The organism is Vibrio sp. 10N.286.51.C3 (genome assembly GCF_003050065.1).
Lineage (GTDB): Bacteria > Pseudomonadota > Gammaproteobacteria > Enterobacterales > Vibrionaceae > Vibrio > Vibrio crassostreae.
The window spans coordinates 1-115,343 of sequence record NZ_PIGC01000004.1 but is presented as its reverse complement, the minus strand read 5'-3'; the positions used below and the strand labels follow the sequence as shown (position 1 = coordinate 115,343).

The following is a 115,343-nucleotide window of genomic DNA, read 5'->3' as shown; positions in this document are numbered from 1 at the left end:
TGATAACTTGTCGGCATTAGTGGGTATTTTGTGCGGTGCTGATAAGCTTTTGCTACTAACAGACCAAAAAGGCTTGTTTACGGCTGACCCTCGTAAAGATCCAAATGCTGAGCTCATCAAAGAAGTGAAAACCATTGATGATACACTGCGTAAGATCGCAGGCGGCAGCGGTACGACGTTAGGTACTGGCGGCATGGCGACAAAACTGCAGGCTGCGGATATTGCTCGTCGCGCCGGCATCGAAGTGATTATTGCTGCGGGCAGTGCTGAAAATGTGGTGTTTGACTCACTGAGTGACAACCCACAAGGCACACGTTTCTTGCCGTTAGCCGAAGCGCTTGAAAACCGTAAACGCTGGATTTTAGCGGGTCCTGCTTCAGCTGGTGACATTGTGGTCGACGACGGTGCAGTAAACGCAGTCAACACCAAAGGCAGTAGCTTGTTGGCTAAAGGTGTTGTTCGAGTTAAAGGCGAGTTCTCTCGTGGTGAAGTTACCCAAGTCACAGACAGCAAAGGCAAAGTAGTAGCGCGTGGTATCGCTAGCTACTCAAGCCAAGACCTAGCAAAAATAGCAGGCAAGCACAGTAAAGATATTGGCGACATCCTTGGTTACGATTACGGGTCAGAAGTCATTCACCGTGACGACCTAGTCGTGATTCAAGAGTAGCTTGTGATGATAAGGCGATGAGCCGCGAGTTTAGACATCGCGAATCGCCTTTGTACATCCAAAGACAGACAGAATTTAGGGAGAGTTAAACGTGGATTTAACTAACATGGGTATCGCAGCAAAAGACGCTGCTTTCCACCTAGCGACCGCATCTACGGCGCAAAAGAATAAAGCATTGGCGATCATCGCTGATGAGCTAGAAGCAAACGCAGCAACGATTTTAGAAGCGAATGCGAAAGATATCGAACTAGGTCGCGAAGCCGGTTTAACTGACGCATTGCTTGACCGTCTACTTCTTAACGAAGAGCGCTTAACAGGCATTGCTAACGATGTTCGTAACGTGATTAGCCTGAATGACCCAGTAGGCAGCGAAATTGACAGCAAGGTACTGGAAAACGGCATGTCATTGTCTCGCCGTCGCGTACCGCTTGGTGTGGTTGGCGTTATCTATGAAGCGCGTCCGAACGTAACCATTGATATTGCGGCATTGTGTCTGAAGACTGGTAACGCAAGTATCCTACGTGGCGGTAAAGAGACGTTTTTCTCGAACATGGAACTGGTTAAAGTTATCCAGTCTGCATTAGAGAAAGCGGAACTTCCTGCGGCTTCTGTTCAGTACATCGAAAAACCGGATCGTGAACTCGTATCTCAACTGCTTAAGCTAGATGACTATGTTGACATGATCATTCCTCGTGGTGGCGCTGGCTTGCACAAGATGTGTAAAGAGAACAGCACCATTCCAGTGATCATCGGTGGTTTCGGTATCAGCCATATCTTTGTTGATGAAAGCGCTGATCTTGAGAAGTCTGTCGATGTGGTTGAAAACTCGAAAGTTCAACGTCCATCTGCATGTAACTCATTGGATACACTGCTAGTGCATGAAGCCGTTGCTGAAGCTTTCCTTACTAAGCTGAAACAGCGTTTAGCGGGCAAGGTAACCTTGGTTGCTGATGCGAGTGCAAAATCACTGCTAACTGGCTTTGAAGACCAACGTGATGCGGTTGAAGGTGACTTTGACACTGAATGGCTAAGCTACACGTTAGGCGTAAAAGTGGTTGCTGACGTTGCAGAAGCGATTGACCACATGCGCGTACACAACGCGAGTCACTCTGATGCGATCATGACTAACAGCCTAGAAAGCTCAGAGCGCTTTATTAACTCGGTAGGTTCTGCGGCGGTATATGTAAATGCATCAACTCGCTTCACTGATGGTGCGCAGTTTGGTTTGGGCGCTGAAGTAGCAGTCTCTACCCAGAAATTACATGCTCGCGGCCCTATGGGCTTAGAAGAGCTAACAAGTTACAAATGGGTAGGTAAAGCGAACTATTTAGTTCGCGGTTAACGCTGGTCGTTAATTTTACTCCTCAGCTCATTTTTGAAATGGCGATCGAGTAGCAATAATCAATGAATCACCACACAAAAGGGCCTTAATTGGCCCTTTTTCTTTCCTAACGTTTGGCAATTCCGTTACACTGATATTCAATTATTTGGAGGTGATATGCATTGTCCTTTTTGTTCAGAGAACGACACTAAAGTAATCGATTCAAGACTGGTTGCCGATGGACATCAGGTTCGTCGTCGCCGTCAATGCCTTGCATGTAGCGAGCGTTTTACTACGTTCGAATCGGCAGAACTTGTGATGCCTAAAGTAATTAAGTCGAATGGAAACCGCGAACCATTTAACGAAGATAAAATGGTCGGTGGTGTTCAGCGCGCCCTCGAAAAACGCCCAGTGAGTGCTGATGCAATTGAACTTGCGATCAGTACGATTAAGTCACAACTCCGTGCAACTGGTGAGCGTGAAGTACCAAGCGAGATGATTGGTAACCTTGTGATGGGCCAATTGAAAGAATTGGACAAAGTGGCGTACATCCGTTTTGCCTCTGTTTACCGTAGTTTTGAAGACATCCGAGAGTTTGGCGAAGAAATCGCTAAATTAGAGGATTAACTCCTCAATCATGTCAAACTTTACTCCCCTAGATTTTCAAATGATGTCGCGTGCTATTCAGTTAGCAAAACGCGGCATTTACACTACTGCACCAAACCCGAATGTGGGCTGTGTCATCGTACAAACCGATGGTCAGATCGTCGGTGAAGGTTTTCATGCTAAAGCGGGCGAACCTCATGCCGAAGTGCATGCCATGAGAATGGCAGGCGATAAGGCCAAAGGCGCGACAGCTTATGTCACACTTGAACCTTGTTCGCATTATGGTCGAACGCCGCCTTGTGCCGAAGGTTTGATTAAGGCTCAAGTTGCAAAAGTAATTTGCGCTATGCAGGACCCAAACCCAAAAGTCGCAGGTCGTGGTATCAAAATGCTACGCGACGCGGGTATTGAGGTTGAAATTGGTTTGTTAGAGCAAGATGCTCTTGATTTGAACCCTGCATTTATCAAGCGTATGCAAACTGGCATGCCATTTGTTCAGTTGAAGATGGCGGCTAGCCTTGATGGTCAAACTGCATTGGAAAATGGCCAAAGCCAGTGGATCACATCGCCAGAAGCGCGTCGTGATGTTCAGAATTACCGAGCAAAAGCGGGCGCAGTGTTATCCACAAGCCAAACGGTGATTGAAGATAACGCCTCGTTGAATGTTCGCTGGGCAGAGTTGCCAAGCAGTATTAAAGCTCATTACGCTGAAGATGAACTTCGTCAGCCAATTCGCGTGATTCTTGATCGTCAAAATCAACTGCGTCCTGAGCTCAAGTTATATCAGTCGCCAACACCAGTGTTAAGAGTGGCTGAAGCGTCTGCGGATATTGAAGTAGGAACCACAGATGCAGGTCAGCTCGATTTGCACGATCTGATGCGTCAATTACCTGCCAATCATATCGACCATATTTGGGTCGAAGCGGGCGCAACATTGGCAAAAAGCTTGATTGAAGAACAGCTGGTGGATGAGCTAATCCTCTATTTAGCACCTAAACTTATGGGCAGTGACGGACGAGGTTTGATGGGCGCATTAGGGCTCACTTCAATGTCTGACGTTATTGACCTAGAAATTAAAGATGTTCGACAGGTTGGTGTGGATATTCGCATTGTGGCGAAACCAATTGTGGCTAAACCAATAGCAGCGAAACCACTCTCGAAATAGTTACTCCAACTGCATACGTGTCGTTGACAACAAAAAGAGTTTTAAAATGTTTACAGGAATTGTAGAAGCCGTAGGTACATTGAGTGCAATCACTCCCCGCGGAGAAGACATCACCGTAACGGTCAACGTTGGCAAGCTTGATATGGCTGACGTTCAGTTAGGCGACAGTATCGCAACCAATGGTGTGTGTTTGACAGTCGTTGAATTCAACGACCACAGCTACAGTGCAGATCTTTCGCTTGAGACCCTGAAAAAAACGGGTTTTGTCGATTACCAAGCGGGCGATAAAGTTAACCTTGAGAAAGCAATGTTACCAACCACGCGTTTCGGTGGACACATTGTGTCTGGTCACGTTGATGGCGTGGGTGAGATTGTTGAACGCAACCAAGTTGGCCGTGCAATTGAGTTTTGGGTAGAAATGCCAGCAGAGATCTCAAAATACGTCGCTCAAAAAGGCTCAATAACGGTCGATGGCATCAGTCTGACTGTGAACGATTTACGCAAGAACGCATTCAAGCTGACTATCGTTCCTCACACCTCTTCAGAAACCACCATCGACCAATTCAATGTAGGTCGTAAAGTGAATTTAGAAGTCGATGTATTAGCGCGTTACATGGAGCGTTTACTGCAAGGTCAGCAACAAGAATCTGAGCCTGAATCTCGATTAACGATGGAATTCTTACAGCAGAATGGTTTTGCCTAACCGTTAATACAAAGTAATTAAGCGAGACTTTGTAAAGCGAAGCAATATCATCAGGTTTAAATAGTGTCGGTTCTAGGAAGCAGAACCATTTCAAAGGATATAGAACAATGCCAATTAGTACTCCTCAAGAAATTATTGAAGACATTCGCCTAGGAAAAATGGTTATCCTGATGGATGATGAAGATCGCGAGAATGAAGGCGATCTGATCATGGCAGCAGAACATGTTACGCCAGAAGCGATTAACTTCATGGCAATGTACGGCCGCGGTTTGATCTGTCTAACGCTGACTAAAGAGCGTTCAAACCGTATGGGTTTAGCACCTATGGTTCAAGACAATAATGCACAGTACACCACTAACTTTACGGTTTCGATTGAAGCGGCAGAGGGTGTAACAACCGGTATTTCAGCATCCGATCGTGCAGTGACGGTTCAAGCTGCAGTAGCGAAAGACGCAAAAGCGGCTGACTTAGTTCAACCTGGTCATATCTTCCCACTGACTGCTCAAGAAGGTGGCGTATTAACGCGTGCTGGCCACACTGAAGCGGGGTGTGATTTAGCTCGATTAGCAGGCTGTGAACCAGCATCGGTTATCGTAGAAATCCTAAACGACGACGGTACTATGGCGCGTCGCCCTGACCTTGAAGTGTTCGCAGAAAAGCACGACATCAAGCTTGGCACTATTGCTGACTTGATTGAGTACCGTAACAACACTGAAACGACAATTGAGCGCGTTGCACAATGTCATTTACCAACAGAGTTTGGTGATTTCGAGCTTGTGACTTACCGCGATACAATTGATAACCAGATCCACTACGCAATGCAAAAGGGCGACTTGTCTGTAGGCGCTCCTTTAGTGCGTGTTCACCTGCATGATACATTTACCGATCTGCTTCATTCAGACCGCGGTACCGAGCGCAGCTGGTCGTTAGATAAAGCGATGAAGCGCATTGGTGATGAAGGCGGCGTGTTGGTTATTCTTGGCAACGAAGAGTCGTCTGATTCTTTGATCCACAAAGTGAAGACATTCGAAGCGCAAGATAAGAACGAGCAGCCAACCATGGCTAAGAAGCAAGGTACTTCTCGTCGTGTTGGTGTCGGTTCTCAGATTCTTCAAGACCTAGGCGTACACGATATGCGTCTGCTTTCTTCGAGCACTAAGCGTTACCACGCATTGGGTGGTTTTGGTCTTAACGTTGTTGAGTACGTTTGCGAATAAATCCTATGTCAACAAGCAGACGTTTCTCCGTTTGTAGCGACATAATTTACCGATGATTTCAGTGGCTCTTTTGGTGATAAATCTTGCCAAAAGAGCAAAGTAGCCAAGTTCGACTCAAAACGTGTTCAATACACAAACTTGGCTACTCGCTGTTCCTATATGCTTGGGATTGGCGCTGCATTATCATCTTTACATTGCCGGTGTCTGTTCTTCTAAATTACCATTAGATATTGCTCACAGTTTTGTGCTAGAATCCGGCGATTCTCACTTGATGAAAATAGTTAAAGGAAGGCTTATGAAAGTGATCGAGGGTGGCTTCCCAGCGCCAAATGCAAAAATTGCTATCGTTATTGCTCGTTTCAACAGTTTTATTAACGAAAGTTTACTTTCTGGTGCAATCGATACTTTAAAGCGTCATGGACAAGTAAGCGAAGACAACATCACTGTTGTTCGTTGCCCTGGTGCAGTTGAACTTCCACTTGTAGCGCAGCGCGTTGCAAAAACAGGCAAGTTCGATGCGATTGTATCTCTTGGTACAGTAATTCGTGGCGGTACACCTCACTTTGACTATGTTTGTAGTGAATGTAATAAAGGTTTGGCACAAGTGTCTCTGGAATACTCTCTTCCAGTAGCGTTTGGTGTTCTTACTGTTGATACGATCGATCAAGCTATTGAACGCGCAGGAACCAAGGCTGGTAATAAGGGTGCAGAAGCAGCACTTAGCGCACTTGAGATGATCAACGTTCTTTCTGAAATCGATTCCTAATGGGGGCCAGTGTGAAACCAGCCGCACGTCGTAACGCACGTCAATTTGCTCTACAAGCAATTTATTCTTGGCAAATTACTAAAGAAAATATTGCTACCGTTGAAGAACAGTTCTTATCTGGTGGTAAGTATGATGAAGAAGAGCATCATGCTGCAGAACCTGCACTTGCTATGCCAGAAACAGACGTTGCATACTTCCGCGACCTGCTAACTGGTGTTGCTCTTAGCCACATGGAACTTGATAGCAAGCTTCGTCCATTCGTATCTCGCCCTATGCAAGATCTGGATCTGATGGAACTAGCGCTTCTACGTTTAGCTATGTACGAGATGACTCGTCGCGAAGATGTACCATACAAAGTGGTTATCAACGAAGCTATCGAGCTTGCGAAAGTATTCGCAGCAGAAGACAGCCATAAGTTTGTTAACGGTGTGCTTGATAAAGCTGCACCGCACGTTCGTAAGAAATAAGACGTTCGTATATTGAATCTAAAGGTCAGCTTTTATGCTGGCCTTTTTTGTAACTAAATTTCTGTAATCTCCATAATTACGGTGATTTATATGAAGACTAAAGATAGGGCATGTGATGTCTGGCGAATTTAACCTGATTGAAAAATATTTTGTAAATCGACAACCACAACGTAAAGATGTACATCTGGCTGCGGGTGATGATTGTGCTTTGGTCAAAGCGCCAAGCAATGTTGAGATAGCGATCAGTACGGACACCTTAGTGGCTGGTACCCATTTCTTGGCTGAGGCTAATCCTGCATGGGTAGCACATAAAGCCTTGGCGTCTAACATTAGCGACCTGGCTGCTATGGGGGCGACGCCTGCTTGGGTTTCATTTGCGTTAACCATGCCTGAGGTGGATGAGGCATGGCTTGCTCCTTTCTGTGACTCCTTTTTTAAACTCGCAGACTACTTTGGTATCCAGTTAATTGGTGGTGACACAACTAAAGGACCACTAAGCCTGACATTGACTGTACAGGGCTTTGTTCCTGAAGGACGAGCACTGCGTAGAGATGGCGCTAAAGTGGGTGACTGGATTTACGTAACAGGTAGCCTAGGTGACAGTAAAGCTGGCCTCGAAGTGCTACTTAACCCTGAACAGAACAAAGCTAAGCCTTATGCACTTGAGCTTGAAGAGAGACACTACATCAGCTCTCCACGAGTGCTCGCGGGCCAGGCGCTCGTTAATCTAGCTTCGTCTGCTATTGATATCTCTGACGGCGTGATTGCTGACCTAAAGCATATCCTGAAGCGTTCAGAGGTTGGTGCAAGCATTGATGTGAGTTGCCTTCCTATCTCTCCAGAGCTGCGCCAGTTTGCTTCTGATGTCGCTTCGGCTCAACAGTATGCGCTCACCAGTGGTGAAGAGTACGAACTGTGCTTTACTGTGCCGGAAGAGAATAAAGGGTCATTGGAAAGTGCTTTGTCACACACTGGCACAAAAGTCACCTGCATTGGCCAGATAAGACCTGTAGAATATTTTGAATTACACAATAATGGTGAACCACTGAGTTGGAACTTAACTGGTTACGATCACTTTAAGGTTAATTGATGACAAACCCACTTTCTCTTATTTCTCTTAAAAACCCTTGGCATTTCTTAGCAACGGGTTTTGGTAGTGGCTTATCGCCTATTATTCCCGGCACCATGGGTACGCTCGCGTCTATTCCATTGTACTTATTGTTGGTTCAGCTACCGTTCCCTGCTTACGTTGCTGTGGTGGTTGTAAGCTGCATTATTGGTATTAAGATCTGCCAAGTAACGTCTGATGATATGGGCGTGCATGACCACGGTTCTATCGTTTGGGATGAGTTTTCGGGCTTTTGGATCACCATGAGCTTGGTGCCGATGCTGAATATCCCTGCTGATGACTGGAAATGGCTTCTGACTGGTTTTGTGCTTTTCCGCTTCTTTGACATGGTAAAACCATGGCCGATTGGTTGGTTAGATGCGCGAGTTCATGGTGGTTTGGGTATCATGATTGACGATATTGTGGCGGGTATTATGGCGTCGATTTCGTTGTATGCCGTAGCGCATTTCGCAGGTTGGTTAGTGTGAGTTAGCTGAAGGCTTAGTTGGTGGTACACCAAACTAATTAACGGATACTAAAAAGGTTGACCCTAGGGCCAACCTTTTTTGTTTTGTCGTTTATGCCGCTTGCTTGTGAAAGTTATTTAGCAAGGTAGTCAGAAATAGACTTCTCAATCCCTTTCGCGTCTAAGCCTAGCTCTTCATGTAGCTCGCCTTGAGTGCCTTGAGCAATGAACTTGTCAGGTAGGCCAAGGTTCAATACTGGCATCAGTAGTTTCTCTTGCATCAAGAATTCAATCACACCTGCGCCCGCACCACCTGCGATCGCATTCTCTTCGATAGTAACCAGTACATCGTGGTCAGCAGCAAGTTGCTTGATCAGGGTTTCGTCTAACGGTTTCACAAAACGCATGTCTGCAACTGTCGCATCGATAGCGTCAGCGGTTTGAAGTGCACTTTCTAAGAAGGTACCGAAGCTTAGGATAGCGACTTTCGAGCCATCTTTTGCTTTTGCACTTTCGCGAACGATGCGACCTTTACCAATCTCAAGCGCAGTAAACTCACTTTGGATCTCAGTACCCATGCCATTACCACGTGGGTAACGAACGGCACTTGGACCTGTGTGTTGGTGGCCTGTGTAAAGCATTTGGCGACATTCGTTTTCGTCACTTGGTGCCATGATCACCATGTTTGGAATACAACGCATAAAGCTTAAGTCGAACGCACCTTGGTGTGTTTGACCATCGGCACCGACAAGACCTGCACGGTCAATCGCGAACATGACCGGTAGATCCATGATAGCTACATCGTGGATCAACTGATCGTAGCCACGTTGTAGGAAAGTCGAGTAGATAGCCACAATCGGTTTATCACCCGCAATCGCCATACCGGTTGCTAGCGTCACAGCGTGCTGCTCAGCAATAGCAACGTCGAAGTATTGTTCTGGATATTCTTTAGAGAAACGTACCATGCCAGAGCCTTCACGCATTGCAGGCGTGATCGCCATCAGCTTAGGATCTTGCGCGGCCATATCACACAGGAAGTCGCCAAAAATCTTAGAGAAAGTTGGTTTAGAGCTGGTGCTCTTAGGCAGACTTGAGTGTGCTGGATCGAATTTCGGTACGCCGTGGTAACCGATTGGATCTTTCTCTGCTGGCTCGTAACCTTTGCCTTTCTTAGTCATGATATGCAGGAACTGAGGGCCTTTAAGGTCTCTCATGTTCTTCAGCGTTTTAATCAGCTCATTCACATCGTGCCCATCAATTGGACCAATGTAATTAAAGCCTAACTCTTCAAACATGGTGCCAGGAACAACCATGCCTTTTAGGTGTTCTTCTGTACGACGAACCAGCTCTTTAATCGGCGGAACGCCAGATAGCACTTTCTTGCCGCCCTCACGAATAGACGTGTAAAGACTGCCAGAAAGAACTTGAGCTAGGTGGTTGTTCAGAGCTCCTACGTTTTCAGAGATCGACATCTCGTTATCGTTAAGGATAACCAGCATGTCATTGTGAATATCGCCCGCGTGGTTCATAGCTTCGAATGCCATACCCGCAGTAATCGCGCCATCGCCAATCACACTCACGACTTTACGGTTCTTGCCTTCTTTCTTTGCACTGATAGCCATACCAAGTGCAGCACTGATCGAAGTTGAAGAGTGACCAACCGAAAGGGTGTCGTATTCGCTCTCTTGACGCCATGGGAATGGGTGTAGCCCATCTTTTTGACGGATAGTTGACAAGCGGTCGCGACGACCAGTAAGAATTTTATGCGGGTATGCTTGGTGGCCAACATCCCAAACCAACTGGTCAAAAGGTGTGTTGTACACGTAGTGCAGAGCAACGGTTAGCTCTACTGTACCTAAGCCTGACGCTAAGTGACCACTTGATTGGCTCACCGAGTTAAGAAGGTAGGTACGTAATTCATCACAAAGCTGTGTAAGCGTCTCTTTCGGGAGGAGACGCAAATCCTCTGGCTTATCAGCTAAAGCAAGAGTTGGGTACTTTGATATATCAAGAGTCATAGGTAATGCGCGCTTATTGTCTTAGTTCTTGCGCTCGATGACGTATCGGGCGAACTCTTCGAGTAACTGGGTATTGTATGGGATTGCAGCCAAAGCTTGAAGCGCTTCCTGTAGCAGAGTTTGCGCTTTTTCTTGAGCGCCCTCTAAACCTAGCAAAGAAGGGTAGGTGCTTTTGTTTAATTCTTGGTCAGAACCCTGTGGTTTACCCAAAGTTTCAGTATCGCTGGTGATATCTAAAATATCATCTTGAACCTGGAATGCTAATCCAATGGCATCGGCGTACTTGTCTAATTGAGGCATCACTTCAAACGCTTTTTCGCCAGCAGCGAGTGCACCTAAACGAATCGCACATTTCATTAGAGCGCCCGTTTTATTGCGGTGAACTTCTTCTAACTCTTCTAGCGTGACAGAGCGGTTTTCAGCTTCAATATCAAGTGCTTGTCCAATACACATACCTTGTGCACCAGAGGCTTCAGCTAGGCGTTGAATCATTCGAACGCGATTGCTTTCCCCGTCAGCACTTAATGTGCCTTCCGCAAGTATAGTAAACGCGAGAGTTTGTAGTGCATCGCCCGTTAAAATTGCCGTTGCTTCATCGTATTTGATGTGGCAAGTCTGATGGCCACGACGCAGTTCATCGTCATCCATAGCTGGAAGGTCGTCGTGAATCAGAGAATAGGCATGAATACATTCGATTGCAGAGGCTGGAGTATCGAGTTCTTCAGCGGAGCAGCCGAGCATTTCCCCTGTAATGTAGACAAGAAATGGACGTGCGCGTTTACCGCCTAAAAGTAACCCATAACGCATCGCGTTGATCAGGTTCTGATTTTGGTGTGGCAGGCGATCAAGCCAAAGGTTCAGTTGCTCGTTATTACGTGCTTGATAAGACAATAAAGTCTCGATCATAGGGGATCTCATACAATTCGTTATTCTGGTTGTGGGTTAAAGTCACTAAGTTCTGCGTTTTCATCATTTTGCAGTAGGATGCTAACACGCTGTTCAGCATCGTTTAGTTTGCTTTGACCGGCACGAGCGAGGGAGATACCTCGTTCGAACTTCTTCAGCGCATCATCTAAAGCTAGATCACCATTTTCTAGTTGATCAACCAAGCCATCAAGCTCTTCGATTGCTGCTTCAAAGCTCATATTTTCAGGTTTCTTAGTAGCCATAATAAATCTGCGTTTGGAAAGATGAACGAACGTTACCCTAGGCCGCTAAGATGGTCAAATGTAACCAAGAAATTTTGCTAGAAAGTTTGTTTTTAAGGGGCTTGAACTCACTTTGCTTGAATAACCTTAGCTTTATCGAGTTTATGCGCTACCTATAAGAGCAAAGTAAGCCAATAGTTGGGATTCAAAAACGAAAAGTGTGATACTTAGGCCAAGAATTTACTAAAAGATCTTATAGTCTTGCCGATACAAAGATTATCGTCGACATAGAGCTACAAAAAAGCATGAGGAGTGCTCAGTGGATTTAGCAACCCTAATAGGTTTGATTGGTGGATTTGCCTTTGTAATCATGGCAATGATCCTAGGTGGAAGCCTCGGGATGTTCTATGACACGACATCCATTTTGATCGTGGTTGGTGGCTCAACCTTTGTTGTTCTGATGAAGTTCACCATGGGGCAGTTCTTTGGTGCGACTAAAATTGCAGGCAAAGCCTTCATGTTTAAAGCCGATGAACCTGAAGATCTTATCGCTAAAGTGGTAGAGATGGCGGATGCAGCGCGTAAAGGTGGCTTCTTAGCACTCGAAGAGATGGAAATCAGTAACAGCTTCATGCAAAAGGGCATCGACCTGTTGGTAGATGGCCATGATGGAGATGTAGTACGTGCAGCATTGCAAAAAGACATCGCATTAACGACTGAACGTCACGAGCAGGGCGCGAAAGTGTTCTCTGCATTTGGTGATGTTGCTCCTGCGATGGGTATGATTGGTACCTTGGTTGGTCTGGTTGCCATGCTTTCGAACATGGATGATCCAAAAGCGATCGGTCCTGCGATGGCGGTAGCACTTTTGACCACTCTGTACGGTGCGATTCTTTCGAACATGGTGTTCTTCCCAATTGCTGACAAGCTTGCGCTACGTCGTGACCAAGAGACACTTAACCGTCGTCTAGTTATGGATGGTGTACTGGCTATTCAAGATGGTCAGAACCCACGAGTTATTGATGGTTACCTCAAGAGCTACCTCAACGAAGGTAAGCGCACGATTGATGGTGAACCCGCGTAAGAGGAGTTTAAGATGGATGAAGAGAATCCATGTAAATGTCCTCCTCCGGGGTTACCTCAATGGATGGGGACATTTGCTGACTTGATGTCACTGCTGATGTGTTTCTTCGTACTGCTGCTCTCATTTTCTGAGATGGACGTACTGAAGTTCAAACAGATCGCTGGCTCGATGAAATTCGCGTTTGGTGTACAAAACCGCTTGGAAGTGAAAGACATTCCTAAAGGCACCAGCATTATTGCACAAGAGTTCCGCCCTGGTCGCCCAGAGCCAACACCTATTGATGTGATCATGCAGCAGACTATTGATATTACGCAGCAAACGCTTGAGTTTCATGAAGGTGAATCTGAGCGAGCTGGCGGCACCATGCGTGACCAAGGCAAGATGACCGGAGGCAAGTCGCCAGAGGTTTCGACTCACGACAATCAAAATTCTGAGTCAGACCAACAGCAACAACAAGCTGAAGCTCAATCGCAAGAGATGGAAACCTTGATGGAAAGCATCAAGAAAGCGTTGGAACGAGAAATCGACCAAGGCGCGATTGAGGTGGAAAATCTTGGCCAGCAGATTGTTATTCGAATTCGTGAGAAAGGCGCATTCCCATCGGGTTCTGCTTTCTTACAACCTAAATTTCGCCCATTGGTGAGACAGGTCGCTGAACTAGTAAAAGATGTACCGGGCATTGTCCGAATCTCAGGACATACCGATAACCAACGTCTTGATTCAGAGCTTTATCGCTCAAATTGGGACTTGTCATCACAGCGAGCAGTGTCTGTTGCTCAAGAGATGGAGAAGGTTCGTGGGTTTTCTCATCAACGCTTGAGAGTGCGTGGCATGGCCGATACTGAGCCAGTCGAGCCGAACGATACTGAATGGCAACGTAGCCTTAACCGCCGCGTTGAAATCAGCATCATGCAGGGTGAACCGCTTTACAGTGATGAAGTGCCTGTTATTAATGAGTAGCCGATATGTGCACGCGGTAGTGAACAGATAGCATCGAAAGCCCAACCTTACAATGAGGTTGGGCTTTTTGTTTGCTGGTCTTCAATCATCTCTCTGCTGTATTTATGTCGTTTCGAAACCTGCTACTTTTAATAACAGGCAGTTTAATGATGGTGTTGCAGCAAGCACTCTTTTCCTTGCTTCACTTTCTCATGTATAATTCGCGCCCTTAGATTTAGATATGATCTATTCTTGCTTCAAGTGCTGGGTAAATTCTCTAATTTGTTTGGCGATGAGCGTTTTCAAAATTTTGAACATTAATGTTGTGAAAGTACTATGAAATTTATTGTTAAGCCCCATCCGGAAATTTTTGTAAAAAGTGAATCGGTGCGTAAGCGCTTCACAAGGATTCTAGAGTGCAACATTCGTAACGTTATTCAACGTCGCTGTGAAAGTGTTGCGGTATTCAACCGTCGCGATCATATAGAAGTGACGTCTGAGAGTGACCAGTACTACACAGAAGTGTTAGAGGCTCTGACTCACACTCCAGGTATTCACCACTCTCTTGAAGTACAACAGTCTGAATTCAAAGACTTGCACGATATTTACGAGCAAGTACTAGAACGCAGCCGTGCTGACATTGAAGGCAAGACTTTCTCTGTTCGTGCTAAGCGTCGTGGTAAGCATGACTTTACATCTATTGAACTTGAACGCTACGTAGGTGGTGGTCTAAACCAAGCCGTTGAGTCAGCGAAAGTTCGACTTAAGAACCCTGATGTAACCGTTAAGGTTGAAGTGGCTAACGATAAGCTAAACCAAGTTCTAGCTCGCCATAAAGGCCTAGGTGGTTTCCCTCTTGGTACTCAAGAAGACCTACTGAGCTTGATCTCTGGTGGTTTCGACTCTGGTGTTTCAAGCTACCTGCACATCAAGCGTGGCTCTAAGGTTCACTACTGTTTCTTCAACCTTGGTGGCCCAGCGCACGAGATTGGCGTTAAGCAAGTAGCTCACTACCTATGGAACAAATACGGCTCATCTGCAAAGGTGAAGTTCATTTCTGTAGATTTTGAACCCGTGGTTGCTGAAATCCTAGAGAACGTTGAAGACGGCCAAATGGGCGTTGTTCTTAAGCGTATGTTCATGCGTGCTGGTGGTATGGTTGCAGAGCGTTTCGGTATTGAAGCGCTAGTAACGGGTGAAGCACTTGGTCAGGTTTCTAGCCAAACGCTAACTAACCTTCGCCACATCGACAACGTGACTGATACTTTGATTCTTCGTCCGCTTATCAACTGGGACAAAGAAGACATCATTGACCTTTCTCGTATCATCGGTACTGAAGACTTCGCTAAAGTAATGCCTGAGTACTGTGGTGTTATCTCTAAGAAGCCAACAGTGAAAGCGAAGAAAGGCAAACTGGAAGCAGAAGAAGCTAAGTTTAACTTTGAAGTGCTGGATCAAGTGATCGAGAACGCTCGTGTTATGGATATCCGTGACATCGAGAAAGAGAGCCAAGAGCAAGCGCCTGAAGTTGAACAAGTTCAAGCTGTTGCTGAGCACGCTATCGTTCTTGATATCCGTAGCCCAGAAGAAGAAGACGAAAGCCCACTAGAGATCGATGGTGTTGAAATTAAACACATTCCGTTCTTCAAGCTTTCGACTCAGTTCGGTGACCTAGACCAAGATAAAGAGTACTTGCTGTACTGTGACCGTGGTGTAATGAGCCGTCTACAGGCGCTCTACCTACAAGAGCAAGGCTTCCATAACGTTAAGGTTTACCGCCCATAGTGGAGTGTTGACCAACCGTTAATCATTTGCAAAGCCGCTTACTGAAAAGTAAGCGGCTTTTTTATTTTCTATTGTGAATGATTTACAGTAGTCAGACAGAGTCGTGAGTTTGGGCGTCCTATCGTCATGCTCAGATTCAAAATTTTTGATTGATAGAGAGAGTGAGCTCTAAACAGGTTTATAAGTACCGAAGAAGTGTGAGTATCTTGAAGTATTCTGTTACTTTTTAGTGCAACTCAATGGTGCTGTTTGTATGTGTTCAGTTGATTATTTGAGTGGGTATCTGATTCTGTGATTAGTGATGAAAAATAATAAAGATTAATTAGCACAGCTATTGATAAACTTGTTGTTACATTTCTTTGCACATAAAAAAACACCGCCCATAAGGCGGTGTAAACAAATTTGACAGACAGGTCAAAATAAATACAGGAAGTACATGCCTCGTTTCAGTATAGAACTGCAACAAAACATTTGGTAGAACTCTACCCAACTCGAAAAGAACGAGTTTGCAAACACAACATCGCAGGAGCTAAGCCAATTGATTCTAGAGAGAATCAAGCCGTTCAGGCTAGCTGCTGCGGGATGAAATATAGAATTTCTCTGGCCGCTAGGCAATGGACAAATTATAATGTTTCAGATAAAAAAAACTAATGCTTATTTAGAGAGTAACTATGTCTCGTCGATTACCCCCATTAAACTCGCTAAGAGTGTTTGAAGCTGCTGCTCGACACTTGAGTTTTACGCGTGCCGCAGAAGAGTTGTTTGTTACTCAAGCGGCGGTCAGTCATCAGATCAAAGCGCTTGAAGAATTCTTATCTTTGAAGCTGTTTCGCCGAAGAAACCGCTCTTTGCTGCTGACTGAAGAAGGCCAAAGCTACTTCTTGGATATCAAAGATATTTTCACATCACTGGCAGAAGCGACGGACAAAGTGCTTGAGCGAAGTGAAAAGGGCGCATTGACCATCAGTTTACCGCCGAGTTTTGCCATTCAATGGTTGGTACCAAGGCTTGCCGACTTTAATCAGCAAGAACCTGACATTGATGTAAGAATCAAAGCCGTTGATATGGATGAAGGTTCGCTGACTGATGATGTAGATGTGGCTATTTACTATGGCCGAGGTAATTGGTCAGGGCTTAGAGCCGATAAGCTTTACCAAGAATACTTGATCCCTCTTTGCTCACCTTCCGTGCTGCTAGGAGCTAAACCATTAGAATCTCTCAGCGATTTGGCATGTCATACGTTACTGCATGATACTTCTCGAAAGGATTGGAAACAGTTTGCTAAGCAAAATGGCATTGACGGGGTTAATGTTAATCACGGTCCTATCTTCAGTCACTCAACCATGGTGCTGCAGGCGGCTGCTCACGGCCAGGGGATTGCTCTTGGTAACAATGTGTTGGCGCAGCCTGAAATCGAAGCAGGTCGTTTGATTGCGCCTTTTGATGAAGTGTTGGTGAGTAAGAACGCCTTCTATGTGGTTTGTCATGAGAAACAAGCTGACATGGGTCGTATCGCCACTTTCCGTGACTGGATGCTAGCGAAAGCGCAAAGTGAACAAGAGGACTTACTCGATGAATAACGTCATCATTGATGGTGAAAACAACCCAATCACCTTTATCTTCGCTCACGGCGCGGGTGCCGGCATGGACCACGAGTTCATGCAGTCAGTGACAAAAGGGTTGACCTTTAAAGGGATACGAGTGATTCGTTTCAACTTCCCTTACATGATCAAGCGTGCTGAAGATGGCAAGCGTCGCCCACCTGACAGAGCCCCTAAGCTCCTTGAAGCCTACCAAGAGATCATAGAGCAATGCGACGCTGATAAGCTTGTGATTGGTGGTAAGTCGATGGGAGGGCGCATGGCGAGTCATTTGTCTGAAGTTGATAAAGTGGCAGCGATGGCGTGCTTGGGTTTTCCTTTCCACCCTCCGGGCAAACCAGAGAAATACAAAGGCGAACATCTCGCTGAGTTAGCTAAGCCGTGTCTTATTTTACAAGGCGAGCGCGATACCTTTGGTAAGCGAGAAGAGTTTGCTGACTTCAATCTATCGGATTCAATTCGAGTTGAGTTTATTCCCGATGGCGACCATAGTTTTAAGCCTCGTAAGAGTTCTGGTTACACCGAACAGCAGAATATTGCGTTAACCGTTGAGAAGTTGTCAGCGTTTATCAAAGAGGTGCTCAATGAAAAGTAAGTATTTACTCACTTTTGCAGGCATTTCTGGTGCGATCGCTGTGATGCTTGGGGCATTCGCCGCGCACGGTTTGAAGGCTATCTTGCCAGAGTATCTTTTAGGTGTGTTCGAGACCGGTGTTCAGTACCAATTTATCCATACTCTAGCGATATTGGCGTGTGGTGCTCTGCTACAGATGAAACTTGGCGCTAAATCACAAAAATATTTTTTCATTGCGGCAATTTGCTTTATCATCGGCATCCTTTGTTTTAGTGGCAGCCTTTATGGCTTAGCACTGACTGGAATAAAATGGTTTGGCCCTATAACACCGTTTGGTGGTCTACTATTTATCATTGGTTGGGGAGTCTTCTCCTTCGCTGCTTTGAATATAAAAGAGGTAACTCAGTGAAACACGTACTACTTTATTGTCGCTCTGGTTTTGAAAAAGAATGTGCTGGCGAAATTCAAGACAAGGCAACACAACTGGAAGTGTTTGGTTTTCCTCGCCTAAAGAACAATACAGGCTTTGTATTGTTTGAATGTTACCAAGCAGGTGAAGCGGACAAGTTGATTAAAGAGATCGACTTCCAATCACTGATCTTTGCTCGTCAGATGCTAGCAGTGGCAGTTGAAATCAAAGACCTGCCAACCGATGACCGTATCTCTCCAATTCTTGAAGCGCTTTCTGAAAAAGAAGGTTTCCCTCGTTGTGGTGATATCCGTATCGAAACACCAGATACTAACGAAGCAAAAGAGCTTTTGAAGTTCTGCCGTAAGTTTACTGTGCCGATGCGTCAAGCGATGCGTGGTAAAGGCCTGATGACAGCGAAAGATAACGCTAAGAAGCCTGTGCTTCATTTATGCTTCATCGCTCCGGGTCACTGCTTTGTGGGTTACTCTTACCCAACCAATAACTCACAGTTCTTTATGGGGATCCCTCGTCTGAAATTCCCATCAGATGCGCCAAGCCGTTCTACATTGAAGCTAGAAGAAGCATTCCACGTATTCATACCTCGTGATGAGTGGGACGAGCGTCTGGCTCCAGGTATGTGGGGTGTTGATTTAGGTGCATGTCCAGGTGGTTGGACTTACCAATTGGTTAAGCGCTCGATGTTCGTTCACTGTGTTGATAACGGCATGATGGCAGACAGCCTAATGGAAACGGGTCAAATTAAGCACCACATGGTGGATGGCTTTAAGTTTGAACCAGACCGTAAGAACGTAACTTGGATTATCTGTGACATGGTTGAGAAGCCAGCGCGCGTTGCACACCTTATGGGTGAGTGGATTATCAAAGGCTGGGCGAAAGAAGCACTATTCAACCTTAAACTGCCTATGAAAGGCCGTTACGATGAAGTACTGCAAGATATCGAGAACCTAAAAGTGTTCCTTATTGAGAATAAAGTGAAGTTCAAGATGCAGGCTAAGCACCTTTACCACGATCGCGAAGAGATCACGGTTCACATTCAGGCGCTTTCAAACATCTCACCGCACTAATATTTACGTTAGGGTGTCAGTGAAAAAATGCTCCTTTAAGGAGCATTTTTTGTATCAATACCATCGAGTCACAGCGACTTAAGCGTGTGCTTCGTAGCGAATATCTTGCAGATTGAACCCTAAATCGATATCGGTTTTGAGTGCCGATACTTGCTTACATACACGAGCGGATTCGATGTGCTCGTCGAACTTCTTACGGTATTTTTTCGGTAGATCTTCTGCTTGGTAGGCCGTTTCAATATCTGGGTAGGTGGTTAATATCTCTTTGGCTGCTTTTGGTCCGACACCTGGAATTCCCGGTACTTGGCTAGAGCTGACACCTGTTAAACCCCAGTAATCCGCCAGTTGTTCAGGCTTAACGCCAAACTCAGCTTCGATAAAGGGTTTGTCTAGCCAACGGTGCTGGAAGTAATCTCGGATCTGTAGAGTAGGTGATAGCAGTTGGCAATACCCTTTATCTGTCGAGATGATGGTGACGGTTTCTCCGTGGTCAGCCACTTTCTTTGCCAGTGTTGCGACTAGGTCATCCGCTTCATCGCCATCAGACAGCAGTGAATCAATGCCTAATTCCCACCAAGCTTGTTGGATAGCATCAAGGCCTTTCATTAATGGCTCTGGCATCGGTTTGCGGTTCTGCTTATAAGCAGGGAGCACATCTGCGCGCCAGCCACGGTCTTGTAAATGGTGATCAAATACCGCGATGATGTGGGTGGGTTTTGATTCATTCAGAATCTTATTGAGAGTGCGAGTTGTCGTGGTGATGGTTCTTGCTATATCGGTTGGGTCCGGCTGAACAGAGTGCACGCGTCGGATGAGGTTTAAGGCATCGATAATAACAAGATGGATAGACATAAGTTTCCACTAAATAGGCAATAAAAAAGGGGCTGCTAGCCCCTTATAGTAACGTATCACTTGGTGAGTTGAAACGTTAGCGACGTATACGTCAGGACTTGTTTAGTTTTACGCTTGTCACCTGTTATCAGTCGCTTGCTATTATTAGCTACTAGACACAATCTTATAGCAAGGCACGTAGTCCGTACCACCCGGTAGCTTCATTCGATGTTGCTCCACAAAGTCATTCAGCAGTTGGTCCATTTTGGCCATTAGCTCTTTGTCGCCATCAATCAGGAATGGACCGTGCTTCTCGATCTCCAGAATACCCTCAGCTTTGACGTTACCTGCGACAATACCTGAGAACGCTTTACGTAAATTAGCGGCTAGGCTCTCTGTTTTTTGGTCCATATGAAGATCAAGCGCCGCCATAGATTCGTGTGTCGGATCGAATGGCAGTTGGAACTCAGGCTCAATATGCAGTGACCAGTTGTAGCTGTAGGCATCGCCGGTCTCTTTACGGTGAGAGCGCACATCTGGCATCGCTTGTTTCATGATTTTCGCAGCGCGAGCAGGATCATCAATCACGATCTCATAATGCTTCTGCGCGTCAGGCCCTAAGGTTTCACCGATGAACTTATCGATAGAGCGGAAGTAGGCTTCACTCTCTTTCGAGCCGGTTAAGACAATCGGCATTGGTTGTTCGGCGTTATTCGGGTGCATCATGATCCCTAAGATGTACAGTAGCTCTTCGGCCGTGCCGGGTCCGCCTGGGAAAATGATGATGCCATGCGCCATACGAACGAATGCCTCAAGACGCTTCTCGATATCTGGCATGATCACCAGCTCATTCACGATTGGGTTTGGTGGCTCAGCGGCAATGATTGAAGGTTCTGTCAGCCCTAAGTAACGATGATCAGTATAACGTTGCTTAGCGTGACCAATAGCCGCGCCTTTCATTGGCCCTTCCATCGCACCCGGTCCACAACCGGTACAGATGTTCAGCTCACGTAGGCCAAGTTCATTACCCACTTCGCGAGTGTATTGGTATTCAGTGGCATTAATAGAGTGACCACCCCAACATACAATCAGGTTAGGCTCGATACCCGGTGTAAGTGCGCCTGCATTTCTCAGAATACCAAATACGAGGTTGGTAATGTGAGTGGCATTAGTCAGGTTGAGCCTTTGGTTATCTGCGAGGTGCATGTTGACGTAAACAATGTCACGCAGCACTGAAAATAGGTGCTCTTGGATACCTTTGATGATTTCACCATCGACAAAGGCATGCTCTGGAGGGTTGCTCAGCTCGAGTTTGATACCACGCTCACGTCGCACTACCTCAACATCAAACGATTGATACTTGTCGAGTAACTCTTTGGAGTTGTCGGTGTGGCTACCTGAGTTGAGTACCGCTAACGTACAGTTACGATACAGTTGGTACAGATCACTAGACGCGGTTTTCTTAAGACGCTCAACCTCAAGTTGAGAGAGTAAATCCATGCTACCGGCAGGGCTGATATGAGTGATCATAGTGCCTCCTTGTTGAAAAGAGCAGGGGACGTTGAAGTGACCCTCTGGCTCGAGAGTGAGAAGCAAACGTTGAAAGTGTTTGGTTAAAGGTGGGAGAGAGTTAACCAGACGAAACGGATACGACAGCGTTGCTTGCCAAGAATGCTTGTTAAGCGAATGTTAATCATTAGCTTAGCAAACATTGAGGGAAATGGTATGTGATAAGTATTTGAAAAAATGAAATAAATTAAATCTAAGGTTGGCTTAGTGCCAAACAAGTTGGTTAGTACCGCGTTGCTTTGCTTTGTTTAGCGTCTTATTGAGTCTCTCTAATACTTCTTCTGGTGTATCTGACTCTTTAAACTGAGTGCTTGCCGCACACAAGGTAATCGTGATTTGTTGGTCACGGAACTTAAAGGGCAAACGACTTACTTGAGTTTGGATGTTTTGAATGACCTGGTGGCAATATTCATCAGTTTGCTCAGGCAGCAATAAGACAAATTCTTCACCTGAAAAACGCGCCACAGTATCAGTGGTACCTGCTTCTTTGGTGATGGTTCTTGCGATGATTTTGAGTGCTTTGTCGCCCGCGGTATAACCAAAGCTATCGTTAATCGCTTTGAAGTTGTCTATATCGAGCAGCACTACTCTTAATGAGTGTTGCGCACGGATCCAGCGTCGATACTCAAGCTCTAAGCGATCAGTAAAGGCGGTGCGATTGTAAACCTTTGTCAGCGGGTCAAGCAGCATGCGTTGAGCCTGATCTTCCAAACGCTTACGGTAATCTTGGGTGACTTCATACAGTGAATCTAACTGAGTCTTTCCGTAATTCATTCTCTCTATTAGAGCTTGTTCTTTTTGCTCTGCGTGGTTCAATCTTTCCGAAAGAGAGGCTATTTCACTGAGCAGCGGGTTAATCGAGCGCTTTAAACTATCAATATCTTTTGCTTTCTCTACAGAGTTTTGGCTCTTAGTGACAAGTTCATTTAACTCAGAGTTAAGCCCTTGGCGGTGCTCAAAGTAGCTTTGGCTCTGGTCGGTATTTTGGTCTGCCGTTTTGATGCTGGAAGCTAGAGATGAATTAAGCTGATCAACAAATTGTTCAGACTTCTTACGTTCTAGGTTGGTGCCTTCAATGACCAGTTTGAGGATCTGAAGTGTCAACTCAAGTAGGTTTTGTGTGGAAACACCAAGCAGCAGCTTCGCTCGAATATCGGTAAGGAGATCACCCGATTCACCCTCGAAATCAAGTTCAGTGATCAGATGTTGTAATTCATTTGATAGGTCGGAAAGGAGCTCTTGTTCCGGAGAATACGTAGCGTCGGCAAAATGAGTGCGTGAGTTATTCGCCATAATCTTAATGGCACGCTCATAAATACCGAGAAGTTTCATGGCATGATCGACTTTTTGACTGCCATTGCATTCGGAGAAGCTAAGTAAGTTTCGTAGGTCGCGTTTAAGCTGCGCTGGAAGGCCTGTTATGCGCTGCAGCGTTTCCCCACTGTGCTTAATGCTATCGTCCAGATATCCGTTCTGTTTATCCATAGCCAACGTTTTCTGCTTAAGCATCCTTTCTAATACTGCCAGCTTTGGGATCATCGAGCTAATGTCTTTTTGCTTTTCTAGCTCTTCCCTAAGGGCAATGAGATTTTCATCTAAATGACTGTTACTGCCAACACATGCATCACTTAAAGATGTGACGATACGCTTTAGAACTTTCTGTTCTCTAATAAACTTGAACGAAGTGTCTCTTTGCGTCAAACGGACCTGCTCCAACTGAGATTTCAGCTGGTGGAGTTGCGCCTGAATGTCTTTTTCAAGAATGCCCATAGATGTATTAATTAGCGCCGCGTAGACCGATCTCGATCATTTTGATGAAATTCCGTTACATCGATAATAACAAAACTAAAAATAAGGTCACGACTTGCCGCTCTTAACCGCTCGCAAATCAGTCATCTTTTAGCATTTTTTTGATGTTGTCCTCATTCTGGTACGACGATTGTATTTTTATTAACCCTTGATTAATCGCATGTTTACACGCTTCTCTTATGTTACCAGTTGCAAGGCTCGCTGCTGGTGCATTATCGATAGCTTTTAGGTATACCCATTGGCTACTCCGCTCTTTGAGGCTGATCTCACGAGCTAGATTGGTCGACATCAATAATACGTCGAGCAACTCTTGATCGTTAATTGCGGTGTAAGCGCGTGGTAAAAACGGGTAGTCAGCGATGCCCATACGGACCGTTCGGTTGATGTTACGCTCTGTTTCGAAGTCATTCACCCAAGATTGAATTTTTCTGAACATGGCCTCAGGCGATAAATCACGGTCGGCGTTGGGCTCGATATAAAGCAGGTTCGCATCCGAGAAGTGGTAAACACGAGCTGGACCTTCAAGCTTAGATTTGAGGAATTCACCGAAAGCATCTTCCAGTTCTAAACCGGCTTTGTAACCGTTCTGCGTGTACATGTTGCGCAAGAACGGCAAATCAATCATCACAAAGCGCAAACGGTCGTTCAGTGGTTCATGAATCAATTCACCCATCTGCCATTGCTCAAAGGTTTGGCTGGTTTGCTCCAAAGAGTTTGAGAGCTTCGCATTGAGCATTCTTAGGTTAGGAAGCTTCGAACGCGAGTGCGTAAAGAGATCTGTGCGTAGTGAGTCCACTTCTTTGGCCAAGGTTTGAATGAGGTAGCCTCGGCGTAGCACAAAGAAGAACAAGACAATGCTGAACAAGAATAGGGCGAACGATATTTTTTGGAACTTACGATGCTCCAGTTTGTATTTTTCTAGCTCTTGCGCTTGGCCTGCATAGTGCAAGGTCTGCTCGGCAAACTCTTTCTGTTGGCGGAATGCATCTTCGCCAACACGGTTAAGTTTTTGCTGCTCTAAAGAAACAAGGCTGTTGTACTGCTTGAGGTTTGCTAGCGCCTGCTGTGGACGACCAGCCTGCTCATAACCTAAAGAAAGTAAGTAGTACGAGCGTTGTGAAAGGCGCATGTTTTCTATCTGGCGTGAGATCTCAAGTGCGCGTGTTGCATGCTTAATCACGTCTTCGCTTTCTTGCAGGTGATAAGCCAACCCAGCCGATAACAGTGCGGCACGACCTTCCAGCTTTGGTATGTCGGTGTATTCCAGCAGCTCAAGGGCACGTGTTAGGTACTGTTCTGCTAAAGGGTAATTATAAAGGCGTAGGTAAGTCGCTGATAGGCTTAGGCGAATATCAATGACTTCGTGGATATCTCGGTCAGTACTTTCGTGATCAAGAACGTTGAAGAAGTGCACCAGGGCAAGGTTATATTTCCCTTGATAGAAGTACACGTCACCCATTTTCTTAAGCACTTGCGCTAAGACAGGTGAGTTTTCAAAGTTATCATAGAAATCAGCAGCTTGAGAAAGGTGCTCTAGCGCTTTATCTAAAACTTGGCGCTCAAAGAAAAGCTGAGCAAGTAGGCGGTTTACCTTGGCCAAGCGTGAACTCAGGTTGCCTTCGACTGATTTCCAATAGCCATACAACAACTCAGACAGCGCGTGGTTGTACTCTTTGTGGGTCAGATAAAACTCACCGACTGAGATGTGGTAGTCGATGGTGACTTTTTCAGAGTAGCGCTGGTCGAGGTAGGTTTTGGCTTCTTGATAGAACTTCTCAGCTTCGTCGACCTTGTTGTCGTAAGAGGCGATGTCGGCTTTTAACATGATCAAGCGATAGGTGATGCCTTCCGTCAAGCGTAAGGTTTTATTCACCGATTCTAGGTTTGCTTCAATACCTGCTAGCTCTGATTTTGCTTTGGCTGATTTTCTATCATTAAGCCAAACCAAGCGAACTTTTAGGATCTGGAGATCCAGCTTTAGGTAATCAAGCTTATAGGTCTTCGCTAGCTCAGAGGCCTTTTCGATGTGCTTGATAGCAATGCGAATATTGCCAAGGTTGTACTCTGCTTTAGCTAAGATCTTATACGCATCGATACTGCTGTTTGGTGTTCGAATAGAAGAGTCTGTCTCTTCGCGAGAAATAGCAGAAGGGCTTTTCTCGCGTTGATCGGAAAGGACACGAAGCGTTAGGTAGCTGTTGGCCATTTGTTTTGCTTGGCTCGGCTCGATCTCAACCAAGTTATTGGCTTCATTGAGCAGCGCCGACGAGTAGACCGACGCATTAACCGATGTGCTTAAGCTTAAAATAAATAGGCTAACGACGTATAACCAACGCATTTCAATGTCCCTTTAAAGATGAGGTAGGTTCCAATAAGTGTGTGGTTTGTATGCCTATTATTGGCGAGCCATACGCTTGTTGTGGCTTGGTCTATCTTGCTCTGTTGAACGGTACGGGTTGATATCCAGACCACCACGACGCGTGTAACGAGCAAATACGGTTAGCTTCGATGGACCACAGTATTTCATGATGTCAGTGAAGATACGTTCGACACATTGTTCGTGGAATTCGTTGTGTTCACGGAAAGAAACTAAATAGCGTAGCAGAGCTTCACGGTCAATTTGCTTACCTGAATATGCGATCTTAACGCTGCCCCAATCCGGTTGATTAGTGATCAAACAGTTCGACTTCAATAGGTGGCTGTGCAGTGTTTCTTCGACTTCTTGTTCGCCAGCAGCGCCCTCAAGCAGTGATGCTTCAAAGTCATAGCTAGTGATGTGGATGTCTTGGTTGTCGATACATTCGCCTTCCATCGTTACGATAGGTTGGTTGGTGTAGTCGGTTACTGAGTTTACATTCACAATGACGGTTTCGCCTGCACATGCTGACAAATCTTGGGTCAGGCGCTCAGTGACTTGTTCCCAGTTTTCAAATTGAGTCTGGTTGTAGCTGTTCAGGTACAGTTTGAAAGATTTTGATTCAATTAAATTTGGGCTGGTTGCCGGGATGAAAACTTCGCCAACAGCCACTTGTGGTAGGCCATTGGTGTTTAGCCACGAAAGCTCGTACATAGTCCAAATATCATGACCAACAAAAGGCAGCTCGCCGTTTAGCGCAAGATCATCGCGATTAAGGCTACGAGGCACTGGTTGCAATAAACTTGCATCGTATTGGTTAGAGTACTCAGTTTTTTGGCCTAGGGTTAAACCCGCTAGCTCTTTTGCGTCAGAATATTTGCTCATACTTTCGTTTCAAATTCGATTAGAATGGGGTCGATTTTACTGAATCCCCATTACCCTGTCATTAAGTCATCGCTTATTCGGCAAGGAAAGGCCCAGATTCTATTTATTATTATGTGTTTAGGAGATTTTCATGACTCAACGTGCTCAAGACGCACTACTTTCTTTCAGTCAGCGATACGTTGACGCGTGGCAGCAGCAACACCAAAGCTTACCTCGTAATGAGGAGTTGGTGGACATCGTATCGCCATGCGTAGAAGAAAAGAGTGGCGACGCCGTGTTGTGGAAGCACTATCCACGTGAGCAATTCGCGGATTTCACCAACGTTGAAACCGGTATTGAGTTGACTCTGCATGAAGACATCAAGACTTTCTATGGCGCACAATTCAGCGCAGATATGAATGCGACTTTTGATGGTAACGAGCTGACTCTATTACAGATTTGGAGTGATGAAGACTTCGAATGCCTACAAGAAAACATTTTGGGTCACCTAGTGACTCAGCGTCGCTTGAAGCTAAAGCCTACGGTTTTCATTGCCGCGACCGATGCAGAGCTGGATGTTATCTCTATCTGTAACCTAACGGGTAACGTGATTTTGGAGCGCTTAGGCACCAAAAATCGTGATGTACTAGCCGAGACATTGGCAGAATTTTTAGAAAAGCTACAACCAGCGGTATAAATAGATGTACGTACTAGAACTTCAATTTGAGTGTTTTGACAACACAACGGTAAGCGCTGTCGACAAGGCTGTTAATGGCTTAATGGATGCACTTCGTTATAACGGGCAAGTGTTGGGTCGTGAATTTCCTATCGTGATGGGTGACGGCGAATTTTATGTTCGCGTTGTCTGCCCAGAGCAAGACAGCTTGCACCCGCGTAACCACTCAGATTTCGTAAAAGTGTGTTTTGATCGCTTGTCTAACGCGAGCCTGCTTGCGCCTAAAATACGTTTACTGGGGCGAGATCTTAACTCTGAAGAAGTGGCCGAAGACGAAGCGCCAAGCTGGCAGGTGTTGTACACGACGTTCGTTCATACCTGTTCGCCGCTACGCAGTGGTGACAGCTTGTTGCCGATCCCTCTGTATCGCAACCCGCCAACCTTCAATGGTGACCATAAAGCCGTATTGAAATGGCAGACTGAATGGCAAGCTTGTGATGAAGTCCAAATGGGTGGTGGTTGTCGTGCTGAACACGCAACTCTGACAGAGATTAGTGATACTAAAAGTGTGTTGTTCAAACGCGGTTGGGGCTTGAGAGGACGCATTGAATATCTCACGAAGATCCCGACTTATTACTACTTGTACCGCGTGGGTGGCATTAGCTTAAAAGCTGAAAAAGAGCGCAAATGCCCGCAATGTGGTGGCGAATGGCTGCTAGATGCGCCTATCCACGATATTTTCTATTTCAAGTGTGATGACTGCCGTCTTGTATCAAACATCTCTTGGGATCATCTTAAGTAATCCATAAAGCTTAATTTTCGATTCAAGGTATCGAAGTGTTGATCAATACTTCGATACTTATTCCTCTGTTTTCTCTCTGCTAGCTTCTCGTCTGTTTCTCTTTCTTTGACCTCCATATTGAGCATTAATCAGTATTGGGCTTTTCCAATATTGTCGAATCTATTTCGCCCTTAAGTACGCTCATTCTGTGCTGTATGTCTCTCTCTGTAGTCCTCATGTATTCACCGAAATAATTCCACACCCATCAACTTTTGATCATTTCAATAGTTAACTGGATCACAGTAATCAATCAGTTCTCTTTCAATTTATATTCTGCTCAATATAAATGGGATCGATCCCATGGGAATGTTCCCATTTATAAGTGATAACCTAATTCTAGATCTGAAAGGAATGGACGATGAAACTGTTACCTATTGCTGCTGCACTCTCTACTGCTTTACTTGCACCTAATTTATACGCTGATGAAACCACACCATTAGAGTTCAATGGCTACATGCGCGGAGGCGTTGGCCTGAGTAATGAAGGCGGCTCAAACAGCAAGTGGGAGGTGAGTAAAGTTGGACGACTCGGCAACGAAAATGACCTGTATGGCGAGTTTGGTTTTAGAAAAGAAGTGTATGCTGAGGACGACGTTTCATTTTTAGTTGATTCCATGTTGTCGTACTGGCAAGGCCAAGATGAGAACGCGGCGGATAAAAGCGTTGATGTAGTTCAACTCAATGTTCAAGCAGTAGGGCTTTTTGAAGATAAAGATATTGGTATTTGGGCGGGTGAGCGCTACTACCAACGCCATGATGTTCACATCGTTGATAACTACTACTGGGATGTAAGCGGTATTGGTGCGGGGGTTGAACACATCAATATGGGACCAGGTAAATTATCGGTGGCTTTGATTCAAGACACGGTTACTGGCGATGTGTTTGATGGCAAAGAAACCACAGCCATGATTGCTGATATACGTTATGCGGGTATTCCATTGTGGAAAAATGCTGATCTTGAGGTCGGTATTGATATGAACTTCGCCAATGAAAAGCAGGGCCAAACGGTGGACGCGGATGATAGCGTGATGCTGACTGCCAGCCTAAATCAAAAACTAGCGGGTGGTTTCAACAAAACCATTCTCCAAGTGGCTAACTCTGGTTATGCGGAGCAGATGACAACCTTTGGTACAGGTAAGGGCATCGTTCGTGATGTAAATAACAACGATGCGGATGGCTTCCGATTGATTAACTGGGGTGTGCTTGCTATCGGTGAGAACATCGAATTTGGTCACACGGTTCGTTATGCCGCGTCATCGGATGTTGGTGCGAATAACAGTGATGATGAGTCGTTCAGTGCTGTAATCCGTCCGCTTTATAAGTGGGACAAGCGCATGCGTACCATTCTTGAAATTGGTGGTTTTGTAGAAACGATTGATAACAAAGATGGGGCGGGTGGTAAATTTACAATCGCTCAGGCTTGGGTTCCACAAGTGGGTTTCTGGTCTCGTCCTGAATTTCGTATCTTCGCCACTTACCTAAATGATGCAGAAAACGACAATGCCTTCGGTGAAGGAAAAAACAGTGAAATGAGCGTTGGTATGCAAGTGGAAGCTTGGTGGTAAGTCGAGCCTTTCTAACTAATTGCGGTACATAAAAAACTGCCGTAAATAAAAAGGGGCTGACGTTATGTCAGCCCCTTCGGGTATCTATACGATGCTGCAGTTTAGGTGATTACCAACCTTTAACTACGCCACCTTGGAAGATATCAGAAGCTGCGTTGTACACTTCTTCAGTTTGGTAAGCTTTAACGAAGTTCTGTACGTTTTCAGCGTTTAGGTTGTCTTCACGAGAAACGATTAGGTTTACGTAAGGAGAATCTTTGTCTTCAACGAATACGCCATCTTTTTGTGGAGTCAGGTTGATAGAGCTCGCGTAAGTTGTGTTGATGATAGAAAGCGCTACATCATCAAGAGAACGTGGCAGTTGTGCTGCGTCTAGTTCAACAATTGTTAGGTTCTTAGGGTTCTTAACGATGTCACGAACAGTTGCTAGAAGACCAGCACCTTCACGAAGCTCAAGAAGACCTTGTTGCTCAAGAAGCAGTAGAGAACGACCTAGGTTTGTAGGGTCGTTTGGTACTGCAATACGAGCACCGTCTTGGATTTCGTCTACAGATTTCACTTCTTTAGAGTAACCAGCAATTGGGTAAACAAACGTGTTACCAGCGATAGTCAGTTTGTAACCACGGTCAGCCACTTGCTGATCTAGGTACGGTGCGTGTTGGAATGCGTTGATGTCGATAGAGCCATCATCCAGTGCTGCGTTTGGTGTTACGTAATCTGTAAAAGTAACCAGTTCAACGTCTAGGCCGTACTGCTCTTTTGCTACTTTAGCTGCAACTTCAGCAACTTGCGCTTCAGCACCTGCCATTACGCCAACTTTTACTTTAGAAGTATCCACTTCTTTATCACCACAACCTGCTAGTACTAGCGCTGATGCTGCTGCTGCGATAGTAAGTAAACCTTTAAGGCTAAATTTCATAATAATCTCCTTTTAATAAATCTATTTAATTTGGTTCAGACGACTCTTGTCTTAGATAGTTTGCGTTTAAACGCTGAGTCTTTATCTGTGGTCAACGCGGCGAACTAATGAATCACCGATTGATTGAATAATTTGTACAAGCACAATCAACATCACTACCGTTACAGCCATGATGGTCACATCGTAACGGTGGAATCCGTAACGAATCGCGACATCACCTAGACCACCACCGCCTACAGTACCTGCCATTGCCGAGTAGCTCACCAACGTCACTAGCGTAATCGTTACTGAGTTGATAATAGTCGGTAGTGCTTCAGGAAGCAGAACCTTATTGATGATTTGTGTTGGTGTTGCGCCCATCGATTGAGCTGCTTCTACTAGACCTGTTGGTACTTCAAGTAGTGCACTTTCGATAAGTCGAGCTACGAATGGGATAGCGCCAATTGTCAGTGGAACAATCGCTGCTGTTGTACCGATGAAGGTACCAATCAGCATCTTAGTCAGTGGGATAATCGCAACCATCAACACTAAGAAAGGCACTGAACGACCGACGTTCACAATCGCACCTAGAATCTTGTTTACTTTGGTGTTCTCTAACAGGCCACCTTTTTTAGTCGTGTGTAGAATCACGCCTAGTGGAATACCGACAGCGAAGCCTACAATGCCAGCGACAGCAACCATGTAAAGTGTTTCGCCTGTTGCGCCTAATAGAAGGTTACCGTTAAGGCTGATCCAGTCAGCAATCTCGTTGAAACTAAAGGACATAACCAAGCACCTCTACTTTTACATTGTTATCGCGTAGGAATTGGATAGCAGCATTATCATCTGCTTCATTACCGAACAGTTCAGCAACCATCATGCCGAACTTCACACCGCCGGCGTAATCAAGGTCAGAGCTTAGGATGCTGACATCGATATTGAATTTGCGTGCAATCTGCGTCATCAACGGAGCATCAACCGTAGCACCAGTAAACTCAAGGCGTACCAGCGGGTAGCTGCTGTTTACACGAGTCTGTTGCAAGCGTGCTTGGTAATCTTCGGGAATCGTCAGATCCAGCGTTGAACGAATGAATTGATGCGCAAGCTCAGTTTTAGGGTGAGCAAAGATGTCACCAACTGTGCCTTTCTCTACCAATTCACCACCGCCGATGATCGCCACTTCGTGACAAATGCTCTTAACCACATCCATCTCGTGCGTAATAAGCAGGATCGTGATGTTCAGCTTGCGGTTGATTTCACGCAGTAGCTCAAGAATCGATTGGGTAGTCGCAGGATCCAATGCGCTGGTCGCTTCATCACACAGAAGTACTTTCGGATCAGAGGCCAGGGCACGAGCAATCGCAACACGCTGTTTTTGACCGCCACTTAGATTTGCAGGGTAAGTGTCACGCTTATCAGCTAAGCCAACGAGTTCAAGTAACTCACTCACTTTCGCTTCAATAATTGCTTTATCTTTACCAGCAAGCTCTAAAGGCAGTGCTACATTGTTAAATACAGTACGAGAAGACAGCAGGTTGAAGTGTTGGAATATCATGCCGATATTACGGCGCGCTTCGCTAAGTTCAGATTTGCTGAGTTTTGTCAGGTCGATACCGTCAACAATCACTTCACCTGAAGTCGGGGCTTCCAACATATTTACACAGCGGATTAGGGTACTTTTGCCTGCACCTGAAGAGCCGATGACTCCAAAGATTTGACCTTGAGGAATGTGGAGGTTGATATCAATTAAGGCATTGATTTCTTTAGTGCCTTGATAAAAAACCTTGTTGACTTGATTCACTTTAATCATAGAGAAACCCGTGCAGGTAGAACAGAATAATATGTCGATAGCTCGCTCGATTTACAGACGATGCTATGGTGTTCTATGATCTAAGTCAATAGATATTTTTACGTCTAGACGGCTAAACGTCGATTGTATTGATAAGCTAGAAACAAATCGTTAACGAACGCAAAACTAAATAGATAGTGATGAAGCAAATAAAGCGTGTAATAATTAATGATTAATAGAGAGTTGATAGAGAACAAAATTTTGTCTAAACCTGCTGTTTTTTTAGATCGTGATGGTGTGATTAACGTTGATCACGGCTACGTACATGATGAGCATGACTTTGAATACATCGATGGTGTGTTTGAAGCGGCGAAAGCGTTTAAAGATATGGGTTATTTATTGGTGCTAGTGACCAACCAATCTGGTATTGCTCGCGGCATGTTTAGTGAAGACCGTTTTCTTTCTCTGACGCAGTGGATGGATTGGAACTTTGTCGATAACGGCGTTGAGCTTGATGGCATCTATTACTGCCCGCACCACGCTGAACACGGTATTGGTGACTACAAGCAAGATTGTGAATGTCGTAAACCAAAGCCAGGTATGTTCATTTCTGCTCGTGACTTTCTGAAGATTGATATGGCTAACTCGGTCATGATCGGCGATAAAGCTGAAGACATGATGGCTGCAGAAGAGGCAGGTGTTGGCACAAAAGTACTGGTAAGAACCGGTAAGCCAATCACTGAAAAGGGTGAAGCGTTAGCTAGTGTGGTACTTGATAGCATTAAAGATGTACCTGCTTTCTTAAAAGGTTAAGACACTAAGTCTCTTTCACTTAGATATAAGTGTTGTTCACTATATAAAGATGAGGAACGTAGCATGAAAGCATTGTTGATAGCATCTCTATGTACGGTAGCGTTGTTCGGGTGTTCTAAATCCGCAGCGCCTGATGGTGCAGTATCGGACGATCAATTCGTGACTTATCAATGTGAGTCTGACGCTTCATTTAAGGTCGCTTACCTTGGTAATGAAAAAGCGGTATTACGTTTGCCAGAGAATGAATATCGCCTCACTCAAATAGCGGCAGGTTCAGGAACGAAGTACATCTTAGATGATGGAACCTCTGAACTGATCAATAGCGTCACTTTACGTACTAAAGGTGACAACGCACGTCTAGAACTTGGTCGTGTCGTCTATAAAAATTGTCGAAAGTAAGTCATAGTTAACTCCTAAGATTTACAAACAGTTAAGTGAGGGGATCTACCCTCACTTTTTTTTCTCTTCCCTTTAACGTTAGACTTTTTATGAGCAAAAAACTCACTATTCTCGATATTGCTAAGCTGTCCGGTGTTGGTAAGTCAACCGTATCTCGCGTTCTGACCAATGATCCAAAAGTGAAACCTGAAACCCGTGAAAGGGTGGAAAGAGTAATTCAAGAATCTGGGTACACGCCTTCAAAGTCTGCGCAATCAATGCGTGGTGGCAGTCAAAAAGTCATCGGCGTGATCATCTCTCGTTTAGATTCTCCCTCTGAAAACAAAGCCGTTAGCACCATGCTAGCTGAGTTGTATCGAGCGGATTACGACGTGGTGATCATGGAAAGCCAACTCGATAGAGATAAAGCCAACGAGCATCTTCAGGTTCTTAAGCGTCGTAACGTTGATGGCATTATTGTGTTTGGCTTTACGGACTGTGACATTCCAGCGATCGAAGCGTGGGAACACAAAGCCGTTGTTATCGCTCTGGATACCGAGAACGTAACGTCGATTAACTATGATAACCAACAGGTGATCAATAGTGCGTTAGCGCATCTATCGGATCAGGGTATCTCAGATGTCGGTTTTATTGGTGTTGATCCTAGCGATAAATCAACCGGTGAGTTGCGTCTTAAGGCTTACCTCGATTGGTGTGAAAGCACTGGAGTGATTGCGAACTATCGTACTGGCCAACTTCATCATGAAAGCGCTTATCAGCTGGTGGATGAGGTACTGACTCCTACAACTCAAGCACTTGTTTGTGCTAGTGACACATTGGCTCTTGGCGTGATCAAGCGTCTACAAGAACTACAACGTGAAGATGTGGTTGTAACAGGCGTTGGTGGCAATGATCTTCTCTCTTTCTTGTTCCCTCGCGTATTTAGTATTGATCCAGGCTATCAATCTGCAGGTAAGTTGGCGGCTAATCTATTGATCTCTCAGCTTTTAGGCAATTCAGAGATCTCTCATCACACTCAATCTCCGATTCTATAATCCACTCAATTAAGCGAAATTTAACCGCTTAGATTAAAATTAGAGTGTGATCTCTTTCAATTAATGGGACTGTTCCCATTTAAATTTATCATTCATGCGGGCATTATAATAACTGTAATTGGGAATGTTCCCATAAATCTGAATCTTGAGTGGTTATCACTGCATGGTTTAGATGAGTAATTGAATGAAACCAGGGTGGGGTAGTATGAGTAAGATAGCGAAGCAAGACGTTGCGCGTCTTATCGAGTTAGTCGGTGGCAAAGAAAATATTGCGAGTGTCAGCCATTGTCTGACTCGACTGCGTTTTGTATTGAACGATACAGAGCAGGCCAACAAAGCTGAACTCGAAAAACTGAAGCTAGTAAAAGGCTGTTTTACTAACGCAGGCCAATTCCAAGTCGTGATTGGCACTGAAGTTGATGAAGTGTACGCACTTCTGATTGAGCAAACGGGTAAAGAGGCGTCATCAAAAGATGAGTCTAAGCTGGCCGCTCGTCAAAATATGAACTTCCTTGAGCGTGGTATCTCCCATTTAGCCGAAATTTTCGTACCACTGCTGCCTGCCATCATTACTGGTGGTCTGATTCTTGGTTTCCGTAATGTGATTGGCGACATTCGCATGTTCGACGGCAAAACCCTCGTTGAAATCAGCCAATTCTGGGCAACTGTTCACTCTTTCTTATGGCTGATTGGCGAAGCGATTTTCTTCTTCCTACCGGTTGGTGTGTGTTGGGCGACGGTTAAGAAGCTTGGCGGAACCCCTATTTTGGGTATCACGCTCGGTGTAACCTTGGTTTCCCCGCAATTGATGAACGCTTACATGATAGGTAAATCGGTACCTGAGGTGTGGGACTTTGGCTTGTTCGTGATTGAGAAAGTCGGTTATCAAGCACAGGTGATCCCTGCGATGCTAGCGGGTGTGGCTCTGGCGTTCATTGAGACTAACCTTAAGCGTATTGTACCTTCTTATCTGTACCTTGTTGTCGTGCCATTTGTATCGATTATTTTGTCTGTGATTTTAGCTCACGCTTTCATTGGTCCATTTGGCCGTATGTTAGGTGATGGCGTAGCATTCGCGGCTAAAGCAGCAATGACGGGTGACTTTGCGATTCTTGGTTCAGTGGTATTTGGCTTCCTATACGCACCTTTGGTTATTACGGGTATTCACCACACAACCAACGCAGTCGACCTACAATTGATGCAAGACTTAGGCGGCACGCCAATCTGGCCTTTGATTGCGCTATCAAATATCGCACAAGCTTCAGCGGTCGTTGGCATCATCATCTTAAGTAAACGCGAAGGTGAACGAGACATCTCGGTTCCAGCAGCAATCTCTGCTTACTTAGGTGTAACAGAGCCAGCGATGTACGGCATCAACCTTAAATACAAATTCCCAATGCTGAGCGCAATGATCGGCAGTGCTGCAGCGGCTGCAATCTGTGGTAGTGCAGGTGTGATGGCGAATGGTATCGGTGTTGGTGGCTTGCCGGGCATCTTATCGATTCAACCGCAATATTGGTCTATTTACTTAATTGCGATGCTGGTGGCGATTGTACTACCCGTCACGTTAACACTGTTCTTCTATAAACGAGCACAGATGAAAGGCGAGCTAGAAACCGCCAACGCGTAATGCATTAAATAAGCGATGGCTTCAAAGTGAGCCATCGCTTTTTCTCTTAGTTATAGCTTTTTCTTTTAGTTATAACGGCTATTCGACCATGATTCACATGGTGATTTTTATTTTATATTTTCTGGTAAGTGAGTGTTAGAGATGGCGATGACTGAGCATGATGAAAGTTGGTGGAAAACCGCAACCATCTATCAAATCTACCCAAAGAGCTTTTGTGATAGTGGCAGTAAAGGTACTGGCGATATCAAAGGGATCATTTCAAAACTGGATTATCTTAAACACTTGAGTGTGGATGCAATTTGGTTAACCCCAGTTTACGCTTCCCCAATGATCGATAACGGCTACGATATTTCAGATTACTACGCGATTAACCCGCAATTCGGCACCATGGAAGAGTTCGACTTATTGCTGGCTGAAGCGCACCAACGTGGTATTCGTATCGTGATGGACATCGTGGTAAACCACACTTCAACAGAACATGCGTGGTTTCAGTCGGCATTGGGTGACAAAAACAGCCCATACCGCGACTACTATATCTGGAAAGATCCAGTAGATGGCCAAGCACCAACTAACTGGCAGTCTAAGTTCGGTGGTAATGCGTGGGAACTAGATGAGTCGACTGGGCAATACTTCCTACACTTATTCGCCAAAGAACAGGCTGACCTCAACTGGGAGAACCCAGTTGTACGCGAAGAAGTGAAGGACGTTATCAGCTTTTGGGCAGAGAAGGGCGTTGATGGTTTCCGCTTGGATGTGATCAACCTTATTTCGAAACAACAAGATTTTCCTAACGATGATATCGGTGATGGTCGTCGTTTTTACACTGATGGCCCACGTGTACACGAATACCTGAAAGAGATCAGCGAAGCAGTATTCCAGAAGTACGGCAGCGTGACTGTAGGTGAGATGTCTTCAACTACGTTGGAGCATTGTCAGCAATACTCAAATGTTGATAACAGCGAGCTATCAATGGTGTTTAACTTCCACCACCTTAAGGTCGATTACACCAATGGTGAGAAGTGGACTAATGCGCCGTTTGATTTCTTACAGCTCAAGTCGATCTTCAATCATTGGCAAACAGGCTTGAACGGCAAAGGGTGGGGCGCATTGTTCTGGTGTAACCACGACCAACCGCGAGTGGTGAGCCGCTTAGGTGATGATCAGCAGTATCGTGTTGAGTCGGCGAAGATGCTGGCTGCGTCTGTACACATGATGCAAGGCACGCCGTATATCTATCAAGGTGAAGAGATTGGCATGACTAACCCGGGTTATACTGAGATAAGCCAGTATCGTGATGTAGAGAGCACCAACATGTATGACATCATGGTTAACCGTGATGGTGTGGCTCATCAAGATATGATGGCGATTCTTGCACAGAAATCTCGTGATAACTCTCGTACGCCGATGCAGTGGAACAGTGAAGCGCACGCGGGCTTTTCGAAGGCTCAGCCATGGTTGGATGTTGCGAACAACTACCCTGAGATCAATGCTGAGCAAGCGCTAGAAGATAAAGACTCTGTTTTTTACTTCTACAAGAGTTTGATTGAACTTCGTAAAGAGGTGCCTGTGATTACTCATGGTAGTTATCAAGATTTGCTACCTGAGCACCTATCTATATTTGCGTATTCTCGCGAGAGCGAAGGGCAGACTCTGCTGTGTGTTAATAACTATTATGGTGAAGAGACGGAATGTGTTTTACCGGAACGTTTTGATATGACGAATGCCAAGTGCTTGCTTGCTAACTATCAAGAGACAGACGACTCAGTAACATCGCATCATCAAGTATTGCGCCCTTATGAGACTCGTATTTTGTTGATTGAGGGCTAGGTAGCTAGGTCACTTTATTAAGGTATATCTAAACACAAAATAAAGCTCATGACCTTTAGTACCCCAGTAGGTCATAAGCTTACCAACAAGGCTTTGGATTGCTCCCCAAAGCCTTTTTTACATCAGTGTGCTGCAGTTAGTATCACTACGTTTTTTCTATTGCTGTCAGCTTAGCTGCTGATTCCTCAATAGTAGATTGTTCCACTGACATCAATTCAATCTGCTCAATCAGGCCAATCGTTGGGTTGAACCAGCGCTCAGACGATGTGCCAAACTCTGCTGAATCCATACCGACACAGCCAATGTAGTAAGTGTTTTTCTCCGTAAGATTCGCAGCTTCGATCGATTTACCCGAAACAGTGAAGCTTTTACGTACACCTGTTTCATTGATTTCTTGCTGCCAAGTAACTTGGCATGACGCATCAGTTGGCAGTGATTGCACCCACTGGTGATCCTCAAAGTCACTCAACATATTCGCGACGGCTTCTCCATCAAGCGTAATTTGCATTGAAATGGTTTCTTCGCTGATATCAATAATTGTGTTGCTCTCTTTTACGTCTGTTCCTTTCAAACGGAACAGTGGGCTGCTGTACATCATTCTTGTGATGTATTGGCTACCAATGAAGTAAGCATTGGTGATTTCGTGTAACCCACGGTCAGGACCTGCAAAATAAATGCTGCCGTCTTCTTGTGTGCCTTCAGCATTCGTCATGATGTCTTCAGAGACATAAAACTCGGTGATGCCGTAATTGATCAGGTCGTTGATAACTTGAATTTCCGCTTCATTGCCTGACTCTGATTCTAAACCTGCAATGACGAGCTCACCACTTAACGGCGTGAAGTTCATCGTCATCGAGCCTTCAGTTTCACCATCTTTGGTAAATGCGTATTTTAATGCTGTGCTTGCTTGAGGCGCGAATTGAGAGTCATTGATTGGGTAATCGACTTGATTGCTTGGGCCTTTATTGCCATTGGTTGAACCAGACGAAGAGCCGCCTCCGCCGCCACAGCCATAAAGAGCAAAGAGAGAAGTCGCAAGCAACGTCATGGATTTTTTCATGTTGAGCATTCCTAATATAGTTGGCCTTGAGCGGCCTGAAGTTTTTAGGAATGCTATTGGTGAGAGAGTTAATAGGGCAAAAAATGAAGATACATAAGATCTTAATTTATATTTAAATTTTTGTTTTTAAATGCTTTATTTTCCTTTACTCAGAAAGTTGATGGCCAACATTTGTGCAGTAGTTAAGCATCAGGTTTTCCCACTGCTTAATGATTGGTGGCTCTTTGATACTCAATTTTAGATTTTTCCAAGGCTGGAGACAGGTCGACTTCGACTCAGGTTTGGATAAGCGATTGAACAACTCTTCAGAAGGAACTACTCGTAATAACGCGACTAAGGATTCCATGTAGTTGAGGCGAAACTTATCCATGTCCCCTTGCTTGTAAGCAATATGGGAAATCATCATATAGACCAGTGCGTTCTCAATGGTCGAATTGCCCGCCGTGTTGGTCAGAAATTCCTTGGCGGTTTGCAAGTCTCTTAATTTGAAGTGAATAATCCCAAGCCAGAGTTTTAGCTCGTCGGGAATCAACTTAAAGTGGGTTTGCACTAGGCTAGTAAATCGAATCAGTCGCTGGTGATCTGTCTCAAATAGCGCTAGCTGGCGAGCGATCAGCGTTGAGGTCATCACGTTGAGTGGTACGTTCTCAAGATCGATAGTCGTGCCATTCAATAGAGCACTTAATGCGTGATTGTCGACAGACCATTCCGGATAGAGCGGAGCAGGCAGAGCAAAGTAGCTCGCAAGTTCTTGGTTAATCTCCATCAAGCTCTCGCTGAGATTATCTATCTCAATAGAGTAAACGCCACGAAAGGCAAGCTTACCTGAGCTCGGGTAGATAAGGCTGACCTTGGCTGCGAGTCGTTTGTCGACCTCTTGGTCCTTCAGCTGAATATTAAGCAGATAGTCACTGGTGCGCATGTTCTTTGCGCCAGGGAAGAAAGGAGAGCTATCTACCGGGTCTAGGAAGTAACTTGGGGCATCTTGGTTGGCTAAATCGGTATAGGCGTACTCAATTTGTTGTTGAAGCAACAGAGCTTTAACCATCTTGCGATAATGTCTTGCATTGTCACCGACCGCATCGATGCGATTGAGTAGCAGCTCAACCTTAGGAATTAACCTCTGTTCACGTTCAACCTCAGAGGCATGGTTCGACGAATGCCATAACATGTAACCCAAGCTTGCTGTAGTGATCAGTAACACCAGAGTCGTTAACAGGAGAACAGAGGTCACTAGCGTCGGAGTCTTTCGCGCTTTAGGTTGTTCTGTTTCCAAAACTGTTTCTGCTGTTTCAGATGCTGTATTAGATAAACTGACCGAGCTAGGGCTAAGAAAGTAGCCTTTGCGTGGGTAAGTGACCAAAATTTTGGTAGCGTCGTTCTCTGGCAAGTGTTTTTGTAGTACCGAGCGAAGTGTGCTGATTCGGTTGGTGAGTACGTTTTTGGATATGAAATTACTTTGCCAAACCGTCGCGATAATTTGCTCTGCCGCTAATGGCTCTCCGACGCTCGTGAGAAATAGCTCAAGTAACTCGATAGAACGAGGCTCTAAATCGATGACCTGCTCGTTGCAACTCAAGACACGTGTCATTGGGTTGAATTCTAAACCTTCAATGAAGATCGAGGTTTGAGTGTCTTTGGCGCTGGAGAGGTAATCTTGCATAACGAAAGAGGGGTAGCTTATAAAAGCTAAATACTAGCTGTTTTCGTTATGAAAAACAGCTAGTAATTCATTGATTGGATAGCTGGCGTTAAGACGCGTAGTTCACCGAATAGCGTGTAGGCTTATGATTCATCGCTAATACGATGTTCAATACCGCAGTGCCCAATACAGAAACCGCAATCACCCAAGGCGATACGAAGAAGAATGATGCAAACAGAATACACGCATCAATAGCCATTTGGGTTTTGCCTACTGAGATACCGTAGCGATCCTGAATGAATAAGCACAAGACGTTGAATCCACCCAAGCTTGAGCGATGACGGAATAAGATCAGCATACCCAAGCCCATCAATAAACCACCGGCTACTGCACAGTAGATCTCATTATGAACTTCGAGCGAAATAACCAAGTATAAATGATCGGCAAACACAGACACTAAAGCGCCGGAAATCGCACTGCTGATCGCAAAGCTGCGACCAAAACGTTTCCACGCCAATAGATAGAATGGACAGTTAGCGACAAAGTATAGAATACCGAAGGTTACAGGCAAAAACTGACTCAACAGTAGAGCCAAACCAGTAGTACCACCGGTAAGCAGGTGCGCAGACTGTAAAAAGAAGACGCCTAACGCTACTAAAAACGTGCCCGTCAGGACTGCAATCCAATCTTCTTTACGTGAGTGTTTTTCCATCGTTTTAATAATTACCTAATCAATAAAGGCGTGCATAGTAGAGAAAAACTTAAGCTTTCGGTAGCTAGAGGGGCAAAATTAAGGTAAACCTATGTAATCTGCGTTTTACAGGGTGTAAATCGTAAAATTGACAATAAGGAACATCTTTGGTTGGATAAGCCCAATAACCATGATGAATCTTATTTGTGATTATGAAAAAACTGCATGATAAAATTGCAATTAGCTCTTTATGACCTAGATCAAATTATGTAGAATGCGTCACATCAAAACGGTGACGGAAACGTTTGCTTTCGGTCGTTGTGTGGTTTTTTTGAAACTTTCAGTACAATCTGAGTCAGGAGATACAGATGCTTAAGCGTGACATGAACATTGCTGATTACGATGCGGATCTATTCGCAGCTATCCAAGAAGAAACTCTTCGTCAGGAAGAGCACATCGAACTTATCGCTTCAGAAAACTACACAAGCCCACGTGTAATGGAAGCTCAAGGTTCTCAGCTAACAAACAAATACGCTGAAGGCTACCCAGGCAAGCGTTACTACGGTGGTTGTGAGTACGTAGACAAAGTTGAAACTCTAGCAATTGAACGTGCATGTGAGCTGTTTGGTGCCGAGTACGCGAACGTACAGCCTCACTCAGGTTCTCAAGCAAACAACGCTGTATACATGGCGCTACTGAACGCAGGCGACACAGTTCTAGGTATGAGCCTAGCGCACGGTGGTCACCTAACTCACGGTTCTCCAGTAAACTTCTCTGGTAAGCTTTACAACATCATCCCTTACGGTATCGACGAAGCAGGCCAAATCGATTACGAAGAGATGGAAAAGCTGGCTATCGAGAACAAACCTAAGATGATCATCGGTGGTTTCTCTGCTTACTCTCAAATCTGTGATTGGAAGCGCATGCGTGAAATCGCTGACAAAGTAGGTGCTTACCTATTCGTAGATATGGCTCACGTAGCGGGTCTAATCGCGGCAGGTGTTTACCCGAACCCAGTTCCACACGCGCACGTTGTTACAACAACAACGCACAAAACGCTAGCAGGCCCACGTGGCGGTCTAATCCTTTCTAACGAAGGCGAAGACCTTTACAAGAAGCTGAACTCAGCAGTATTCCCAGGCGGTCAAGGTGGCCCTCTAATGCACGTTATCGCTGGTAAAGCAGTAGCGTTCAAAGAAGCTCTAGAGCCAGAGTTCAAAGAATACCAAGCACGTGTAGTTGCTAACGCAAAAGCAATGGTTGCTGAATTCCTTGAGCGTGGTTACAACATCGTTTCAGGTTCTACAGAGAACCACCTGTTCTTAGTTGACCTAATCAACAAAGACATCACAGGTAAAGAAGCAGACGCAGCACTAGGTGCAGCAAACATCACAGTAAACAAGAACTCAGTACCAAATGATCCACGTAGCCCGTTCGTTACTTCAGGTATCCGTATCGGTTCTCCTTCTATCACTCGTCGCGGTTTCTCAGAAGCAGACGCGAAAGAGCTAGCAGGTTGGATCTGTGACATCCTAGATAACATGGGCGATGAGTCTGTTATCGAAGCGACTAAAGCAAAAGTACTAAATATCTGTAAGCGTCTACCGGTTTACGCTTAATTTTTCTTCGTAGTAATTTGAACTTCGTTGTCGAGCATGCTCACTTACATCCGTAAGCTCCGCGTGCTCTCCTAGAATTTCAAACGACTACTTTGAAAAATACTTTTAAAGGGGCTCATTGAGTCTCTTTTTGTTTTAGGGAAAGGTGCTGAAAACTCCGCGCCTGTTCCTTGAACTTAAGCTATTTGATTGAAAAATGATGATTTTAAAGGCTCCTTGATAGGGGCCTTTTTTGTTTTTGAGGTACTTCGTTGTCGAGCATGCTCACTTACATTCGTAAGCTCCGCGTGCTCTCCTAGAATTTCAAACGACTACTTTGAAAAGTGATGATTTTAGAGGCTCCTATTGGGAGCCTTTTTTGTATTTGTAGGTATGAGAGTTGGGTTATATGAGAATGCAGAAAGGCGGGTACTAAAAAGGGCTGATGTCTGCACATCAACCCTTTGTGGTTTTCTTATGTTGGTTCTACTTTCTGATGCTAAGCAGGGTGCCAGACTTACACTTGAATGAGTAATAATGGCGGCTCTCGTTGAATTTTCCTAAGCCTTCGCCGTCACAGTAGTCGATATTGATGTCACGCATCACTTCTAGTGTGTCTTCGCTTTTCAGAGCGAATTTAGAGCCATCAGAGCAGACAATACGCACTCTTTCATCATGGCTTACTGAGTAAATATCGACTTCGGTGTTACACAGCTCAAAAGAGGCTTCACGAAAGTTGTCTTGCTGTGTATTTGAAGCGCAACCTGCAGTCAGTGTTGCTGCGAAAACTGCCAAAAGTCCGAGTCTTTTCATTGTTAATCCTTCGCTATCATCAGATTGATTGATGAGTTTTATATGTTATTTCAGGTAGCCTATACAACAACACGCTTTGGTTCAAGGAGCGTTCGTTGACTCTAAGATATAAAAGTATAGATGTAGACAGACAATTTATAATTGGCTAACTGCATGTTTATCCAATACGTATCACCAATAAAAAAGACCAACACTGAGGTTGGCCTTTCAAAATCAAGCGTGTTCTAAATGACTATCGAAACTGTTTGGCTTCTGGAAGGAACTCAAAACCAGCAGACGCAAGTTTAGCGATCAATGCTGCTTTGTCGATCTCGTAGAAGTTGACCACTCGATCCAAATCACCACCGAAGTCGTCACGTAGCTTCATGTTGACGATGCTCATCAACATTACAGGATCCATTTTTTCAAAATTAGCGAGGTTCATATTAGTCCTCGAAATCTGAGATCAGCAGGTTTGCAGCGGCAAAGGCTGCACGCTCACGCGCTTCTTTAGGAAGAGATTCGTCTGCAGCAAGGTCATTCAATGTTTTTACCGCGCAGGTGATCGCTTTAGGGATATAGCCTTGGTCGCCACTGCCAATTTGAGAATACAGTTCACGAACCAAATCACAACAATCGTATACTTTCATTTTTATACCTAACCAAATGATAACTTATCTCAATATACACATAGAGATAAGCAAAAACAAAGTGGATCTGATCAAGTTCAGAGTTAGTTTGTTCTTGCTCAATATCTCACTTAGTTAGTTCGCGGCTTAGGTTACTATTTACCTATTCATTTGGTATTTAACGATTAGCCAGAGACTTGTTGTTCAAGTTGATAGGTGACTTCATCAGCAAGATTGAGCTGTTTCGCGAGCTCTTTCAGGTACGCCTTTTCCATGAAGTTCTGTTCGTCGGCCACAATCAAAGAGGCTAAGTAGATCTCACTGGCCTGTTGAGGTGACGTTGCTAATTGAGCGATTTCGCTTGGGTCGAGTGGTTTGTGCAGTTCTTCAGAGACCAATTTAGTCAGTTGATAATCGGCACCCATGTTTTCGACGGCTTGCTCAATCTTGGCCATCTCTTCTTGATCAACATGACCATCCGCTTTGGACGCTGCAATCATCGATCTGAGAATCAGCACGCTATGGTTTGAGTCGTTCTCATCAAATTGAGCTTGCTCGGCATTCGGTGTTTGGCCTTGTTTAGATTGGTAGTCGTTGTAGACCTTGTAAGCGAGAGCGCCCAGAGCTGCTGCGCCACCAATACCTGCGGCTTTCTTACCCATTTTCTTGGTTTTCTTAGAACCCATTAATGCACCTAATAGCCCGCCACCAACAGCGCCTGCACCGAAGGCTCCGAGTGTACTTTTACTGCTACTCTTGCCATTGTTGCCTTGAGAAAGGCCACTTAAACTTGAAGACCCTTGTGAAAGTTTCTGAGTGCCTTGTTTAACGAGATCTGACTTAAGTGCTTGGTTCAGTAAGCTTTTGATATCCATCGATACCTCCAATGGTGAGCATGTCCAAAAAGTTGATGACACCAATATACGGATTTGAAGATGAACAGGGGATTAACTTACGTTATTTACTCTACTGATAAATAGAAGGGAGTTTGAAGGGAAAAAATAGGTATAAAAAAGGCCACCTGATGGTAGCCTTTCAATGTTTATCTAGTGAGTAATCTGATTACTAAGCTAGTTGAGCTTTAAGGTGCTCGATAACCGTGTCCATTGCGATAGCTTCTTTATCACCAGTACGACGGTTTTTGTATTCGAAGTTACCTTCGTCCATGCTGCGATCACCGATAACGATAGTGTGAGGAATACCCACTAGCTCGATATCTTTAAACATAACACCTGGGCGCTCTTTACGGTCATCGAATAGAACTTCGATACCCATAGCTGTTAATTCAGCGTATAGCTTCTCAGCTGCTTCTTTAACGCGCTCAGATTTGTGCATGTTCATTGGTACGATAGCAACTTGGAACGGCGCTAGTGCGTCTGGCCAAGTGATACCGAATTTATCGTGATTTTGCTCGATAGCAGATGCAACAACACGTGAAACACCGATACCGTAACAACCCATTTCTAGGATTACGCTCTTGCCGTCAGGACCAAGCACGTTACAGTTCATTGCTTTAGAGTAAGTATTACCCAGCTGGAAGATGTGACCAACTTCGATACCACGCTTAAGTTGGATAGTACCTTGACCACATGGGCTTAGGTCGCCTTCAACTACGTTACGTAGATCTTCAATTTGAGCAAGCTCAACATCACGACCCCAGTTAATACCGAAGTAGTGCTTACCGTCTACGTTTGCGCCAGCGCCAAAGTCGCTCATTACAGCAACAGAGCGGTCAACGATGAATGGTAGCTCTAGGCCAACAGGGCCAAGTGAACCTGGACCTGCACCAACAAGTGCGCGGATTTCTTCTTCAGAAGCCATCTCTAGCGGAGCAGCAACTTGTGGAAGGTTCTCTGCTTTCACTTCGTTAAGCTCGTGGTCACCACGGATGATCAGAGCAATAATATCTGCTTCTACTTCATCAGAAGCTTTAACGAATAGAGTCTTAACTGTCTTCTCGATTGCTAGACCGTGTTGCTCTACCAATTCTGCGATAGTTTTCGCGTTTGGTGTATCAACCAGTTCCATCTCTTGAGTTGGTGCTGCTGCATCTTCAGTAGGAGCAAGTGCTTCTGCTTTTTCGATGTTTGCTGCGTAATCTGACTCAGTTGAGAATGCGATTAGGTCTTCGCCGCTTTCAGCAAGAACGTGGAACTCTTGAGAGCCGCTGCCGCCGATTGCGCCAGAGTCTGCCAATACTGGACGGTACTCAAGGCCCATACGGTCGAATGCTTTACAGTAAGCATCGTGCATCGCTTGGTAAGACTTTTCTAAGCCTTCTTTATCGATATCAAAGCTGTACGCATCCATCATAGAGAATTCACGTGCACGCATTACGCCAAAACGAGGGCGGCGCTCATCACGGAATTTAGTCTGGATTTGGTACAGGTTTAAAGGTAGCTGTTTGTAAGAGCTGATCTCGTTACGTACTAGGCTCGTCACTACTTCTTCAGCTGTTGGGCTAAGAACAAACGGACGAGAGTGACGGTCTGTGAAACGAAGTAGCTCAGGACCCATCTTTTCAGAACGGCCAGTCTCTTCCCAAAGCTCAAACGGTTGAACTACGGGCATCAAGATTTCAACGGCACCTGCATTATCGATCTCTTGGCGAACGATATTTTCGACTTTACGCAGTACACGTAGACCAGTAGGTAGCCAAGTATATAAACCTGAAGCTAGCTTACGGATCATACCTGCACGTAGCATCAGCTGGTGGCTGATAACTTCTGCGTCGTTTGGAGTCTCTTTCAGAGTAGAAAGAAGGTAGTTACTGGTACGCATTCTATGGTATCCGTTTCATCATTGATAAAAGAAAACTTGCTGTCGTTCGTGACCACAGCAAATCTGATATAGCCGCATATAATATCAGCCTATTTGGGATCTCAAAAGCGTTCAATGTCAGTTACATTGATGAAAAGTGTTTCAACTACGAATTTCACGTTAAGATCGAACAAATTTACCGCATATTCCTTGTTGTCAGGTTTACCTTTCTTATAGGCAGGACGAGGATCTTGACCTAATACTTCTTTGATCACCTGAACGATATGGCGCGCTTGTGGATGACTGGCTAGCTTACTTTGCGCTTGCTGCGAAAAGTTAACTTCGAGCACTTCTGGTTCATCGGCAGCAAACCCTCCCAATGCGTCCGGAATCGAATCTGAGTAGGGGATATAAGGCTTGATGTCGATGATCGGTGTGCCATCTACTAAGTCGACGCTGCCGAGATCCAACCAAGTTTGTCCTTTCTCTTGAGACACACCTTTTAGTTCAACCGCAGACATGCCAATTCCATTCGGTCTGAATGTGGCACGAGACGCGAATACACCAATACGTTCATTCCCGCCAAGGCGAGGTGGCCTCACGGTTGGTTTCCAGCCTGCTTCAAGGTTCTTGTCGAACAGAAATAGTAACCAAACATGGCTAAATTGCTCAATACCACGAACAGACTCAAGGCAGTTTGCTGCATCAACTAACCTGACTCTTGAGGTGGATGTGGGTACCAACCTAGGCTGCCTTGGCACAGCGAACTTCTCTTTATAAGGAGAGTCAATAAAGCCAACAGGTTCAATGGTGTACATAGTTGGGTGTTCTCTGATTACGATTAAGACGGAAAAATATCATAAAATTGCTTGTTTTTCCTTTGATAATAATTATCATTTGAAATGTTATAACATATCAAGTTAGTTATTGAGGGAAATACAATGAAACCGAATATCCATCCAGATTACCGTCCCGTGGTCTTTCATGACACCAGTGTCGATGAGTACTTCTTAATCGGCTCAACGCTAAAAACAGACCGTACTATCGAATGGGAAGACGGTAATATTTATCCTTACTTCACGATTGAGGTGTCGTCAAAGTCGCACCCTTTCTATACCGGTAAACAGAGAGTGCTACATAAAGAGGGACGTGTTGCGAACTTCACTCGTCGTTTTGGTCAACTAGGTAAGGGAGCGAAATAAATGAAAGTCGTGAAATCACTGAAAAGTGCAAAGAGCCGTCACCCGGATTGTCAGATAGTAAAACGCAGAGGCCGACACTATGTTATCTGTAAAACTAATCCGAGATTCAAAGCGGTTCAGAAATAAGCCGTCAATTTGATGTGACACGTGTGTAAAAAACGAGGGGAAAGTCAAACTTTATTCATTTGCCTGCTTTTCTTTTCCCTCAAGAGGAACCTGATTAAAGATAGAGTGTTTATTTAGCGTACGACGTGTTTTATTTTTAAGTGAATCAATAGGTTATATCGTTAGGTATATTTGTAGTGAATGCGTAGTTGTGAATTATAAATCTAGATTTTGTATTTAATGTAGATTTATTTGCTAATTAATTGTTCAAATAGAGTTAAATATCGTCGCTTGTTACACATTTTGTAACATTTTGAATTTCTAATTGATAATTTTGTCGCGTACCCTTCGCTGGCAATTTGAACATTTTTGTCACAATTGCATAGGAATCACTACAAGGAGGGAACTGATGAGTTCATCAGCTTCAATAAAAAACAACTCGCCAAAGAAACCTATTTTTACCCGTTTTCTCGATGGTGTTGAATATTTGGGGAACCTATTACCCCACCCAATCACTCTTTTCGCAATCTTCTGCGTCGCTATTCTAGTTACTTCAGGTATCGCTGGATATTTTGAAGTGTCTGTTATGGACCCTCGCCCAGAAGGTGCTCCAGGTCGTGCTGCTGACGGCATGATCTACGTTGTAAGCTTACTTAACGCTGAAGGCTTACAGCTCATTGTTACTAATCTAGTTAAAAACTTTGTTGGCTTTGCGCCATTAGGTACCGTGCTTGTTGCAATGCTAGGTGTAGCGATTGCTGAACACTCAGGTCTATTATCTGCGGCGATGCGTGGCATGGTAATGGGCGCATCTAAGCGTATGGTTACGGTAACCGTAGTTTTTGCCGGTATTATCTCTAACACGGCTTCAGAGCTTGGTTACGTAGTACTTATCCCTCTTGCAGCAATGCTTTTCCACTCTTTGGGTCGCCACCCATTAGCGGGTCTAGCGGCAGCATTTGCTGGTGTATCTGGTGGTTACTCTGCAAACCTTCTAATCGGTACGGTTGATCCACTGCTTTCTGGTATTACAGAAACAGCAGCACAAATGATCGACCCGACTTACAGCGTCGGTCCTGAATCAAACTGGTACTTCATGTTTGTTTCGACTTTCTTCATTGCGATTACAGGTGCATTTGTAACTGAGAAGATTGTTGAGCCAAAACTGGGTAAATACAACGATGAAGAAGCGTCTGAAGACCTATCAAATGATTCGATGGGTAAACTAACAGACGTTGAGAAGAAAGGCCTTAAGCTTGCGGGTATCGCAGTGCTAGCGGTATCTGCACTTCTTGCTTGGACGATTGTTCCAGCTGACGGCGTTCTACGTTCAGCCGCAGGTACGGTTTCAGGTTCTCCATTCCTGAAAAGTATCGTAGCGTTCATCTTCGTATTCTTCGCAGTTCCTGGTTTCGTTTACGGTAAAGTTACCGGCACAATGAAAACCGACCGTGATGTAATCGATGCAATGTCTAAATCTATGTCTTCAATGGGTATGTACATAGTACTTGTGTTCTTTGCTGCTCAGTTTGTTGCTTTCTTCAAGTGGACTAACTTCGGTCAAGTATTCGCAGTTGCAGGTGCTACGTTCCTACAGGATATCGGCCTAACGGGTCCAATGTTGTTTTTCGCATTCATCCTAATGTGTGGCTTCATTAACCTGATGATCGGTTCGGCTTCTGCTCAGTGGGCCGTTACAGCACCTATCTTCGTTCCAATGCTAATGCTAGTAGGCTACGCACCAGAAACGATTCAAGCGGCTTACCGTATCGGTGACTCAACAACGAACATCATTACTCCAATGATGAGCTACTTCGGTCTTATCCTTGCTGTAGCGACGCGTTACATGAAGAACTTAGGTATCGGTACTTTGATTGCAACTATGCTTCCATACTCAATCGTATTCTTGGTTGGTTGGAGCTTAATGTTCTACGTTTGGGTATTCGTATTTGGCCTACCAGTAGGTCCGGGCGCTGCAACTTACTACACGCCTTAGTGGTCGAGTAGGGGAGCCCCCTTTTAATCGACAATAAAAAACCTGCATTGATTGCAGGTTTTTTTGTTCTTGTCATGAAGAGATAGAACTAAGTTAATCTAGAATTAGATTGTTAGCGTTTTGCTAGCAGGCGATCGAGGTGGTTGGCGAACTCACGGCGATCGGTCTGTGATAAGGCACTTGGGCCACCCGTTTGGATGCCACTTGAGCGCATGGTATCCATAAAGTCACGAATATTCAGACGTGCTTTGATGGTCTCTTTGGTGTAAAGCTCACCACGAGAGCTGAGAGCTTGGCCACCTTTGGTGATCACTTCGTCAGCCAGAGGGATATCGGATGTAATCACAAGATCGCCAGGTTCAGTGCGCTTTACGATTTCATCATCAGCAATATCAAATCCGCTTGGTACTTGAATCGAGTGAATGTTATTGCGTTTAGGAACGGGAACCAGATGGTTTGCCACAAAGGTACATTCAACCCCTGTGCGCTCAGCTGCGCGTACGATTGTTTCTCGGATAACCTTTGGACAAGCGTCCGCATCAACCCATATCTTCATAGTGTTCTATTTCTCTATTCGCTTATTTATCTGTCAACTTATTGCTCGGTTAACTTATTACTCAGTTAATTTGGCTTCAAGCGTGGCAACGCGAGCAGTAAGTTCAAGGATTTGCTTTTCCAGTTGGCCAACACGGTCTAGTGCCGGCTCTTCTTGTGTCGCGACTTCAACTTTAGGAACGCGATTCGCACTTTTCCAGCTCTTGATGGTTGTGATTAAAGCAGGCATTGGAACCGATGTACTCATACGAGCTTTCACTAATGCAACGGTCGGCTCTTTACCTTGTGCTTGCAGTCCTTCAAGCACTGATTTCAACTCTTCAGAAACATCTTTTGTCAGCATGTTGACCTCCATTTTTAGTCTTCAATCATTTTACTCGCTCCGCTGGATGATAGCGAATCATAAAACATCCCATGGCGTGTGAGAGATCTCTTACAAAGGCTGTGAGATAACACGAATAGTTGTCTAGAGAGATTGATATGCATATAGTTAACTTGTTGAATTTTATTTGTTTTATATAATTAACAACTCGGGTGAATTCAAAGTGTGATGCAAATCTATTGTCCGAAATCCTAAATCGCGTAAATTAAACCTTGTCGGAAGGATTCTGACACGGAACAGGAAAGCACCAAGGATTTGGTTATCTTCAGGATGAAGATTTGGTTACTTAGGATTGAGTGATCAAGCATGGAGCGTAAGGACATTGTAGGGATACAGTCAGTTAACAGGAAGTTAGCTGCAACGGAATGACAATGGACACCTTTAGGATTAAAGGGTTGGATTAGCATCAGGACGATGTAAAGGACACCGCTCACGGAACAAGTGATGTGCGCTAACTAGGATTGTTAGCTTTCAGGATGATTGGACACCGCTAGGACGGCGAAGTAAAGGAAAGAGCTGAAGGATTACAGCCACTATTATGGATGATGCATGGAGCATTAATTAGTAGCCGGACTGCTGCGAGTAAGACCCTAGCCCTGACACTTCGGTGTCGGGGCTTTTCTTTTCCTGAGGCTTTTCTCTATCTAGGAGACTCTTTTAAATCTAGAGCGTCTTTATCTAAGAGCTTCTTCATTTAAGAGCGCAACATCTGCTTTTCTGCTAATGGTCAACACAAGGAGTGTTTTATGACGATAGCAACCTCAAGAACGCTGTTGGTACCTTATACTGAACAGCTAGAACTCGACTTTATCAAGTTAAATTGCTGCCCCATTAATCGTGCCGAAATGAATGGACCTCACTCTGTCGCCTCTGCGAAGCACCTTTTTCAAGAAATACTGCAAGATAACGTCGGCTTCTGCCGCGCGATCATCCACAATCAAACCCGTGAATATCTTGGACATGTCTTTGTTTCATCGGAAAAGGGTAAGCATGAACTTGGCTTTATTTTGGATAAAGAATACTGGAATCAAGGTATTGCTAGTGAGGTACTAAAACCTTTCTTTAGTTTGGTGCGCTTTGAAGAGCGTTTAACGAATGTTGTTGCGACTGTGAATGTCGGACACAACCCATCCATTAAGCTATTAGAAAAATTAGGCTTTGCATTTAAAGAGACCAAACAAGATCAGTTTGGCCCTTATCATGAATATCGTTATACCGAGTATTGCGACGTTACATTCTATGAGGCTGTAGCTCAAACCGCATAGAGCGGAAACCGACCATGATCAGTTTACCTTGGTATAGGTCATCACCTAACGCTGAAAATTCAAATTGGTACACAGTATGCCAGCGCCAAATCGTGGTTAACTCATGGCGCATCTTAAGCTTATGACCACTAAAAGCGACACTCAACAATTGTAAGTCCAGCTCTTTACACTTTCTCGCAATGGCAGCCTTCGCAAGCTCTGATTGCCTGCGCTGCTGCCAAAATAAAAAGCAAAAGAAGCACAGAAACAAAATAGCCAATAAGTTATCTATCATTTAATCCATACTTCCTTTTTTATCTATTCATTCCAATTGTGATAGTTGCGCATTTTGATGAACTACAGAGTGAGTCTCTTTGTGAACTTATTTAGCTTTAGCCGCTTGCTGCAGTTCGACCAGTGCGTTTGCAAGTTCTGGTGATGGATTTGAGTTCAGTAGCGGTAAAAATACCATTCTCAGAGTTGGAATCATCACTAAATCTGCAAATAACTGATTGAACAAGTTTTGGTTACCTGTTTGTGCGAGGCGCAGCAAGAATTGCTCAGCAATCGCAGGATCTTGCAGTGCGTGCCAGCTTCGACCAGCCAAACCAATTAACACTTCTTGGTGACTTAAGCGTGGGCTCGCCAGAACTTGGTTAATTACGGCATTCGTTGTGCTTGGTTCTGCACCAGAAAGTGCACGAACCAACGCAGACAGCAAGAACAGATCCGGTTCTTGGCTATTAATCTCATTTTCGGCCATCTCTTGTAAGCGTTGAGCCAGCTTGTCATTGATTTGCGTGTGCTCAAGCGCCCCTAGTGTTGCGTATAGAGGTTCTGATGGTAGTTTGTTCAATGCTTTACGAATCGCGACACCGTTTTGTTGGCTGCCTAGGCGAGCACACATATCGGTGATACCTTGAAGACCAACAGTTTTCCAGTTATCCCAGCCTAGATCACCAGTGAAGTAGTGTTGAGCGTGTTCGTAGTATTGGCTAGTCGCCAGATCTAAACCTGATCTTACTTGGCTATGGAACACGGCCATCTTGTCCTCTGAAGGCTTAAACGTGTATGGGTTGTTAGACAGCTTTTGTTGTTGCTCTTCGCTGATCTCGCCGTTTAGACGTGTGCCCATTGCTTCTATGACAAACTTAAGGAAGTTACCTACATCGCCTTGATGCAACAGGCCCCTTTCGTCCAGCTTGAACTTTAGAAACCAAATCCAAGGCTGCTTGTGTTCGTTCCAGTAACTAATGGCTAAGTGAGCTTGTTTCTGAAGTGGAAATGGGTACGGCTGTTTCCCTTGCTCAACATCAGAGAATAAGGTGTTGTCGATCTTCTGAATGCGACGACCTAGGTCGTAGATATCGTATTGGCAACCGCTATTCTTGAGTAACTGAGTGAGCGTGTGAATCGTTTCCATAGTAATAAAGCTCCTAACTTTCTTTCCTAAATAGATGGTACTCTATGCCCCAATTTCAAGGTCACTAGATAAATAACTTGGTGAAAAATGACAGCTGCCACAAAGTTACCTCCTTTACTTCAACAATTAGAACAACAAATGCGCCAATGTTCGCTGTGGAGTGATGTTCCACCTTCGGACGAAGCTCTGGCCAGTGTTGAACCTTTCGCGATTGATTCGTTACAACCGGAAGAGTGGTTGCAGTGGATCTTTATCGTTAAGATCAACGCAATGATGGATGCGAAAATGCTCCTACCGAAGGGCTTTGCTATCCATCCTTATTTTGGTGAAGTTTGGAAAAATGAGGCAGACAAGGCTGAACTGCTAGTGACGATTCAGAGCATTGATGAGGTATGCGCGTAATGTTAGAGATCATTTATCAAGATGAGTATTTTGTCGCGGTGAATAAGCCCGCTGGCATGCTGGTGCATCGCTCATGGTTGGATAAACACGAAACGCAATTTGTGATGCAAACACTGCGTGATCAAATTGGTCAGCACGTATTTCCTCTGCATCGCTTAGATCGCCCAACGTCTGGCGTATTGGTGTTTGCGCTATCGAGTGAGGTCGCCTCTGAGGTGATGCCAATGTTCGCTAACCATGAGATGCAAAAGACTTACCATGCAATTGTTCGTGGTTGGATAGAAGAGGGCGATACGCTAGATTACGCACTTAAGGTTGAGCTGGATAAGATCGCAGATAAGTTCGCGAAAGAAGACAAAGAAGCGCAAGAGGCTGTGACGGTTTATGAACCGATAGCAAAAGTCGAAGTACCCTATTCAACGGGACGTTTCCCTACGAGCCGCTACTGCTTGGTTGAGATGATGCCAAAAACAGGCCGTAAACATCAGCTGCGTCGTCATATGGCTCACCTAAGACACCCAATCGTGGGTGATACCTCACATGGTGATGGTAAACACAACCGACTGTTTCGTGATGATTTAGACTCGCACCGTTTGTTGCTACATGCCTCTGAATTGCGCTTCATTCATCCTTTCACTAAAGAAGAGTTGGTCATGAAGGCGAACCTGGATGAAACTTGGCTAAGGTTGTTTGAAACCTTTGAGTGGGATACCAACTTAATCGATGCTCAAACTTGCTTGTCGAAGTAAGTCACGCGTATTTAAGCAATCGCGAGTCTAAGTGAAAAGAAAAATATAATAAAAACAAAGGGCTGATAGTGATATCAGCCCTTTTTGTATCTGTACAACCTTAACGGCATCACTATTGTTGACTAGTTCGTCGTTAATCGTGGGATCATTTTAGCTTTTCTAGATCGGCTTCGATCTCAGCGATCTTACTTGATACCACTTTCTCTAGATGGCGTAAGTCGGTAAGGATCTTCTGCTTCACATCCACCTCAGCTGTTGGCGTCGGTTTGGTTATCTTGTTGAGTTCATCAATTACAAGAGTGAGGTTGCGGTTAATCTCGGTCACTTCTTTGTATTGATTATTGCCACCGCTAACAAGCACACTTTTCACTTGTCGTGGGTATTTAAACTTAACGCTTTTTGCGAACAGTTCACCTTTCTGCTTACGAAAGTAAATTTTCAGGATATCTTTATGAGCTTCTTGGCGAAGGGAATAACGTTCAATCTGTTTAGGTTCGTGGATACCTAAGCCAGTGAGGTTTGGATACATAAGCGACCTCTAGGTTATGAATGTAATACTTTTATGTAATTGACTTGATCAATGTAGCAGCCTAACGACGAGCTAGATAGTTGATATCTGTGAATTGATTGTAAGTTGTGGGCAAGATCGCTCTCTATCTTTACCCACACTTATTTGGCTATTAAAGCTGCCCTCAGACTTAATTCGACTTCTAAGGAGCGAGTTCCGAAACATGCTCGGTTAGCCTTTCTCTTAGCGCTTGTTCTTGCTCTTCAGAAAGCCTTCCTCCTGCTTCACTGGTCAGAATAAACAAATCCTCAGCTCGCTCACCTATGGTGGTGATTTTCGCACCGTGCAAGTTGATACCTAGCTCCGCAAAGGTAGCACCGACTTGAGCCAACAACCCTGGTGTGTCTAGAGCTCTCAACTCCATTAAGGTGCGTTTTTTGCTCTTGGTTGGTAGGAATTCAACCAGAGTCTTCACCTTGAAGTGCTGTAAGTTACGAGGTGTGCGACGTGTCTTGATCTTAGTTGGACGACCATCAGCCAGTACATGAGTCAGATGCTTGGCAACGGCTTTGTGTCTTGCTTCATCGATCGCTTCACCATGTTGGTCTAGTACGATAAAGGTATCTAAAACATGGCCATCTTTGCTGACCATGACCTGCGCGTCATGAACGTTAAAGTTGCGCCTGTCGAGCTCTGCAACCACGGTCGCGAACAGTGCCGCTTGGTCTCTACAGTAAACGAATACTTCTGTACCACCACGTGTCGCTTTTTTGCTGATCAGTACGAGTGGTTGGCTTGGGTCTTCTAGGCGAAGTAGGTGCTCACAGTGCCAAGCGATTTGCTTGTGTGTGTGACGTAAGAAGTAGTCGGCTTTGAAGCGTTGCCATAACACTTCAATTTCACGAGCGGTGAATCCCTCTTTACGCAGCAAAGCTGACGCCATTTGTTGGTTATGACGAATACGATCTCTGACATCGACAGGGTTTTCTAATCCGCGGCGTAGTGCTCGCTGAGTAGAGTGGAATAGCTCTGCTAACAGCGTTCGCTTCCAGCTGTTCCATAGCTCTGGGTTAGTTGCACAGATATCGGCAACCGTTAGGCAAACCAGTAACTCGAGTGATTCTTCATCACGGACCTTTTTTGCGAATTCAGTGATTACATCAGGGTCGTAAATATCACGACGTTGAGCGGTTACAGACATCAACAGGTGGTTTTGTACCAACCACGCGACTTGCTTGGCTTCAGGTTTTGATAACCCGTGTTCAATACAGAAAGAGTATGCCTCAACAGCACCAATCTCTGAATGGTCTCCACCGCGGCCTTTGCCGATGTCGTGGAAGATAGCCGCCAGAATCAGCAGCTCTTTCTTCTGCACGCGTGGGTACACTTCACAACAGATAGGGTGCTTGTCGTGGTTATCAATTTGGCCAAAACGGTTAATGTGCTTGAGCAGGCGAATACTGTGCTCATCCACCGTGTATACGTGGAATAGGTCAAACTGCATCTGGCCAACGATCTGGCTCCACTGTGGTAAGTACGCTGAGAGCACGCCTAGCTTATGCATTAAGCTAAAGGCTTTGTGTAGTGCATTTGGGTGGCGAACTAGATCCATGAACTTGTCACGAGCTTCAGGAATAGTATGCAGGAAGCGGTTTAATCGGCGACGTGCCGTTCGCAGTTGTCGCAATGTTGGTGGGCTTACCCCTTCGATAGTCGAGTCATTAGCGATATGGATAAACATATCGAGAATCGTTTCTGGTCTAGCTTGGAATAGAGCTGGCTTGCGCGCTTCGATCAGTGAGCCACGGCGCTGGAAGTCGTTGTCGAGAATCTCAGCGTCTTGAGTCTGGCCACCATTGATGATTGCTTGATCGAACAATTTAAGCAGCATTTTGTTGAGCTCGGCAACGCGACGAAGTGTTCGGTAGAACTCTTTCATCATCATCTCAACGCCACGGTTACCTTCGCCAGTATAACCCAAATGTTCAGCGACTTGAGCTTGGTGGGCAAAGGTGAGGCGGTTGTCGTAACGGCGCAGCTCTATGTGCAGTGCAAAACGAACACGCCATAAGAAATCTTGGCACTCAACTAACTCACGATACTCAGCATCGGTTAGAAAACCGTACTTGCTCATCTCTAACAAAGAGGTCGCACCGAAGTGGCGACGCGCTACCCAGCTCAGGGTATGGATGTCTCTGAGTCCACCTGGAGTCGATTTAATGTCCGGCTCTAGATTGTAAGTGGTGTCGTGGTAGCGAGCATGACGTTCTCTTTGTTCTTGAATCTTAGCCTTGTAGAAGGTTTCACTTGGCCAAAATGAATCGGAATGAATTTTCAGCTTTAGTTCTTGAAAAGTGTCTTCACTACCACACAGCAATCGAGACTCTTGCAGGTTGGTTGCAACGGTTAAATCATCAATACCGATATCAAGACATTCGGCAATGGTACGTACCGCGTGACCAACTTCGAGTCTCAAATCCCAGAGTAGGGTGATGAACTGGCTGACTTTTTCGCCAAGTGCTGGTGGCAATGTTTTTTGCGAGACGATAAGGATATCAATGTCGGACAAGGGGTGGAGTTCACCACGGCCATAACCGCCTACAGCGACGAGTGAAATATGAGGCAGTTTGTTGAATCCGAAATTTTCCCACAAACGATTGAGAAGTAAATCCATGTATTCTGAGCGCAGTAGAACCAAATCGGTGACGGGGTGGTGGTTAAGAAATTCATTTTTTTGATACTGCGTGAAGATATCGAGCTGATTTTTTAATTCGCAGATTTCAATTTGTTCGTCATTGAACGTAAGAGGGCATTGATAAGGCATAGTCTGCTATCCGTGCAAGCAAATGAGAATAGTAAACAATTTAACAGAAGCTGATGGAAAATCGAAATTGAGCGGATAAAAAAATATCCTCGACAAGGCGAGGATATTTTTAAAAGTCTGAAGCGTTCAATTTGATGAACTAAGCGTTCTTCATGATACGTGGGATCGTATCGTCGCTGCGTAGTGTTAGTACTTCACAACCTGTATCTGTCACAACCAGTGTGTGTTCCCACTGTGCCGAGTTTTTGCTGTCTGCTGTGTACACTGTCCAGCTATCTTGGTCATCAAGACGGCAGCCAAACTTACCCGCGTTGATCATTGGCTCGATAGTGAAACACATGCCTGCCTTCAGCACTGTGCGGTCACTGTTCTTGTAGTGAACCACTTGCGGATCTTCGTGGAACTCAGAACCAATACCGTGACCACAGTAATCTTTAACAATAGAGAACTTAGCACGTGGGTTATTCTTGTTGTTTGTTTTGATGTACTTCTCGATAGCAGTGCCGATTTGGCCAAGTTGAACACCTGGTTTCACTTGGCGCATGCCTTCGTAAAGTGCTTCTTGAGCAACCATGCATAGACGCTTGTTTGCTGGTGAAACTTCACCCACAAGGAACATCTTAGATGTGTCACCGTGGTAGCCTTGTGGACGAACGCTTAGGTCTGCGTTTTCGTCATCAGGGATGATTACTGTGATATCAACGTTAAGAATGTCACCATCCTTTAGTACCGCAGGTTTGAATTGACCAGTGCTGCCAGTCTCATCTTGTGATGCTGGAATACCGTGGCACACAATGTGGTTGATAGAGGTACAGATTGACTTAGGGAAACCGTGATAATCAAGTGGTGCTGAGTATGCGCCTCTTTCCGTAGCGTACTCATGACAGATTTGGTTTAGCTCTTCTGTCGTTGTACCTACTTGGATGTGAGGTTCAATCATCTCTAGAATCTCCGACGCCAGCTTGCCGGCGACGCGCATTTTTTCAATTTCTTCAGCAGTTTTAATTTTTACAGCCATTGCATATCTCTTAATTTGGTAGCACCTAAGTGTGCATATTGGGGCTATTCTATCAGTGCAGCATTTTAGCGCAACATTCCCATATCCATACAATGCTGGTGGATACTACTCAACCTGAGTGGTTTACGTCCGGTCTATTGAGATAGAAGTGAATGAATAGCGACACTATTTATAGGTAAATTTCGCCGATAGGGATCAGTATAGCAGTCGCCATTTTTAGATTTTTTTCTAGCCATAGATAGACAAAATATGGTATAAAGCGCGCCGGACATCAGGAGTGTTTTCTCCAATAGGCGAAACAAGCTTTGTGTCCACTAACTTATTTCTTTAAATCACACACATTCCGACACATGTTCCGGGGTGCCTCAACAACACAGATAACGGCTGAAAAGTGGTTAGTTGTTAGGGGTCGGATTCATGGGGGATGTGGAGGCCTAACCCCATAGAGGATTTTAAAATGGCAACTGTATCAATGCGCGATATGCTTAAAGCTGGTGTTCACTTCGGTCACCAAACTCGTTACTGGAACCCAAAAATGAAGCCATTCATCTTTGGTGCTCGTAACAAAGTACATATCATCAACCTAGAAAAAACTGTACCAATGTTCAACGACGCTCTAGCTGAAATCGCTAAAGTTGGCGAGAAGAAAGGTAAAGTTCTTTTTGTTGGTACTAAGCGCGCTGCATCTGAAGCTGTTAAAGAAGCTGCTATCAACAGCAACCAGTTCTACGTTAACAACCGCTGGTTAGGCGGTATGCTAACGAACTACAAAACTGTTCGTCAGTCTATCAAGCGTCTGAAAGAACTTGAAGCGCAAGCTCAAGACGGTACTTTCGACAAGCTTACTAAGAAAGAAGCTCTAATGCGTACTCGCGAAATGGAGAAGCTAGAGAAATCTCTTGGTGGTATCAAGAACATGGGCGGCCTTCCAGACGCTCTATTCGTAATCGATGCTGATCACGAACACATCGCAGTTAAAGAAGCAAACAACCTAGGTATCCCAGTTTACGCTGTAGTTGATACTAACTCTAACCCAGACGGCGTTGACTTCGTTATCCCAGGTAACGATGATGCAATCCGTGCAGTACAGCTTTACCTAAACGCTGCTGCAGACGCGGTTAAAGAAGGTCGCAACAAAGATGTTGCTGCTGTAGCTGCTGAAAAAGACGGTTTTGTAGAAGCTGAATAATAGCGGCTCTGAGCCATATTTAGTTCATATTAAGCGGTCATAATCGGTGGCTTAACGGACTGAATACAGTCAATATCAGGGGCCAATTAATTAGGCCCCTGTTTTTTATCTTTTTTAGAATTTACTGAGGAATAGAGAATGGCAACTGTAACTGCAGCTCTAGTTAAAGAACTTCGTGAACGCACAGCTGCGGGCATGATGGAATGTAAAAAAGCGCTTGTTGCTGCTGAAGGCGACATCGAGCTAGCAATTGAAAACATGCGTAAATCTGGCGCAGCAAAAGCAGCTAAGAAAGCTGGTAACGTTGCTGCTGAAGGCGCAATCATCATCAAAGAAGCAAACGGCGCAGCTGCTCTTCTTGAAGTTAACTGCCAAACTGATTTCGTAGCTAAAGATGCAGGTTTCCTTGCATTCGCTAACGAAGTTGCTGAAGTTGCTCTAGCAGAACGTCTAGAAATCGCTGATCTTCAAGCTAAATTTGAAGAAGCGCGTATCGCACTAGTAACTAAAATCGGTGAAAACATCAACATCCGTCGCGTACAATTCGTTGAAGGTGTTGCACTAGCTTCTTACCGTCACGGCGAGAAAATCGGTGTTGTTGTTGCTGGTGAAGGCGAAGCTGAAACTCTTAAGCACGTTGCAATGCACGTTGCTGCATCACGTCCTGAGTTCCTAAACCCAGAAGACGTACCTGCAGACGTAGTTGAGAAAGAAAAAGCAGTTCAAGTTGAAATCGCTATGAACGAAGGCAAACCAGCTGAAATCGCAGAGAAAATGGTTGTTGGCCGTATGAAGAAATTCACGGGCGAAATCTCTCTAACTGGTCAAGCTTTCATCATGGAGCCTAAGCAAACTGTTGGCGCTATCCTTAAAGAGAAAGGCGCTTCAGTATCTAACTTCGTACGTCTAGAAGTTGGTGAAGGCATCGAGAAAGCAGCTGAAATGAGCTTTGCTGACGAAGTTGCAGCGGTACAAAAAGGTTAATCCTTAGCGTATTGTTTGAAAAGAGACCGTGGCAAATGCTGCGGTCTTTTTATGAATAGTGAATTATTTTTTAGCTGTTATGAATGCAAACTGAGCTAATCAGTTTTTATCCATGACTGTTAATCATCAACTCTTTGGAAGGTAAACTCCATGACTACGAACCCTAAACCAGCGTATCAACGTATTCTGTTAAAACTTAGCGGTGAAGCATTACAAGGCGAAGAAGGTTTTGGTATTGACCCGACGATCCTTGATCGTATGGCTCAAGAAGTAAAAGAATTGGTTGAACTAGGTGTTCAAGTGGGCGTTGTTATCGGTGGCGGTAACCTGTTCCGTGGCGCTGGCCTTGCAGAAGCTGGTATGAACCGCGTTGTTGGTGACCACATGGGTATGCTTGCAACGGTAATGAACGGCCTTGCGATGCGTGATGCTCTACACCGTGCTTACGTAAACGCTCGTGTAATGTCAGCTATCCCTCTTAAAGGTGTGTGTGACGACTACAACTGGGCAGATGCAATCAGCCAACTGCGTCAAGGTCGCGTTGTGATCTTCTCTGCTGGTACTGGTAACCCATTCTTCACTACAGATTCTGCTGCATGTCTACGTGGTATCGAAATCGAAGCTGACGTAGTTCTAAAAGCGACAAAAGTAGATGGTGTATTTACTTCTGACCCTGTAGCAAACCCAGACGCAGAGTTGTATGATACGTTGTCTTACAACACGGTTCTTGATAAAGAACTTAAAGTAATGGACTTGGCTGCATTTACGCTAGCACGTGATCACAAAATGCCAATCCGTGTATTTAACATGAATAAACCAGGCGCACTACGTCGCGTGGTTATGGGTGAAACTGAAGGTACATTAATCAGCGACGCTGACTAATTTTTCGGGCTTACTGAGGTGTTATACCTTGGTAAGCTTATCCTTATCACTCCAAATAAAAAGCTTTCTTGAAGAAAGAACATAATCAAGGTGAAATTGTGATTAACGAAATCAAAAAAGACGCTCAAGAGCGCATGGTAAAAAGTGTTGATGCACTAAAAAACAGCCTGCAAAAGATTCGTACAGGTCGTGCGCACCCAAGCCTACTTTCTGGTCTTACTGTTGAGTACTACGGTGCTCCAACGCCTTTGACTCAAGTAGCTAACGTTATCGCTGAAGATGCACGTACACTAGCTATTACAGTGTTTGATAAAACACTGACTCCTCTAGTTGAAAAAGCAATTCTGACATCTGACCTAGGCCTAAACCCTATGTCTGCTGGCACAGTTATCCGTGTTCCACTTCCTCCGCTAACGGAAGAGCGTCGTAAAGACCTAGTTAAAATCGTTCGTGGCGAAGCTGAAGGTGGCCGTGTTGCTATCCGTAACATCCGTCGTGACGCGAATGGCGATCTAAAAGCACTTCTTAAAGATAAAGAAATCTCTGAAGATGAAGATCGTAAAGCACAAGACGAAATTCAAAAGCTAACTGACGCTGCGGTTAAGAACGTAGATGAAGTTCTAGCTGTTAAAGAAAAAGAGTTGATGGAAGTTTAATTTTCCATATTCTTTTCTTTCCGGAAAAACGCTGTACTCACGGTGCAGCGTTTTTTTATGCTACTCTGTTCGACTATTAGAATTTGATTCACTCTTTTATGCATAATTCTCAAGCGTTCACAGACTCTCTTCCTAAACACATTGCTATCATTATGGATGGTAATGGTCGCTGGGCAAAAGCTCAGGGCAAGCCTCGCGTCTTTGGCCATAAAAACGGTGTTCAAGCCGTTCGTAAAACTATCTCTTCTGCAGCCAGACTTGGCATTAAAGCCGTTACTCTTTTTGCGTTTAGTAGCGAGAACTGGCGTCGTCCTGAAGAAGAAGTCGGTATTTTGATGGAACTGTTTATTTCAGTGCTGTCGAGTGAAGTAAAAAAGCTTCATAAAAATAATCTACAACTTCGTGTTATTGGTGATAAAAGTCGTTTCAATGATCGACTACAAAAGAAGATAGAAGAAGCGGAAGCTTTGACTAGCACCAATACCGGTATGGTTATTAATATTGCGGCTAACTACGGCGGTAAGTGGGATATTCAGCAAGCAATGACCTCTATTGCTCAACAGGTAAAGTCTGGTGATATTAATGTAGATGACATTGATGAAGCTATGATTACACAGCACCTGACGATGGCAGATATTCCTGAAGTCGATCTACTTATCCGTACCAGTGGTGAATGCCGCATTAGTAATTTTATGCTTTGGCAGTTGGCTTACGCCGAAATGTATTTCACTGAACAATTCTGGCCAGACTTTAATGAAGACAGCTTAGTAGAAGCTGTGACTTGGTTTGTGAACCGTGAACGTCGTTTTGGATGCACTGGTGAGCAAATTAAAGCTCTGATGGACAGTTAATAAGGATTTTTTGGTTTGAAACAACGAATTATTACGGCGTTGATTTTAGCTCCCCTAGTTATTCTAGGCATTTTCGAGTTATCACTTCCTACATTTATTCTTTCATTAGCGGTAATCTCGCTATTAGGTTTTTGGGAGTGGACTCAGTTTGTTGAAAGCAAATCGCGTTATTTAGCGTTGATTCCAACTGTTGTGGTAAGTGCCGCAAGTTTTGCTTTTATCCCTTTTGATGCATTTAGCCTTAATAACTTGTCTACTGCTCACTACTCCATTCTAACGATTGGCTCAATTTGGTGGGTAATCGCGAGTGGTATGGCCGTGACTTATCCTAAGTCTATGCCTGCATGGAAAGACTCTTCTCTTCTTCGTCACGCTTTTGGTGTGCTGACTCTGCTGCCATTCTTCTGGAGTGTGGTTATCCTGCGTGCTAACGGTATCGATGTTGATCCCTACCACGGTGCAAAATTGGTTATGTTTGTTTGTTTGCTCGTTTGGGCAGCGGATAGCGGTGCTTATTTTTCCGGGAAGAGTTTTGGTAAGCGCAAAATGGCCCCAGAGGTAAGCCCGAATAAAACGATTGAAGGTCTTATTGGCGGCATCATTACTGCAGTGATCGTGGCTTGGATCTTTGCTGACTTGTTTAATATCCAATTCACAAGTCCTCTTCACATGATTGTTATTACTCTTGTGACCGTCGTTATCTCTGTTCTTGGTGACCTTGTTGAAAGCATGTTTAAACGTGTTTCTGGGGTGAAAGACAGCAGTAATCTGATTCCTGGTCATGGTGGTATACTAGATAGAATAGATAGCTTAACGGCTGCATTCCCTGTCTTTGCTCTGCTTTATTTAGCATTCTAATAAAAGAGGGCAGTGATTCTGCCCTTTATTACATTTCTACGGTCATATGTGATGCGAAATCTAACTATCCTTGGCGCTACCGGCTCAATTGGTGCAAGTACCCTAAAAGTCGTTGAGCAAAACCCAGACCTTTATTCAGTCGTTGCACTGGCTGCTGGCTCGAATGTTGAAAAGATGCTGGCGTTAGTTGAAAAGTGGCAACCAAGCTATGTTGCTATGGCTTGCCCTGAAGCTGCATCTCAGCTGAGTGATGTGTTGTCTTCGGATTACCCAAGCATTCAAGTGCTTTCAGACACTGAAGGCATGTGTCAGGTTGCTTCTTTAGAAGACGTGGATACAGTAATGGCTGCGATTGTTGGTGCGGCAGGTCTGCTTCCTACGATGGCAGCGGTTAAAGCGGGCAAGCGTATCTTGCTTGCTAACAAAGAAGCTTTGGTGATGTCTGGGCAGCTGTTTATAGACGCCGTAGAAAAGTACGGTGCAGAACTACTTCCTGTCGACAGTGAGCATAATGCTATTTTCCAATGCCTTCCGCAGAACGTACAAACCAAACTAGGCCGCTGTGACCTTGAAGAAAACGGCATTAACCATATTCTTCTGACTGGTTCTGGTGGTCCTTTCCGTTATACCGATGTGGCTGAGCTCGAATCAGTGACTCCTGAACGCGCAATTGCACACCCTAACTGGTCTATGGGTCCTAAGATCTCTGTCGATTCTGCGACTATGATGAATAAAGGGCTAGAGTACATTGAAGCGAAATGGCTATTTAATGCTTCTCAGGAGCAGTTAAAAGTCATCATTCATCCGCAGTCTGTGATTCACTCTATGGTCCAGTACAAGGATGGCTCTGTGCTGGCTCAAATGGGCGAGCCGGACATGGCAACGCCAATTGCTTTGACGATGTCTTACCCTAATCGCACCGAGGCGGGTGTTAAGCCTTTAGACTTTACGAAAGTGGGCGAGCTTACCTTCTTAGAGCCAGATTTTAGTCGTTACCCGTGTTTGAGATTGGCGATTGAAGCGTGCTACTTAGGTCAGCATGCGACAACAGCCATTAATGCAGCAAATGAAATTGCAGTCGATGCTTTTTTGAATAATCGAGTGAAGTTTACCGATATTGCTGTCATTAACGAACATGTTATGAGCAAAGTATGTGAACAACATAACTCTGAGGGCTTAGATAGCTTGGAAAGCCTTCTCGAGCTAGATAATATGTCTCGTCAATTAGCCAATCAATTTATTAAAGAGCAGCTAGCATGAGTGGAATTCTGTGGAACTTCGCATCCTTTATTGTAGCGCTTGGCATTCTGGTCGCTGTTCATGAGTTTGGACATTTCTGGGTTGCTCGTCGCTGTGGTGTGAAAGTTGAGAAATTCTCGATTGGTTTTGGTAAATCAATCTGGAGCAAAGTTGGCCGTGATGGTACGGAATACAGCTTGTCAGTCATTCCATTGGGCGGCTACGTTAAGATGCTTGATGGTCGTGTTGACGACCTTTCTGAAGACGAACAACAATACGCTTTTGATAAGAAGCCATTGTGGAAAAGAACGGCGATTGTGGGTGCAGGTCCTGCGTTTAACTTTATCTTTGCCGTCTTTGCATATTGGCTAGTATTTTTGATTGGCGTGCCGGCGGTTAAACCTGTAATCGGTGAAGTCACTCCGCAATCTATTGCTGCACAAGCCGGAATTGAAACTGGGATGGAACTTAAATCTATTTCAGGAATCAAAACCGCAGATTGGGAATCAGTCAATATGGGTTTGATATCACACATTGGTGATCAATCCATGACAGTGACGGTTGCTTCTCAAGACGACATCGGCTTTGAGCAACAAATGACATTGGATATTTCAGACTGGTCGTTCAACCCAGAAACTGAATCTGCAATGACAACGCTGGGTTTTAGACCGTACTCTCCAGAGGTATCGACTGTACTGGCTCAAATCATTGATGATGGCGCTGCATACGATGCAGGTCTTGAAGCCGGTGATAAAATTGTTGAGATTAACGGGCAACCTATTGAACAGTGGCAGTCGGTTGTTGAGTTAATTCGTGCAAATCCAATGACACCCTTGGACTTGGTCGTATTGCGAAATGGTGCTGAGCAGTCATTGGTTATGACACCAAAAAGTCGAGAGCTTTCTGATGGTTCGACAATCGGCTATGCAGGTATTGCTCCGGAAGTCGCAGAATGGCCAGAAGATTATCGCTTTGAGTTACAATTTGGTGTAATTGAGTCTGTAGGAAAAGCATTTGATAAAACAGGTCAAATCATTGGTTTGACACTGACAATGCTTAAGAAGCTTATCGTTGGTGATGTTGGCTTAAACAACTTGAGTGGCCCTATTTCAATCGCGAAAGGTGCAGGTACAACCGCCGATTATGGTTTGGTTTACTTCTTAGGCTTTTTGGCTCTGATTAGTGTTAACTTAGGGATTATTAATTTGGTTCCGCTGCCTATGCTTGATGGCGGACATTTGCTGTTTTTCGCTATTGAGGCCGTTACTCGTAAACCGGTACCTGAGAAAGTTCAGGAAATGGGATACAGATTGGGAGGGGCAATCCTCTTCTCATTGATGGCTCTGGCAATATTTAACGATTTTACTCGTCTGTGAATGGTTTCTCACAGGCATTGGTAGTAGCAAGGAATAATTAGAATAAGTATGGCGATTAAGCAAATTCTGTTCGCAAGTCTATTGGCCACTAGTGTGGCTGCGAACGGAGCACAAAACTTTGTAGTTCAAGATATCAAGATCGAAGGTTTACAGCGTGTTGCACTTGGTGCGGCTCTACTGAAAATGCCAGTACGTATTGGCGATGAAGTGGATGAAAGCGATGTATCTGAGATCATTCGTGCATTGTATGCTTCGGGTAACTTTGAGGATGTTAAAGTCCTTCGCGATGAAGGTGTTTTAGTTGTTCAAGTCAAAGAACGACCGACCATCGCGAGCATTTCATTCTCGGGTAACAAAGCGATCAAAGAAGAGCAACTTCAGCAGAACCTAGATGCGTCTGGTGTTCGTGAAGGAGAGGCTCTTGACCGTACGACGCTGAGTAACATTGAGAAAGGCCTTGAAGATTTTTACTACAGTGTTGGTAAGTACAACGCGACAGTAAAAGCGGTTGTGACGCCTTTGCCACGTAACCGTTCTGACCTTAAGTTTGTGTTTACTGAAGGCGTATCCGCTAAGATTCAGCAAATCAACTTTATCGGTAACGAAGTTTTCTCTGACGCTGAACTCCTCAGTCGTTTCAACTTGAACGTTGATGTTGCATGGTGGAATTTCCTTGCGGATGAAAAATACCAGAAGCAAGTATTAGCTGGTGATATCGAAGCGCTGAAATCTTACTACCTTGACCGTGGTTACCTTAAGTTTAAGGTAGATTCTACTCAAGTTGCGATCTCTCCAGATAAGAAAGGCGTGTATATCACGCTTGGTATTGATGAAGGCGAAGCTTATACCGTTAAAGATGTCGCATTTCGTGGTGAGCTCATCGGCCGTGAGGCTGACTTTGAGGCGTTAGTGCCATTTGAAGACGGTGATACTTATAACGGTTCATCGGTAACGTCTTTAGAAGAGAACGTAAAACGAATTCTTGGCGAATCTGGCTATGCGTACCCACAAGTTCGTACTATTCCAGAGTTCAATGATGAGACCAAAGAAGTGTCGTTGGTTATCAATGTAGAAGCGGGCAGCCGTATCTATGTTCGTGACATTCGATTTACGGGTAACAATTCAACGAAAGATGAAGTTCTTCGTCGTGAAATGCGTCAAATGGAAGGCAGCTGGCTTAACTCTAAGTCAATTGATACTGGTAAGAGCCGTCTTAACCGTTTAGGTTTCTTTGAAACGGTTGATGTACAAACAGTTCGTGTTCCTGGCAGTGAAGACCAAGTTGATTTGGTTTACAACGTTAAGGAAGCGAACTCCGGCAGCATCAACTTTGGTGTCGGCTACGGTACGGAATCAGGTGTTAGTTTCCAAGTTGGCCTACAACAAGACAACTTTGCGGGTTCTGGTAACCGTGTTGGCGTAAGTGCCATGATGAACGATTACCAAAAGAACGTGAGCTTAGACTACCGTGACCCATACTGGAACCTTGATGGTGTGAGTCTAGGCGGTAAGATCTTCTACAACGAATTCGAAGCCTCTGAAGCGGGTATTGTCGACTATACCAACCAAAGTTACGGTACGAGCCTTACATGGGGTTTCCCTATGGATGAGCTGAACCGTATCGAGTTTGGTGTTGGCTATACACACAACAAAATCGGTAACGTTCCGACTTATATCCAAGTTGAACAGTTTGCGAGAAGTATTGACCAATATGGTGACGAGCACATCTTAACCGATGATTTCGATATCAATATCTCTTGGACGCGTAATAACTTGAACCGTGGTTTCTTCCCAACAGAAGGTAACCACCAGCGTGCTTTCGCTAAAATGACGGTGCCAGGCTCTGATGCTCAGTACTTCAAAATGCAGTACGATGTAAAACATTACATCCCGCTGACCAAAAAGCATGAGTTCACACTATTGATGCGTGGCCGATTAGGCTATGGTAATGGTTATGGTCAAACGGATGGTAACGATAACTTGTTCCCATTCTACGAGAACTACTACGCAGGTGGTTTTACAACCCTACGTGGTTTTGGTTCTAACTCGGCTGGCCCGAAAGCCGTTTACGGAAGCAGCACAGGTAACAACCCAACCTACGATACTGCTACTGATGATTCAGTGGGTGGTAACGCGGTTGCTTTGGCAAGTCTAGAGTTAATTGTACCTACGCCGTTTGCTTCTGATGAAGCACGCAGCCAGATTCGTACCAGTGTCTTCTTCGATATGGCTAGTGTATGGGATACCGAATTTGTAGACCGTGGCGCGCCTAATAGTGGCGGCCAGTACTACTACGATTACTCTGATCCAACGAATTACCGTTCATCTTATGGTGCAGCCCTTCAATGGATGTCACCGATGGGCCCACTGGTTTTCTCTCTAGCGAAACCAGTTAAAATTTACGAAGGTGATGATGAGGAATTCTTCACATTTACCATTGGTAGAACTTTCTAATATTTAAAGGACAATATTTTGAAAAATATGATTAAAGCAGCAGGTTTAGGCCTTGTAGTTCTTAGCTCTTCTTTCTTTGCAACAGCTGCTGAAGCTGCGCAAAAAGTGGGTTATGTAAACACTGCACAAGTATTCCAGGCTCTACCTCAGCGTGAAGTTGTTCTTCAAAAAATGCAGGAAGAGTTCAAAGACAAAGCAGCTGAGCTGCAGAGCATTCAAGCTGAAGCAAAAACGAAGATTGAAAAGCTTAAGCGTGATGGCGAGCTACTAGGTCCTGACGAAGTTGAAAAGCTACGTATCGAAGTAGGTCAACTAGACAGCAAGTACAAAATCAAAGCTCAAGCACTAGAAAAAGCAAGCCAACGTCGTGAAGCACAAGAGAAGCAGAAGCTATTCAAAGTGATTCAAGATGCTGTAACGAAAGTTGCAGAGAAAGAAGGCTACGATATGATCGTTGATATTCAAGCTCTGCAATACGGCAAGCCAGAATACAACATCTCTGAGAAAGTAATTAAAGCACTGAAATAAGTTTTATGAAGAATCTAACTTTAGCCGAATTGGCAACGATTACCGGGGGAGAGCTACACGGAGATGGTACTATTACCGTTTCAGCAGTCGCTCCTATGGATAAAGCGCAAGAAGGTAACATTACGTTCCTTTCTAACGTAAAGTACAGCAAGCACCTAGGTGACTGTAAAGCATCCGCTATTATGGTTAAAGAGAGTGAGCGTGAACTTTGTAAGACGAACGTGATTGTGGTTAATGACCCTTACGTTGCTTTTGCTAAAGTTGCTCAAGCGCTTGATACTACTCCAGCACCCGCTGCGGCTATTGCTGATTCAGCTTCGATTGCAAGTGATGCGACCATTGGACAAAATGTGTCTATTGGTGCAAATGCTGTGATTGAGTCTGGTGTGGTACTTGGTGATGATGTGATCATCGGTGCTGGTTGCTTTATTGGTAAAAACGCGAAAGTTGGCCCTGGCACTAAGCTATGGGCTAACGTAAGTGTTTACCATGAAGTTGTGATTGGCGAAGCATGTTTGATTCAATCAAGCACGGTTATCGGCTCTGATGGCTTTGGTTATGCGAACGAGAAAGGCGAGTGGATTAAAATCCCACAAGTCGGTTCAGTTCGTATCGGTAACCGCGTAGAAATCGGCGCGTGTACTACCATCGACCGTGGTGCATTAGACGACACAATTATTGAAGATAACGTTATCTTAGATAACCAACTTCAAATTGCTCACAATGTTCACATCGGATATGGTTCAGCCCTTGCGGGTGGTACTATTGTAGCTGGCAGCACGACGATAGGTAAGTACTGTATTATTGGTGGTGGCTGTGTGATTAATGGTCACATTGAAATCATTGACGGCGTTACAATCACCGGTATGGGGATGGTAATGCGCAGCATCACTGAGAAAGGCATGTACTCTTCGGGTATTCCTTTACAGCCAAACAAAGATTGGCGTAAAACAGCAACGCGTGTTCATCGTATTGATGAAATGAACAAGCGTTTGAAAACCGTTGAAAAACTTATCGAGAAGAGCGCGGAATCATAATTCCAGCATTTCTAATAAAAGGCTCGCGTATAGCGAGTCTTTTTCGTTTATAATCCTTCTAATTAAATAAAGAATATACATAGGAATACGACTTTGACTACTGAACAGACAACGATGAACATTACTGAAATTCAGGAACTATTACCTCATCGCTACCCATTCTTAATGGTTGATCGTGTGACTAGCTTTGAAAAAGAAAAAACACTGACCGCAATTAAGAATGTCTCTGTTAACGAACCTCAGTTCACAGGCCACTTCCCTCAGCTTCCTGTATTCCCAGGCGTGTTGATCTTAGAAGCAATGGCACAAGCAACAGGCCTTCTAGCATTTAAATCTTTTGGTGCGCCTTCTGGCAACGAACTTTACTACTTTGCAAGTGTTGATAAAGCAAAATTCCGTAAGCCAGTCGTACCTGGTGACCAACTGGTTATCGAAGTTGAATTCTTAAAAGAGCGTCGTGGCATTGCATCGTTTAACGGTGTAGCGAAAGTTGACGGCGACGTTGTATGTTCAGCTGAACTTAAATGTGCTCGTAGAGAGTTTTAATATGATTCATGAAACAGCGAAAATTCACCCGGCAGCAGTAATCGAAGGTGATGTAACTATCGGTGCTAACGTGACAGTTGGGCCTTTCACTTACATTGCTGGTAACGTGACAATTGGTGACGACACTGAAGTGATGTCGCATGTTGTGATCAAAGGTCATACAACCATTGGTAAAGAAAACCGTATCTTCCCTCATGCTGTTATTGGTGAAGAAAACCAAGACAAGAAATACGGTGGTGAAGAGACAACAGTTGTGATCGGTGATCGCAACGTGATCCGTGAAGCGGTTCAAATCCACCGTGGTACGGTTCAAGACAAAGCAACCACTGTAATTGGTGATGACAACCTACTTTGTGTTAATGCTCACGTAGCGCACGATGTTATTGTTGGTAACCATACTCACATTGGTAACAACGCTATTCTTGGCGGACACGTGACGGTTGGCGACTACGCTGGTGTTATGGCACTGTCTGCGATTCACCCATTCTGCTCAATTGGTGCTTACGCATACATTGGCGGCTGTTCTGCTGTTGTTCAAGATGTACTTCCGTACGTACTTGCACAGGGTAACCATGCTGCTCCATTCGGTCTGAACCTAGTGGGCTTGAAGCGTAACGGTTTTGAAAAACCAGAAATTCGTGCACTACAGAAAGCGTACAAAGAGTTATACCGTTCAGGTAAAACACTTGAAGAAGCGAAAGCGGCTTTAGTTGAAATGGCGAAAGAGTTTACTTCGGTGGCTCCTATGCTAGAAATGCTAGAGAATTCTGAGCGCGGTATTATTCGTTAATACTGGATGTGGTTGTGTACCAATCCGCGCAAGTATGACAATAATTACTTAATCAGATTGGTATAACAAAAAGATCGCTAATCATTAGGCGATCTTTTTTGTTTTAGGCAAGAAGGGAATTGGAAAACTATGGCACAGCAAGAAGCAGCAACCAACAGCACGGACTTTATTTCGAATGAACCTCTGCGGGTAGGTATCGTTGTCGGAGAACTCTCTGGTGATACGCTTGGTGAAGGTTTTATCAAAGCAATCAAATCACAGTACCCGAATGCTGAATTCGTCGGTATTGGCGGACCCAAAATGAAGGCGCTTGGTTGTGAGTCTCTTTTCGAGATGGAAGAGCTAGCTGTCATGGGCTTAGTTGAAGTACTTGGCCGTTTACCTCGTCTGCTAAAAGTAAAAGCAGAGTTGGTTAAGTATTTCACTCAAAACCCACCAGATGTGTTTGTTGGTATCGATGCACCTGATTTCAACCTAAGACTTGAACTTGATCTTAAGAACGCAGGCATTAAAACGGTCCATTACGTGAGCCCTTCAGTGTGGGCTTGGCGTCCCAAGCGTATCTTTAAAATCGACAAAGCAACCGACTTGGTTTTGGCCTTCCTGCCATTCGAGAAAGCGTTTTACGATAAATACAACGTTGCCTGTGAATTTGTTGGCCACACGCTGGCAGACGCAATTCCTTTAGAACCAAGTAAACAAGATGCACGTGAGCTGTTAGGCTTAGACCAAGACAAACAGTGGTTAGCCGTATTGCCGGGCAGTCGAGGTGGTGAGATGGGGTTGATCGCTCAACCATTTATCGAAACGTGCCAGCGCATTAAGCAAAAATACCCTGACATCAATTTTGTTGTTGCGCTCGTGAATGAACAGCGTAAAAAACAGTTTACCGAAATCTGGCAAACAACAGCGCCTGAGCTTGAATTCACGTTAGTCGAAGATACGGCAACCAACGTGATTACCGCTGCTGACTCTGTGCTTCTGGCTTCCGGCACAGTGGCTCTTGAGTGTATGTTACTGAAGCGTCCAATGGTCGTTGGCTACAAAGTAAATAAGCTGACAGGCTACATTGTGAAGAAGCTAGCAATCACTGATTTCGTATCACTGCCGAATATTTTGGCTGGTGAAGAGATCGTGAAAGAGCATATTCTTGAGGAATGCCACCCAGACTTCTTGTTCCCATCTGTCGACAAAATGCTATCAGCCGACAACAGTACATTGATCGAACGTTTTACCGAGATGCATCACTGGATTCGTAAAGATGCTGATAAGCAAGCCGCCAACGCAGTACTGAAATTGATTGGTCGAGAGTTTGTTGAATCATAAAGTGCAGCTTCAGAAAGCACTGACTTATAAGTTACAAAGAGAATTGTCATGGCAGTAAAAGAGACAAAAGAGCTTCCTCCATTTGAATATCCGCAAGGCTACCAGTTGTTTGCTGGTGTGGATGAAGTAGGTCGTGGGCCATTGGTAGGCGATGTGGTGACTGCTGCGGTTATCCTAGATCCAAATAATCCAATCGAAGGCTTAAACGATTCAAAAAAACTGTCTGAGAAAAAGCGTCTTGCTCTGCTTCCTGAAATCAAGGAGAAAGCCTTGGCGTGGTCTGTTGGTCGCTGTTCGCCACAAGAAATTGATGAGCTGAATATTCTACAGGCAACTATGGTCGCTATGCAGCGCGCTATCGCTGGGTTGAGCGTTCAGCCTGACATGGCACTGATCGATGGTAACCGTGTTCCTGAACTGCCAATGGACGGTCTGGCTATTGTAAAGGGCGATTTACGAGTAGCAGAGATAAGTGCAGCGTCTATTATCGCTAAAGTGGTTCGTGACCAAGAGATGGAAGAACTCGACAAGTTGCATCCAGAGTTTGGTTTCGCGAAACACAAAGGTTACCCAACCAAAGCGCATTTCGAAGCGATTGAAAAACATGGTGTTACCGAGCATTACCGTAAGAGCTTTAAGCCAGTAAAACGTATCCTTGGCATAGATTAGAGCGTATTGATTAAGCTCTATCTAGACTAGAGCTTTACGTTAGCTAGACCTGGGCATCGAATAAAGTTGCTTACTTGCGTCAGAAAAAAATAGAATACACACAGTTGTAATCCTAGGCTCCGGTCTAGAACTCAGGAAAAATAATGTCAGATCCAAAATTTGTTCACCTACGCGTACACAGTGACTTTTCTATGGTGGATGGCCTCTCTAAGGTGCCACCATTAGTAAAAAAAGTCGCTGAAATGGGTATGCCTGCTCTAGCATTGACCGACTTTACCAACCTGTGTGGGTTGGTGAAGTTTTACGGTACTGCTCATGGGTGTGGGGTTAAACCAATTATTGGTGCTGACTTCTTGATGCAGTCTCCGGAATTCGGTGACGAGCTAACCAAGCTCACCGTCATTGCAACGGACAATAAAGGTTATAACAACCTAACGCTGCTTATCTCAAAAGCTTACCTTCGTGGTCATGTACAGCATCAGCCTGTTATCGATAAAGAGTGGTTGATTGAGAATGCCAAAGGCCTGATTATTCTATCGGGTGCCAAAGAAGGTGAGATTGGTAAGGCGTTACTGAAAGGCAACCGTGAGTTGGTGGCAAGCAGCGTCGAGTTTTACAAAACGTACTTCGCCGATCGTTTTTACTTGGAACTGATTCGTACCGGACGACCGGATGAAGAGTCTTACCTGCACTTTGCGTTGGAACTGGCTGAGCAAGAAGACTTGCCTGTTGTCGCAACCAACGAAGTGGTTTTTCTAACTGAAGATCTGTTTGATGCTCATGAAATCCGCGTGGCGATCCATGACGGCTTCACTATGGTCGATCCTCGTCGCCCTAAGAACTACAGCGCGCAGCAATATCTACGCAGTGAAGAAGAGATGTGTGAGTTGTTCTCAGATATCCCTGAAGCGCTAGAGAACAGTGTTGAGATTGCCAAGCGTTGTAACGTGACCGTTCGTCTAGGTGAGTACTTCCTACCTAACTTCCCTACGGAAGGTTTGGCGATTGAAGACTTCTTGATCAAGAAATCTGAAGAAGGTCTTGAACGACGTTTGGCGTTCCTATTCCCTGACGAAAAAGTGCGTGCTGAACGCAGACCTGAATACGATGAGCGACTTAAGATAGAGCTCGAAGTTGTCAATAACATGGGTTTCCCTGGCTACTTCTTGATCGTAATGGAGTTCATCCAATGGTCAAAAGACAATGATGTGCCAGTAGGTCCTGGCCGTGGTTCTGGTGCCGGCTCTCTTGTGGCTTACGCATTGGATATCACCGATCTCGATCCACTTGAATACGATCTACTTTTCGAACGTTTCTTGAACCCAGAACGTGTCTCCATGCCCGATTTCGATATCGACTTCTGTATGGATAAGCGTGACCAAGTTATCGACCACGTTGCTGAGATGTACGGGCGTGATGCGGTATCTCAGATCATCACTTTTGGTACCATGGCGGCGAAAGCGGTAATTCGCGACGTAGGCCGTGTACTGGGTCACCCATTTGGCTTCGTCGACCGAATTTCAAAGCTTGTACCGCCCGATCCGGGTATGACGCTTGAGAAAGCGTTCCTTGCGGAACCGGCATTACCGGAGCTTTACGATGGCGATGAAGAAGTTCGTGAACTGATCGATAAATGTCGCATCCTTGAAGGTTGTACGCGAAACGCCGGTAAACACGCGGGTGGTGTTGTAATCTCACCAACCACAATCACTGACTTTGCGCCAATTTATGCCGATGCTGAAGGTAACTTCCCAGTAACGCAATTCGATAAGAATGACGTTGAAACTGCTGGCTTGGTTAAGTTCGACTTCTTGGGTCTGCGTACCTTGACCATCATCGACTGGGCGTTAGGCCTAGTGAATCCACGTTTGAAGAAAGAGGGTAAAGAACCGGTTCGTATCGAGTCGATTCCTCTAGATGACCAAGCGTCGTTTAACCTATTACAAAATTCTGAAACCACCGCGGTATTCCAGCTGGAATCGCGTGGTATGAAAGACCTGATCAAACGTCTACAGCCCGACTGTTTTGAAGATATCATCGCATTGGTAGCTCTGTTCCGTCCGGGTCCTCTGCAATCCGGCATGGTAGATAACTTTATCGACCGTAAACATGGCCGTGAAGCGGTTTCTTACCCTGATGAAACGTGGCAACACGAATCACTGAAAGAGACACTAGAACCTACCTACGGCATCATCCTGTATCAAGAACAGGTAATGCAGATCGCACAGATTCTGGCAGGCTATACGCTTGGCGGCGCGGATATGTTGCGTCGTGCGATGGGTAAGAAAAAGCCAGAAGAGATGGCGAAACAGCGTGGTACCTTTAAAGAGGGTGCTGAAGCCAACGGTGTTGATGGCGAACTTGCCATGAAAATCTTTGACTTGGTAGAGAAATTTGCGGGCTACGGCTTCAACAAATCTCACTCGGCGGCATACGCACTGGTTTCTTACCAAACGCTGTGGTTGAAAACGCACTACCCAGCGGAATTTATGGCTGCGGTAATGACGGCGGATATGGATAACACCGAGAAGGTTATTGGCCTTGTTGATGAGTGTTTCCGTATGAAGCTCAAGCTGCTTCCACCTGATATCAACTCTGGCTTGTACCGCTTTAACGTGGATGAAGATGGCGCGATTGTTTATGGTATCGGCGCGATCAAAGGGGTAGGTGAAGGCCCTATTGAAGCGATCATCGAAGCACGAAATAAGGGCGGTTACTTTAAAGACTTATTCGACTTCTGTGCGCGTCTTGATCTGAAGAAGGTCAACAAACGTGTTATCGAAAAGTTGATTCTATCCGGTGCCTTAGATAGATTAGGTCCTCACCGTGCAGCGATGATGGCTTCATTGCCGGATGCGGTTAAAGCGGCAAGCCAACATCACCACGCTGAGTCCTTTGGACAATCAGATATGTTTGGCGTGTTGACCGATGCTCCGGAAGAGGTTGAACACAAGTATACCCAAGTGCCTAAGTGGCCTGAGAAGGTTTGGCTTGAGGGCGAACGCGAAACGCTTGGTTTGTATCTAACTGGTCACCCGGTTAACGCTTACATCAAAGAGTTAGCGAAATACACCAGCTGTCGCTTGAAAGATGCCACGCCAACGCGTCGTGACCAATCATTAACGATTGCCGGTTTGGTGATTGCTGCGAGAGTGATGACCACTAAGCGCGGTACACGAATCGGTTTGATGACACTTGATGACCGATCTGGGCGAATGGAAGTGATGTTGTTCTCTGATGCGCTCGATCGCTACGCAGAGTTGCTCGAAAAAGACAAAATTGTGGTCGTTTCCGGACAGGTCAGCTTTGATGATTTCAATGGCGGGCTTAAAATGTCCGCGCGCGAGGTCATGGACTTAGGAAGCGCCCGTGAGAAATATGCTCGTGGGGTGTCGATATCTATCGACCAATCCCAAATTAACGGTCAATTTTTTGAACGCTTTAGTCAAATCTTAGAACCTTATAGAGCCGGAACGGTCCCAGTCAATGTATACTACCAGCGTGCCGACGCTAGAGCGCGGTTAACATTGGGCACAGAATGGCGTGTGACGCCAAGTGATACATTACTAGACGAATTAAAACAGCTGCTTGGAAATAGCCAAGTAGAACTCGAATTTAACTAAAATTTAGCTTCGCGAATACGGAGCTGAATCAACAAGGATTCATAGATGAGCCTGAACTTTCTAGAATTTGAAAAGCCTATCGCTGAACTTGAAGCAAAAATCGAAGCGCTACGTGACGTTTCGCGTCATGGTGGTGACACAGCGGTAGATCTAGACAAAGAAATCGAACAACTAGAGAAAAAAAGCTTAGAGCTTAAACAGAAAATCTTTAGTGACTTAGGTGCATGGCAGGTTGCTCAACTTGCTCGTCACCCTCAACGTCCTTACACAAAAGATTACCTGGAGCATGCATTCACAGAGTTTGAAGAGATGGCGGGCGATCGCGCTTACGCTGACGACAAAGCTATTGTGGGTGGTATGGCTCGTCTAAATGGCCGTCCTGTTATGGTTATTGGTCACCAGAAAGGTCGCGAGACTAAAGAGAAAGTGATCCGTAACTTTGGTATGCCAAAGCCAGAAGGTTACCGTAAAGCGCTACGTCTAATGGAAACCGCTGAGCGTTTCAACATGCCTATTATTACTTTCATCGACACAGCGGGCGCATACCCAGGTGTTGGTGCTGAAGAGCGTGGTCAATCTGAAGCTATCGCGAAAAACCTAAAGGTTATGGCTGGTCTTTCTGTTCCAGTTATCTGTAACGTTGTGGGTGAAGGCGGTTCTGGTGGTGCACTAGCGATTGGTGTTGGTGACTACGTGAACATGCTTCAGTACTCTACGTATTCAGTAATCTCTCCAGAAGGTTGTGCTTCAATCCTATGGCGTGATTCAGATAAAGCCCCACAAGCAGCTGAAGCGATGGGCCTGATTGCTCCTCGTCTTAAAGAGCTTGAGCTTATCGACGAAATCATTCCTGAGCCTCTAGGTGGCGCGCACCGCGACCCTGCACAAACCGCTCAGAACATGAAAGACATGCTAGTTAAACAGCTAGAAGAGCTAGAGCAGTTTGATAACGAAACGCTTCTTGAGCGTCGTTACCAGCGTCTAATGAGCTACGGCTACTGCTGATAAGTTACCTTAGTAATAAGGTCTGCTTAACGTAACAAGTTGATGAAAGGGTTGGACTCAGTGCCAACCCTTTTTTATTATTAAAACATTATCCTTTCACACACGACCTCTTGGTTTAGTAGCCTCATGACACACTTAATTGATACTTTCACATCTGTACTTGATCAAAGCGCGCTTAAGCCTCGTAGTAGGTTGGTCGTCGCTTTCAGTGGTGGTGTCGATTCACGAGTGTTGTTGGAGTTATCCGCTCAATATGCCCAAGCGCACGACATTGAGTGCCATGCGGTTCATGTGCACCATGGCTTAAGTACAAATGCAGACCTCTGGGTAGAACAATGCCAAACATGGTGTGATGGTTTGTCTATTCCATTAGCTATTGAGCGAGTGTCGTTGGATGTTAACAGTGGAGAAAGCATAGAAAAACTCGCTAGAGATGCTAGATATCACGCCTTCAAACAATATATTCGATATGGTGATGTGCTTGTTACAGGTCAACACCTCGATGATCAAGTAGAGACTTTCTTGTTAGCGTTGAAGCGTGGCAGTGGGCCTAAAGGCCTCTCTTCAATGGCGAAAGTGATGCCGTTTGTTGATGCTCATATTGTTCGCCCTATGCTATCGGTAACTCGAACCGAGATTGAAGCAGCTGCTTACGGCATGGGCTTAACTTGGGTAGAAGATGAGAGTAATCAGGATCTGCGTTTTGACCGTAATTTTATTCGTCATCAAGTCACTCCGACACTGACCGAGCGTTGGCATAGTTTCCGAGAATCGGTCAGTCGCAGCGCTCAGCTATGTGCAGAGCAAGAGTTACTGTTGGATGAGTTGCTTGAGTCTCACTTACAACAAGCTTTAACTGAGAAGCACAGCTTAAGTATTAAGGCATTGTCTCAGCACTCTGATTTACTGCGTGCACGCCTATTAAGAATGTGGCTGAGCCGCTGTAATCAACCGATGCCGAGCCAAAAGCAGCTCAAACTTATATGGGATGAGGTGGCATGCGCTCAGGCTGACGCCAATCCTAAGTTGGTGTTGAATGAGGTTGAGGTTAGGCGTTTTAATCATCAGCTCTACATAGTGAAAGAGACTAAGGACTTGTCGAGTTGGCATGCCGATGTTGTGCTTGGTGATAGCTTGCAACTGCCCGATGGTTTAGGGAGATTACAATTCATGCCATCACAGAGTGGTGCTGTATCGAATGGTCGTAATTCGCAAAGCTTCAGCTTGAAGGGGTTAAACGGAGCGCTACGAGTGATCTTCAACCCTGAAGGATTATCAGCGCATCCTGTTGGACGCGGTCATAGCAGAAAGCTCAAAAAACTCTTTCAAGAGTACCAAGTACCCAGTTGGTTACGACGCAGAACGCCAATATTAATGGATGGCGATCGAGTGATCGCTGTTTTAGGCTTATTCGTAGATAAAAACTACGAAGGTCAAGATTGTGAAGCGCTTTGGAGCAAGTAGAAAAAGTTTGTGTCACAATTCACCGTCACTTTAATAAAAATAATTAATGGAATATGCAATGAAGAAAATTACACTAGGATTAGTTCTTGGATTTGGACTATTGAGTGGTAACGCTCTGGCGGGTGATGTTGCTGCGGGTCAAGCTAAAGCAGCAATCTGTGCAGCATGTCATGGTGCTGACGGTATCGCAGTGATCCCAGGTTACCCAAACCTTAAAGGTCAAAACGAGCAATACATCGCTTCATCAATTAACGCATATAAGAACGGCCAGCGTACCGGCGGTTTGGCCGCTGTAATGCAGGCTCAAGCTTCAATGCTGAATGATGCAGATATTGCTAATCTAGCCGCTTACTACGCAAGCCTTAAGTAAAACCTTCTTAAAGCGCTGATTAAACAAGATGATAAATTTCGAGCCAGAGCTTTAAAGCTCTGGCTTTTTTCATTGAATGTTTACTATAGCTAACCGATAATGAGCCATTCGCACAGTTTAAGGGATGAACATGAAAAAGATTGAAGCCATTATCAAGCCATTCAAACTTGATGATGTACGTGAAGCACTTGCAGAAGTGGGTATTACGGGTATGACAGTATCTGAAGTGAAAGGCTTTGGACGTCAGAAAGGTCATACTGAGCTATACCGCGGCGCAGAGTACATGGTCGACTTTTTACCTAAAGTGAAATTGGAAATTGTTGTGACCGACGAAGTGGCTGACCAATGTGTTGATACCATTATCGAAACGGCGCAAACAGGCAAAATTGGCGACGGTAAGATCTTCATTACTGACGTTGAACGTGTGGTACGTATTCGTACTGGTGAAGAAGACGAAGACGCCGTATAAAAAAACTATTACCCCAAAAGGAGCGTTTATCGCTCCTTTTTCATCTCTGGTAGGGTGTTGTATGTTTAAGAAAACCATCATTGTTATCACGCTATTGATAACGCTTGCTGTCGTTAGTTTTCATTTAATCTTCGTGATCCCGAATAAACCCAACCTGATCACCTCTTCTCAAAATACCAGCAATGATATCTACAGTTGCTACCAAAATTCTGAGCCGAAAGCAATTGATGTGTCTGATGGCTTAGACATTACGGTGTGGAATATCTACAAGCAAAACCGAAGTAATTGGCAGAGTGAATTAAATAAGCTGTCGGCTGGTAGCGATTTAGTCTTGTTGCAAGAAGCGAGTATGACAGAAGAACTTCGCCAATGGGTAACGAGTGGCCAGTGGGGAAGCACTCGTGTTAATGCGTTTGAAGCCTTTGAGCAAAGTGCTGGTGTACTTAACCTAGCGACGCATTTGCCTATCGAAGCTTGTGCTTATACTCATGAAGAACCTTGGCTTCAATTACCAAAATCCGCGCTTTGGTCGCGTTACCAACTTAGTAACGGCGAACAACTGGCCGTGATTAACATCCATGCTGTGAACTTTACGTTTGGTACGGAAGATTACAAAGCTCAGCTCAAGAGCTTAACTGACAATCTGCAAAAGTATCGTGGGCCTGTTATTTTTGCTGGGGATTTTAATAGTTGGAGTGAAGCCCGCTTTGCTGTCTTGAAAGGTGCATTGAAACAGGTAGGTTTGACGGAAGTAGCCTTTGACCCAGACAACAGAACTCAGTTCATTACAGGACTGGTGCTCGATCATGTGTTCTATCGAGGGCTAGAGGTAGAAAAAGCAAAAGCGCCCATTACGGACGCTTCTGATCATAACCCTATGCGAGTGACTTTTAAGGCTAAATAGGCTAGAGAGTTTTCGCTAGCCTTATATCTTTAACTTAAAAGATTAAAATGTAGAGCGCCCAGATTAGGTAGTAGCCGACCCATGGTAAGCCAGAGATGACCAGTGCCTGACCACGCTCAAACTCAGTCCACGTCAATACAGCGGCATAACCCAACACAATGTACCAAGGCAACAACAGTGGTAATGAGCTAGCAAACTGCGACCAATCATTGGTTAGCGGTAACTTGATTAAGCCGTTTAAGCTATTCAAATCAGCGGCGTAGTTCATCACATGCCCATGCTTGAGTATCAGGCTTGCGTAGCTCGCAATGTCTCCTAAAACTGCAGGGAAGATGATAACGGATGCCGCTGCAAACCATCGCCAAAAGCTATGTTGATGTTGGCTTGGCTTTGTTGCTAGGTTAAACCAGAATGCCAACAAAACGATGGTTAGCGTTCGGCTAAATACGTCGTTGATGATTTCACTTGCGAGTAGGGTGTTGCTGTCAAGTAACGCCAATTGGTCAGGGTTAGTTTGAGCCAATTGCTGTGATAGCTCTGCACTTAACCATGCAAAATCGACATTCGAAAAATAAGCACCCCAAAACAAAAATGGGCTGAGCATTAATACGACGTAGGGTTGCCATCCCCAAGCACTTCGCTGATAAAGCGCTAAGAAACACGCTGTTGGTGAACGGAATATATCCAACAGCATGACGAGTGGGTTACTTGACGGGTTCATACACTTACCTTAGTTACATCAACATACAGCTTGAGTTTTTGTCCTGGCTGTAGGTATTTCTTGTTCTGCAAAGCGTTCCATTTTACAACATCTGTACTTTTTACTTTGAACTTTGATGCAATACCGCTGACTGTGTCACCAGATCTTACGTTATAGAAGATCGTGCGGATGACGGCGCCGTCTGAACCATTCTTCCAAATGACCAGTTCTTGACCAACTCTCAGCGTGTCGCGTGGTCCCATACCGTTCCACTTAGCCAGTGATTGGTGAGATACCTTATTTGCGCGTGCAATCGTCCATAGGCTGTCACCACTTTTTACTGTATGGCTGAGCTTATATTGACCACGACTCTTCGACTGGGTGCTTGCTAGGCGGTTTGAAGCGCTTAGTGCGTATGTCTTGTCATCTTTAGTTGATGTTGGGATTAGCAGGTGCTGTCCAATACGAATATTGTTGTTGCTCAAACCGTTTGCAGAGCGAATCACTTTACTGGTGGTGTTGTATTTGCTTGCTAGCACGCTAATGCTGTCACCAGATTGAACTTTGTAACGCACCAACTTCATGCCTTTGCCTTTATTGGCAGCGACTTCTTTGTTGAATTTTTCAACTGAGTCTAGAGGAAGTAATAGCTGTTGGTGTTTCTCTGGTGCCGTTGCCCACTGGTTGTAAGCAGGGTTGTAGCCTTGCAGCTCTTTAACTGGAATGCCTGCGTAGTTCGCAGCAATCGCTAGATCAAGCTGTTCTTCAGGGTTAACCAGAGTCAGCACTGGCTTGTTCGGGATCGCAGGGATATCGATGCCATACTTTTCTTGATTGGCAATGACATCAGCTAGAGCAAGCAGTTTAGGTACATAGCTGCTGGTCTCTTTTGGTAAATCGAGAGAGAAGAAGTCGATTGGTTTACCCAACTTCTTGTTCTTACGGATTGCGCTGTTTACTCGACCACCGCCACTGTTATAGGCAGCAATCGCATGGTTCCAGTCGCCATCGAAACGTCGGTTAAGGTCTGATAAGAAATCCAATGCGGCGTCGGTAGAGGCGGCAACATCACGGCGGCCGTCATACCAAAAGTTCTGTTCAAGCCCGTAGTCTTTGCCTGTGCCTGAAATGAATTGCCATAGACCTGCAGCACTGCCATGAGAATAGGCAAACGCATCGAAAGAACTTTCTACAACGGGCAATAGGGCCAGCTCTAGTGGTAAGCCTTTTTCTTCAATCTTAGTGGTGATCAGATACAGGAAAGGTTCAGCACGCTTTGATACGGTTTTTAGATGACTCGGGTGCTTGAGGTACCAAGTTCGGTAGTAGTCGACCTTCTTTTGGTCTGGTACTTCCATTTCAAGTTGCATCGCAATGCGTTTCCAAACATCTTGTTGTGTTTGTGGAGTTACGACAGGTGCTTCAACTTTTTGATCTTCTTTGGCTGTGGCTTCTGATGAAACGTTCGCTTGAGAAACTTCTTTAGTAGGAGATGTGTTGGTTTGCTCGGAAGCTTGGTCTGGATTCTCTGACTGAGTTAATTGGCAACCAGAAAGTAGTAATACCAAAGCCCAGCTGTACTTAACTCGCATGTTACAGCCTTTTTAATTAACGGCCGATGATAATACTTGCCACCCCCTATGAGTGACAAGTCTGTATTTGTTAAAATTCGTTCTTCCACGCACGTAAAGCGGTGAATACCGATAAAGGGTCGGTCTGCTCGGTGCGATTAGACACTGATTTCACTACACTTGGCTCGGTATAGCGCAAGAAGGGGTTCACAAACTTCTCTTGTCTCAAATTTGTGGGGATGGTCGACTTATTTTGCGCGCGAAGTCGGTTCACTTGGTCGCGATATTGCTGCAAATGTTGGTTGTCAGGTTCAACCGCTAATGCGAAAGCGATGTTTGCGGCAGTGTATTCATGCGCACAATAAACTTCGGTTTCTTGAGGTAGCGCCGTGATCTTATTCAGTGCATCGAACATCTGTTGTGGTGTGCCTTCCATGATTCGGCCGCAACCCGCAGAGAACAGCACATCACCACAAAACAGTTTTGCATCACCTACATAACCAATATGACCCGCGGTGTGGCCACTGAGCCCTAGGACGAGGAATACTTCGTCAAACAGTTCTAATTGGTCACCATCATCGACTGGGTGAGTTAAGGTGGGGATTGGTTCATTCCTTGGACCCACGACATCAACGCCGGGAAATTGTCTAACTAGTTCTGGAACGCCACCAATGTGATCGTGGTGGTGGTGCGTAATCAAGATTGCATCTAAAGTTAGCTCATGGTGTGCTAAGTACTCTAATACTGGAGCCGCATCACCGGGGTCGACGACAGCACAACGGCGATCGCTATTTTCAATCAGCCAGATGTAATTGTCGTTAAATGCAGGTATGCTTTTGATATGTAACATTATTGGTTCTCCAGTCACTTTTAGTGCGACAGAATAAGTGAGACAGATTATTGATGAAGCCAGCACGTAGCAGAAAGAAGTTTGAACGTCCTTATACTTGGGCGCAATTGCACAATGGGGACTGGTTGAGAGAATCTATTCAAACTCGACTCGATGAGTGGTGCCCAAAGCTATTTGGTTACCATATGCTCAAGCTCGGCGGCCTCAGTAGTGAGATTTCTAGCTGCACATGCAACATTCAACATCAAGTAAACCTAGATATCCAGAACCCATTACATAATGTGATAGCGGATGGCTATAATTTGCCCTTTTTGGAGAAAAGCTTTGATGTTGTGGTGTTGAGTCATCAGTTAGATTATAGCAATGACCCACATCGCTTATTGAGAGAAGTTGATCGAGTCATGATGGACGATGGCTATATCATTATCACTGGCTTTAACCCGATTAGTGTCACTGGGCTTGCCAGTTTGATGCCTTGGCGAAAGAACAGTTTGCCTTGGAGTGGGCGCATGTACACGCCTAACCGAATAAAAGACTGGTTAGGGGTACTTAATTATGAAGTGATTCATTGTGACACCTACGCGCTGTTTCCGATGAGTAAGTATCAAGCGATGTGGACGTGGTTGGAGAACAGCTTAGGTGGATGTGCATCCTTCGCCGGAAGCCAATACTTTATTGTTGCACGTAAACGTACTTACCCGCTTAAACCTATCAAGCCACATTGGCACCTTAAGCGACGTTTCTCACCTGTTGGAGCAAGTTTTAGAACCAATACGCGTCGTACAATGGATTCCGCCAAAGCGTCATATCCGCTAAAAACAGAAAAAGCCGACTAGTTGTCGGCTTTTTATCTACTAGTTCGGTTAAGAAATTATCAATTAATTTAAGGCGTTATCAATCAGTTTCAGGAACAATAAATCATTTTCTGAAATGTACGTCTAATTCTAAAAGACGATTAACTTGGCTGATAGCCCGTATCTTCTTTAGTCGGATTTTCCGCTGCGTTTCTTGCTAAATCATCACACATTTCGTTTTCTCTGTGTCCTGCGTGTCCTTTTACCCAGCGCCAATCAACGCTATGGCGAGCGGTTTCTTTATCAAGCCTTTGCCACAGATCGGCATTTTTAACCGGTTTCTTGTCGGCTGTTTTCCAGTCACGCTTTTTCCAGTTGTGAATCCACTGTGTGATGCCTTGACGCACGTATTGGCTATCTGTGGTCAGAATCACAGAACAAGGCTCTTTGAGGGCTTGGAGAGCAACGACAGCGGCGAGCATTTCCATACGGTTATTGGTTGTTAGCGTGAAACCTTCTGCTAGCGTCTTCTCGACTTTTTTGTAGCGAAGTACGATGCCATAGCCGCCAGGACCAGGGTTGCCTAAACAAGAACCATCAGTGAAAATTTCAACTTGTTTCGTCATGATTTGATACTATTACCTCAAGCACATTATCGGCATAGTCTGACACAGTTATCCTTATGAATACCAGTAGCACTCCAGAACAAAGCACGAACGAAAAAAACAGTTCGAACGAAAATAAGCGCATTGTTGTACTCGATACCGAAACCACCGGTATGAATACAGAAGGTGGCCCTCATTACATGGGTCACCGCATCGTTGAAATTGGTGCAGTAGAGATCATCAACCGTAGGTTGACCGGGCGTCATTTTCACGTCTACATAAAACCTGATCGTGCGATTCAAGAAGAGGCGATTGGCGTTCACGGTATTACCGATGAGTTCTTGATTGATAAGCCTGAATATCAAGACATACATAAAGAGTTTCTCGACTTTATAAAAGGTGCAGAGCTGGTGGCTCATAACGCGCCCTTCGATACCGGCTTTATGGACTATGAGTTTGAGAAGCTTAATCCAGCGATAGGTAAAACGGATGACTACTGTAAAGTTACCGATACCTTGGCGATGGCGAAGAAGATATTCCCAGGTAAAAGAAACAACCTAGATATCTTATGTGACCGTTATGGTATTGATAACTCGCACCGTACTCTCCACGGCGCATTACTCGATGCGGAGATCCTAGCCGACGTCTACTTATTGATGACGGGTGGCCAAACTTCGCTGCAATTTAACGCTGGTCAACAGGAAGGCGAAGCCGAAAGCATACGAAGAGTAGAAAGTGGTCGAAAATCCCTAAAGGTTTTACGAGCTACGGCCGATGAAGTAGAAGCGCATCAAAGTCGTTTAGATCTCGTCGAGAAAAGCGGAAGCTGCCTCTGGCGTCAGTAGGGAGAGAGTATGTTAAGGGTATTGGCTACCGGTTGTTTATTGCTGTTAAGCTTTAGCTTGCATGCGGCAACAGAATCCGTAATGAGTTTATTGGACAACCGTTTTCGAGTTGATTCCAGTATTGAACAAGTCACCTTTGTGATTTATCGAGCCGATAACTCTAAACCTGTCGTTTTGGTTCGTCCTGATGGCAAGAAATACTACTCTTGGCGCAATGCTGATAATGTCCGTTGGTACGAAGAGTCGTCCATGGACATTATATCTATCGACAATCCGATGCCTGGCCCTTGGCAAGCGATAGGTAAAGTTTCCCCTAAGAACAACATCAAGCTCCTGTCTCATCTTGTTTTGGATGCTAATGAGTTTCCCGACAAGTTGTATCAGACTGAGCGCATTAAATTTACCGCCCGTCTCACCTCTGATGGCAAGCCGCTTGTGCTGCGTGATTTTCTCGAGCGCGTGAAGCTTAAGGTTACCTTTACTAAGTTTGTTGAAAACGAAGAGTCTTTAGTGAGAGAAGCTCGCCCGGTTCCGGTTGTGATGGGCGAGTTTGCTGATGATGGTGTTGATCTTGATGAAAAAGCGGGAGACGGCGTATTCACAGTATCCTTACCAATTGATATCGAGCCCGGTAAATACCGAGCGCGAATTACCTCTGGTAATGGTGTGTTCCTGCGAGCGCAAGAGCAAGAAGTCTTGGTTTACCCAACACCGCTCACTACCACCTTTATTCAGTCTCGAAAAGAGGGTTTACCTCATACTATTGTGGTGTCTGGTGAACAGGGGATGATCGCACCGAGCTCTTTGGCGGTTCATGTTGAGCACAAGGCTCCTGATGAATATGTTATTTACAAGCAGGGGCAAGCTGAAGTCGACGCAATGAAAGTCGCTTTAGAGCTGCCTTATAATGGCGATTTAGGGATTTATAATTGGTCAGGGATGGTTTATGCCACTGATGCTTCAAGTCAGCGCCCGCTTATCTTTCCAATTACTGAGCAGTCGTACAGCGTTGTTGAAGATATCGACTTAGCAGAGTCACGACGCCTTCAAGAAGAAGCACTTGCTGAACAGAAGCGTATCGCAACAGAGTTGATGATCCTTCAAAAACGTGAAGATGACAGACAGCGCAGTATGATCATTATTGCGGTGGGTAATGTGGTCGCTATTCTATTGGGCTTATTGATTTGGTTTGTGGTTCGTAAGGTCAAGGCGAAGAAAAAAGCGTTACCTGAGATGCAGCTTAAAGCGCCTAAGTAACTCGCTTAGATGATTAGGTTGTCTGGAGAGAATAAGCCGCCAGAGATAAAGCATTAGAATTTTTGACAACGATGTCATGAACAAAAAAACGGGACTCATAGGAGTCCCGTTTTTGTTTCTATTTTTGACCTTAAGCGACGTTATCAATCGATTGGTCTGGGTACTGAGACTTTGCTGCAAGCTCCTCTGGTGAGAAGTCATCAACGTTAATCGTGTACAGTCTGTGTTCCTCAGCGCTAATCAGAAGATTTGCTTCGTCTTGCGTTAAGATACCTTTTTCAAGTCCCAACTGAGCAACAAGATCAAGTCGTAAGAAGGCACGTTTTTGATGCGTCTCTTTGCAGACTTTGTCGAACAGAGGTTCAGCTTGAAGAATCACTTCTAGCGCTTTTTCAATCTTACCTACTGGGTTGTATTCCGTTGCTTCTAGGTATTGGCCACGACCGATACGAGAGCGTGTTTCACTTGGTGTTTGTAGAATGTGCGCGACTTTGCTATCCAGCTTGTCGTTTGGTGCACGACGGATACGGCCAAATGGCATTAGCACAACACGAAGCAGACGACCAATCACAGGGTTAGGGAAGTTCGCTAAGAACTCATCAATCGCCACTTCAGTTTGGCGTAAGCTATCTTGCATACCCCAATGTACTAACGGTAGATCTTCAGCGTGGCTGCCTTCGCTTTCAAAGCGTTTCAGCGTTGCTGAGCCGAGGTAAAGTTGACTCAGGATGTCCCCCAATCTTGCTGATAAACGTTCTCTACGCTTCAGTGAGCCACCTAGAACTGCCATTGAGATATCAGACAGTAGCGCTAGGTTTGCACTGTAGCGGTTTAGCTGTTGGTAGTAACGTTGTGTCTGTTTATCGGTTTTATTTGAAGGTGTTGGCGCATCTGAACCACGGCCATCGGTTAAACCAAACCACAAGCTGCGGACTAGGTTACTCATAGTAAAGCTAACGTGTCCTGCTAACGCCGAATCAAACTTATCTAGAGCATCACTGCTTTCAGAATAAGCCGCTTCCATTTCGTTAAGTACGTAAGGGTGACAGCGAATCGCACCTTGACCATAGATGATCATTGAACGAGTCAGGATGTTTGCGCCTTCAACCGTAATCGCGATAGGCGAACCTTGGTAGCCACGAGCTAGGAAGTTCGATGGACCTAAGCAAATACCTTTACCGCCAACAATATCCATAGCATCGATGATGCTGCGCTGACCACGGTGTGTACAGTGGTACTTAACGATTGCTGAGATAACCGAAGGTTTTTCGCCAAGATCGATACCTGCAACGGTTAGATTACTTGCCGCATCCATCACATAAGCGTTACCCGCTAGGCGTGCAAGTGGCTCTTCAACCCCTTCCATGCGGCCAATCGGTTGTTTGAATTGACGACGAATACGAGCATAAGCGCCCGTTGCTAATGCAGCAGACTTAATACCACCCGTTGAGTTTGAAGGCAGTGTGATACCACGACCAACCGACAGACACTCAACCAGCATACGCCAGCCTTGACCTGCCATTTTCTGGCCACCAATGATGAAGTCGATAGGCACAAAGATATCGTCGCCTTGCGTCGGACCGTTCTGGAACGGCACATTCAGCGGGAAGTGGCGATTGCCAATTTCTACGCCTTTTAAATCCGTTGGGATAAGCGCACAAGTGATGCCTAGATCTTTTTGGTCACCAAGCAGACCATCAGGGTCACGCAGTTTAAAGGCCAAGCCTAATACCGTCGCGACAGGTGCTAGGGTGATGTAACGCTTGTTCCAAGTTAGGCGCATGCCCAATACTTCTTCACCTTGCCATTCGCCTTTACATACCACACCGTAATCTGGGATTGAACCTGCATCAGAGCCAGCTTCTGGGCTCGTCAGGGCAAAACAAGGGATCTCTTTACCTTCTGCTAGGCGCGGCAGGTAATGATTTCTTTGTTCTTCTGTACCGTAGTGTTGTAATAACTCACCAGGGCCTAATGAGTTAGGTACGCCAACCGTTGATGACAATACGCTAGAAACGCCGGTTAGCTTCTGAAGAACCAAAGACTGAGCGTAAGCCGAGAATTCTAAACCGCCGTATTTTTTCTTGATGATCATGGCGAAGAATTTATGGTCTTTCAGGTATTGCCATACTTCTGGTGGCAAATCTGCAAGCTCATGGGTGACTTGGTAATCATTGACCATTTCACACACCGTGTTTACCGGGCCGTCTAGGAACGCTTGTTCTGCGCCTGACAGTTTTGGATCAGCGATGTTTTGTAGCTTTTTCCATTCAGGCTTGCCTTTGAACAACTCTGCTTCCCACCAAACGGTGCCGGCTTCCAGTGCTTCTTTTTCTGTTTGAGACATTGCCGGTAGTACTTTCTTAAATACAGAAAGCGCTTTTTGGCTGATGAGAGTTTGACGAATGGCTGGCACAGCAAAGATCGCAACGGCTAACAAGTAACAAAGCCAACCAGTGACTGCCACGCCGCCGAACAGTGTTAATGCTACCATTGCGCCAGTTAATACAACTAATGCACGTACCAGACTAACTCTATGGTAAAGACAGACGCCTAAGATGGCTGTCATGCCGAGTAGGGAGAGCAATATGTTCATGATCGATTTCCTTTTCAGAGATCACTTATTGTTATTAAGTTTTAGGTAAGAGGTCTAACCAGTCAAGTGTAAACAAAATATTAAATATTTGTAAAACTCCAAAGTGAATAAAAAGTGATCTCAATAGAGTTAAAGTTCTAATTGTGAGAGGTTGGTGGCGAATATTTGGACGGATCGGCAGCGAGACTCTAATTAAGGTGGCAATCTTTGGGCTTAAGTGTCGACACTATTTCATGTTTGTGGGTAAACTCAGGTAAAAGAGGGGAAAACCCTCAGCTCTCATTTCACGTACTTTAAGTTGCGTAAAAAAATATAAGAGATAAGCCTTATGTACCATGACCTAATCAAAAGTGAATTGAACGAAGCTGCTGACGTTCTGAATAAGTTCCTGAGTGATGACCATAACATCGCTCAAATTGAAGCGGCGGCAAAACTGATTGCTGACTCATTCAAGCAAGAGGGCAAAGTGCTTTCTTGTGGTAACGGTGGTTCACACTGTGATGCAATGCACTTCGCAGAAGAGCTTACTGGCCGATACCGTGAAAACCGTCCAGGTTACGCTGGTATTGCGATTTCAGATCCAAGCCACCTGTCTTGCGTGAGTAATGATTTTGGCTACGACCACGTATTTTCTCGTTATGTAGAAGCGGTAGGTCGTAAAGGTGATGTGTTGTTCGGTCTGTCGACTTCAGGTAACTCTGCCAACATTTTGAAAGCGATTGAAGCTGCTCAAGCTAAAGGCATGAAGACGATTGCATTGACGGGTAAAGATGGCGGTAAAATGGCGGGTTGCGCTGATATCGAAATCCGAGTGCCACATTTTGGTTACGCAGACCGTATCCAAGAGATTCACATTAAGATCATTCATATTGTGATTCAGCTTGTTGAAAAAGAAATGGAATAATAGTTTTACAGACATTTGGAGCCCAGGTTTGTGGCTCCATTGGTTTTAAAAGGGAGTAGATTAAACCATGTGTGAATTGCTCGGTATGAGCGCGAATGTGCCAACTGATATTTGTTTTAGTTTCACCGGCCTGATGCAGCGTGGAGGTAATACCGGACCACATCGTGATGGTTGGGGAATCACCTTTTATGAAGGGAAGGGCTTTCGAACGTTCAAAGATCCTAACCCTAGCTGTGAATCAAAGATTGCTGAGTTAGTTCAAAACTACCCAATTAAAAGCCAAGCTGTTGTCAGTCATATCCGTCAAGCCAATCGTGGTGGCGTTAATCTAGAAAATACTCACCCATTTACCCGTGAGCTATGGGGACGATACTGGACCTTCGCTCATAATGGCCAATTAACGGATTACGATGATCTGGTTAGTGGTCGTTTCAGACCTGTCGGCGAGACGGACAGTGAACTTTCTTTTTGTTGGTTAGTGAAACAGCTAGAAGATCGTTTCCCTGAACCACCACAAGACATGGAAGGTATGTTTCGCTTTGTCGCGGAATGTTGTGACCAGTTGCGTGAGAAAGGTGTCTTTAACATGCTACTCAGTGATGGTGAGTATGTGATGACCTATTGTACGAATCACTTGTACTGGATAACAAGACGTGCACCTTTTGGTAATGCGAGCCTGATTGATGAAGATGTTGAGATAAACTTTCAAGAAGAGACCACGCCAAATGATGTGGTTACGGTCGTCGCAACGCAGCCTCTAACATGCAATGAAGAGTGGTTTAGAATGAAGCCAGGCGAATACGCACTGTTTCATTTTGGTGAGCTGATTGGTAATAACCATAAAGCGTTGGAAGATGTTGCTTACGCACCTAAAAAGGTTGCAAGCCAAGCACCAACTGAGCCATTGAGCTAAGTATTCCGAATAGTATTAATTTGAAACGCATAAAAGAAAGGCCGCTTACTGAACTAATGAATCAGTAAGCGGCCTTTTTATTTGGTTTAGTTTTAACGAATCACTCTTCTGCGTAACCGTGTTTGCCCAATGCCTTGCTGTCTAAGATAGCTTGTCCGTTTGCCATTGATAAACGATCTTCCGCGAACCACTTGCAGACCAGAGGATAAATGCAGTGTTCTTGAGTAAGCACTCGGCTTGCCAGCATGTCAGCATCATCATCTTCAAATACAGGAACCTTAGCTTGTAAGATTACAGGACCACCATCGAGCTCTTCGGTAACAAAGTGGACGCTGGTGCCATGCTCTTTGTCCTGAGCATCAATAGCACGCTGGTGGGTGTGCAGCCCCGGATACTTAGGTAACAGAGAAGGGTGGATATTGATCATTTTACCCGCGTAATGACGAACAAACTCTGAACTCAGAATGCGCATATAGCCAGCGAGTACAATCAGGTCGGGTTGGTAAGCATCGATCTGAACCATCAATTCATGATCAAATTCTTCACGCGAATTAAATTCTTTTGGATTCACCGAATGAGCGTCAACACCTGCTGACTTTGCTCTCTCTAGACCAAAAGCCTCTGCTTTGTTTGAGAAAACGGCCTTAACAGAGGCATCAATCGTGTGGCTCTCACAGGCATCCAAAATTGCCTGCAAGTTACTTCCGCTTCCTGAGACTAAAACGACGATGTTTTTCTTAGAGTGACTGTTATTCATAGAATGGCTGTTCTTCATAGAGTGGGTCATGCGATTGGTTAACTGGACTGTTTACAATGTACCTACATAAACTAAGGTTTTCTGCGGGCTAAATAGCAAAATGAGGACCATTAGGTCCTCATTGATTAACTAAGTAAGTGAGCGTATCACTTATTTGATTTCTACTTGCTCTTCGCCAGCTTCAGCGTTTGCGATCTCACCGATAACCCAAGCGTTTTCGCCTTCTGCTTTCAGTAGTTCAACAGCAGCGTCTGCTTGATCTTTAGGTAGAGCAACAACTAGGCCTACACCACAGTTGAAAGTGCGGTACATTTCAAATGTTTCCACGTTACCTTTCTCTTGTAGCCAGTTGAAGATAGCTGGCCATTCCCAGCTCTTGCCATCAATGACTGCTTTAGTGCCTTCAGGAAGTACGCGTGGGATATTTTCCCAGAAACCACCACCTGTGATGTGCGAGATAGCATGAATGTCATGCTCAGCAATCATCTTAAGTGCCGATTTGATGTAAATCTTAGTAGGTTCTAGTAGGTGCTCACCGATAGTGCGACCTTCTAGTTCTTCACTCTTATCAGCACCAGAAACTTCTAGAACTTTACGAATTAAAGAGTAACCGTTTGAGTGTGGACCACTTGAACCAACAGCGATAAGTGCGTCGCCTGCTGCTACTTTAGTGCCGTCAATGATGTCAGCTTTTTCTACAACACCAACACAGAAACCAGCTACGTCGTAGTCGTCGCCTTCGTACATGCCTGGCATTTCAGCCGTTTCACCACCGATTAGTGCACAACCAGCTTGAACACAACCTTCAGCGATACCAGAAACAACGTCTGCTGCTGTATCTACATCTAGCTTACCTGTTGCGTAGTAGTCTAGGAAGAATAGCGGCTCACCACCTTGAACGATTAGGTCGTTCACACACATTGCCACTAGGTCGATACCAATGGTGTCGTGTTTTTTCAGATCCAAAGCAAGGCGAAGTTTAGTACCAACACCATCAGTACCTGAAACAAGTACCGGCTCTTTGTATTTCGTTGGAAGTTCACATAGGGCGCCAAAGCCACCAATACCGCCCATTACTTCAGGGCGACGAGTGCGTTTAACAGCACCTTTAATACGGTCTACTAGTGCATTACCTGCGTCGATATCAACACCAGCGTCTTTGTAGCTTAGAGAAGAAGTATTACCACTCACGGGATAGTCCTCGAACTTAAGTTGGATGTGAAAACGGCGCTATTCTAACAGGGCTTGATTACCAAGAGCAAACGTTTGCGCGGTTTTTTTTATTAGAATAAAGATTCTGAAATAACCTTAGAGTTCGTGTATAATCTACAGGTTTGTTTAAATATTGCCGGAGTTGGAAATGAAAGTTGTTGAAGTGAAACACCCGCTAGTAAAACATAAAATTGGCCTGATGCGTGAAGGTGAGATTAGCACTAAGCGTTTTCGTGAGCTAGCGACAGAAGTGGGTAGCCTTCTAACATACGAAGCGACATCAGACTTTGAAACTGAGCGTGTGACGATTAACGGTTGGAACGGTCCAGTAGAAGTTGACCAAATTAAAGGTAAAAAAGTAACGGTAGTGCCAATCCTACGTGCTGGTCTAGGCATGATGGACGGCGTTCTTGAGCACATCCCAAGTGCACGTATCAGCGTTGTTGGTATTTACCGTGACGAAGAAACACTTGAGCCGGTACCATACTTCAACAAGCTTGCATCTAACATCGACGAGCGTATTGCTCTAGTGGTAGACCCAATGCTTGCGACAGGTGGTTCTATGATCGCGACTATCGACCTAATGAAAGAGAAAGGTTGTAAGCACTTTAAGATTCTTGTGCTTGTTGCTGCTCCTGAAGGTATCGCTGCTCTAGAAAAAGCGCACCCAGACGTTGAGCTTTACACCGCTGCAATCGATGAGAAGCTAAACGACAAGGGCTACATTGTTCCTGGTCTTGGCGATGCTGGTGATAAGATCTTCGGTACTAAGTAATTCGGTTTCAGCTTAAGTGACTCTAAACCGTTTCTTAACTCGCTGAATTAGCCGTATTAGTAAAAAGGGAGAGCATTCAATGCTCTCCCTTTTTTGATCTTGTTGGTTTGTGATTCTTTTGAATCTAGCCTTACCGATTCATTAATCGATTTGAGCTTTGTCTACCACAGTGTTGTCACCTAACTCTTCTGGAAGCACTAGGTTAAGTAGAATCGCCACGATACCGCACAAGCTTACGCCCTGTAGGCTGAAATCACCGATACCAAAGGCCATGCCGCCAATACCAAAGACTAAAGTAATGCCGACAATCACAAGGTTGCGTGATTTGTGTAGGTCAACTTTGTTTTGAATTAGAGTATTCAAACCTACGGTTGCGATAGAGCCAAACAGTAGAATCATGATGCCGCCCATTACAGGAACCGGAATCGTTTGAAGTAGTGCACCTAGCTTACCGACCAATGCAAGAACGATGGCTGTTACAGCAGCCCAAGTCATGATCACTGGGTTGAATGCTTTGGTCAGCATAACTGCACCTGTTACTTCACTGTACGTAGTGTTTGGTGGCGCGCCCAGCATTGAAGCGGCAATGGTTGCCACGCCGTCGCCAGTAATAGTGCGGTGTAAACCTGGTTTCTTAAGGTAGTCTTTGCCTGTTACATTAGAAATAGCAAGCATGTCGCCTACGTGCTCAACAGCAGGTGCAATCGCGACAAACACCATAAAGAAGATAGCGTTGATGTTGAACTCTGGCGCTGTGAAGTTTGGTAGTGCTAACCAAGACGCTTGCGTTACTGGTGTGAAGTCTACCGCGCCGTATACCAAGCTAGTGATGTAACCCGCAACAATACCACCGAAGATTGGCAGCAGCTTAAGGAAGCCTTTTGAGAACACACTGATGACAATCGTCACTAACAGTGAAATCGAAGAGATCCACAGTGCAGCGTCTGCATCAACAAGTTGAACCGCGCCGTCGCCTGTCTTACCTAGCGCCATGTTAACTGCAACAGGTGCAAGACCTAAACCAATAACCATAATTACTGGGCCAACAACGACTGGTGGGAGCAGTTTATGGATAAAGCCAACGCCACGAACTTTAATTAACGCGCCCATTAGTACATACACAACACCTGCCGCCATTAGGCCGCCCATGGTTGCACCGACACCCCAAGTTTGAATACCAAACATGATAGGCGCGATGAATGCAAAAGAAGATGCTAAGAAGATTGGCACTGAACGGCGTGTAATAAGTTGGAATAAAAGGGTACCAATACCTGCGCCAAAGAGTGCAACGTTGGGGTCAAGTCCTGTTAGTAGCGGCACGAGTACAAGCGCACCAAATGCTACAAACAGCATTTGCGCACCTTGCAGAGCATTTTTCATGTTATGTCCTTAAAATGGTCGTTATATGAAAAGCGAAAAATAAAATTCGCGGGATTCTATCACTTAGCAATCGATTGCCACACCAAATAGATCAAATTTATTTATCTTAATGATGTTTTATATCCATCTAAGCCCTAGAAATTCAGTTTATAAGTGAGCGATTTATCATGGCCAGGTGATATTTTGTGGTTATTAAACACAGTGGGCGCTATCGACCTTGCCCCTCAATCCATAGTTGCTTATCATCTAGGCACAAGATTTGAATATTAGGATCAGTATGCGCTACATAGCATTGTTGTTGATGGGACTATTAGCCTCTCCGAGTTATGCCTTAACTCAAGTAGATATTTTTAGTGCTGAAGTTGCGATTAACGCTGAAGACAAACAGCCAGAACAAGTGGCAAGAAATACAGGTATGGAGCAGGTATTGATACGTGCGACCGGCCAAACTGATGTCGCTTCGAATGAGACGATTCAAAAGGCGATGCGCAAGAGTTCGCAGTACATGTCTCAAATGAGTTTTGGTGAAAGCAATGACCAATCAACATTGCGTATGCGTTTTAACGGTGCTCAAATCCGTTCGCTATTGACTCAAGCACAGTTACCGTACTGGCCTGACACGCGTTCAAACATCCTTGTTTGGCTGGTAGAAGAGGACAACTACGACAAGAATATCGTCTGGGAACACTCTAACTCGCAGTTAGCAGCGGGCTTGCAAGCAAACGCAAAAGAGCGCGGTTTGCCTCTAACGCTGCCTGTGGGTGACTTTGACGATATTACGGGTATTGCAACTTCTGATTTGTGGGGCAGCTTTGTTACGCCAATCAGTAAAGCGAGTCAGCGTTACCCTGTTGATGCTGTATTGGTGATCAAGGCTCAATCTTCAGGTCTACGTTGGACTCTATACGATCAAAAGCCAAGTCAATTGACGAGCGCACCAACATCGCCTGTAAGTGGTTCTTTATCAGGTAACAGTGCCACGACTTCTAAGAAGTTAGTCGACCAAATCAGTAACTACTACGCAGGAAAAAGTGCTGTGACGGTAGCGAGTGAGTCATCAGAATCGATTTTAACGCAGTTTATTAGCCTGAATAATGCTCAAGACTTCTTTCAGTTGGAAAACGCACTTAAGCGTCTCAACTCGGTGGCAAGCCTAGATATTCTGAAGATTCAGAACAACGAAGTAACTTTCCGAATTCACTTATTGTCGACTCAACAAGAGTTTGAGCAAGAAGTTGCAAGTATTCGCCAAGTTGCGAAGGTTGAAGAATCTTACATTGAGCCTGAAGTGAGCCCTGAATTTGAAACTCAAGACAACACCATGTCTGTAGGCGATGATTCAACAGACGCTGCTGAAGTCGTTGGTGACGAAACTGACTCAGGCGTACAAGTGATTAATGGCGACGAGGTATCTGAGGATACTGAGCTAACGAACACGCCTGACGCAACGCTAGAGGAACCTAACACAGCTGATACTGCGCCTGTACATGCTAAGCCAAGCTTGGTCTACGAGTGGGTTCGCTCATAATTGTCTGCTGACATGACTGATTAAAATGAAACATTAAAAAGCCCTGCAAGAGCAATCCTGCAGGGCTTTTTGTTTATCTAGTGTCTGTGTTCAAGAGCAACGTATCAATATTATTGCTCGAATTTCGCTTTTTCTTTCTTTTCTACTTCCGAAAGGCGCTTCAACTTGATGCCTAACTCTTTAGCCCTAAAGCGAGTAAATAAGATATTGCCCGCGAAACCAAGAGTCGTCAGAAGCAGTTCTACAGCCGCTAACAAGCGTTCACCATCATCTACATACAAAATAGTTAATGCGTGTAGGAAATAGAGCATCAGGACGAAATTCGCCCAAGCGTGCGTATAAGGCTTACCGGCTAAAATGCCTGGTAATGGCAGTAACAGCGGTATTGCCCAAGCAATTGCCAGTGTTACATTACTGAGATGAGGATGCGGTGAAAGCGTCATCTGCCAAGCCACAACCCAACCTAACAGCAATAGGTTGCCTGCTAATGCGAGATAGCGGAATAGCTTAGTCTTAGGAGACATCGCCTTCTCTGACATGTACATCATTGAGAGATTCCTTTCTGATTCATAGCAATGCGCGCGAGGCGTTTACCTAGGTTCTGCGCCAACTCAATTTCTTCTTTGCTTAATGAAGCACTTTCGCCTGTGCTGCTTGCACCATAAGGCGTACCACCGGTTTGAGTGGTGTGCAGCGCAGGTTCTGAGTAGGGGATGCCCACGACTAACATGCCATGATGCAGCAGGGGCAACATCATGCTTTGTTGTGTCGTCTCTTGACCACCATGCAGTGATGAAGAAGAAGTGAATACACAAGCTGGCTTATCGATGAGATCGCCATTGATCCACAGTGACGTCGTGCTATCCCAAAAGTGCTTCATCGGCCCGGCCATGTTACCAAACCAAACCGGACTGCCTAGCGCTAAACCATCACAAGAGCGTAACTCTTGTAATGTTGAAATAGGGTCGGTTGGTTGATGACGCGCATCAGGCTGCTCTTCTACGGTATACACGTCGTTCACTGTTCTCAGCATAGCTTCACACTCAGGGATGGACTCCACCCCTCGTGCAATCTGTCTTGCTAAAGCTTGTGTGTTGCCGTGGCGACTATAATAAAGAACAAGAATGTTAATGCTCATATCGGATTACAGAATCTCTAATACTTGCTCTGGTGGACGACCAATCTTTGCTTTGTTGTTCGCAACAACCACAGGGCGCTCGAACAGTTTTGGATTTGTTGCCATTGCTGAGAAAAGATCTTCATCAGTTACTGATGCATCATCCAAGTTTGCTTCTTTGTAGTCCGCTTCTTTGGTACGCATCATGTCGCGAACATTGTCAAAACCCAGTTGAGTGAAAAGCACTTTTAGCTGCTCGACAGTTAAAGGCGTGTCTAGGTACTTGATAACTTCAGGTTGTACACCGTTTGTTTCAAGCAATTCGAGAGTTTGACGGCTCTTTGAGCAACGTGGATTATGATAAATCACGACAGACATGGTTCTTCCTCATTATTATTTTTGATTTAATTGTTTAGCTGAAGCCACCAGAGGCGACTTCTTTTTTGTGTAACGTTGAGCTTTCTTTTTATTCTTGCAACGAGCGGTTACCAGTAAATATATTATTGTAGCGACAAGAAGCGCTCTCGTTGAATCATTAGTTGATCAATTCGAGCGTCGTAGCGTGCTTGTTTTAGGCTGCCTAGTTCTGCGATTTGGCTCGCCTGCGTGTAGTACTGAATCGCTTTGTTCCAGTTGGCTTGTAGTGCCAAAATTTCTGCACGAGCAGCCAGTTCTTCGTCGCTATTACCAAGGCTCGTATTTACTTTTGAAAGTAGGTGCCAGCCATTGGTGTCATTCGGGTTATCGTGCGTGTAACGCTGCAATACGCGAACTGCTTCTTGTAGATTTTCATTTTCAATTAGTGCATTGGCGTAGTTGATGGTCAGAACTGGGTTGTTTGGCTGACGAACCAGTGCCGACTTAAGTTCTTTAATCGCAATCTCAGGCTGTTTCTTCTCGATGTGCAGATCGGAAATAGCATCTAGATAAAACAGGTTGGTCGGGTCGCTGTTAATCAGTTTGTTCAGAATTGGCTCTGCTTTGTCTAATTTTTTAGAATCTAGGTAAACCAGCGCTTGCCCATACTTTAACGATGGAACCAAGGCTTTAGGGGCTTTCTTCAGCTGACGCTCAAACCAATCAAGAGCAGCATCGTTATTAATGCCAGCATAGCGCGCAACAATGCGGGCTCTTGCAAGATGGTAGTCCAAAGACGGAGCTAGTTTCAGTGGCGGGTAACTACGAGCACGAGCACGTGAATCTGTAATTCGGTCTTCTGGTAATGGGTGAGTCAGTAGCATTGGAGGTGGTGTGCTCGCATAGCGGTATTCATCGGCTAAGCGGCCAAAGAAGCGTGGCATTGCATTCACATCAAAGCCAGCTTTCGCAAGCGTGTTGATACCAAAGCGGTCAGCTTCTTTTTCATTACTACGTGTGTAGTTGATCTGGCTTTGCATATTACCCGCTGTCGTTGCCGTTAGGGCTGCAATGCCCGCTTCAGGAGCTGCAATCGCCAGTAATACAGAAGCCGCAAGTGCAGCAATGGTTGCTGGAGAACGGCGAGCTTGATCTTCCATGCTACGTGCTAAGTGACGTTGGGTAACGTGCGCGATTTCGTGCGCTAATACTGAAGCCAATTCACTTTCAGATTGTGCATGCAGGAATAGACCTGAATGCAAAGCAACATAGCCACCAAAGAAAGCAAAGGCGTTGATGTTGCGGTCACGGATCATAAAGAACTGGAAAGGCGTCTTTACATCATTTGCGTTAGCGACCAGACGATGACCAAGCGTATCAATATATAAGTTTAAAACTGGGTCGTTTACGATAGGCTGGCTGCTTCTGATGATACGCATGTAGGCATCACCATAGATAAGCTCTTGGTCGATAGAGAGTGTGCCGCCAGCAGCGGTACCGATATCGGGTAGCTCCAAACTATTGGTATTCGCCAACGTTGGGGTGCTTAATGTAGCTGCGATGCATAAGCAAGCAATTGAGCGAGCGCGTTTAAACATATTAGTCAGTAATACTCCGTTTCTTCTGACAGTAAGACAAGTGCAATGCAAATTGGTTCTTTATCTGATTTAACCTTTGCCAAGTGCGTGCGCTATCATGAAGGAAGATGAATGAATGATGGCGCGTTTTCAAAAACAGATTACAATACGACCCTTATAATAAGCATCGAGCTCAAGAATGACACCTAATATTCTAGATTTACGCCAAGAGCGCTGTCCAATGGCACTATTATTAGCCAAGCGTCACAGTGTAAAGTTAGAAGTCGGGCAATCATTGTCAATTTATGTCTCTGATAACAGCTCGATGAAAGATATTGTTACTTTTTTGTCTAAGCAAGCCTATGACGTCATCACTGAGGTTTGCTCTAATTACTATCATCTCCTCGTCACTAAAAAGGAATTGCAGTCAGATGCTTGAAATGGTCAATCGTTGGTATAAACGACGTTTCTCTGATCCCCATGCTGTCAGTTTGGTTGCCATCATTCTATTCGGCTTTATTACCATATACTTCTTTGGTCACCTCATTGCGCCATTATTAGTGGCCATTGTGTTGGCTTACTTGCTTGAGTGGCCTGTTACCCAACTTCAAAGACTCGGTGTTCCAAGAACCCCTTCGGTGATGCTGGTTATCATGATGTTCTTTAGCGTGATGCTACTTGCGATCTTTGGCTTGGTACCAACCATTTGGGAACAAGTGGGTAACCTAATCAATGATATCCCAAGTATGTATGGCAGCTTACAAAACTTCATCGCGACTATTCCTGAACGCTACCCTGAACTTGCCAACTTGCAGATCGTTGAGTCCATTATGTCTAATGCCAAGAACAAAGCGTTAGGTTTTGGTGAAAGTGTTGTCAAAGGCTCACTTGCTTCTCTTGTGAGTTTAGCGACCTTGGCGGTTTACTTGATTCTCGTACCATTGCTTATCTTCTTCTTGTTAAAAGACAAAGAAGAAATGATCAGAATGGCCAGCGGTGTACTTCCTCGAAATCGTCGTTTAGCGACTAAAGTATGGGAAGAGATGAACCAGCAAATCTCTAACTACATCCGCGGTAAAGTGTTAGAAATTCTAATCGTAGGCGGCGTGAGTTACGTAACCTTCGCAATTCTGGATCTTCGTTATTCAGTATTATTGGCTGTAGCGGTTGGCTTCTCGGTACTGATTCCTTATATCGGTGCGGCAGCTGTGACCGTTCCTGTGGCGATTGTTGGTCTGTTCCAGTGGGGATTAGAGCCTCAGTTTTATTGGCTGCTTCTCGCTTACGGTATTATCCAAGCGTTAGATGGTAACGTACTGGTTCCGGTTCTTTTCTCTGAAGCGGTAAACCTGCACCCAGTCGCAATTATTGTTGCCGTGTTAGTGTTTGGTGGATTGTGGGGATTCTGGGGTGTGTTCTTTGCTATCCCGCTAGCAACGCTAGTTAAAGCGGTTTGGAATGCCTTACCTAGCCACGCATTAGACGATGACCCCGAACATCAAAATTAATTGATCTTGTTATAGAAAAAGGCCGAATATCCATGATGTTCGGCCTTTTTGCTCTTAGCTTAATTATTAGCTAAATGAGTGCTGCTCTTGGCTTAGTGAGTGGTGAATCTAAGTTATTAGCTCACTCAAATCGACCTTAAGCTTCTTGATTGAAGTAATCTAGAACCACTTCGTGGTGCGTCTTAGTCTTGAACTTGTTGAAGACGTGCTCAATCTGACCTTCTTCGTCAATTAGGAAGCTAATACGGTGCAGGCCGTCGTAGATTTTGCCCATGAATTTTTTCTCGCCCCAAACGCCAAACTGCTCAGCAACGCTGTGGTCTTCGTCAGACAGCAGTGTGAAGTTTAGAGATTTCTTCGCAACGAAGTTTGGTAGGCGTTTTACAGGGTCAACACTTACACCTAAAACAACCACATTTAGGTCATCAAGCTGTGCTTTGATATCACGCAGGCCTTCTGCTTGCACGATACAACCTGGAGTCATTGCTTTTGGGTAAAAATAGAAAAGGACTTTTTTACCTTTGAAGTCACCAAGAGATACGATATTGCCATCTTGATCAGGAAGAGAAAAAGCAGGTGCTGGAACACCAGCCGTTAGCGTATTCATGATATTTCCTTTTTAAAAACTGTTTTTGATAAAGTTGAGCGAGCCTTGTACGGATAGGCTCTGACACAGCGCGTCAAATTCTTCTTGTAGCTGCATCAAATTACATTCTGATTGCACAGAAGCGGTAATAGAGATATGGAATTGGTCGTTATCGAGCTGAACCTTGGACTTATTGATGGTCTGCGCGCTAAGCGAGTCGAGGCCGATATTGCGGTTTGCGAAGAACTGAGTGAATTGCTCGGTCAGGCCGAGTTTGTCGTCTGACTCAACGAAAACTTCCAGCGTGTAGGAGTTCTCAATAACATCATGAGGCGAGGTTCGCTTCATAATCGTAATCAAGTCGTGCTCTTGGCCAAGCAAGGGCAGGGTGGTTTCAACGCGGGTAATGTTATTTGCCTTTCCAGACAGTAGCATGATAAGCGTAAATTCTTCGCCAAACAGAGCGATACGGCTATCAATAATGTTACAGCCTGATTGGGTGACTAAATGAACCACTTGGTTGCATACACCTGGGCGATCAGTGCCCACAGCTGTGATTACTAGATGTTGAGTCATAAAATCACGTCTCTTTATATTCCATTGATTCATGCATGTTAGCACAGTTAGCTTGTGGAATAAGCGTGCGTAAGGGGCTTTTTATGAGCCACCTTGCTTCTAACATGTAACCAATGATAAGAATGTCAGGTGCGTTAAAAAACGAGATAGAGTGATGAGAGCACAGCTTACTTGTTACTGACATCCAGTTAGGTGCTATCCGCTAGATTGAGCGCAGGTTACCCAAATTCTAGGTAGAACGCTGTTAGAAGTCGTTTTACCTCAAACATACGACAATATTTAATGCAGATGTTGCCGGTAAGCCACTTTAATGTCTTGTGTTTATTGATTGGCTTACAGTAACATGCAAAAAGAATAAATTAAGGGAGATAGACATGTTTTCAGGAAGTATCGTTGCGCTAGTTACGCCATTTAACGCAGATGGCGAAGTGGATTTCGACAGCCTTAAAAAGTTGGTTGATCACCATGTTGCTGCAGGTAGTGATGGTCTGGTTGCGGTTGGCACAACAGGTGAGTCTTCAACACTCACAATTGAAGAGCATGTCAAAGTCGTCAACAAGATCGTTGAATTTGCTGATGGTCGTATTCCCGTTATCGCTGGTACAGGTGCAAATGCAACTCACGAATCTGTTCTATTCAGCCGTTTGTTGAATGGTTCTGGTATTGCAGGCTGTCTGAGCGTAACGCCTTACTACAACAAACCGACTCAAGAGGGTTTGTACCAACACTACAAAGCGATTGCTGAAGTCAGTGACGTTCCACAAATCCTATACAATGTTCCTGGTCGTACTGCTGTAGACTTGTTGCCAGAAACGGTTGCTCGCCTTGCTGAGATCGAAAACATCGTTGCACTTAAAGATGCGACGGGTGATCTCGACAGAATTGCAATTCACCGTGAACTTTGTGGCGAAGACTTTATCTTACTAAGTGGTGATGACTTAACAGGTCTAGAATTTGTTAAGCGTGGTGGCGATGGCGTGATCTCTGTAACGAATAATGTTGCAGCCGCTGATATGGCAACCATGTTCAAGCTAGCAAAAGAAGGTAAGTTTGAAGAAGCAGAAGCGATCAATGAGCGTTTGATGCCTCTACATAAGAATTTGTTCGTTGAATCTAACCCTATTCCCGTAAAATGGGCGGTTCATAAAATGGGTCTGATCGCTGAAGGTGGCTTACGTCTACCGCTGACTGAACTGTCAGAACCAGCTCAACCTGTTGTTGCTCAAGCAATGACTGAAGCGTGCATTTACTAAAACGTATGAAGTGATGCCGAAGCGAACTTTCGGCATTTAGGAGTATAAATGAAGTATTCTCACCAGCTAGTGATTGGGTCACTGGCTGTTTTCGTTCTTACAGCATGTTCTGGCAGCCCGACTCAACGTCGCCAAGCCAAAGATGATTTCGAATACTTAGAAACACCTGAGTTTTCACAATGGCAGTTGCCTGAAGATGCTCAGCCTCAGTTCTACCCAAATTTTGACATCCCAAGCGGTGAGTTCAGTGGTGGTACAGGTCGTGAAGTTGATATTCGCCCACCGCAACAGGTTCTTGAATTGATCCCGGGTGCTCGCGCTGAGCGTCAAAATGGTGAAGTGACACTATGGCTTCTTCGTGCTGAAGAGGCAGACAGAGTGTGGCAAACAGCAGTAGATATGCTAGCTCAACGTGGTATTGGTATTCGTGAGCAATCCGAGAATGAGATTGAGACTGATTGGGTAACTTGGGTTTCTGAAGATGAAGACGTAGAGCTTGGCAGCCGCTACTCTATCTCTCGTTTCCAAGCGAACAACCGTCATGGCTTTAAGATTAACCTTATTGATTGGCGTGAAGGTACTGAAGAGAAGCCAGTAACGGCAACCAATAAAGAGCGTTACAACGCGTTCTTAACTAACTTAGTGATGGCTAAGTACGATGAAAACCTTCGTGCTGAAGCAGCTTTGAAAGCACAAGAGTTGGTGAAGCGTATTCCGATCTCAATGGGTGCTGACCGTAGTGGTTTCCCTGTGATTATTGCTCGTACACCATACAATGTATTCTGGCAGCGTCTGCCAAACTTGTTGCCTGCTATGGGCTTTGAGCTTGAAGAGCGCAACCAGTCTCAAGGTACAGTGAAAGCTAAGTACGCCGCACCAGATGATGAGTTCTGGGAAGAAATTGGCCTACAGCCTATCGATTTAGCGCCAGGCACTTACAACTTCCTATTTGGTGACCTTGGTAACCGTACGTCGATTAACGTAACGGATGCATCAGGTAAGCCAGTAGAGGAAGAGCTGCTTAAGTCAATGGTTCCGGTACTAGCGCATATTGCTGACCAGACCAAAGATGACAAAGAAGCGAAAGCTGAGTAGTAGCACTTAAGCAATCACAGAGCTGGTTTCAATCAGCTCTGTGATTAGCTAAAGCCAATAAAAAAGAGGACACATTGTGTCCTCTTTTTTTTGTTCTTTGTTATCAGACTATTAGTTAATCAAGTGGATACCCAAAGTAAAAAGCTATGCGTCTTTGTTGTCTTTGGATTCTTCTTTTTCAGCTTTCTCTTGGTTAAGTTTATCCAAGCGATTGAGTTTATCTAAATCTCGCTCTGTTTTACCACGACCTGTCAGATCCATATTGGCAGTCTGTTTAAGAGCTGCGATGTTACCCACCACGACGCTAACCACGATGATGATGATAACCCAAGGGTTTGTAAGCCACTCCAACATAAGCGCTCCTAATGATTGATATTCGCTACGAAGCGTGCGTAGATCTCGTCTAGCTGCTCCATAATAATCTCATACCCTAATATTGGCTTAGATTGGAGTTGCTTGCCAAGTAAAGTGGGAGATAACTGTGATAAACACGACTCCGAAACGTTACGATGGCTAATATGCCAAGGTTCTATCGCCACACCACCCAGGTCTTGACTGTAAGGGAAGAAGAACCCAAATTGTTCAGCATGAACCGATAGCCATTGGTAAAACGCTTGCTGGTGGCCGGTAAGGTATTCCCATGGTTCTAATTGCAGCTGTGTGCTTTCAGGTAAGAGGTTACGAGCAAAGACATCGAAGTCACACCCCCAATGGTGACGACTCGCACCGGGAAGCGCAGACCATCTCAAGATAGCCGACAACTTTTGATGTTCAGTCAGTGTTGAAGCATCAAGTGGTTGGCTCTCTGAATCTAATATCAGAGCTTCGCCAGAAAACTTACGGTTCCAAATCAAAGATTGTCTTTCATAGTCGCGAAAGCCACTGGCAATCTCCATTTTAAAACCAGCGAGTTGAGCAGCTTCAATCAAATTGTTTAGGTCATTCTTAACCTCACTGTGAACCAAGAAGGTCTTGGTACCGATCAGGCTAGGTTCTAGATGAGAATCTGATTGTCCGGTAAGCTGCTCTGGTGTCATAACGAGTCTCTCAATAATTAGATGCTATGAATCGCTGATGAAAGACTATTTAGCGAACAGGTTCACTAATGTTCTTTCGTACATGTCAGTTAGCTTTTCTAAATCAGCTACTTTCACGCATTCGTTAACTTTGTGAATCGTCGCGTTCACAGGGCCTAGTTCAACGACTTGTCCGCCCATGCGCGCAATGAAGCGGCCATCAGACGTACCGCCAGTCGTTAGTAGTGCTGGTTTAACATCATTCACGTAACCTACTGCATCAACAATAGCATCAAGCAGTGAACCTGCGTCCGTTAGGAACGGGTCGCCATTGAATGTCCACTTAAGATCGTATTCGAAATCATACTTATCGAGTGTTGTTGTGATTCGCTCAACGATGATGTCGTTGCTTAACTCGGTACTAAAACGCAGGTTAAACTGAACATTAAACTCACCAGGGATCACGTTTGACGCGCCAGTACCTGCACTTACATTTGGAATCTGGAAGCTTGTTGGTGGGAAGTAATCATTACCCTTGTCCCACTCAGTTGTTGCCAACTCGTTGATAGCAAGCAGAGAGCTGTGTACTGGGTTGTTCGCTAGGTGAGGGTAGGCAACATGACCTTGTGTACCTTTAATCGTTAGATCGCCTGTGATAGAGCCACGACGGCCGTTCTTCACAACATCGCCTACGAACTCAGTGCTTGATGGTTCACCAACAATACACATGTCGATGTTCTCACCGCGCTCCATCAGTGCTTCAACAACACGTACGGTACCGTTGATGAACGGGCCTTCTTCATCCGATGTGATAAGGAAACCGATTGAACCTGTGTGGTCTGGATGCTCCGCAATGAACTGCTCGACTGCAACAATCATTGAAGCCAGAGAGCCTTTCATGTCCGCCGCGCCGCGTCCGTGTAGGAAACCGTCTACGATAGTCGGTTCGAATGGCTTAGTGTCCCACTGTTCAATTGGGCCTGCAGGGACAACATCTGTATGGCCAGCAAAGGCAAACAGAGGCGCCTCGGTACCACGACGAGCCCAAAAGTTCGTCGTATCTTCAAATACCATTACTTCGATTTCAAAACCGAGCGCTTTTAAGCGATTAATCATCAGCTCTTGGCAACCTGCATCTTCTGGTGTTACCGATTGACGGCTGATTAGGTCTTTTGCCAGAGCCAAAGTTGGGCTATCTGTCATCCTTGAATTCCTTGTTTAAATAAAACTTCTAGTCATTGATTTCAGGCGTTGAACAGGCGAAGTTCAACGCTTTGTTATCTGTTCTAATATTACTTATTACGTAAATTGCTGATTACGCAAAAATAGCCGCGTATTGGTCAGCTTTGAAGCCAATATGAAGCTTGCCATCGACTTTCAAGATAGGGCGCTTGATCATTGCTGGTTGTTCAACAAGCAGAACTACGGCTTTTTCTTCCGTTAATGTGTCTTTTTGCTCTTGGGAAAGTTGGCGATAAGTCGTACCACGTTTGTTTAGTACAAGCTCCCAGCCAAGCTCTGAGCAAAAGTTTGTTACTAGCTCTTCAGTGATGCCTTGTTTGCGATAATCGTGAAATTCGAACTCGATACCTTCAGCTTCGAGCCATTTCTTTGCTTTTTTGATGGTGTCGCAATTTGGGATACCAAACATAGTGATAGTCATTATTCTTCCTTTGGGTGATTTTATTTCATTGTTATGAGTTGAATCCTATCAGGAAGCGGCAATTCAGACAAAATAGAGTGAGGAATATTTCATTGAGCGAAAAAAAACAGTAAGAAAATGTCACTATTGGAGACTTATTGATCAGCCTCAACATGTTGTTAGCGAAAAAAGAAATAATTGAGTTGCACATATATAGGAGGTGTCAATGGAGTTGAGTCCTGTTTTTGCAAGGCGGCTATATTTAGCATTGTTAGTCGAAAGCCTTGATAGGCCAAATGTGCCTAAACTCATCGAAAAAACGGGTTGGCCTCGTCGTACTATTCAAGATGTACTCAAGGCGTTACCGGGGATCGGTATCGAACTTATGTTTGTTCAAGATGGGCGACGTCATAATGATGGTTATTACCAGTTATCCGACTGGGGACCATTTGACAGTCAGTGGGTTCTAGAACGTAAAGGCGATATAGCAACAAGCCTTGGATTTAGTGCATAAGCCAGCGAAAGCTGGCTTTCTTTTGGGCGTCATAAAATCGAAGCATACTGATATGCCGATTTATTTGCTTACTCGCACAGGTAGGCGGTGCCAAGCATGGTAACCGAAGTCGCAAAATCTTGAGGTAAGGTAAAGATGACGGTATCTGCGCCTAGCTCAATGGCATTCGACTTAAGCTCATTCATCGCACCTTGAATCAGGGTGTCATTGGGAAAGAACAAGTAGCTGTACCAGTGACCTTCGCTGCCAGTGACTTCCCCTTTATACTCACACTGCTCGATGTTAATCAGGCCGTGGTAATCCATTTGTACCTTGTCAGCTTCGCTATGGGGCATTGATGTGGGCGTTGTGCATCCGAGTAACATGCCACTCATAGCCAAAGCGACTAATTCCTTTTTCATACGTTTACCCTGCTATTGCATCAAATAAATCGCGAAGCCTACCCAGCTTGCAATCAGTAATAACCACGGCAGTTTAGTGGCGTGATTTGATGGTGTTTCAACACTTGTTTCGATCGTGTCTTCTTGGTTTTGGTTAGCTTGTTGAGTCTGTTTTTCTTTCTGTACGCGCTTCTTCGCTTTATCAGCTTGGCGACTGCGTTCTTTTTGCTGTTTCTTATAGAGCGCAATGCCTTTCTCAATCCCCTGAGCAATCAATTTAGTTTGTTCTTTGGTCTGAGCTGGTTTTTGAGTCGCTTTGGCTATCTTCAGTGCTTCTTGTTGAGATTCAACAGACGGCGTATTAGTTTTCTTTTTCATACTGAGTTCGATAATTAAAACGGATTGGCTACTAAGATAACGCAAAGCTAGTTAAGTATGAATGATTTGCGTTAAAGTGTTGGTTTGAAAATAAGTGAAAGTGAGATTTGTGCGGTACTCCATAGAACAATACGACAAGCACGGCTTTTTGAAAGCCCCAATCTTGCTCTGGTTAGGTTGGTTGTTTCTTGCGAAAGCCTTGGTCGTTTTCATTGTTGCAGGCGCAAGCCGAGAATCGGGAACGGATATCCTCGAGATAATCTACCCAGACCATCAGATGTTTTATGTTGGAATTGCGTTGAGTATTCCTAGTTTGCTACTGATGTGGTTATTTGGGCTAAGATCTCCAGATAGAAAGCGCCTTAACAAACTCGTGTCATGGGGGCGCGGGGTGACCATGTTGGCTATCTTGGCACAAGGCTCCCATACGATTTATTTAATCTATTTGGATAACGGATGGTTCCGTTGGTCAAATGGCATCACCCTATTGTTGCTGCTTTGGTTAGCGCTTTATCTAACCAATAGCCATGCTGCAAGGGATTGCTTTAAAGTGGTTGAGCTCGAAGACTGATTCTCATCAAAACATTTGTCCCATTCACAATTATACTTAGAAGCTAAAACTGGAAGGAATAATCTATGCTTAATGTTTCAAATGAGCAGCCTAACGTTCAAAGTGCTATTTTGCCTGAAGCTGGGCCTTTCGCTCTTTACGTTCAACTTAAAGTGAACGCTAATACTGCTAATGTACTAGCAGAAATTCAAAAGCTTCCGACTCTAATCGAAGAGCTAAACCAAACTCAACCTGATGCGAACCTAACGGCGTCGGTTGCGTTCTCAAAAGCTTTTTGGGATAAGTTCGAGCAAGCTGCTCCCTCTGATCTAATTGATTTCCCTGCGCTTGGCGAAGGTGATGTGACAGCACCGAGCACACTGTCTGATGTTTTGATTCACTGTCATTCAAACCGACATGATCTGCACTTCTTCATCCTACGTAAATTGCTATCTGAAGTTGCGGCAGACGTTGAAGTAGTGGATGAAACTTACGGTTACCGCTTCCTAGACTCACGTGACATGACTGATTTCGTTGATGGCACTGAAAACCCGAAAGACGCACAGCGCGCTGAAGTGGCGATTGTGCCTGAAGGTGAATTCGCGGGTGGTAGCTACGTGATGGTGCAACGTTTTGTGCATAACCTACCTGCTTGGAACCGATTAAACGTATCGGCACAAGAGAAAGTGGTTGGCCGTACTAAACCAGACTCTATCGAGTTAGATGATGTTCCAGCAGCGTCTCACGTTGGCCGTGTGGATATTAAAGAAGAAGGCAAGGGTCTTAAAATTGTTCGTCACAGCCTGCCCTACGGCACAGCAACGGGCGATCACGGTTTACTGTTCATTGCTTACTGTAACGTTCGTCATAACTTTGATGCGATGTTAGAGAGCATGTACGGCGTAACCGATGGCAAAACAGACCAACTGCTTCGCTTTACTAAAGCCGTTACTGGCGCTTACTACTTTGCTCCTTCAACTGAGATGTTGAGTGCATTAACGATTAAGTAAGCCGTCTCAAAAAGAATGAACAAAAGGAGCCTCAGGGCTCCTTTTTTATTAAAGCTTTATATGAATTGGTCGATATAAGAGCAATCGTGAGTTTTATTCATCTTTTTGTAAGTGAAGGTCTATGGCTATAACTGTTAATACAAATGTCTCAGCGCTGGTGGCTCAGAGAAACCTCTCTAATGCCAACAACATGCTGAACCAATCTTTGGAGCGCTTGGCTTCAGGGAGTCGTATTAACAGCGCTAAAGACGACGCTGCAGGCCTGCAAATCTCGAATCGACTTGAAGCGCAGATGAGCGGTATTGATGTCGCTGTTCGCAATGCGAATGACGGCATCTCCATTATGCAAACTGCAGAAGGTGCGATGAATGAAACCACCAATATCATGCAACGCATGCGTGACTTGTCCCTACAAGCGAGTAACGGCTCGAATAGTTCATCAGAACGAATCGCCATTCAAGAAGAAGTGACCGCCTTAAATGACGAGTTGAATCGAATTGCAGAAACCACCTCATTTGGTGGAAAAAAGCTCCTTAACGGTAGTTTTGGTAGCTCGTCATTTCAGATCGGTGGTAGTTCTGGTGAAGCGGTGCAAATCGGCCTGAAAAGCATGCGCACCGATGACATCAACATGGGGGGCTTTAGTTATGTTGCCAGTGGCATGGCAAGTGACTCGTGGGAAGTAAAATCCAACCAGAATGATATGACGATGTCTTTTACCGACCGTTTTGGTCAGCCTCAAGAGATCGCCATTAATGCTAAAGCGGGCGATGACATTGAAGAGCTGGCGACTTACATCAATGGTCAAACAGATCTGGTATCGGCTTCCGTCAATGACGAAGGGCAACTTCAGATCTACATGTCTGGCGAAGATACGGCCGGCACGATCTCTTTCTCAGGTTCGTTAGCCAGTGAACTTTCGATGTCGGCGGGTTATTACGAATCTGTCGACGACATCAACGTGACCGATGTGGGTGGTGCGCAGCGTGCTGTCTCTATTTTGGATACAGCGATGAAGTACGTGGATAGTCATCGTTCTGAATTAGGCGCAATGCAAAACCGCTTTGATCATGCGATTAATAATCTCGAAAATGTTCATGAGAACTTGGCGACATCAAATAGTAGAATTAAAGATACTGATTACGCCAAGGAAACCACTCAAATGCTTAAGCAACAAATTTTGCAGCAGGTGAGCACCACAATATTGGCCCAAGCAAAGCAGGCGCCGAACCTTGCCTTAACCTTATTGGGTTAATAAATTGCCTAAAATATTATAAATGTGTTTCGGCTTAATCAGTCCGTTTGGTTAATTAAAATACAAATTGTCACTCGACCGACTTCTCGGCAACTTTAGTGTTTTTCTCATCTTTTTTTGATAATTTTACTGCCAGTCACGCTTTCTTCTCCTTTATCGCTATTTCTTTAATTTTGTTGTTTTTTTCCTAAAGGTTTCGCCAATCACGCCGTTATTAAAAGTAACTTAGAGATAACTACTTGGTTTTCCGAGACGTCGGAAACCGCTATACCGGAAAATCAATTGGAGAAGTCACCATGGCAGTGAATGTAAATACAAACGTATCAGCGATGACAGCGCAACGTTACCTAAACAACGCAAACAGCGCACAACAAACATCAATGGAGCGTCTAGCTTCAGGTTCTAAAATCAACAGCGCAAAAGATGACGCTGCGGGCCTACAAATCTCGAACCGTTTGAACGTTCAGAGCCGCGGCCTTGATGTTGCTGTACGTAACGCGAATGACGGTATCTCTATTGCACAAACTGCTGAAGGTGCAATGAACGAAACAACGAACATCCTGCAACGTATGCGTGATTTGTCTCTACAATCTTCAAACGGCTCAAACTCAAAATCTGAGCGTGTAGCGATTCAAGAAGAAGTAACAGCACTGAACGATGAACTAAACCGTATCGCGGAAACAACGTCTTTTGGTGGTAACAAACTGCTTAACGGTACTCACGGTACTAAATCATTCCAAATCGGTGCGGATAACGGTGAAGCGGTAATGCTTCAACTGAAAGACATGCGCTCTGATAATGCTCAGATGGGTGGTAAGAGCTACCAAACTGAGAACGCGAAAGACAAAGATTGGAACGTTCAAGCAGGCTCTAACGACCTAAAACTGTCGTTCACTGATAACTTCGGTCAAGCACAAGAAATCGACATCAGCGCAAAAGCGGGTGACGACATCGAAGAGCTAGCAACGTACATCAACGGTCAACAAGACTCTGTGAAAGCGTCTGTAACT

Annotated in this window: 116 protein-coding genes (1 of these 116 running past the window's edge); 69 read left to right on the top strand and 47 right to left on the bottom strand. The window is 44.9% G+C overall.

What is annotated here, in order from left to right; genetic code table 11:
* The 10 genes from proB to pgpA all read left to right on the top strand — a co-directional run.
* Positions 1-667, top strand: partial view of a glutamate 5-kinase gene (proB, locus tag CWO27_RS05630; protein ID WP_170960819.1) — the 3' portion only. Its footprint begins 518 nt before the window's first position; 667 of the gene's 1,185 nt are visible here — the last part of the coding sequence; the start codon falls outside the window, past its left edge; its stop codon occupies positions 665-667.
* 91 nt (positions 668-758) lie between these two features.
* Complete coding sequence (locus tag CWO27_RS05625) at positions 759-2,009, top strand: glutamate-5-semialdehyde dehydrogenase (RefSeq protein WP_048664553.1); 1,251 nt, start codon at positions 759-761, stop codon at positions 2,007-2,009.
* A 156-nt stretch (positions 2,010-2,165) separates the two neighbouring features.
* On the top strand, positions 2,166-2,615 hold the full coding sequence (gene nrdR / locus CWO27_RS05620; protein WP_004734394.1) for a transcriptional regulator NrdR: 450 nt from the start codon (positions 2,166-2,168) through the stop codon (positions 2,613-2,615).
* A 40-nt stretch (positions 2,616-2,655) separates the two neighbouring features.
* Positions 2,656-3,759 (top strand): bifunctional diaminohydroxyphosphoribosylaminopyrimidine deaminase/5-amino-6-(5-phosphoribosylamino)uracil reductase RibD, encoded by a 1,104-nt coding sequence (gene ribD, locus CWO27_RS05615; protein WP_048664554.1) that lies wholly within the window; start codon positions 2,656-2,658, stop codon positions 3,757-3,759.
* Positions 3,760-3,805: 46 nt separating this feature from the next.
* Positions 3,806-4,462, top strand: a complete 657-nt coding sequence (locus CWO27_RS05610) for a riboflavin synthase (protein ID WP_048658105.1) — start codon at positions 3,806-3,808, stop codon at positions 4,460-4,462.
* A gap of 107 nt (positions 4,463-4,569) precedes the next feature.
* Entirely contained in the window at positions 4,570-5,679 is a 1,110-nt protein-coding gene (gene ribBA, locus CWO27_RS05605) for a bifunctional 3,4-dihydroxy-2-butanone-4-phosphate synthase/GTP cyclohydrolase II (RefSeq protein WP_004734397.1), read from the top strand.
* Positions 5,680-5,974: 295 nt separating this feature from the next.
* Positions 5,975-6,445, top strand: coding sequence for a 6,7-dimethyl-8-ribityllumazine synthase (gene ribH, locus CWO27_RS05600; RefSeq protein ID WP_004741508.1), 471 nt, complete (start codon positions 5,975-5,977; stop codon positions 6,443-6,445).
* Complete coding sequence (gene nusB, locus CWO27_RS05595) at positions 6,445-6,912, top strand: transcription antitermination factor NusB (protein ID WP_004734399.1); 468 nt, start codon at positions 6,445-6,447, stop codon at positions 6,910-6,912. Before ribH ends, nusB begins: the two co-directional genes overlap by 1 nt.
* Positions 6,913-7,027: 115 nt before the next feature.
* Positions 7,028-8,002 carry a thiamine-phosphate kinase gene (gene thiL, locus CWO27_RS05590; RefSeq protein ID WP_048658104.1) on the top strand — a complete coding sequence of 325 codons (975 nt, stop codon included), beginning with the start codon at positions 7,028-7,030 and terminating at the stop codon, positions 8,000-8,002.
* Positions 8,002-8,508 carry a phosphatidylglycerophosphatase A gene (gene pgpA, locus CWO27_RS05585; RefSeq protein WP_102432644.1) on the top strand — a complete coding sequence of 169 codons (507 nt, stop codon included), beginning with the start codon at positions 8,002-8,004 and terminating at the stop codon, positions 8,506-8,508. Before thiL ends, pgpA begins: the two co-directional genes overlap by 1 nt.
* A 112-nt stretch (positions 8,509-8,620) precedes the next feature.
* On the opposite strand, the gene dxs is transcribed toward pgpA, so the two are convergent.
* The 3 genes from dxs to xseB are packed head-to-tail and all read right to left on the bottom strand — an operon-like array spanning position 8,621 to position 11,673.
* Positions 8,621-10,504, bottom strand: coding sequence for a 1-deoxy-D-xylulose-5-phosphate synthase (dxs, locus tag CWO27_RS05580; protein ID WP_107898685.1), 1,884 nt, complete (start codon positions 10,502-10,504; stop codon positions 8,621-8,623).
* A 21-nt stretch (positions 10,505-10,525) separates the two neighbouring features.
* The gene (gene ispA, locus CWO27_RS05575; RefSeq protein ID WP_048664556.1) at positions 10,526-11,410 is read right to left on the bottom strand and encodes a (2E,6E)-farnesyl diphosphate synthase; all 885 of its coding nucleotides are present in this window, start codon (positions 11,408-11,410) and stop codon (positions 10,526-10,528) included.
* A 20-nt stretch (positions 11,411-11,430) separates the two neighbouring features.
* On the bottom strand, positions 11,431-11,673 hold the full coding sequence (gene xseB, locus CWO27_RS05570; RefSeq protein WP_004734405.1) for an exodeoxyribonuclease VII small subunit: 243 nt from the start codon (positions 11,671-11,673) through the stop codon (positions 11,431-11,433).
* A 298-nt stretch (positions 11,674-11,971) separates the two neighbouring features.
* On the opposite strand from xseB, the gene pomA reads away from it, so the two are divergent.
* The 7 genes from pomA (at position 11,972) to rlmM (ending at position 19,132) form a co-directional block, all read left to right on the top strand.
* Entirely contained in the window at positions 11,972-12,736 is a 765-nt protein-coding gene (gene pomA / locus CWO27_RS05565; protein WP_004734406.1) for a flagellar motor protein PomA, read from the top strand.
* A 12-nt stretch (positions 12,737-12,748) separates the two neighbouring features.
* Positions 12,749-13,696 (top strand): flagellar motor protein MotB, encoded by a 948-nt coding sequence (locus CWO27_RS05560; protein WP_017060777.1) that lies wholly within the window; start codon positions 12,749-12,751, stop codon positions 13,694-13,696.
* A 315-nt stretch (positions 13,697-14,011) separates the two neighbouring features.
* Complete coding sequence (thiI, locus tag CWO27_RS05555) at positions 14,012-15,460, top strand: tRNA uracil 4-sulfurtransferase ThiI (RefSeq protein WP_048658100.1); 1,449 nt, start codon at positions 14,012-14,014, stop codon at positions 15,458-15,460.
* Between the two features lie 671 nt (positions 15,461-16,131).
* On the top strand, positions 16,132-17,040 hold the full coding sequence (locus CWO27_RS05550) for a transcriptional regulator GcvA (RefSeq protein WP_017063339.1): 909 nt from the start codon (positions 16,132-16,134) through the stop codon (positions 17,038-17,040).
* Positions 17,033-17,656, top strand: coding sequence for an alpha/beta family hydrolase (locus tag CWO27_RS05545; RefSeq protein WP_102398338.1), 624 nt, complete (start codon positions 17,033-17,035; stop codon positions 17,654-17,656). The genes CWO27_RS05550 and CWO27_RS05545 overlap by 8 nt, the downstream gene beginning before the upstream one ends.
* Positions 17,646-18,044, top strand: coding sequence for a DUF423 domain-containing protein (locus tag CWO27_RS05540; RefSeq protein ID WP_017632369.1), 399 nt, complete (start codon positions 17,646-17,648; stop codon positions 18,042-18,044). The genes CWO27_RS05545 and CWO27_RS05540 overlap by 11 nt, the downstream gene beginning before the upstream one ends.
* Entirely contained in the window at positions 18,041-19,132 is a 1,092-nt protein-coding gene (gene rlmM / locus CWO27_RS05535) for a 23S rRNA (cytidine(2498)-2'-O)-methyltransferase RlmM (RefSeq protein ID WP_017070491.1), read from the top strand. The genes CWO27_RS05540 and rlmM overlap by 4 nt, the downstream gene beginning before the upstream one ends.
* A 78-nt stretch (positions 19,133-19,210) precedes the next feature.
* On the opposite strand, the gene xni is transcribed toward rlmM, so the two are convergent.
* From xni to queF, 5 genes are all read right to left on the bottom strand, one after another.
* Positions 19,211-19,984, bottom strand: a complete 774-nt coding sequence (gene xni / locus CWO27_RS05530; protein WP_102432640.1) for a flap endonuclease Xni — start codon at positions 19,982-19,984, stop codon at positions 19,211-19,213.
* Between the two features lie 144 nt (positions 19,985-20,128).
* Positions 20,129-21,493, bottom strand: a complete 1,365-nt coding sequence (gene ppnN, locus CWO27_RS05525; protein ID WP_107898684.1) for a nucleotide 5'-monophosphate nucleosidase PpnN — start codon at positions 21,491-21,493, stop codon at positions 20,129-20,131.
* Between the two features lie 243 nt (positions 21,494-21,736).
* Positions 21,737-23,302, bottom strand: coding sequence for a sensor domain-containing diguanylate cyclase (locus CWO27_RS05520; protein ID WP_048664561.1), 1,566 nt, complete (start codon positions 23,300-23,302; stop codon positions 21,737-21,739).
* Between the two features lie 118 nt (positions 23,303-23,420).
* Positions 23,421-25,679, bottom strand: coding sequence for a tetratricopeptide repeat protein (locus CWO27_RS05515; protein ID WP_048658093.1), 2,259 nt, complete (start codon positions 25,677-25,679; stop codon positions 23,421-23,423).
* A 57-nt stretch (positions 25,680-25,736) separates the two neighbouring features.
* The gene (gene queF, locus CWO27_RS05510) at positions 25,737-26,582 is read right to left on the bottom strand and encodes an NADPH-dependent 7-cyano-7-deazaguanine reductase QueF (protein ID WP_102478918.1); all 846 of its coding nucleotides are present in this window, start codon (positions 26,580-26,582) and stop codon (positions 25,737-25,739) included.
* Between the two features lie 130 nt (positions 26,583-26,712).
* On the opposite strand from queF, the gene syd reads away from it, so the two are divergent.
* The 3 genes from syd to CWO27_RS05495 all read left to right on the top strand — a co-directional run bounded on the left by syd (position 26,713) and on the right by CWO27_RS05495 (position 29,642).
* Positions 26,713-27,258, top strand: a complete 546-nt coding sequence (syd, locus tag CWO27_RS05505; protein WP_017089736.1) for a SecY-interacting protein — start codon at positions 26,713-26,715, stop codon at positions 27,256-27,258.
* 4 nt (positions 27,259-27,262) lie between these two features.
* A complete protein-coding gene (locus tag CWO27_RS05500; RefSeq protein WP_102478917.1) occupies positions 27,263-28,039 on the top strand; it encodes a Zn-ribbon-containing protein in 777 nt (258 codons plus the stop codon).
* Between the two features lie 397 nt (positions 28,040-28,436).
* Positions 28,437-29,642 carry a carbohydrate porin gene (locus tag CWO27_RS05495; protein WP_107898683.1) on the top strand — a complete coding sequence of 402 codons (1,206 nt, stop codon included), beginning with the start codon at positions 28,437-28,439 and terminating at the stop codon, positions 29,640-29,642.
* A 109-nt stretch (positions 29,643-29,751) separates the two neighbouring features.
* Here CWO27_RS05495 and CWO27_RS05490 read toward each other — a convergent pair whose 3' ends face one another.
* The 3 genes from CWO27_RS05490 to metN all read right to left on the bottom strand — a co-directional run bounded on the left by CWO27_RS05490 (position 29,752) and on the right by metN (position 32,350).
* Positions 29,752-30,561: a MetQ/NlpA family lipoprotein gene (locus CWO27_RS05490; RefSeq protein ID WP_017630795.1), complete on the bottom strand. Its 810-nt coding sequence runs from the start codon at positions 30,559-30,561 to the stop codon at positions 29,752-29,754.
* An 81-nt stretch (positions 30,562-30,642) separates the two neighbouring features.
* Positions 30,643-31,326, bottom strand: coding sequence for a methionine ABC transporter permease (locus CWO27_RS05485; protein ID WP_017060764.1), 684 nt, complete (start codon positions 31,324-31,326; stop codon positions 30,643-30,645).
* Positions 31,316-32,350 carry a methionine ABC transporter ATP-binding protein MetN gene (gene metN / locus CWO27_RS05480; protein ID WP_048661199.1) on the bottom strand — a complete coding sequence of 345 codons (1,035 nt, stop codon included), beginning with the start codon at positions 32,348-32,350 and terminating at the stop codon, positions 31,316-31,318. Before metN ends, CWO27_RS05485 begins: the two co-directional genes overlap by 11 nt.
* A 207-nt stretch (positions 32,351-32,557) precedes the next feature.
* Between metN and gmhB the strand changes: the two genes are divergently transcribed.
* The 5 genes from gmhB (at position 32,558) to treC (ending at position 38,032) form a co-directional block, all read left to right on the top strand.
* On the top strand, positions 32,558-33,142 hold the full coding sequence (gene gmhB / locus CWO27_RS05475) for a D-glycero-beta-D-manno-heptose 1,7-bisphosphate 7-phosphatase (protein ID WP_170960820.1): 585 nt from the start codon (positions 32,558-32,560) through the stop codon (positions 33,140-33,142).
* A gap of 63 nt (positions 33,143-33,205) precedes the next feature.
* On the top strand, positions 33,206-33,541 hold the full coding sequence (locus CWO27_RS05470) for an MliC family protein (RefSeq protein ID WP_048664565.1): 336 nt from the start codon (positions 33,206-33,208) through the stop codon (positions 33,539-33,541).
* Between the two features lie 89 nt (positions 33,542-33,630).
* Positions 33,631-34,575 (top strand): trehalose operon repressor TreR, encoded by a 945-nt coding sequence (gene treR / locus CWO27_RS05465; protein ID WP_019824953.1) that lies wholly within the window; start codon positions 33,631-33,633, stop codon positions 34,573-34,575.
* Between the two features lie 205 nt (positions 34,576-34,780).
* Positions 34,781-36,205 (top strand): PTS trehalose transporter subunit IIBC, encoded by a 1,425-nt coding sequence (treB, locus tag CWO27_RS05460; protein WP_102478915.1) that lies wholly within the window; start codon positions 34,781-34,783, stop codon positions 36,203-36,205.
* A 141-nt stretch (positions 36,206-36,346) separates the two neighbouring features.
* Positions 36,347-38,032 carry an alpha,alpha-phosphotrehalase gene (gene treC / locus CWO27_RS05455; protein WP_102478914.1) on the top strand — a complete coding sequence of 562 codons (1,686 nt, stop codon included), beginning with the start codon at positions 36,347-36,349 and terminating at the stop codon, positions 38,030-38,032.
* Between the two features lie 145 nt (positions 38,033-38,177).
* On the opposite strand, the gene CWO27_RS05450 is transcribed toward treC, so the two are convergent.
* The 3 genes from CWO27_RS05450 to CWO27_RS05440 all read right to left on the bottom strand — a co-directional run bounded on the left by CWO27_RS05450 (position 38,178) and on the right by CWO27_RS05440 (position 41,446).
* A complete protein-coding gene (locus CWO27_RS05450; protein ID WP_107898682.1) occupies positions 38,178-39,092 on the bottom strand; it encodes a hypothetical protein in 915 nt (304 codons plus the stop codon).
* A gap of 145 nt (positions 39,093-39,237) precedes the next feature.
* The gene (locus CWO27_RS05445) at positions 39,238-40,755 is read right to left on the bottom strand and encodes a winged helix-turn-helix domain-containing protein (RefSeq protein ID WP_107898681.1); all 1,518 of its coding nucleotides are present in this window, start codon (positions 40,753-40,755) and stop codon (positions 39,238-39,240) included.
* An 88-nt stretch (positions 40,756-40,843) separates the two neighbouring features.
* Complete coding sequence (locus CWO27_RS05440; RefSeq protein ID WP_061032592.1) at positions 40,844-41,446, bottom strand: YitT family protein; 603 nt, start codon at positions 41,444-41,446, stop codon at positions 40,844-40,846.
* A 347-nt stretch (positions 41,447-41,793) separates the two neighbouring features.
* Between CWO27_RS05440 and glyA the strand changes: the two genes are divergently transcribed.
* Positions 41,794-43,044, top strand: a complete 1,251-nt coding sequence (gene glyA / locus CWO27_RS05435) for a serine hydroxymethyltransferase (protein WP_102432631.1) — start codon at positions 41,794-41,796, stop codon at positions 43,042-43,044.
* 465 nt (positions 43,045-43,509) lie between these two features.
* On the opposite strand, the gene CWO27_RS05430 is transcribed toward glyA, so the two are convergent.
* From CWO27_RS05430 to tsaA, 6 genes are all read right to left on the bottom strand, one after another.
* A complete protein-coding gene (locus CWO27_RS05430; protein ID WP_017063350.1) occupies positions 43,510-43,836 on the bottom strand; it encodes a hypothetical protein in 327 nt (108 codons plus the stop codon).
* 232 nt (positions 43,837-44,068) lie between these two features.
* On the bottom strand, positions 44,069-44,260 hold the full coding sequence (locus tag CWO27_RS05425) for a DUF4250 domain-containing protein (protein ID WP_010436438.1): 192 nt from the start codon (positions 44,258-44,260) through the stop codon (positions 44,069-44,071).
* Position 44,261: 1 nt separating this feature from the next.
* A complete protein-coding gene (locus tag CWO27_RS05420; RefSeq protein ID WP_008222923.1) occupies positions 44,262-44,465 on the bottom strand; it encodes a YaeP family protein in 204 nt (67 codons plus the stop codon).
* A gap of 164 nt (positions 44,466-44,629) precedes the next feature.
* A complete protein-coding gene (locus CWO27_RS05415; protein WP_107898680.1) occupies positions 44,630-45,319 on the bottom strand; it encodes a tellurite resistance TerB family protein in 690 nt (229 codons plus the stop codon).
* A gap of 190 nt (positions 45,320-45,509) precedes the next feature.
* On the bottom strand, positions 45,510-47,225 hold the full coding sequence (locus tag CWO27_RS05410; RefSeq protein WP_102333426.1) for a proline--tRNA ligase: 1,716 nt from the start codon (positions 47,223-47,225) through the stop codon (positions 45,510-45,512).
* 101 nt (positions 47,226-47,326) lie between these two features.
* Positions 47,327-48,022: a tRNA (N6-threonylcarbamoyladenosine(37)-N6)-methyltransferase TrmO gene (gene tsaA, locus CWO27_RS05405; RefSeq protein WP_102432056.1), complete on the bottom strand. Its 696-nt coding sequence runs from the start codon at positions 48,020-48,022 to the stop codon at positions 47,327-47,329.
* Between the two features lie 123 nt (positions 48,023-48,145).
* On the opposite strand from tsaA, the gene CWO27_RS05400 reads away from it, so the two are divergent.
* The 3 genes from CWO27_RS05400 (at position 48,146) to CWO27_RS05390 (ending at position 50,507) form a co-directional block, all read left to right on the top strand.
* The gene (locus CWO27_RS05400; protein ID WP_048661210.1) at positions 48,146-48,406 is read left to right on the top strand and encodes a type B 50S ribosomal protein L31; all 261 of its coding nucleotides are present in this window, start codon (positions 48,146-48,148) and stop codon (positions 48,404-48,406) included.
* Entirely contained in the window at positions 48,407-48,532 is a 126-nt protein-coding gene (ykgO, locus tag CWO27_RS05395) for a type B 50S ribosomal protein L36 (RefSeq protein WP_004734365.1), read from the top strand.
* Positions 48,533-48,920: 388 nt separating this feature from the next.
* Complete coding sequence (locus CWO27_RS05390) at positions 48,921-50,507, top strand: AbgT family transporter (RefSeq protein ID WP_048661211.1); 1,587 nt, start codon at positions 48,921-48,923, stop codon at positions 50,505-50,507.
* Positions 50,508-50,619: 112 nt separating this feature from the next.
* Here the strand turns inward: CWO27_RS05390 and CWO27_RS05385 are convergent, their stop codons facing one another.
* Positions 50,620-51,063, bottom strand: coding sequence for a YaiI/YqxD family protein (locus CWO27_RS05385; protein WP_009847429.1), 444 nt, complete (start codon positions 51,061-51,063; stop codon positions 50,620-50,622).
* Positions 51,064-51,120: 57 nt separating this feature from the next.
* On the bottom strand, positions 51,121-51,405 hold the full coding sequence (locus CWO27_RS05380; protein ID WP_055319552.1) for a hypothetical protein: 285 nt from the start codon (positions 51,403-51,405) through the stop codon (positions 51,121-51,123).
* Between the two features lie 785 nt (positions 51,406-52,190).
* On the opposite strand from CWO27_RS05380, the gene CWO27_RS05375 reads away from it, so the two are divergent.
* Positions 52,191-52,709 (top strand): GNAT family N-acetyltransferase, encoded by a 519-nt coding sequence (locus tag CWO27_RS05375; RefSeq protein ID WP_048664574.1) that lies wholly within the window; start codon positions 52,191-52,193, stop codon positions 52,707-52,709.
* On the opposite strand, the gene CWO27_RS05370 is transcribed toward CWO27_RS05375, so the two are convergent.
* Both CWO27_RS05370 and CWO27_RS05365 read right to left on the bottom strand, forming a co-directional pair.
* Positions 52,675-52,983 carry a DUF3301 domain-containing protein gene (locus CWO27_RS05370; protein WP_048664575.1) on the bottom strand — a complete coding sequence of 103 codons (309 nt, stop codon included), beginning with the start codon at positions 52,981-52,983 and terminating at the stop codon, positions 52,675-52,677. The genes CWO27_RS05375 and CWO27_RS05370 overlap by 35 nt on opposite strands.
* An 87-nt stretch (positions 52,984-53,070) precedes the next feature.
* On the bottom strand, positions 53,071-54,111 hold the full coding sequence (locus CWO27_RS05365) for a DUF3549 family protein (protein WP_048664577.1): 1,041 nt from the start codon (positions 54,109-54,111) through the stop codon (positions 53,071-53,073).
* Positions 54,112-54,198: 87 nt separating this feature from the next.
* Here CWO27_RS05365 and CWO27_RS05360 point away from each other — a divergent pair, with 87 nt between their 5' ends.
* Both CWO27_RS05360 and truC read left to right on the top strand, forming a co-directional pair.
* Entirely contained in the window at positions 54,199-54,513 is a 315-nt protein-coding gene (locus CWO27_RS05360; RefSeq protein ID WP_048661214.1) for a YqcC family protein, read from the top strand.
* The gene (gene truC, locus CWO27_RS05355; protein ID WP_055319550.1) at positions 54,513-55,262 is read left to right on the top strand and encodes a tRNA pseudouridine(65) synthase TruC; all 750 of its coding nucleotides are present in this window, start codon (positions 54,513-54,515) and stop codon (positions 55,260-55,262) included. The genes CWO27_RS05360 and truC overlap by 1 nt, the downstream gene beginning before the upstream one ends.
* A gap of 145 nt (positions 55,263-55,407) precedes the next feature.
* Here truC and CWO27_RS05350 read toward each other — a convergent pair whose 3' ends face one another.
* From CWO27_RS05350 to map, 3 genes are all read right to left on the bottom strand, one after another.
* Positions 55,408-55,791: a DUF3461 family protein gene (locus CWO27_RS05350; protein WP_004734354.1), complete on the bottom strand. Its 384-nt coding sequence runs from the start codon at positions 55,789-55,791 to the stop codon at positions 55,408-55,410.
* Positions 55,792-55,972: 181 nt separating this feature from the next.
* Complete coding sequence (gene glnD / locus CWO27_RS05345) at positions 55,973-58,594, bottom strand: bifunctional uridylyltransferase/uridylyl-removing protein GlnD (RefSeq protein ID WP_107898679.1); 2,622 nt, start codon at positions 58,592-58,594, stop codon at positions 55,973-55,975.
* Between the two features lie 139 nt (positions 58,595-58,733).
* Positions 58,734-59,612 (bottom strand): type I methionyl aminopeptidase, encoded by an 879-nt coding sequence (gene map / locus CWO27_RS05340; protein ID WP_048661217.1) that lies wholly within the window; start codon positions 59,610-59,612, stop codon positions 58,734-58,736.
* A 457-nt stretch (positions 59,613-60,069) separates the two neighbouring features.
* Between map and rpsB the strand changes: the two genes are divergently transcribed.
* The 21 genes from rpsB to CWO27_RS05230 all read left to right on the top strand — a co-directional run bounded on the left by rpsB (position 60,070) and on the right by CWO27_RS05230 (position 82,832).
* Positions 60,070-60,801: a 30S ribosomal protein S2 gene (rpsB, locus tag CWO27_RS05335; RefSeq protein WP_009847420.1), complete on the top strand. Its 732-nt coding sequence runs from the start codon at positions 60,070-60,072 to the stop codon at positions 60,799-60,801.
* A 138-nt stretch (positions 60,802-60,939) separates the two neighbouring features.
* On the top strand, positions 60,940-61,785 hold the full coding sequence (gene tsf, locus CWO27_RS05330) for a translation elongation factor Ts (protein WP_048606678.1): 846 nt from the start codon (positions 60,940-60,942) through the stop codon (positions 61,783-61,785).
* A gap of 150 nt (positions 61,786-61,935) precedes the next feature.
* A complete protein-coding gene (gene pyrH, locus CWO27_RS05325; RefSeq protein ID WP_017630771.1) occupies positions 61,936-62,667 on the top strand; it encodes a UMP kinase in 732 nt (243 codons plus the stop codon).
* 98 nt (positions 62,668-62,765) lie between these two features.
* Entirely contained in the window at positions 62,766-63,323 is a 558-nt protein-coding gene (frr, locus tag CWO27_RS05320; RefSeq protein ID WP_017060741.1) for a ribosome recycling factor, read from the top strand.
* Between the two features lie 98 nt (positions 63,324-63,421).
* On the top strand, positions 63,422-64,174 hold the full coding sequence (locus CWO27_RS05310) for an isoprenyl transferase (RefSeq protein WP_017063364.1): 753 nt from the start codon (positions 63,422-63,424) through the stop codon (positions 64,172-64,174).
* A 15-nt stretch (positions 64,175-64,189) separates the two neighbouring features.
* On the top strand, positions 64,190-65,032 hold the full coding sequence (locus tag CWO27_RS05305; protein ID WP_107898678.1) for a phosphatidate cytidylyltransferase: 843 nt from the start codon (positions 64,190-64,192) through the stop codon (positions 65,030-65,032).
* 51 nt (positions 65,033-65,083) lie between these two features.
* Complete coding sequence (gene ispC / locus CWO27_RS05300; protein WP_107898677.1) at positions 65,084-66,292, top strand: 1-deoxy-D-xylulose-5-phosphate reductoisomerase; 1,209 nt, start codon at positions 65,084-65,086, stop codon at positions 66,290-66,292.
* On the top strand, positions 66,289-67,647 hold the full coding sequence (rseP, locus tag CWO27_RS05295) for a sigma E protease regulator RseP (RefSeq protein ID WP_048664583.1): 1,359 nt from the start codon (positions 66,289-66,291) through the stop codon (positions 67,645-67,647). The genes ispC and rseP overlap by 4 nt, the downstream gene beginning before the upstream one ends.
* A 48-nt stretch (positions 67,648-67,695) precedes the next feature.
* Positions 67,696-70,101, top strand: coding sequence for an outer membrane protein assembly factor BamA (bamA, locus tag CWO27_RS05290; RefSeq protein ID WP_048661222.1), 2,406 nt, complete (start codon positions 67,696-67,698; stop codon positions 70,099-70,101).
* Between the two features lie 27 nt (positions 70,102-70,128).
* Complete coding sequence (locus tag CWO27_RS05285) at positions 70,129-70,629, top strand: OmpH family outer membrane protein (protein ID WP_017056311.1); 501 nt, start codon at positions 70,129-70,131, stop codon at positions 70,627-70,629.
* A 5-nt stretch (positions 70,630-70,634) separates the two neighbouring features.
* Positions 70,635-71,666, top strand: coding sequence for a UDP-3-O-(3-hydroxymyristoyl)glucosamine N-acyltransferase (gene lpxD, locus CWO27_RS05280; protein ID WP_107898676.1), 1,032 nt, complete (start codon positions 70,635-70,637; stop codon positions 71,664-71,666).
* A 93-nt stretch (positions 71,667-71,759) separates the two neighbouring features.
* Positions 71,760-72,212 (top strand): 3-hydroxyacyl-ACP dehydratase FabZ, encoded by a 453-nt coding sequence (fabZ, locus tag CWO27_RS05275; protein ID WP_048661224.1) that lies wholly within the window; start codon positions 71,760-71,762, stop codon positions 72,210-72,212.
* A 1-nt stretch (position 72,213) separates the two neighbouring features.
* Positions 72,214-73,002, top strand: a complete 789-nt coding sequence (gene lpxA / locus CWO27_RS05270; RefSeq protein WP_048606664.1) for an acyl-ACP--UDP-N-acetylglucosamine O-acyltransferase — start codon at positions 72,214-72,216, stop codon at positions 73,000-73,002.
* A gap of 129 nt (positions 73,003-73,131) precedes the next feature.
* Positions 73,132-74,328, top strand: coding sequence for a lipid-A-disaccharide synthase (gene lpxB / locus CWO27_RS05265; RefSeq protein ID WP_107898675.1), 1,197 nt, complete (start codon positions 73,132-73,134; stop codon positions 74,326-74,328).
* 48 nt (positions 74,329-74,376) lie between these two features.
* Complete coding sequence (rnhB, locus tag CWO27_RS05260) at positions 74,377-74,997, top strand: ribonuclease HII (RefSeq protein ID WP_107898674.1); 621 nt, start codon at positions 74,377-74,379, stop codon at positions 74,995-74,997.
* Between the two features lie 143 nt (positions 74,998-75,140).
* Positions 75,141-78,620 (top strand): DNA polymerase III subunit alpha, encoded by a 3,480-nt coding sequence (gene dnaE, locus CWO27_RS05255; RefSeq protein ID WP_102432048.1) that lies wholly within the window; start codon positions 75,141-75,143, stop codon positions 78,618-78,620.
* A gap of 45 nt (positions 78,621-78,665) precedes the next feature.
* Complete coding sequence (gene accA / locus CWO27_RS05250) at positions 78,666-79,625, top strand: acetyl-CoA carboxylase carboxyl transferase subunit alpha (protein WP_017060731.1); 960 nt, start codon at positions 78,666-78,668, stop codon at positions 79,623-79,625.
* Positions 79,626-79,751: 126 nt separating this feature from the next.
* A complete protein-coding gene (gene tilS / locus CWO27_RS05245; RefSeq protein ID WP_107898673.1) occupies positions 79,752-81,089 on the top strand; it encodes a tRNA lysidine(34) synthetase TilS in 1,338 nt (445 codons plus the stop codon).
* Between the two features lie 58 nt (positions 81,090-81,147).
* A complete protein-coding gene (locus CWO27_RS05240) occupies positions 81,148-81,459 on the top strand; it encodes a c-type cytochrome (RefSeq protein ID WP_048661228.1) in 312 nt (103 codons plus the stop codon).
* 130 nt (positions 81,460-81,589) lie between these two features.
* Positions 81,590-81,928 (top strand): nitrogen regulatory protein P-II, encoded by a 339-nt coding sequence (gene glnB, locus CWO27_RS05235; protein ID WP_004738609.1) that lies wholly within the window; start codon positions 81,590-81,592, stop codon positions 81,926-81,928.
* Positions 81,929-81,989: 61 nt separating this feature from the next.
* Entirely contained in the window at positions 81,990-82,832 is an 843-nt protein-coding gene (locus tag CWO27_RS05230) for an endonuclease/exonuclease/phosphatase family protein (RefSeq protein ID WP_107898672.1), read from the top strand.
* Positions 82,833-82,866: 34 nt separating this feature from the next.
* On the opposite strand, the gene CWO27_RS05225 is transcribed toward CWO27_RS05230, so the two are convergent.
* From CWO27_RS05225 to gloB, 3 genes are all read right to left on the bottom strand, one after another.
* Positions 82,867-83,553: a YIP1 family protein gene (locus tag CWO27_RS05225; RefSeq protein ID WP_048661230.1), complete on the bottom strand. Its 687-nt coding sequence runs from the start codon at positions 83,551-83,553 to the stop codon at positions 82,867-82,869.
* Positions 83,550-85,124 carry a LysM peptidoglycan-binding domain-containing protein gene (locus CWO27_RS05220; RefSeq protein WP_102432045.1) on the bottom strand — a complete coding sequence of 525 codons (1,575 nt, stop codon included), beginning with the start codon at positions 85,122-85,124 and terminating at the stop codon, positions 83,550-83,552. Before CWO27_RS05220 ends, CWO27_RS05225 begins: the two co-directional genes overlap by 4 nt.
* Positions 85,125-85,194: 70 nt before the next feature.
* A complete protein-coding gene (gloB, locus tag CWO27_RS05215) occupies positions 85,195-85,953 on the bottom strand; it encodes a hydroxyacylglutathione hydrolase (protein ID WP_048664593.1) in 759 nt (252 codons plus the stop codon).
* A 53-nt stretch (positions 85,954-86,006) separates the two neighbouring features.
* Here gloB and CWO27_RS05210 point away from each other — a divergent pair, with 53 nt between their 5' ends.
* Positions 86,007-86,789 (top strand): class I SAM-dependent methyltransferase, encoded by a 783-nt coding sequence (locus CWO27_RS05210; protein WP_048661233.1) that lies wholly within the window; start codon positions 86,007-86,009, stop codon positions 86,787-86,789.
* 119 nt (positions 86,790-86,908) lie between these two features.
* On the opposite strand, the gene rnhA is transcribed toward CWO27_RS05210, so the two are convergent.
* Complete coding sequence (gene rnhA, locus CWO27_RS05205) at positions 86,909-87,373, bottom strand: ribonuclease HI (RefSeq protein ID WP_048661234.1); 465 nt, start codon at positions 87,371-87,373, stop codon at positions 86,909-86,911.
* A gap of 56 nt (positions 87,374-87,429) precedes the next feature.
* Here rnhA and dnaQ point away from each other — a divergent pair, with 56 nt between their 5' ends.
* Both dnaQ and CWO27_RS05195 read left to right on the top strand, forming a co-directional pair.
* Positions 87,430-88,197 carry a DNA polymerase III subunit epsilon gene (gene dnaQ, locus CWO27_RS05200; protein ID WP_017060722.1) on the top strand — a complete coding sequence of 256 codons (768 nt, stop codon included), beginning with the start codon at positions 87,430-87,432 and terminating at the stop codon, positions 88,195-88,197.
* Between the two features lie 9 nt (positions 88,198-88,206).
* Positions 88,207-89,454, top strand: coding sequence for a TIGR03503 family protein (locus tag CWO27_RS05195; protein WP_102479012.1), 1,248 nt, complete (start codon positions 88,207-88,209; stop codon positions 89,452-89,454).
* Between the two features lie 130 nt (positions 89,455-89,584).
* Here the strand turns inward: CWO27_RS05195 and fadE are convergent, their stop codons facing one another.
* Positions 89,585-92,050 carry an acyl-CoA dehydrogenase FadE gene (gene fadE, locus CWO27_RS05190; protein ID WP_102432043.1) on the bottom strand — a complete coding sequence of 822 codons (2,466 nt, stop codon included), beginning with the start codon at positions 92,048-92,050 and terminating at the stop codon, positions 89,585-89,587.
* Between the two features lie 328 nt (positions 92,051-92,378).
* On the opposite strand from fadE, the gene lpcA reads away from it, so the two are divergent.
* Positions 92,379-92,954, top strand: coding sequence for a D-sedoheptulose 7-phosphate isomerase (gene lpcA / locus CWO27_RS05180; RefSeq protein ID WP_004734322.1), 576 nt, complete (start codon positions 92,379-92,381; stop codon positions 92,952-92,954).
* 67 nt (positions 92,955-93,021) lie between these two features.
* A complete protein-coding gene (locus CWO27_RS05175; RefSeq protein WP_017079424.1) occupies positions 93,022-93,867 on the top strand; it encodes a class II glutamine amidotransferase in 846 nt (281 codons plus the stop codon).
* Between the two features lie 100 nt (positions 93,868-93,967).
* Here CWO27_RS05175 and purN read toward each other — a convergent pair whose 3' ends face one another.
* Both purN and purM read right to left on the bottom strand, forming a co-directional pair.
* Positions 93,968-94,654, bottom strand: a complete 687-nt coding sequence (gene purN / locus CWO27_RS05170) for a phosphoribosylglycinamide formyltransferase (protein ID WP_102479010.1) — start codon at positions 94,652-94,654, stop codon at positions 93,968-93,970.
* A gap of 120 nt (positions 94,655-94,774) precedes the next feature.
* Entirely contained in the window at positions 94,775-95,815 is a 1,041-nt protein-coding gene (gene purM / locus CWO27_RS05165; protein ID WP_008222945.1) for a phosphoribosylformylglycinamidine cyclo-ligase, read from the bottom strand.
* 169 nt (positions 95,816-95,984) lie between these two features.
* Between purM and upp the strand changes: the two genes are divergently transcribed.
* Positions 95,985-96,611, top strand: a complete 627-nt coding sequence (gene upp / locus CWO27_RS05160; RefSeq protein WP_017060716.1) for a uracil phosphoribosyltransferase — start codon at positions 95,985-95,987, stop codon at positions 96,609-96,611.
* Between the two features lie 141 nt (positions 96,612-96,752).
* On the opposite strand, the gene CWO27_RS05155 is transcribed toward upp, so the two are convergent.
* On the bottom strand, positions 96,753-97,991 hold the full coding sequence (locus CWO27_RS05155) for a uracil-xanthine permease family protein (protein ID WP_107898671.1): 1,239 nt from the start codon (positions 97,989-97,991) through the stop codon (positions 96,753-96,755).
* 277 nt (positions 97,992-98,268) lie between these two features.
* Between CWO27_RS05155 and CWO27_RS05150 the strand changes: the two genes are divergently transcribed.
* Positions 98,269-99,519, top strand: a complete 1,251-nt coding sequence (locus tag CWO27_RS05150; protein ID WP_102479009.1) for a DUF2066 domain-containing protein — start codon at positions 98,269-98,271, stop codon at positions 99,517-99,519.
* Positions 99,520-99,629: 110 nt separating this feature from the next.
* Here the strand turns inward: CWO27_RS05150 and CWO27_RS05145 are convergent, their stop codons facing one another.
* From CWO27_RS05145 to CWO27_RS05130, 4 genes are all read right to left on the bottom strand, one after another.
* On the bottom strand, positions 99,630-100,067 hold the full coding sequence (locus CWO27_RS05145; RefSeq protein WP_048661239.1) for a DUF2069 domain-containing protein: 438 nt from the start codon (positions 100,065-100,067) through the stop codon (positions 99,630-99,632).
* A complete protein-coding gene (wrbA, locus tag CWO27_RS05140) occupies positions 100,064-100,657 on the bottom strand; it encodes an NAD(P)H:quinone oxidoreductase (RefSeq protein WP_107898670.1) in 594 nt (197 codons plus the stop codon). Before wrbA ends, CWO27_RS05145 begins: the two co-directional genes overlap by 4 nt.
* Before the next feature lie 6 nt (positions 100,658-100,663).
* Entirely contained in the window at positions 100,664-101,014 is a 351-nt protein-coding gene (gene arsC / locus CWO27_RS05135) for an arsenate reductase (glutaredoxin) (protein WP_102479007.1), read from the bottom strand.
* Positions 101,015-101,136: 122 nt separating this feature from the next.
* Positions 101,137-102,591, bottom strand: coding sequence for a tetratricopeptide repeat protein (locus CWO27_RS05130; protein WP_102479006.1), 1,455 nt, complete (start codon positions 102,589-102,591; stop codon positions 101,137-101,139).
* Positions 102,592-102,769: 178 nt separating this feature from the next.
* On the opposite strand from CWO27_RS05130, the gene CWO27_RS05125 reads away from it, so the two are divergent.
* Positions 102,770-103,009 carry a sulfurtransferase TusA family protein gene (locus CWO27_RS05125; protein ID WP_004734311.1) on the top strand — a complete coding sequence of 80 codons (240 nt, stop codon included), beginning with the start codon at positions 102,770-102,772 and terminating at the stop codon, positions 103,007-103,009.
* A complete protein-coding gene (locus tag CWO27_RS05120) occupies positions 103,002-104,078 on the top strand; it encodes an AI-2E family transporter (protein WP_055319544.1) in 1,077 nt (358 codons plus the stop codon). The genes CWO27_RS05125 and CWO27_RS05120 overlap by 8 nt, the downstream gene beginning before the upstream one ends.
* A gap of 136 nt (positions 104,079-104,214) precedes the next feature.
* Here the strand turns inward: CWO27_RS05120 and bcp are convergent, their stop codons facing one another.
* Both bcp and CWO27_RS05110 read right to left on the bottom strand, forming a co-directional pair.
* On the bottom strand, positions 104,215-104,685 hold the full coding sequence (gene bcp, locus CWO27_RS05115) for a thioredoxin-dependent thiol peroxidase (RefSeq protein WP_055319543.1): 471 nt from the start codon (positions 104,683-104,685) through the stop codon (positions 104,215-104,217).
* Between the two features lie 12 nt (positions 104,686-104,697).
* Positions 104,698-105,240 carry a glycine cleavage system protein R gene (locus CWO27_RS05110; protein WP_107898669.1) on the bottom strand — a complete coding sequence of 181 codons (543 nt, stop codon included), beginning with the start codon at positions 105,238-105,240 and terminating at the stop codon, positions 104,698-104,700.
* Between the two features lie 374 nt (positions 105,241-105,614).
* Here CWO27_RS05110 and dapA point away from each other — a divergent pair, with 374 nt between their 5' ends.
* Together dapA and bamC are read left to right on the top strand one after the other, a co-directional pair.
* Positions 105,615-106,493, top strand: a complete 879-nt coding sequence (gene dapA / locus CWO27_RS05105) for a 4-hydroxy-tetrahydrodipicolinate synthase (protein WP_017632493.1) — start codon at positions 105,615-105,617, stop codon at positions 106,491-106,493.
* 48 nt (positions 106,494-106,541) lie between these two features.
* A complete protein-coding gene (bamC, locus tag CWO27_RS05100; protein ID WP_102432037.1) occupies positions 106,542-107,588 on the top strand; it encodes an outer membrane protein assembly factor BamC in 1,047 nt (348 codons plus the stop codon).
* 144 nt (positions 107,589-107,732) lie between these two features.
* Here bamC and CWO27_RS05095 read toward each other — a convergent pair whose 3' ends face one another.
* From CWO27_RS05095 to CWO27_RS05080, 4 genes are all read right to left on the bottom strand, one after another.
* Entirely contained in the window at positions 107,733-107,942 is a 210-nt protein-coding gene (locus tag CWO27_RS05095; protein WP_019821638.1) for a DUF2897 family protein, read from the bottom strand.
* Positions 107,943-107,950: 8 nt separating this feature from the next.
* Positions 107,951-108,625, bottom strand: coding sequence for a M15 family metallopeptidase (locus tag CWO27_RS05090; RefSeq protein ID WP_102479004.1), 675 nt, complete (start codon positions 108,623-108,625; stop codon positions 107,951-107,953).
* Between the two features lie 45 nt (positions 108,626-108,670).
* Complete coding sequence (gene dapE / locus CWO27_RS05085) at positions 108,671-109,807, bottom strand: succinyl-diaminopimelate desuccinylase (RefSeq protein WP_102432035.1); 1,137 nt, start codon at positions 109,805-109,807, stop codon at positions 108,671-108,673.
* 112 nt (positions 109,808-109,919) lie between these two features.
* Entirely contained in the window at positions 109,920-110,267 is a 348-nt protein-coding gene (locus CWO27_RS05080) for an ArsC family reductase (protein ID WP_107898668.1), read from the bottom strand.
* 205 nt (positions 110,268-110,472) lie between these two features.
* Here CWO27_RS05080 and CWO27_RS05075 point away from each other — a divergent pair, with 205 nt between their 5' ends.
* The gene (locus tag CWO27_RS05075) at positions 110,473-110,760 is read left to right on the top strand and encodes a winged helix-turn-helix domain-containing protein (protein ID WP_004741665.1); all 288 of its coding nucleotides are present in this window, start codon (positions 110,473-110,475) and stop codon (positions 110,758-110,760) included.
* Positions 110,761-110,828: 68 nt separating this feature from the next.
* On the opposite strand, the gene CWO27_RS05070 is transcribed toward CWO27_RS05075, so the two are convergent.
* Together CWO27_RS05070 and CWO27_RS05065 are read right to left on the bottom strand one after the other, a co-directional pair.
* Positions 110,829-111,161, bottom strand: coding sequence for a DUF4156 domain-containing protein (locus tag CWO27_RS05070; protein ID WP_107898667.1), 333 nt, complete (start codon positions 111,159-111,161; stop codon positions 110,829-110,831).
* A gap of 12 nt (positions 111,162-111,173) precedes the next feature.
* Positions 111,174-111,518: a DUF2956 domain-containing protein gene (locus CWO27_RS05065; RefSeq protein WP_107898666.1), complete on the bottom strand. Its 345-nt coding sequence runs from the start codon at positions 111,516-111,518 to the stop codon at positions 111,174-111,176.
* A gap of 109 nt (positions 111,519-111,627) precedes the next feature.
* On the opposite strand from CWO27_RS05065, the gene CWO27_RS05060 reads away from it, so the two are divergent.
* The 4 genes from CWO27_RS05060 to CWO27_RS05045 all read left to right on the top strand — a co-directional run.
* Entirely contained in the window at positions 111,628-112,089 is a 462-nt protein-coding gene (locus CWO27_RS05060; RefSeq protein WP_107898665.1) for a DUF2919 domain-containing protein, read from the top strand.
* 65 nt (positions 112,090-112,154) lie between these two features.
* Entirely contained in the window at positions 112,155-113,078 is a 924-nt protein-coding gene (locus CWO27_RS05055) for a Dyp-type peroxidase (RefSeq protein WP_102432031.1), read from the top strand.
* Between the two features lie 121 nt (positions 113,079-113,199).
* Positions 113,200-114,333, top strand: coding sequence for a flagellin (locus tag CWO27_RS05050; RefSeq protein WP_102432030.1), 1,134 nt, complete (start codon positions 113,200-113,202; stop codon positions 114,331-114,333).
* Between the two features lie 296 nt (positions 114,334-114,629).
* The coding region (locus CWO27_RS05045) for a flagellin (RefSeq protein ID WP_107898664.1) at positions 114,630-115,343 on the top strand (714 nt) is incomplete at its 3' end.

Coding starts and splice junctions, on each gene's coding strand:
- nrdR (WP_004734394.1), top strand. CDS start 2,166: ATGCATTGTCCTTTTTGTTCAGAGAACGACACTAAAGTAATCGATTCA.
- ribD (WP_048664554.1), top strand. CDS start 2,656: ATGATGTCGCGTGCTATTCAGTTAGCAAAACGCGGCATTTACACTACT.
- CWO27_RS05610 (WP_048658105.1), top strand. CDS start 3,806: ATGTTTACAGGAATTGTAGAAGCCGTAGGTACATTGAGTGCAATCACT.
- ribBA (WP_004734397.1), top strand. CDS start 4,570: ATGCCAATTAGTACTCCTCAAGAAATTATTGAAGACATTCGCCTAGGA.
- ribH (WP_004741508.1), top strand. CDS start 5,975: ATGAAAGTGATCGAGGGTGGCTTCCCAGCGCCAAATGCAAAAATTGCT.
- nusB (WP_004734399.1), top strand. CDS start 6,445: ATGGGGGCCAGTGTGAAACCAGCCGCACGTCGTAACGCACGTCAATTT.
- thiL (WP_048658104.1), top strand. CDS start 7,028: ATGTCTGGCGAATTTAACCTGATTGAAAAATATTTTGTAAATCGACAA.
- pgpA (WP_102432644.1), top strand. CDS start 8,002: ATGACAAACCCACTTTCTCTTATTTCTCTTAAAAACCCTTGGCATTTC.
- dxs (WP_107898685.1), bottom strand. CDS start 10,504: ATGACTCTTGATATATCAAAGTACCCAACTCTTGCTTTAGCTGATAAG.
- ispA (WP_048664556.1), bottom strand. CDS start 11,410: ATGATCGAGACTTTATTGTCTTATCAAGCACGTAATAACGAGCAACTG.
- xseB (WP_004734405.1), bottom strand. CDS start 11,673: ATGGCTACTAAGAAACCTGAAAATATGAGCTTTGAAGCAGCAATCGAA.
- CWO27_RS05560 (WP_017060777.1), top strand. CDS start 12,749: ATGGATGAAGAGAATCCATGTAAATGTCCTCCTCCGGGGTTACCTCAA.
- thiI (WP_048658100.1), top strand. CDS start 14,012: ATGAAATTTATTGTTAAGCCCCATCCGGAAATTTTTGTAAAAAGTGAA.
- CWO27_RS05550 (WP_017063339.1), top strand. CDS start 16,132: ATGTCTCGTCGATTACCCCCATTAAACTCGCTAAGAGTGTTTGAAGCT.
- CWO27_RS05545 (WP_102398338.1), top strand. CDS start 17,033: ATGAATAACGTCATCATTGATGGTGAAAACAACCCAATCACCTTTATC.
- CWO27_RS05540 (WP_017632369.1), top strand. CDS start 17,646: ATGAAAAGTAAGTATTTACTCACTTTTGCAGGCATTTCTGGTGCGATC.
- xni (WP_102432640.1), bottom strand. CDS start 19,984: ATGTCTATCCATCTTGTTATTATCGATGCCTTAAACCTCATCCGACGC.
- ppnN (WP_107898684.1), bottom strand. CDS start 21,493: ATGATCACTCATATCAGCCCTGCCGGTAGCATGGATTTACTCTCTCAA.
- CWO27_RS05520 (WP_048664561.1), bottom strand. CDS start 23,302: ATGGGCATTCTTGAAAAAGACATTCAGGCGCAACTCCACCAGCTGAAA.
- CWO27_RS05515 (WP_048658093.1), bottom strand. CDS start 25,679: ATGCGTTGGTTATACGTCGTTAGCCTATTTATTTTAAGCTTAAGCACA.
- queF (WP_102478918.1), bottom strand. CDS start 26,582: ATGAGCAAATATTCTGACGCAAAAGAGCTAGCGGGTTTAACCCTAGGC.
- syd (WP_017089736.1), top strand. CDS start 26,713: ATGACTCAACGTGCTCAAGACGCACTACTTTCTTTCAGTCAGCGATAC.
- CWO27_RS05500 (WP_102478917.1), top strand. CDS start 27,263: ATGTACGTACTAGAACTTCAATTTGAGTGTTTTGACAACACAACGGTA.
- CWO27_RS05495 (WP_107898683.1), top strand. CDS start 28,437: ATGAAACTGTTACCTATTGCTGCTGCACTCTCTACTGCTTTACTTGCA.
- CWO27_RS05490 (WP_017630795.1), bottom strand. CDS start 30,561: ATGAAATTTAGCCTTAAAGGTTTACTTACTATCGCAGCAGCAGCATCA.
- CWO27_RS05485 (WP_017060764.1), bottom strand. CDS start 31,326: ATGTCCTTTAGTTTCAACGAGATTGCTGACTGGATCAGCCTTAACGGT.
- metN (WP_048661199.1), bottom strand. CDS start 32,350: ATGATTAAAGTGAATCAAGTCAACAAGGTTTTTTATCAAGGCACTAAA.
- gmhB (WP_170960820.1), top strand. CDS start 32,558: ATGATTAATAGAGAGTTGATAGAGAACAAAATTTTGTCTAAACCTGCT.
- CWO27_RS05470 (WP_048664565.1), top strand. CDS start 33,206: ATGAAAGCATTGTTGATAGCATCTCTATGTACGGTAGCGTTGTTCGGG.
- treR (WP_019824953.1), top strand. CDS start 33,631: ATGAGCAAAAAACTCACTATTCTCGATATTGCTAAGCTGTCCGGTGTT.
- treB (WP_102478915.1), top strand. CDS start 34,781: ATGAGTAAGATAGCGAAGCAAGACGTTGCGCGTCTTATCGAGTTAGTC.
- treC (WP_102478914.1), top strand. CDS start 36,347: ATGGCGATGACTGAGCATGATGAAAGTTGGTGGAAAACCGCAACCATC.
- CWO27_RS05450 (WP_107898682.1), bottom strand. CDS start 39,092: ATGAAAAAATCCATGACGTTGCTTGCGACTTCTCTCTTTGCTCTTTAT.
- CWO27_RS05445 (WP_107898681.1), bottom strand. CDS start 40,755: ATGCAAGATTACCTCTCCAGCGCCAAAGACACTCAAACCTCGATCTTC.
- CWO27_RS05440 (WP_061032592.1), bottom strand. CDS start 41,446: ATGGAAAAACACTCACGTAAAGAAGATTGGATTGCAGTCCTGACGGGC.
- glyA (WP_102432631.1), top strand. CDS start 41,794: ATGCTTAAGCGTGACATGAACATTGCTGATTACGATGCGGATCTATTC.
- CWO27_RS05430 (WP_017063350.1), bottom strand. CDS start 43,836: ATGAAAAGACTCGGACTTTTGGCAGTTTTCGCAGCAACACTGACTGCA.
- CWO27_RS05425 (WP_010436438.1), bottom strand. CDS start 44,260: ATGAACCTCGCTAATTTTGAAAAAATGGATCCTGTAATGTTGATGAGC.
- CWO27_RS05420 (WP_008222923.1), bottom strand. CDS start 44,465: ATGAAAGTATACGATTGTTGTGATTTGGTTCGTGAACTGTATTCTCAA.
- CWO27_RS05415 (WP_107898680.1), bottom strand. CDS start 45,319: ATGGATATCAAAAGCTTACTGAACCAAGCACTTAAGTCAGATCTCGTT.
- CWO27_RS05410 (WP_102333426.1), bottom strand. CDS start 47,225: ATGCGTACCAGTAACTACCTTCTTTCTACTCTGAAAGAGACTCCAAAC.
- tsaA (WP_102432056.1), bottom strand. CDS start 48,022: ATGTACACCATTGAACCTGTTGGCTTTATTGACTCTCCTTATAAAGAG.
- CWO27_RS05400 (WP_048661210.1), top strand. CDS start 48,146: ATGAAACCGAATATCCATCCAGATTACCGTCCCGTGGTCTTTCATGAC.
- ykgO (WP_004734365.1), top strand. CDS start 48,407: ATGAAAGTCGTGAAATCACTGAAAAGTGCAAAGAGCCGTCACCCGGAT.
- CWO27_RS05390 (WP_048661211.1), top strand. CDS start 48,921: ATGAGTTCATCAGCTTCAATAAAAAACAACTCGCCAAAGAAACCTATT.
- CWO27_RS05385 (WP_009847429.1), bottom strand. CDS start 51,063: ATGAAGATATGGGTTGATGCGGACGCTTGTCCAAAGGTTATCCGAGAA.
- CWO27_RS05380 (WP_055319552.1), bottom strand. CDS start 51,405: ATGCTGACAAAAGATGTTTCTGAAGAGTTGAAATCAGTGCTTGAAGGA.
- CWO27_RS05375 (WP_048664574.1), top strand. CDS start 52,191: ATGACGATAGCAACCTCAAGAACGCTGTTGGTACCTTATACTGAACAG.
- CWO27_RS05370 (WP_048664575.1), bottom strand. CDS start 52,983: ATGATAGATAACTTATTGGCTATTTTGTTTCTGTGCTTCTTTTGCTTT.
- CWO27_RS05365 (WP_048664577.1), bottom strand. CDS start 54,111: ATGGAAACGATTCACACGCTCACTCAGTTACTCAAGAATAGCGGTTGC.
- CWO27_RS05360 (WP_048661214.1), top strand. CDS start 54,199: ATGACAGCTGCCACAAAGTTACCTCCTTTACTTCAACAATTAGAACAA.
- truC (WP_055319550.1), top strand. CDS start 54,513: ATGTTAGAGATCATTTATCAAGATGAGTATTTTGTCGCGGTGAATAAG.
- CWO27_RS05350 (WP_004734354.1), bottom strand. CDS start 55,791: ATGTATCCAAACCTCACTGGCTTAGGTATCCACGAACCTAAACAGATT.
- glnD (WP_107898679.1), bottom strand. CDS start 58,594: ATGCCTTATCAATGCCCTCTTACGTTCAATGACGAACAAATTGAAATC.
- map (WP_048661217.1), bottom strand. CDS start 59,612: ATGGCTGTAAAAATTAAAACTGCTGAAGAAATTGAAAAAATGCGCGTC.
- rpsB (WP_009847420.1), top strand. CDS start 60,070: ATGGCAACTGTATCAATGCGCGATATGCTTAAAGCTGGTGTTCACTTC.
- tsf (WP_048606678.1), top strand. CDS start 60,940: ATGGCAACTGTAACTGCAGCTCTAGTTAAAGAACTTCGTGAACGCACA.
- pyrH (WP_017630771.1), top strand. CDS start 61,936: ATGACTACGAACCCTAAACCAGCGTATCAACGTATTCTGTTAAAACTT.
- CWO27_RS05310 (WP_017063364.1), top strand. CDS start 63,422: ATGCATAATTCTCAAGCGTTCACAGACTCTCTTCCTAAACACATTGCT.
- ispC (WP_107898677.1), top strand. CDS start 65,084: ATGCGAAATCTAACTATCCTTGGCGCTACCGGCTCAATTGGTGCAAGT.
- rseP (WP_048664583.1), top strand. CDS start 66,289: ATGAGTGGAATTCTGTGGAACTTCGCATCCTTTATTGTAGCGCTTGGC.
- bamA (WP_048661222.1), top strand. CDS start 67,696: ATGGCGATTAAGCAAATTCTGTTCGCAAGTCTATTGGCCACTAGTGTG.
- CWO27_RS05285 (WP_017056311.1), top strand. CDS start 70,129: ATGATTAAAGCAGCAGGTTTAGGCCTTGTAGTTCTTAGCTCTTCTTTC.
- lpxD (WP_107898676.1), top strand. CDS start 70,635: ATGAAGAATCTAACTTTAGCCGAATTGGCAACGATTACCGGGGGAGAG.
- lpxA (WP_048606664.1), top strand. CDS start 72,214: ATGATTCATGAAACAGCGAAAATTCACCCGGCAGCAGTAATCGAAGGT.
- lpxB (WP_107898675.1), top strand. CDS start 73,132: ATGGCACAGCAAGAAGCAGCAACCAACAGCACGGACTTTATTTCGAAT.
- rnhB (WP_107898674.1), top strand. CDS start 74,377: ATGGCAGTAAAAGAGACAAAAGAGCTTCCTCCATTTGAATATCCGCAA.
- dnaE (WP_102432048.1), top strand. CDS start 75,141: ATGTCAGATCCAAAATTTGTTCACCTACGCGTACACAGTGACTTTTCT.
- accA (WP_017060731.1), top strand. CDS start 78,666: ATGAGCCTGAACTTTCTAGAATTTGAAAAGCCTATCGCTGAACTTGAA.
- tilS (WP_107898673.1), top strand. CDS start 79,752: ATGACACACTTAATTGATACTTTCACATCTGTACTTGATCAAAGCGCG.
- CWO27_RS05240 (WP_048661228.1), top strand. CDS start 81,148: ATGAAGAAAATTACACTAGGATTAGTTCTTGGATTTGGACTATTGAGT.
- glnB (WP_004738609.1), top strand. CDS start 81,590: ATGAAAAAGATTGAAGCCATTATCAAGCCATTCAAACTTGATGATGTA.
- CWO27_RS05230 (WP_107898672.1), top strand. CDS start 81,990: ATGTTTAAGAAAACCATCATTGTTATCACGCTATTGATAACGCTTGCT.
- CWO27_RS05225 (WP_048661230.1), bottom strand. CDS start 83,553: ATGAACCCGTCAAGTAACCCACTCGTCATGCTGTTGGATATATTCCGT.
- CWO27_RS05220 (WP_102432045.1), bottom strand. CDS start 85,124: ATGCGAGTTAAGTACAGCTGGGCTTTGGTATTACTACTTTCTGGTTGC.
- gloB (WP_048664593.1), bottom strand. CDS start 85,953: ATGTTACATATCAAAAGCATACCTGCATTTAACGACAATTACATCTGG.
- CWO27_RS05210 (WP_048661233.1), top strand. CDS start 86,007: ATGAAGCCAGCACGTAGCAGAAAGAAGTTTGAACGTCCTTATACTTGG.
- rnhA (WP_048661234.1), bottom strand. CDS start 87,373: ATGACGAAACAAGTTGAAATTTTCACTGATGGTTCTTGTTTAGGCAAC.
- dnaQ (WP_017060722.1), top strand. CDS start 87,430: ATGAATACCAGTAGCACTCCAGAACAAAGCACGAACGAAAAAAACAGT.
- CWO27_RS05195 (WP_102479012.1), top strand. CDS start 88,207: ATGTTAAGGGTATTGGCTACCGGTTGTTTATTGCTGTTAAGCTTTAGC.
- fadE (WP_102432043.1), bottom strand. CDS start 92,050: ATGAACATATTGCTCTCCCTACTCGGCATGACAGCCATCTTAGGCGTC.
- lpcA (WP_004734322.1), top strand. CDS start 92,379: ATGTACCATGACCTAATCAAAAGTGAATTGAACGAAGCTGCTGACGTT.
- CWO27_RS05175 (WP_017079424.1), top strand. CDS start 93,022: ATGTGTGAATTGCTCGGTATGAGCGCGAATGTGCCAACTGATATTTGT.
- purN (WP_102479010.1), bottom strand. CDS start 94,654: ATGACCCACTCTATGAAGAACAGCCATTCTATGAATAACAGTCACTCT.
- upp (WP_017060716.1), top strand. CDS start 95,985: ATGAAAGTTGTTGAAGTGAAACACCCGCTAGTAAAACATAAAATTGGC.
- CWO27_RS05155 (WP_107898671.1), bottom strand. CDS start 97,991: ATGAAAAATGCTCTGCAAGGTGCGCAAATGCTGTTTGTAGCATTTGGT.
- CWO27_RS05150 (WP_102479009.1), top strand. CDS start 98,269: ATGCGCTACATAGCATTGTTGTTGATGGGACTATTAGCCTCTCCGAGT.
- CWO27_RS05145 (WP_048661239.1), bottom strand. CDS start 100,067: ATGATGTACATGTCAGAGAAGGCGATGTCTCCTAAGACTAAGCTATTC.
- wrbA (WP_107898670.1), bottom strand. CDS start 100,657: ATGAGCATTAACATTCTTGTTCTTTATTATAGTCGCCACGGCAACACA.
- arsC (WP_102479007.1), bottom strand. CDS start 101,014: ATGTCTGTCGTGATTTATCATAATCCACGTTGCTCAAAGAGCCGTCAA.
- CWO27_RS05130 (WP_102479006.1), bottom strand. CDS start 102,591: ATGTTTAAACGCGCTCGCTCAATTGCTTGCTTATGCATCGCAGCTACA.
- CWO27_RS05125 (WP_004734311.1), top strand. CDS start 102,770: ATGACACCTAATATTCTAGATTTACGCCAAGAGCGCTGTCCAATGGCA.
- CWO27_RS05120 (WP_055319544.1), top strand. CDS start 103,002: ATGCTTGAAATGGTCAATCGTTGGTATAAACGACGTTTCTCTGATCCC.
- bcp (WP_055319543.1), bottom strand. CDS start 104,685: ATGAATACGCTAACGGCTGGTGTTCCAGCACCTGCTTTTTCTCTTCCT.
- CWO27_RS05110 (WP_107898669.1), bottom strand. CDS start 105,240: ATGACTCAACATCTAGTAATCACAGCTGTGGGCACTGATCGCCCAGGT.
- dapA (WP_017632493.1), top strand. CDS start 105,615: ATGTTTTCAGGAAGTATCGTTGCGCTAGTTACGCCATTTAACGCAGAT.
- bamC (WP_102432037.1), top strand. CDS start 106,542: ATGAAGTATTCTCACCAGCTAGTGATTGGGTCACTGGCTGTTTTCGTT.
- CWO27_RS05095 (WP_019821638.1), bottom strand. CDS start 107,942: ATGTTGGAGTGGCTTACAAACCCTTGGGTTATCATCATCATCGTGGTT.
- CWO27_RS05090 (WP_102479004.1), bottom strand. CDS start 108,625: ATGACACCAGAGCAGCTTACCGGACAATCAGATTCTCATCTAGAACCT.
- dapE (WP_102432035.1), bottom strand. CDS start 109,807: ATGACAGATAGCCCAACTTTGGCTCTGGCAAAAGACCTAATCAGCCGT.
- CWO27_RS05080 (WP_107898668.1), bottom strand. CDS start 110,267: ATGACTATCACTATGTTTGGTATCCCAAATTGCGACACCATCAAAAAA.
- CWO27_RS05075 (WP_004741665.1), top strand. CDS start 110,473: ATGGAGTTGAGTCCTGTTTTTGCAAGGCGGCTATATTTAGCATTGTTA.
- CWO27_RS05070 (WP_107898667.1), bottom strand. CDS start 111,161: ATGAAAAAGGAATTAGTCGCTTTGGCTATGAGTGGCATGTTACTCGGA.
- CWO27_RS05065 (WP_107898666.1), bottom strand. CDS start 111,518: ATGAAAAAGAAAACTAATACGCCGTCTGTTGAATCTCAACAAGAAGCA.
- CWO27_RS05055 (WP_102432031.1), top strand. CDS start 112,155: ATGCTTAATGTTTCAAATGAGCAGCCTAACGTTCAAAGTGCTATTTTG.
- CWO27_RS05050 (WP_102432030.1), top strand. CDS start 113,200: ATGGCTATAACTGTTAATACAAATGTCTCAGCGCTGGTGGCTCAGAGA.